Source organism: Enterobacter sp. JS8-1 (genome assembly GCF_049187015.1).
GTDB classification, from domain to species: Bacteria; Pseudomonadota; Gammaproteobacteria; order Enterobacterales; family Enterobacteriaceae; genus Enterobacter; species Enterobacter mori.
Genome location: NZ_CP185805.1, coordinates 57,672 through 170,165 on the forward strand (window position 1 = coordinate 57,672; position 112,494 = coordinate 170,165).

Genomic DNA, 112,494 nt, shown 5'->3' on the forward strand with positions numbered 1-112,494 from the left:
ACGCTGGGGAGCAGATATTTGCGCATTATCGCACCCTGTCAGGAGGAGTAATGCCGCGATGGAGGTTGTTATGGTTTTCATAATTTTTTTTCCAGGGTGAACGATGCCTACCCTGTTAATCGCTTAACAGGGAGGAGGGCTATTTAAAGGCACAGCGATACCGCATCTCTGGCTTAGTCAGAAATGTAAAAAAGGGGAATTACTTATTCCCGCTAATTATTCATATGCGATTACTTCGCAGAGAAAAGCATATTTAAAATATCCTGATAAAGAGGTTCTAATTGTTCTGACGGTACTTTTAACGGCGCGAGTCGACGGTAAATCGTTCCTTCGATCATCACGGCGGTAATCTCCACGCAGCAGCGAATATGCTCATCGCTCAGGTGGGGGAACTGCTTTTTCAGGTGCGCGCAGGCGTTGGTGAACATGCGCGATTCGGCTTCGATTAGCATGGCGGCAACCTGAGGATTACGCGTGGCCTCGGCGGACATTTCCAGCATCAGCGCATCGTCATCCTCGTTGAGCGTTTGCCGCCAGGCGAGGGCCTGCGGCATCCCTTCAACCAGCGTTTTGCCCTGCATCTCCTCGATGCGCGAGTCGATGATGCGGCGGATCATCTCTTCGATAATCGCGTCTTTGTTGCTGAAATAACGGTAAATTTGTCCGACGCTGAGCTTCGCCTCGCTGGCAATCTGCGACATGCTGGCGGCGTGAAACCCGCTGGCGCGAAAGCAGCGGCGCGCGGCGGTGATGATCTCGTCCTGGCGCAATTTTTGTCGTTCTTCCAGCTTTGTGCTCATCGTCGGCTACCATGTAAAAGTGAGAATGATCGTTCTCATTATACGTTTTAGGTGCGTATTGGAAAGGCTTTTTTTATTTTCATATTGAATGAATATTTCCTGGATTAAACAATGGAGGAAATAAGGAGTTTTTATGAAGGTTAAGCTGTGAGATATTCAGATTGCGCTGAAAATAAGGAGAACAATATGCAGTTGAGCATCACTAAAAAAGTCACACCCGAAGAGAAAGAAGAGTTATTTGTGGGATTAAGAGCTTACAACGCCCAGTTTTTAGATATGACGAACTTTAGTGGTGATGTTGGCGTTTACATGCGAGACGATAATGGCGCAATGCTGGGCGGATTAATCGGCGTGCGCAAAGGTGACTGGCTGAATATTGACTATCTCTGGGTGAGCGACACCGTGCGGGGAACCGGCGTGGGCAGCCAGCTCATCAAAACGGCAGAAGATGAAGCCCGACGCCAGGGCTGCAAGCACGCGCTGGTCGATACCGCCAGTTTCCAGGCACGCCCGTTCTATGAAAAGCAGGGCTACCGGCTACAGATGTCGCTGCAGGACTACCCCTGTGCGGGCATGCAGCGCCACTATCTGGCAAAGGCGCTTTAACCGCCGATCCCGGTGCCGATTACGGCAAGCGCATGACGGACAATGATTTCCGGCGAGAGGGATTTTAGCCTCTCGTCATTGCGCATGCGTGAGAACGGCACCAGCACCAGGCTCAGCAAGGTGGTAAACAGCAGCTCCGGTGCCAGCGCCTGATTCAGCTTCCCTTCCTGCTGCCAGCCTTTGAGGGTGGCAAGCGTCGCCTGATACTTCTCGTCACCAAACCGCGCCTGAAGATGGGTGCGCAGTACCGGCATTTCGCCAATCACCTCCTGCATCCACAGCGGTGCAAACCAGGGATACTGTTCCGCCAGTTCGGCCAGCACTTTAACCATTTCCGTCAGGGCGTTCACCGGCGAATCCCGGTTATCGGCGAAAATCGTCCCGATCCGCTCGCGTAACGGCAGGAAACGCTCCTCAATCATCGCATCCAGCAGTTGCTCTCGGGAATTGAAGTAATAGTGCAGCATCGCGGGCGTGACGCCCGCCTCTTTGGCAATCGCGTTGAGTGAGGTATTGGCGATCCCCTGACGGGAAAAGAGGTTCAGGGCGATATCCAGCAACTGTTCGCGGCTGGCGGTGACGCGTTTACCCCCGCGAGGGCGGCCGGGGCGGCGCAGTTCAGAATTGTCTTTTAATGCTGGCATGACCACGGTGCCTCTTGATCTTATTCATCACTTCCACAAATATTAATTATGCGATTAATTAATTTCAAGCGATCTCTTATGGAATCCGACGTCATGAACCCACCCGCGCAAAAAGCGCCGTCGATTAAGCTGCTGTTCAGCGCGCTGCTGCTGGTGATGCTGCTTTCTGCGCTTGATCAAACCATCATCTCTACGGCGCTGCCTACCATTGTCGGTGAGCTGGGCGGCCTGGATAAGCTCTCCTGGGTAGTGACGGCCTATATCCTCAGCTCCACCATCGTGGTGCCGCTGTACGGTAAATTCGGCGATCTGTTTGGTCGCAAAATTGTCCTGCAAATCGCCATTGTGCTGTTCCTCGTGGGCTCCGCGCTGTGCGGGCTGGCGCAAAACATGACCCAGCTGGTGCTGATGCGCGCCCTGCAGGGGCTGGGTGGCGGCGGCCTGATGGTGATCAGCATGGCCGCCGTGGCGGACGTGATCCCGCCAGCCGATCGCGGGCGCTATCAGGGGCTGTTTGGCGGCGTGTTTGGCCTGGCGACGGTCATCGGGCCGCTGATCGGCGGGTTTATCGTCCAGCACGCATCCTGGCGCTGGATTTTCTACATCAACCTGCCGCTGGGGCTGTTTGCGCTGCTGGTAATAGGCGCGGTATTTCACGGCAGCGCGCGGCGCAGCAAGCACGAGATTGACTATCTGGGGGCGATTTACCTCAGCATGGCGCTGCTGTGCATCATCCTGTTTACCACCGAAGGCGGCACCGTTCGCCCGTGGAGCGACCCGCAGCTGTGGTGCATTCTGGCCTTTGGCCTGACGGGCATTGCCGGGTTTATCTATGAGGAGCGGCTGGCGTGGGAGCCGATTATTCCGCTGTCGCTGTTCCGCGACCGCAGCTTCCTGCTCTGCAGCCTGATTGGCTTTATCATCGGCATGTCGCTGTTTGGCTTAGTGACCTTCCTGCCGCTGTACCTGCAGGTGGTGAAAGACGCCACGCCAACACAGGCCGGTTTGCAGCTCATTCCGCTAATGGGCGGGCTGCTGCTGACCTCGATTATCAGCGGGCGGATCATCAGCCGTACCGGGAAATATCGCCTGTTCCCGATCCTCGGCACGCTGCTCGGCGTGGTGGGGATGTTTTTACTGACGCGCATTTCAATCACGTCGCCAACCTGGCAGCTTTATCTGTTCACCAGCGTGCTGGGCATGGGGCTGGGACTGGTGATGCAGGTGCTGGTGCTGGCGGTGCAAAACAGCGTGTCGGCGGATCAATACGGCGTAGCCACCTCTGGCGTCACGCTCTTCCGTTCCATTGGCGGGGCCATTGGCGTTGCGCTGTTTGGCGCGGTATTCACGAATATTCTGCAATCGGGGCTGATGGACAGCCTTCCGGAAGGCGCGGAACTGCCGCGCGAGCTGAACCCGACCGCCATCCACCATCTGCCTGACGCTCTGAGGCTGGACTACCTTGATGCCTTCGGCTCGGCCATTCATGCGGTATTCCTGCTGGCGGCAGGGATTATGGTGCTGGCGTTTGCGCTGTCGTGGTTTTTACGGGAAGCGCCGCTGCGTCGGCAGGCGTGATGCCCATCGCCCGGTGGCGCTTTGCTTACCGGGCCTACAACACCTCCGCGCGTAGGCCGGGTAAGCGCAGCGCCACCCGGCAATAGGCCGCATATAACTTATCCTTCTTATTGATTCCTTTTCGTTTTTTAGCGCGCCGTCGCGTTGTCGATATAGTCTTCAAAACGTCTAACAAAAGGAACTGTCTCGTGAAACTTCGACTGGTTGCGCTTCTCCTGACTGGCCTGCTGCTCGCGGGCTGTGACCAAAGCAGCAATGATGCCAAACACATTAAGGTCGGCGTGATTAACGGTGCCGAGCAGGACGTGGCGGAGGTCGCTAAAAAGGTGGCAAAAGAGAAATACGGTCTGGACGTGGATCTGGTGGGCTTTAGCGGATCGCTGCTGCCCAACGATGCCACTAACCAGGGGGAGCTGGATGCCAACGTCTTCCAGCACCGCCCGTTCCTCGCAGAAGATAACAAGGCGCACGGCTACAAGCTGGTTGCCGTTGCAAACACCTTCGTTTTCCCGATGGCTGGCTATTCCCGCAAGATTAAATCGGTGAATGAACTGAAAGACGGCGCAACGATTGCCATTCCTAACGACCCAACCAACCTCGGTCGCGCGCTGCTGCTGCTGCAAAAAGAGAAGCTGATTGCCCTGAAGCCGGACGTTGGCCTGCTGCCGACGGCGCTGGATATCACCGCAAACCCTAAAAATCTGAAGATTATGGAGCTGGAAGGCGCGCAGTTGCCGCGCGTGCTGGACGATCCGAAGGTGGATGTCGCCATTATTAGTACCACCTACCTCCAGCAAACCGGCCTGTCGCCGGTTCATGACAGCGTCTTCATTGAAGATAAAAACTCGCCGTATGTGAACATTGTCGTGACGCGTGAAGACAAGAAAGATGCGGAAAACGTGAAGGAATTCATACAGTCGTATCAGTCGCCTGAGGTGGCAAAAGCGGCCGAAACGATCTTCAACGGCGGGGCGGTGCCAGGCTGGTAAGTTTGGCCCAATTCCATCGATCATCGCCATTTAGCCCACATCGTAACGCGTGGTCACGGGCTATTCTCCTTATCACACCCACCGGAGGATAGCCCATGAACATTACTCAGATTCGCAATGCCACTCAGCTGATTACCTACGCGGGAAAACGTTTTTTAGTTGACCCTATGCTCGCGCCGAAAGGGGCTTACCCGGGTTTCCCGGGTACGGCGCATGCAGATATTCGTAACCCGACCGTCGAACTACCTGTTGAGGTTACTACGCTGCTTGATGCCGACGCGGTGATTGTCACCCACACGCACGACGATCATTGGGATCAAACCGCCATTGCACTGATCGCCAAAGACAAACCGATTTATGTACAAAACGACAGCGACGCCGCGCTGCTGCGCAGCCAGGGATTTACCCACCTGACGGTGATGACCGAAGAGACCGCATTTGATGACGTAAGCATCGTGAAAACCCACGGCGGCCAGCACGGAACCGATCGCGCTTATGCCGTGCCGGACCTGGCGGAGCGCCTGGGCGAGGCCTGCGGCGTCGTCTTCCGTCATCCTGACGAAAAGACGCTTTATATCGCGGGGGATACCATCTGGCGCGAAGAGGTGGCGGCCGACATGCAAAAGCACCAGCCGGATGTCGTGGTATTGAACGCCGGTTACGCGCATGTGATTGGTTTTGGCCCCATTATCATGGGCGAGCAGGATGTGCTGAACGTGCATTTTCTGTTGCCTGAGGCGCAGATTGTGGCGACCCATATGGAGGCCATCAACCACTGTCTACTGACCCGCCGCGCGCTGCGTGAATACGCCGAAGCCAACCAGTTTAGTGATGCGTTGAGCATTCCCCAGGATGGTGAAAGCGTTATATTCTGAGCACCACAGAGGGAAGGAGAGAGTGATGTCACTATTACATGTTGCCATTGTCGCGGTGGACGGGTTTAGCCCGTTCCACTACTCCGTTCCCTGCATTTTGTTTGGCGATACTGTATCGGGCGAAAAGCGCTTTAATGTCACGATTTGCGCTGAAAAACCAGGGTTTCTGACATCAAGAGACGGTTTTTCGCTCAATGCTACGCAGGATTACTCCGCCATTGAGCAGGCTGATATTGTTGTCGTGCCCTACTGGCAGCACGTCCTGGAACGCCCACCCCAGACGTTGATCGACAGCCTGGTGCAGGCGAGAGACAATGGCGCTGAAATCGTCGGGCTGTGTCTGGGGTCGTTTGTGCTGGGTTATGCGGGCATCCTTGACGGCAAGCGCGCAGCTACACACTGGGAGTTTGAACAGCAGTTCCAGTCGCTCTTCCCGCACGTCCAGTTGGATATCAATGCCCTCTACGTGGATGACGGCAATATCATCACCTCTGCCGGAACTGCTGCCGCGCTGGACTGCTGCCTGTATATCATTCGCCAGCGGTTTGGCAGCGTGGTCGCCAACCAGATTGCCCGGCGGATGATTGTGCCGCCGCACCGCGAGGGCGGTCAGGCGCAGTTTATTGCTCAGCCTGTTCCGAATGACACCCGCGATGCACGTATCAATTGCCTGATCGACTATCTTCAGCAGCACATCACCGAACCGCATAGCCTGGACTCGCTGGCGGAGGTGGTCTCAATGAGCCGCCGCACGCTGACCCGTCACTTTGTTAAAGCCACGGGGATGAGCGTTGCCGACTGGCTTACCGCCGAACGCCTGCGGCGCAGCCAGCTCTTGCTTGAAGCCGGAAATATGCCGATTGAGCGCGTGGCTGAACTGGTGGGATTTAATTCCGCCGTCACCTGGCGACAGCAGTTTAAGGCGCGTTTTGGGGTCAGTCCGGCGGAGTGGCGAAAGACCTTTCGGACTCACTCGTAGGCCGGGTCAGCGCAGCGCCACCCGGCGTTTACCCCAGCCTCTCCACCCTCGTCTCCCCCTCCACCATCGACAGCTGGTACAGCGAGAACGACCTCTGCTTCTCAATCAACTTCGCCAGTTCCGGCGAGTGGCTGGTGAGCCAGATCTGCGAGTAGCGGCTGGCCTCAGCGATTAAGCTCGCCAGCGCGGGCAGCATCTGCGGATGCAGGCTGTTTTCCGGTTCGTTGAGGGCGATAAAGGCCGGTGGCCGCGGGCTGAGCAAGGCCACCGCCAGGCACAGAAAACGCAGAGTGCCGTCGGAGAACTCCGCCGGCTCCAGCGGTCTGCTTAGCCCTTCGCGCTGCATCATCATGCGAAAACGTCCGCCGGTGTTGTCGCTGTAGAACACGCAGCCGGGGAAGGCCTGGTCGAGAATGCGCATCAGCAGAAGTTCGTCGCCAATTTCCACGATGGTCTGAAACGCCGCCGCCAGGTTGGCGCCGTCGCTGGCCAGCACCGGGGAGCGGAAGCCAACCTGAGGCGCGCGCATGGCTGAGCCTGACGAGACGGAAAACTCGTGATAAAATCGCCAGTTACGCAGCGACTCGCGCATCTGCGACACTTCCGGGTAAAGATGCGGCTCGCCAAGCTGGCCGAACACCGATTCGTTCTCATACAGCGTGCCGCTGTGGGTGACTTTCTCGTGATGCACGTTATTCAGAAACACGGCCTGATTTTTACGCTTCATCAGCTGTGACGACGGGCGTCGGTATTGACCACTCAGCCAGATGGACTCTTCTTTGATCACCGGATCGAGTTGAAACTGTGAGGGGTAAGGCAGTTTTTCGACAAAGCCTACCTGCAGCTCGTATTCGTAGGTTTCGGTTTCAACGGCTAAATTCATCCGCCGCAGCTGGTCGCTGCGGGTTTTGCCTGCCCAGAACACTTTTAAAATCCCACCCTCGTTCGCCAGTGCCTGCGAAAACTGCCCCTGCGCGGCGCTGTGCATCAGGTGGATCGCTTTGTAGATATTTGATTTTCCGGTGCCGTTTGGGCCAAAGACGATGTTGAGCTGTTCCAGCTCCAGCGACATTTCGCGAATCGAGCGGTAGTTTTGAATGTGCAGGGTGGTGATCACAGGCAGTCCCTTTTTTGCGTAACAATCCTGTATATAATTACAGTATTTTGCGTGGAATGCAAAAAAGAGACGACAGTGAGGGTGTCGTCTAAACGGGGTACTGCTTTGGGCCTCTATGGGTCAATTGGGCCTTCGCATTTTTATCGTCAGGTTACTGCCAGACGCAGACCCAAATCATCAGGATAGGGATCAAAGTAGTTTTGCGTCATCAGATACCGGTCAGGATATTCGGCCATATAGTGTTTCAGCAGCGTCAGCGGCGCGAGGATGGGCAGCAGCCCGTCGCGATAGTGCAGGATCACATCGCGCAGTTCGACGCGCTGGCGGCTGTTCAGCTGGTTACGGAAATAGCCCTGAATATGCATTAGCACGTTGGTATGGTTTTTCCGCGAAGCGGGCTTTTTCAGGATCGTCATCAGCTTTTCGCGGTACGCCACGAAGAAGGCGTCCAGATCTTCCCATTCATGCAGCGACGCAACGAACGGGCCGATCTCGCGGTAGCCCGCCTGATGGTGCGCCAACAGTTGCAATTTGTAGCGGCTGTGGAAATCCAGCAGCCCACGGCGCGTCAGGCCTTTAGCGCGCAGCGTGTTCAGCTCGTGCAGGGCAAATACCCGCTCGATAAAGTTTTCCCGCAGCACCGGGTCGTGCAGCCGACCGTCTTCCTCCACGGGCAGCCACGGGTAGGTTTCAAGCAGGGCGGCGGTGAACAGCCCGACACCCTCCTTGCGGCCCCGGTTGCCGTTTTCATCATACAGCCGCACGCGTTCCATGCCGCAGCTTGGCGATTTCGCGCAGACGATAAATCCCGACAGATCGCCGATTTTTGGCAGATAGTCCGCCGTAAAGTCGGCCATTTTCTGCGTAATATCATCATGGGGTGGTTTGCTGAAGCGGAGCTGCGTTTCGCCGCTGTCCGTCAGCGTCAGGCGTATGGCCGGGCGTGGCGTTGGCAGGCCAATCGCCATTTCCGGGCAGACGGGCCTGAAACTCACCCACTGGGCCAGTTCATCCATGACAAAGCCCATACGCTTGTGTCCGCCGTCGAAGCGAACGGCAGACCCGGTCAAACATCCGCTAATACCGAGCACAGGTTTTGTTGTCATGGTGTGGTCCTCCCGTTCTTCTCTTTAAAACTTACACAACATGACTAATTTGTCCAAGTATTAGCGAAATTATTTTTTATTTACCTTTAAAATCAACGTTGATTAACTGCCCTTATAAGTTGAATAACCGTACTGGCTCAGCAGGAGAGGGATGTGCAGCTTTTCGTTGGTGCGGGTTACGGTGAACAGCACCGGGATCTCCGGGAAGAAGGAATCCAGCTTCTTCCCGTGGAAGTAATCTGCGGTTTTAAAAGTCACTTTATAGACGCCGGGCTGCATATCCTGATCCTGCGGATAAAGCGATTTGATGCGGCCGTCATTGTCAGTTTTGCCGCTGGCAATTGGGGTCCATTTGTCCTGCTGCTGTTTTTCCAGCGTGACGGTAACGTCCGATGGCGGCATCCCGGTTTGCTGGTCAAGAATGTGTACGCTCAGCGTGCCGGCAGGGGCGCTAAAGGCGGCAGGGGCAAAGGCCAGGGTGGTCAGCATCAGCAGAGAGGCAGTTTTTTTCATTGTGTTTTCCTGTGGGGTTGTCGGTCACAGGAAAACGTTAGCATTTGTGGCGCGGGAAAATATTCAACTTTTCGTGAAGATTCCCACAGGAGAAAATGATTAGAGGATAATCACTTCAAGCGATACCTGCTGTTGCCACTGCTCGATCTGCTTTTTGCGCGCGGCGGTGAGTTTACCGCGCGTGACCAGAAGCCAGTGGCGGTCCGGGAAAATCTCCGGGGCCAGCGTGGCAGGAGGCGTGGGCAAAATATCGATACGGTGACCTTGCCCGGTGCGGGTTAAGGCTTCGAGCCAGACTTCACACGGATCGTTCAGGTTCCAGCCGCTGAGCAGGATGTTGTCGCCCGGCGCTTTTTTATCGCCTTCCAGGCAAAACGAGGTGTAGGCGATGATGATGCCGTCGAGGATCTCCCGCAGGGTCATGGCGGCGGCGACGTTTGCCGATACCTGACTGCGTAGCGGACGCAGCACGTTCGCGACCAGTTCTGGTCTTGGGTACTCGCGCCCTGCGTCGTAAATCATCTGGCGCAGGGACTCGATTTTGCCGTCCTGCAGGCGCTGTAACATGGTCTGCTGCAGCGTGAGCCAGTTGTTGGTCAGGCGCGACGTAGGGCGCTCCAGCAGCGGTTTGACCTGGCCAATCGGGACACCTTTTTTTACCCAGTCGAGGATTTTTAGCGCCTGCTGGACGTCCTCATCGCTGTACTGGCGGTGACCGCCCTCCGTGCGCTGAGGCTTGAGTAAGCCGTAGCGCCGCTGCCAGGCCCGCAGCGTGGTGGCGGTGATCCCGCTGAGTCTGGCGAATTCGCCGATGGAGTAAGCCATGTCCGTGTCCAGAGTTGAGGAATACTCTCAATATACTACGAATTTTCGCGGACGGGATGAAGCGCCGCCGCGGTGCACTACACTTAATTTCCAACCGTGCAAATGAAAGGAATTCTCATGAAGCTATGGCCTGTTGTGACCGGTGTTGCCATTGCCCTGACGCTGGTAGCCTGTAAATCCCCCACCCCGCCGAAGGGCGTGCAACCCATTTCTGGTTTTGACGCCAGCCGCTATCTTGGCAAATGGTACGAAGTCGCTCGCCTGGAAAACCGCTTTGAACGCGGCCTGGAGCAGGTTACCGCCACCTACGATAAGCGCAGCGACGGCGGCATCAGCGTGCTTAACCGCGGCTACGACCCGGTGAAGAACAAGTGGAATGAGAGCGAGGGTAAAGCCTACTTTACCGGCGAACCGACCACGGCCGCGCTGAAGGTGTCCTTCTTCGGCCCGTTCTACGGCGGGTATAACGTGATCAAACTGGACGATAAGTACCAGTACGCGCTGGTCAGCGGCCCGAACCGCGACTACCTGTGGATCCTGTCGCGCACGCCAACCATCCCGGATGCGGTGAAACAGGATTACCTGAACACCGCGCGCGGTCTGGGCTTCCAGGTTGACCAGCTGGTGTGGGTGAAGCACTAACCCCTACTGGTAGGAAAACGTGATGCTCGCCAGGGCGTTGGCCGAACCGGGGACCAGTTCGCCGGTTCGGATGTACTGCGCCTGGAACGGCAGCGACAGGGTTTGTGCCGCGGTGGTGCTCTGGATAAAGAACTGGTTCGTTGTGCCCGCCGCCGAACTGTCTGGCCCCAGCATCAGTGGGCCGGTGCCGTTGTAGAAAAACTGCACCCCCACGCCGGACGCCGTGGAGTCGCCGGTCAGCGTCACCACCGACGAGGTATTCGACGGCGTGGTCTGGTCGGTCATCACCGCGTTAACCGCCACGTTCGCGTCGCAGGTCAGGCTGACGTTAAACGACCCGGAAGGTGACGTGCTGCCCACGGTGGTCAACGTGCGGATATCAATCGTGCCCAGATCGACATTCGCGCTTTTTGTTCCCACCGTACAGCCGCTCGCCGTCACGGTAATGGCGGTAGGGTTAATGATGACTTTTGCCGTTTTGACCTCGTTGTTATATGCGGTCAGGACCGCAGCGTTGATGGTGGGGATCTGGTAAACCCCTGATTTCAGCGCCGTGCCGGTCTTAATAAAGGTCACCTTGGCGGACCAGCCCAGATCGGTGGCGTAGCCATTGGTCCCGTCCGCAGGGTAGCTTTGCGTAATACCGCTCTGCAGCGGTATCCAGGCGGAGCCGTTAAAATCCTTCAGCCCGATGATATAACCCACGCCTGGGACTCCAGTTTCAAAAATGGTGTAGTTAACCCCGTCGATGGTGACCGTCATCCCGCTCGAGATGGCGCTGCTGCTCGGCTCCAGCGTGCCTTTGGAGCAGGTAAAAACAAGCCCGCACCAGAACACCTGCTGCACGCTGGCGGTGGCGCTCCAGGTCGATCCGATTATGTTGCCCGGCACCACCGAATCCGCGGGCCCGCTGTAGGTCATCGGCTGAGGGGAAAGGGTAATATCCGATTTCCACTCCATCGCCTGTACGCTGGCGCAGAGCAGTAATCCGGTGATAAAAAACACTAAACGCATCATTGATACTCCGTAGTCCAGGTCGCGAAAGCAGAGACGTCTCCGGCATTGACGGGCGCGCCCGTGGCGGCCAGTCGGGCATAAAAGGTTATCTCTACACTGTCATCGCCCGGCGTGCCCCAGGCGGTGGTTTGCGTGTTCAGTGGAATCAGCGCGCTGTCTTTATCGAGGATCTGCACCGCCACGCCGGTTGCGCCGCCGTCGGCAATTTTAACCAGCTGCGGGTCGTCATTGTCCGGCGTGCCGCTGAAGCGGATTTTTACCCCGGCAAAGGTCGGCCCGCAGGCTTCAAGCCTGATCGTGAAGGGCGTTTTGATATTGCTTACCGCCCCTGCGCGGGCGAACTGTTTCATCCCAATGGTCCCCAGCGGTACCTCTTGCTCTTTGGAGTCCGCGGCGACAACACAGGTGTTGCCGATCAAATTCCCGGTGACGGAAACCAGCACGTCATAGCCGCGAACGGGGAGAGTAAAAAACAGCAGCAGGACGATGCTGGCCATTCGAAGCGTTACTGACATACCACCTCCTGTGAATAAAGGCCGGTGCGGGCATTATAATTTTGCTTATTTAACGCATAGTTAATGGTGCAGCGCTGGTCGCTGTTGCGGCCCCACACTGCGCTCAACATGCCCTTAACGGGCAAGCCGGACAGATACAGACTGCCGCCGTCGCCAACGATGCCGCTGGTTTTGTCATCACTGAGTGAGACCAGCGTGCCGAAGGGGAGCACGTCGTTGCCGTGACGCACGATAAACATCGCTTTTGCCCCCTGACGCGTGACGATGGTGGCACGAACCAGGGCGCCGTCGGTGGGCGTTTTGTTGACGATGGCATTCTCGAGCTCCACGTCGTTGCCCGCCGTGGTGACGTCCAGCGCAACCTGATTGACGCGATACGGCGTGGCGTAGGGGATCACCGCGTATCCCCGACTGTCGGTTTTAATGCCCTTGTGATTAAGCACGGAAACGTTGCTGGCCCCGGGAGCTTTAACCAGAATATTGGTATTGCCGAGCGGCTGGCTTAGCGTCAGGCCATCTTCATGCAGCACCGCGCCGCCGCTCATCCCGTAGCTGAGGTTTTGGGAATCGCGGGTGTAGCTGTAGCCGAGGTTATAGTCTCCGCGCGCACCTTCGTACTGCAGGGCGACATCACCGCCGTACTGTTGCTGCTTGCTGTAGCGCTGGTTAACGCTATAAAACAGATTCTCCTGGCCCGGCAGATAACCGCTCACGCCGGTGCTGGCGGTGGTGCCGGTAGAGTCCGCATGGGTGGTTGTAAACCGCGCGCGCGTGGCGAGCTGCGGGTTGCCAAACGGCACCGACAGGGAGAGCGCCAGAAGGTTCTCTTTCTTGTTGTCATACAGGCTGGCGCTGCGCTGAACGCTGACGCCAAGCGACACGTTACGAAACGTGGCGTTCCACGCGAACTGCAGGCTTTGCGTGGTGTTTGACGTGTTCCAGTAGGTTTGCTGATCCCACGACAGTGACAGCGAGCCGTATTGCCCCATCGGCTGCGACAGCAGCAGCTGGTTCTTGGCTTTACGCGACATCCGCAGGTTGTACACGGTGTCGTAATGGGTGGTGACGGTGCCATCGTCTTCCACAATCTGCTTTGGCGACCCGCCCGCCATCCCTTTGTACGTGGTATCGCTGAGGGTATAAAACCCCTCCGTGGAGTAGCGCAGCGAGAAGAAGTTTACCCGCGTGCCGGTGTCGTTCAGCAGCTTGCTGTAGCGCAGGCGCACGGAATCGCCTGTGTATTGCCGATCGTCCGCCAGCCGGCTGCGGGCGTGGGTCAGGTCAATGGAGTAGGCACCAAAGCGGCCAAGGTTTTGCCCAACCCCGAACGCCAGACCGTTATAGCGATCGGCAAACTGCGCCCCGCCGTAAAACGTCAGGCCATAGCGCCAGCCGTAGAACAGCTCGCCCTGTGCGAAAGAGGGTGACGCCTGATCCCCCATCGGGCGATAGGTGCCGGCACCGAAGGCATATTTCACCTGCCCGTTACGCACCAGGTTCGGCACGCTGGCAAAGGGAAGGGTGTATTGCGTCTGGCTGCCGTCGTTCTCCTGAATGGTGACCGCGAGATCGCCACCTGACGATGTCGGGTAGAGATCTTTCAGCACAAACGCCCCCGGCGGAACGGAGGTTTGATAGATAATGTTGCCGTTCTGGCGAACCGTCACGGTGGCGTTGCTGCGCGCGATGCCGCGGACTTCCGGCGCGTAGCCGCTCAGGCTGGCAGGCAGCATGTTGTCATCGGTCTTCAGGGCAATACCGCGTAGGCCCACGGAGTCAAAGACCTGTGCCGAGGTATAGGTTTCACCGGCGTACGCCTGGGCATTCAGACCGGGGATATCCCTCTGCAGCCAGGTTTGCACGTGAGTGAGCTCGTTGTTGTCTTTGGTCCACGTGGTGAAATCACGCAGCCGCCACGCGCCGAGGTTGATGGCGCTGTTCAGGCTTGCAAACAGCTGCCGATCGCGCGTGCGCGTCTCGCCCTGATATTCATTGTTCGAACCATTCACCACATAATTCAGCCACGCGGCAGGGATCCCTGCCTCCCAGCTTTCCGGGCTGACGTACCCGCGCGGCAAATTGCGCATCGCACTTTGCGGTACGGTGAAGTTCAGGGTGAGCGTCTGCTGGTCAAAATCAAACCGGCTATCGGCAAAAGCCTGTGTCAGGAAGATGCAGCGCTGCGCCAGCGGCAGCGCGCCGCTTTTTGCCTGCTGGCTGTCGATGCCCAGCGCGGCGATTTGTTCAGGCGTAAGGCACGGCAGGGCTTCCCCTGCCGTATTTTCAGCAATGCGGAACGTGACGTTGCCTGTGAACGCGTAGTTGTTATTGATATACACGTTGAGGTTGTAGTCTCCCGGCGGCAGCGCGCTCCCGGCGTTAACCCAGGCGAGATCGGCGCTGTTTGCGCTCTCGCCGTTGAGAAACGCGGGGTTAAATTGCAGTTCGCTTTCGGCAGCCACGGCTTGCCGAATCACCAGGGAGATCACCGTGGCGCACAGGATTTTTCTTTTCACGTGGTCACGCCTTACTGTTTTTATTATTGGGATAACGACGCGCGCGTGGCGGGGGTCCATGCCCCGTAATCGTTAATGGTCTGATAGCTCATGCTGCTTGCATGGCTGAAGGTTTCGGCCAGCGTCAGGCTGGATTTCGGCGGTACCATCACCGGCTGTACCGGCATACCATCAATTTTCACGTTGATAGTGGTGAGGTAGTACGGCGTTGGGTTCGTGAGCGTGACTTTCCCGGCGCGATAGGCGCCAGAAAGGCTTTTCCATGCCTCGCCTGCGCCTTGTCCGAGGCTCTGCGGGCGGTAAAAGACCTTGATGCGGTTTGCCGACGCAAACTGCAGCGAATTGCCGGAACTGCTTTTGGTCTGCTGCGGGATGGCTTTGACCGTCATCCAGTAGAGCGTTTCGCGATCTTCCGGCAGGGCCTTACCGTTAAACATGATTTTCACCGCGCTTTCGCTGGCGGGTTTCATGACGAACAGCGGTGGTGTAATCACGAAATCGTTGGTTTTCTGTCCATGCTCGTTTTCCACCCATGACTGGATCAGGAACGTGGCATCGGGATGTGTGTTCCTGACCTGCAGCATGGACTGGGTGGTGGTGCTGGAGTAGACCATTCGCGTTGCGCCTAACCCCACGCCGCCGGCGTACGCGGCGGTTGAACATACTGTGGCAGCCAGGCAAATCCATGTGTTTACGCGCATAGTGAAGCTCCTTAAAGCTGAGTCAGGCCCGGCCAGCAGACCGGGCCTGAAAATTACGAATAGGTAACGGTGTAGGTCGCGACAGCGCTGGCATCACCCGCGGTGGCACCGCCCTGCGGCGAGTAATATTTCGCGCTGAAGTTCAGGGTGTTGGCACCCTTACGCAGCGGGATGGCCGCTGCGGGTTCACCCAGATTCACCACGTTGCCCTGTTCGTCATAAAGACGAATCGCCACATGCTGCGCGGAGGTGGTGCTGCCGTTTGCTCCGGCGGCCAGGCTATTGGCATCGGTGGAGTCCGGCGTACCGGTGAAGGTGACGGATACGGTTGTTGCGGCAATCGGGTTGTCTTCCGTTGAGGCCGAGGTATCGGCGATTTCGCAATCTTCCAGGGTGATGGCAAACGCTTTTGCCGTGCTGGCTTCACTGCCTGCGGCCGCCAGCGTCGCGGTACGCACTTCGCCCATATCAACGTCAATGTTGGCGCTGCCTGCGCTGATGGCGCAGGCGGAGGTCACGACTTTGCCGCTGAAGTTCACCGTGCCGCCGCTCGCGGTTGCCGCCATGGCGGAACCGGCAGGCAGCAGAGCGGCAATGCTTAATGCCAGAAATGTGCTGTGTTTTACGCGTGCTTTCATTTTCTTAATTCCTTTGTTTTTATTGATGAGATTTGCTCTGAAAGCGGCAGGTCTAACTGGTTAAAAAGACCAGCAAATCTGTCTTATTCCTGAGCCCGAGTTTTCGTATCGCGGAGTTTTTTAAAGCGCTTACCCGGCGATATGAAAGCTTCTCTATTTCTGCGATGTAACTCATATCCAGTCCGTTCCTGAGTTCCTTCAAGACCCTCCACTCTCCTGGCGTTAGCGATAACGCCGTTGGTTTCTTTTGTGGGCGATAGCGGCTATCGACCATTTTTAATAATTTCGTCCGCCAGCAATAAACCGACTCATGCAGCGAGATATAGGCATCGATATCGCCTCTGATCCATTGCGATGAATGCGCAGGGGCGGAATACATACAAACAATCACGCCGGGATATTTCGCTTTGATTCTTTTCAACCCATTAAGATAATCATATCCGGTGTGATACTTGTCAGAACCTGATAACAGGAGAATATCAATTGGCGTAGTCGATAATACGTTATCAAGCTGCTGGAAATTCCCGGCTGTCATTTCAATCTGAGATTCCGGCGTAATGCTCCGTAATAATGTGATGATGCCCTTTCGTGCATAATGGTCGCCACCCATTAACGCGATACGTAAATGTTGTTGTGTTTCGTTCTTATTCGCCATGTTAGTCCCTCGATTTATAATAATAAGACAAACCGATACGATTAAGGTTGGTCTAAATTCTCGAAGTCATCACGCTATGCATGGAGTAGGCCTACTATACGCTGGCCATAAAAGAGGTAATCTGAATTAATCTTAATTTGTATTAATTGTCGATTTTGATACCGCTGTCGATCGGTTCCTCTGTTGATGTTTCTCCTCTTTATTGTCTGTAAATAAGCATAACCGCTTTTTTTTATTAATCTTTGTCTTTGTTAAATGTTGTGTAAGGGAAGTGTCTGTTAGCGTCAGTGCGGGGGCTGAAGTGCTGACGGAGGATAACAATTTCCGAGTGTTATCATCGATTTATACTGATGATACCGCAGGGTGAATATCGGCAAAAATAGCATTATTTATTGATATTAAAGGAAGTTAAGAAAAATTAAGCGTTAACCGTTCTGTATATTTCAGACGTCCATGTCCACGCTGTTCAATTATGGTTTTTGTCTGTTTTTGTCTGTTTTTGTCAATGTCAAGCGTGGCGGGTTACTTCTTGTCTGCAACCGTGTTCCTTCACTACTTCCGAAAAGTTAAGAGAGAGGATATTCAGCCAGCCAGAGCGCACCGGAGCGGCGTTTAATGCGTCTCACGCTTCAGTGAAGCGACAGAGAGAAGAGAGGAAAATAAGATTTTTCGCCAATGGCTGATATATACAGCATAATCTTTATCAGCCACATTAATCCTTATGTTACGTGGCGAACGTATTCTACATTCGCCGGTGTACTGACAGGCCGTCGTGAAAAACGGCGCAATTGAACGGAGAACACTCACCAACGCTATGCATAAGCATTACATCATCAATAATATGGTTGAGTTTCATCCCGCGACCAGCACGCTGAGGGATATCGCCAGCCCCGATCGGGTTGTGGTTTTAAATTCTCCGGCAGGCCGATGTCTGTTGTTATTAATAGAAAGAGCCGGAACTATTGTCACGCAACAGGAGTTTCTGGATATTGTCTGGCAGCGCCGCGGTATGCTGGTCTCGCCCAATACTTATTATCAAAACATCTCTATTCTGCGAAAGGGGCTGAAAAAGATTGGTTTTGAGGTTGACCCCATCGTCACCATTCCGCGCATCGGGTTAACGCTGGCGAGCGATACGCAAATCGTGATTAAAGACCCCCATCCTCGTCCCGCAGAGCTACCCGAGGAAGATGCGCCTGAGCTATGCGACACGATCTCGCCTGCCGTGCTGCCACCGCTGTCGGCGGAGCCGGTAGCCGTCGTAACCGGCGCGTCCGGGCATCGCTCCCGGTGGCTTCCGGGCATGCTGATCGCACTGCTGGTGCTGGTTGGGGCAGGCATCGCAACTCACAGCAGCGCGCGTGAAAACCGTTTTATCGATGACTATCGGTTTACTGCTTTGGTCGGGGCGTGTCACGTCTACCTGGCTCAGGATATTCAGACCCAGGACGAGCGGTCGAAAGCCCTGGCATACGTGACGCCGTTTAAGGACGCCTGCACGAGCTATCCGTGGGTGTACATCAGCTGGTACTCCCTGCTGCCGCGCGCGTCCGTGATTCGGTGTGACAGATCGATGAAGGAGCCGAATCACTGCATCTCTGACTATTTTATTGAGGAGCGCTAGCATGGCTCGTTTTCGTCAGCTGCTGTATCTGTTCACCGCATGTCTGCTGGTGGGGGTAATGCTGTCGGGTTATTACCTGTGGCACCGGTATTACGTGCAGCCTTTTTCGTGTCAGGCGAACCTGGTACAGCATCATCCCGAAGAGAAACTCACCCTGTGGCTGAATTACATCTTTGACGGCAACAGCGGGACGCTCAGTATGAATGGCAGCGTTGATAGCGATCCGACAAAAAATATTGACCGGAAAATATTTTTTCAGGTTGAGCGCAAGGATAATGTCTTTTTACTGACTTCCTTACGGCATATGAAATTCCCGGACGATAATGTTACCGATAACTGGCTTGAAAAATATGAGCCGCAGTTCTTCGTATACCCCGGAAAAAGTATTTATATTCGGATCAATGAACAACAAAATGATAACTATATTTTCACGTTAGGAACATTACCGACATATGTATGCCGCAGTTCAAAAAATGGATAAGCGTATTTAGTAAAAAGTTATCAAAGCCACCGTTTTCATTTATGCTTGATTTAGAGCTTAAGGATTATCTTAGGAATATAAATAGCAGCCACGTGTTGCAATAATGTTGTTCTTATTCAAATTTGGCAAGAAAATGAAAACTCTCTTTGACTCTTCCGGTGGAGGTATATCTGCGTCGGAAACGCAGCTGCATATTGGGTTACTGCTGTGGCCCCGGTATTCACTGCTAGCCTTGTCCGGCCTGCTGGAAGCGTTGCGATACGCAACCAAAGCCCAGAAGAAAAAAGCATTCAAAATCAGTTTACTCAGCGAGCAGCCTGATAACCCTGTTACCAGCAGCTCTGGGGTGAGCATCAGGCCCGATGCCCCGCACGCGCCGCCGGAGACGTTTAACTATATTGCGATCATCGGCGGCGAGCTGGAGTACCTCTCGCAGGGTTATCCGGGGGACAGAGACTACCTCGCCCATGCCCACCATATGAAGGTCCCGCTGATTGGCATCGGCACCGGCAGCTTTGTGCTGGCGCAGGAGGGGTTGTTGAACGAACGACGCGCATCGGTTCACCCTTTCCACCTTGAGCGATTCCGCCACGCGTTCCCGCAGGTTTACGCCGAACAAGGCTATGATTTTATTGACGAGGGGGATGTTCTGACCTGCCCCGGTGGGATCTCAACCATTACCCTTGCGACAGAGCTTATTCGCGCCCACGCCGGCAGTGAGATCGCCCATAGCGCCTGCCAGCGCCTTTCCCTGACGCCGCATGAGACGGCCACGCCCCGGCCTGCCAATATTGCCCTGATCCCGGACTCACGCCTGCGCCGTGCGGTCATGATGATTGAGCAGTATCTGACACGCCCGCTCAGCACCGCCGGGCTGGCCAGCGAAGTGGCGCTCAGCGAGCGTCAGCTTAACCGCCTGTTTCACGCCGAGTTTGGCAAAACGGCGCGGGAATTCATCCGCAGCGCCAGGCTGCGCTACGCCTGCTGGCTGCTGAAGAACTCGCAGCAAAGCGTCACGGACATTGCGCGGCGGATGGGCTTTAGCGACTGCGCGCACTTTATCCGCCACTTCCAGAGCGAGTACGGCTGCACGCCCGGGGTATGGCGCACGTCGCAGAGCTAATGCCCCGATTTCGTGCTTTCTTCGTAGGGTATTACTGGCTCGCCTGGATAGACTTCCGTTAAAAGCCCAACGGAGGGAAGACGACATGAACTGGCAGCCTTTTCGCGGCGATGCACCGGAAAATATGACGATTTTCAGTGCGTCCTTTCCCGACGTCAGCGATCGGTGGCCGATGAAAGGCGATACCGTCCGGGAGATAAATGCCATCGATCGGGGACTGAAAGCCGATCCGGCGCTCCGCCCTCCTTTTGTTGAATGGGAAGAGGGCGGCCAGGCGGTGCTTGTCCCGCAGAACCGCTATTCCGAACAAGCCTTTCGCAACCGTCCGGCGCTCACCGCGTGGCGAACCCGGCTGGTTCCCACTGCGCTGGCGCTGTTTGTGGTGCAAAACCCGCTGGAAGACCGCCTTCCCGACGGAACCAAAATGGACAGCGACAGCCGCCAGTGGTTTATCCACGCTAACGATGCGGTAGGCGTACGCTCCCGCGCCCGGGTGCTGGCCGCGCTGGTGGATAAGTACATTCATAATGAAAGCGAGAACAACTGGGTCAGCCTGGCGAGCGGGGCCGCCATCCCGGTGCTGGAGGCGCTGCGCGAAGCAAAGCTCGACGGCCAGCAGGTATATCTCACGCTGGTGGACAAAGACCCCGTGGCGCTCAGCTGGGCCGAAACTATGGCGGCGCAGGAGGGTATTGTAGTGGGCGAGCAGCTGACCCTGCTCCGGCGCAACCTGGTCCATACGCTGGTGCGTAACGAGGACTTACTGCTGGAGCTGGGCGAGCATCAGGCCGAACTGGTCGACGCGCTGGGAATTTTCGAATACTTCAACGATACCGATGCGGTGATTTTCCTCCAGCGCGTGCTGCGGCTGGTAAAGCCCGGCGGGGCGGTGATTGTGTCGAACATGCTCACCAGCAGCCCGCAAATTGACTTTGTGCTGCGGGGGATCGGCTGGGAGGATATTTACCCGAGGTCGTTACAGCAGCTGCAGGATATCCACCTTGCGGCGGGCGTGCCGGTGGAAAACGTCACCGTGGTGGTGCCGAAGGACGGGGTGTATGCGGTGATGGAGGTGAGGGTTTAGCACAATCGGTTCCCTCTCCCTGAGGGAGAGGGTTAGGGTGAGGGGGGAATAGACCGCAAAGCGTGGCTTGAAATAGTTCGGTTTTCCAATCATGATCCCCCCATGAAAATTGAAACCGCACTCCCCACACACTTCGAACGTCTGGTCGCGATCTGGGAATCCTCCGTCCGCGCCACCCATCACTTTTTACAGGAAAGCGATATTGCGGCGCTGCGCCCGCTATTGCTCAACGCATATCTGCCAAACCTCACCGTCGTGATGGCCCGCGATGACGCAGGTGTTATTCACGGCTTTTTAGGCGTGGATGAAAACCGCATTGAAATGCTGTTTGTTGACGATGTGAGCCGCGGGAAGGGCGTCGGGAAATTACTGCTGAAATATGCCATCGCAGAGTTTGGCGTAAACGAAGTGGATGTGAATGAGCAAAACCCGCAGGGCGTCGCGTTTTATCGCCATATGGGGTTTGAGCAGGTCGGGCGCTCGGAACTGGACGGGCAGGGGAATCCGTTTCCGCTGTTGCATATGCGGTTGAATCGGGATTAGCGCTTAGCCTGCTTATCCCATTTTAATAAGCAGACGATATCTTTCTCACCCTCGGCTTCTTTCAGCAGGCGCTGCTTCTTTTCATACTCAATGTATTCTGAGCACGCCTTTTCATCGGCCGCTTTCTTGCTGATTTTGCCTGACCCTTCTAAAACGTCCCGGTCGTTAAATTGCAGGAACTGATCGAGTTTGGTTTGCCAGTCTCGTAAAAATACCTGCTTGCGGCGTTTGGCCTGATCTTCGGCAAAATCGAGCCACATATTAACGACGCGATTAAGCTCGCTCACCTCATCCTGAGAAAGATAATTTTTTGCTGTGGTGACATCGTTTTTACGGACTTCTTCGCCTTTATAGCTGGTCAGCCCCATATGGGGTTGAGTGGCGTCCGCGCGCTGGTGAATCAACTCCGCAGCGGTGTGTCCCGTGCAGGCATAATGCAGTTTATTCTGGATGGTCTGGAAGAATTGCGTGGTTTCTTTGAGTGATGGCTGATAATCAGCGGCTAACGCAAAAATCTCCTTCACGCGGAGATAGACCCGGCGTTTGCTGGCCCGTATATCGCGAATGCGTTCCAGCATTTCATCGAAATAGTCAGGTACGGCGGATGATCCGACAGGCGGATTCTTCAGCCGCTCGTCGTCCATAACGAAGCCTTTAACCAGGTATTCTTGTAGCGTTTGGGTGGCCCACTGGCGGAACTGGGTACCTCGCGTGGATCGGACGCGATAGCCGATGGAGAGAATGACGGGCAGGCTAAAATATTGGACGTTATATGCTTTACCATCGCTGGCAGTTGTTCGGTAAAACCGAACAACTGAATTTTCGACCAGCTCACCTTCATCAAAAATGTTCTTGATATGCCTGCTGATCGTGGCTTTGGCTTTGCCGTATAACTCACAGATCGTGGCCTGTGAGAGCCACAACATATCGCTTTCGAAGCGGCATTCAATGCGAACTTTTCCATCTTTGCTGGCAAACATGACGAATTCACCGGCTGGTGAATTAATTAATTCTTCATATGTCATGCTGCCTCCGCGTCATAAGGTTGATACCTGTAAGCTCGTAGTATGCCAGAAACAGCCGTTAAGCCAGGTGGTTTGTATTTGATTTTGCGAGGCGCTTTCCACGATGCTGAGTTTGGATCGCCGCAAGTGCGTCCTCTATCTCAACGAGCTTTGCCTTCGTCCGTTTATAATCATCCTGCAAACGCTGCTCCTGCTCGTTATACGCCACCAAAACGATGCATCCTTTCATGACTTTTATCGTGACCTGCTGTCCGGTATCAAAACCCGCCGCGCGCAGCCATTTGCCGGAAAGGATGATTTTCGGCGTGGATTTGTCGAAAACATTCGGGCGGTATCCCACAATTAACGAACGCTCGGTTCCGGATTGGTCTGTGTCTGGGGTAGAATGCGAATCAGCCATAATCAACTCCTTGATAGTTGGTGAGGTTAGACGCCCTTTAGTGCTCCAACACTGCGGGGCGTTGTTAAAATACTGAATCCGTGTGGTAGGTACCACATGCAGATAAACTAACCGAAGTGGTACCTACCATGCAAGAGAAAAAGAAACCAAATTTTGACCGTACCAAAAGCACTATGAAGAACATCCGGTTCGAGGATGAGCTTTTGGAACAGATTGAAAAGGCTGCGGGAAAAGGGAATTTTAGTAAGTGGGTGAAGGAGGCCTGTAAAATGAGATTAAAGAATGAGCATTGATTTATCTACTCACGTAGCATAGAATAATGCTCGAAATAAAATGCATCTAAAAACATTCCCTAAAAAAATGTTATTAATCTCATTTTTTTGTCATGAGGCATGTATTCCATTGCTGCAAGCAGTTTAACTATCTTATTATTATTGTGAAACTCTAACATAATATTAAATTTTGCGACATTATAGGTTGCATTATATGACATAGAATATATATAGCTTGAATTAATTCTTGTTTTTATCTCATTTGCTAGTTCTTGTGCGGTTAAGTTAATTAATCCTGCGACTTCTAAAGATCCTGCTTTATTGCTTTGAATATATCCGAGTTTTGCATCTTCCACTTGAATTTCCATAGAATCTAATTCATGAATGTCTAAATGAATTGTATTCAAAGCGAAATGAGTATCATCCTTGAAGCCATCAATAACTGGCCTCTCTATTTTATACGATAAAAATAAGTTAAAAAGATCTGAGCTTATACTCAAGCAGTTAAATCCATAACTCTCAAATGGATATCCATAAGTATTAATGTTTTCTAAATTGTCGCGATCTGGTTCATGACCTTGTATTATCTTATTCTTATACTTTATGCAGCAATTTACTAGCATTGTAGATAAAATTGTTTTTAAAGTAGAATTATACGACATATCAGCGAACCCAATGTATGGGGTATAATTTATCAGTTCAGCATCTAATTGGTTGAACATTTCATCAGATAAATTATTTATATATATAATGTAATATTGAGAGCTGTGCTTATATTCTGTATTATGTCTGATTGTTAATTTTTTAAGGAGGGATTTTTGTAAAATTGTCTGTGTGAAATTTGATCCTATATAATCACCCGCTAATATGCTGTGGCTGCTTTCTTTTTTTAAAAGAGGTATAAGTTTATTAAAGGATTCGTAACCATACCAATCACTTTCAATTTGTAAAGTGTCAAAGAATAAAGCTATTTCTTTTTTCTTTTTAACTGGTGTTAAGGCATTTTTAAGATGGTTATAATCTATTCCTTTTTTTAAAAGATAGTGCTCAAGTACTTTTTTTTGATTGATAATTTCAGCATGCATTTGTTTTGGTGATAACTTGAAGTAATCACGCATAACTTCTAGCATTATATTTCCCCTAGCGTCTAGGGTGTGAATGATAGTATCCATCTTATTCCTAAGCTGTGTTTAATACAGAAAGAATTTAAGTAAAGCTAATGATGTTATTTCAAGAGAGATAATAGGGGTTTATTACAAAAATTAAAAAAAGATTTGATGAATTTTGGCGGAAGATCACAGGAGTCGAACCTGCCCGGGAACGCTGGCGTCCCCAACTGGATTTGAAGTCCAGCCACCTCACCGGAGATGACGATCTTCCGCGCCTCGATTGCTACATGGAGGCGGGGCGCATTATAGCTACTTTCAGACATTTACCACATACCCCACACCACTTTTTTCACCTCTCTTTTGACCTGTACACCCCTGTTTCAGTTAATTCCTAAGAAAATCCTTATGTTAGCCCTTCGTGCTCTCAACATTTACCGCGATCACAAAAAACAAGAAACGTAATCTGCTAACCAGAAAACGCAATACCCGCTCCTGAAACAATGGTTTAAAACTCTGTAACCGGTCTCAGCGCACCCTACAGCGTGAAGGATAAAAAAGATGAGCGAAGTATTGTCAGTAAAAGAGAAGATTGGCTACGGCATGGGAGATGCCGCCAGCCACATCATTTTTGATAACGTCATGTTGTACATGATGTTTTTTTACACCGATATTTTCGGCATTCCCGCCGGGTTTGTCGGCACCATGTTCCTGCTGGCGCGCGCGCTGGATGCGATCTCCGACCCGTGCATGGGGCTGATTGCCGACCGCACCCGCAGCCGCTGGGGCAAGTTCCGTCCGTGGATTTTATTTGGTGCCATCCCGTTCGGCATCGTCTGCGTGCTGGCCTATACCACGCCGGACCTCAGCCTCAACGGTAAAATGGTTTACGCTGCCGTTACCTACACCCTACTGACCCTGCTCTATACCGTGGTCAATATCCCGTACTGCGCGCTGGGCGGCGTGATCACCAACGACCCGACGCAGCGTATCTCCCTTCAGTCCTGGCGCTTTGTGCTGGCGACCGCAGGCGGCATGCTCTCCACGGTGCTGATGATGCCGCTGGTGAACCTCATTGGCGGCGACGATAAGGCGTTCGGCTTCCAGGGCGGCATCGCCGTGCTGTCGGTGGTCGCGTTCCTGATGCTGGCGTTCTGCTTCTTTACCACCAAAGAGCGCATCCAGGTGCCGCCGAGCACCACGTCCATGCGGGAAGACCTGCGCGACATCTGGCACAACGACCAGTGGCGCATCGTCGGCGTGCTCACCATCCTCAACATCCTCGCCGTCTGCGTGCGCGGCGGCGCGATGATGTACTACTGCACCTGGATCATGGGCTCGCCGGAGGTGTTCGTCGCCTTCCTCACCACCTACTGCGTCGGCAACCTGATCGGCTCCGCGCTGGCGAAACCCCTCACCGACTGGAAATGCAAGGTCAGCATCTTCTGGTGGACCAACGCCGCGCTGGCGGTGGTCAGCGTGGCGATGTTCTTCGTCCCGATGCATGCCACCGTGCTGATGTTCGCCTTTATCTTCGTCATCGGCGTGCTGCACCAGCTGGTGACGCCGATTCAGTGGGTGATGATGTCCGATACCGTCGACTACGGCGAATGGACCAACGGCAAGCGCCTGACCGGCATCAGCTTTGCGGGCACGCTGTTCGTGCTGAAGCTCGGCCTGGCCCTGGGCGGGGCGATGATCGGCTGGATGCTGGCCGGCGGCGGCTACGACGCGGCAGCCAAGACCCAGAACAGCGCGACCATCAGCATCATTATCGGCCTGTTTACCCTGGCCCCGGCGGTCTGCTACGTGCTGAGCGCCATCATCGCCAAACGCTACTACACGCTGAAAACCCCTTTCCTGACCAAAATCATGGGCGAGCTCGCGCAGAGCGCGCGCCGCAATCAGCAGGAGTTTGAAAACCTGCCGGTCAGTAAAGAATTACAGAACTAAGAGGACGAGAGTATGAAAATCAGTGATGGAAACTGGCTTATTCAACCGGGCCTGAACGTGACGTATCCGGTGCAGGTGTTCGACGTGGAGCAGCAGGGCAACGACCTGGTGGTCTACGTGGCGCCGCGCGACGTGCGGGAACGCGCCTGGCAGCTCGACACGTTGATGTTCACGGTTCGCCTGTTTGCCCCGCAGGAGGGGATTGTCGGGGTGCGCATCGAACACTTCCAGGGCGCGTTGAATAACGGCCCGCACTACCCGCTCAACGTATTGAAAGATGCGAAGGTTGAGATTGAAAACAACGCGGAGTTTGCTGAGCTGAAAAGCGGCAACGTCAGCGTACGCGTCACCAGAGGCGAGTACTGGGCGCTGGATTTCCTGCGCGACGGGCAGCGCATCACCGGCAGCCAGCTGAAAAACAACGGCTACGTGCAGGATGCCACTACCGACCGCAATTACCTGTTCGAACGGCTGGATCTGGGCGTGGGGGAGACGGTCTACGGTCTGGGCGAGCGCTTTACCGCGCTGGTGCGCAACGGTCAGCGGGTCGATACCTGGAACTGCGACGGCGGTACCAGCACCGAACAGTCCTACAAAAATATCCCGTTTTATCTGACTAACCGCGGCTACGGCGTGCTGGTCAATCATCCGGAAAACGTCTCCTTCGAAATTGGCTCGGAGAAAGTCTCCAAAGTGCAGTTCAGCGTCGAAGGCGAGTACCTGGAGTACTTCGTGATCGACGGCCCGACGCCGAAAGAGGTGCTGAACCGCTATACGCAGTTTACCGGGCGTCCGGCGCTGCCGCCTGCGTGGTCGTTCGGCCTGTGGCTGACCACCTCGTTCACCACCAACTACGACGAAGCCACGGTAAACAGCTTTATCGACGGCATGGCCGAGCGCGACCTGCCGCTGCACGTCTTCCACTTCGACTGCTTCTGGATGAAGGCCTTCCAGTGGTGCGACTTCGAGTGGGACCCGGCGACCTTCCCGGACCCGGAAGGGATGATCCGCCGTCTGAAAGAGAAAGGGCTGAAGGTCTGCGTGTGGATCAACCCGTACATCGGCCAGAAGTCACCGGTATTCCGGGAACTGAAAGAGAAGGGCTACCTGCTCAAGCGCCCGGACGGCAGCGTGTGGCAGTGGGACAAATGGCAGCCGGGGCTGGCGATTTACGACTTCACCAACCCGGAAGCGTGCCAGTGGTATGCCGACAAGCTGAAAGGCCTGGTGGACATCGGCGTCGACTGCTTCAAGACCGACTTCGGCGAGCGTATCCCGACGGACGTGCAGTGGTGCGACGGGTCCGATCCGCAGAAGATGCACAACCACTACGCCTACCTCTATAACGAGCTGGTGTGGAACGTGCTGAAAGAGACGGTGGGAGAAGAAGAGGCGGTGCTGTTTGCCCGTTCTGCCTCCGTCGGGGCGCAGCAGTTCCCGGTACACTGGGGCGGCGACTGCTACGCCAACTACGAATCGATGGCCGAAAGCCTGCGCGGGGGGCTGTCGATTGGCCTGTCCGGCTTCGGGTTCTGGAGCCACGATATCGGTGGGTTCGAAAACACCGCACCGGCGCACGTCTACAAGCGCTGGTGCGCGTTCGGGCTGTTCTCCAGCCACAGCCGCCTTCACGGTAGTAAATCCTACCGGGTGCCGTGGGCGTACGATGACGAGTCCTGCGACGTGGTTCGCCACTTTACGCAGCTGAAATGTCAGTTGATGCCGTATCTGTATCGTCAGGCGGCGCTGGCCCGCGAGTTCGGCACGCCGATGCTGCGGGCGATGATGCTAGAGTTCCCGGACGATCCGGCGTGTGATTACCTTGACCGCCAGTATATGCTGGGGGATGCGGTGATGGTTGCGCCGGTGTTCTCCGAGGTGGGCGACGTGCAGTTCTACCTGCCGGAAGGCCGATGGACGCACCTGTGGCACAACGACGAAATTCAGGGCAGCCGCTGGCATAAGCAGCAGCACGATTTCATGAGCCTGCCGGTCTACGTGCGCGATAACACGCTGCTGGCGCTGGGTAACAATAACCAGAAGCCGGACTACGCGTGGAACGAGGGGACGGCCTTCCAGCTGTTTAACCTGGACGACGGCGCAACGGCGGTGAGTGAAGTGCCTGTGGCGGACGGCTCCGTGGCGTTTACGCTGAAGGCGTCACGTCAGGGCGACATCGTGACCTTTACCGGCGTGGGACACGCGAAAAACTGGTCGGTGTGCTTGCGCAACGTGCAGAAGGTGAGCGGCGTGAAAGGTGGTACACGCGCGGGCAGTGAGTGGGGTGTGGTGGTGAAAGCGGAGGGGGATGAGGTGGTGGTTCACTTCTGAACCGCAAAAATGCCCGGTGGCGCTTCGCTTACCGGGCCTACGATAATTATGCGGTCTGATGCCCTCACCCTGACCCTCTCCCACAGGGAGAGGGAACAAACATCAAAAACGGCAACAGGGTTGCCGTTTTGCATTTACCTTGCGCCACCCGGCTTGTTTATTGCACCGGTGTTGAAACCACACCGCCCGTCATCGCCTGCTGCACCTGCTGTTTATCCATATTCACTGCGTTCAGCTTGCCGTTCACCGTTGGCTTCAAGGGGGCATTCGCCTGCACGCTGCCGCTGGCGGTGAGCTGAATATTGCCGTCGCCCGTGATCGGCAAAGCAGGCCAGCCCCACTGCTGCAGCACGTTGAGCGGCACGCCGCGCCCGTTCAGGCTCACCGTGGTCTGCCGCTGCGGAAGCTGTGAAACCGTTGCTGTGGCTTCCAGAATACCTTTCTCGGTAAACGCGCTCAGGTCGGTAATGTTCACCGTGGCAGCGTTCGCATTCAGCGCGAGCGACGGACGGCGTACGTCCACGCGATTAAAGGTCGCGGCCGCACCGTTCAATGTTGCGCTGCCGCCCCAGACGCCCCACTGGCGGTCTTTCGCCAGCTGCAGATTTGCACCATAGCCGTCCAGAGAGGTGATTTGCCATGGGAAAGCAGGATCGATGTCGATCACCAGATTGCGGCTCAGGCCGAATTTTTTTAGCGTCACGCTGTTCAGCCATTCCGGCAGTGGATCCATCCACAGCGTTTTCCAGTTTTCAGGCAGGGTGTATTCCAGCCCGGCGATGGCGGCATCATCCAGCACCAGCGCTTTGCCGTCGCGCAGCCAGTTGCCGGAGGTGCGTACCATCCCGCCTTCCCAGCGAGAGGTGAACTGGCGCAGCGCGATACCTTGCGGGGAGAATTCAGCGTTCAGGATCGGGTCGAACAGATGTAGCGAGCCGTAGATAAACTCGCTCGCGTTCATAGACAAACGCCCTTCCTGGCTCTGCCAGTCGCCTTTGCTGAGAGTCAGGTTACGCAAGCTCAAATCAAGGTCCGTCACCGCCCAGTCCGGCCCCTGCAGGCGCGCGTCGGTCACTTCCAGCCGACCAATCTGCAGGGAAGGGAGCGTGGTGATGGGAGCAAAGAAATCCATCAGCGATTTATCGCTTTGCAGGCGGATCTCATTCAGACGCATGCTGTCGATAATCCAGCTGCCGTCAGCGTTACGCAGGGCGGAGCCGGTGAGCGAGCCGCGCGCCATATCCGCGCCAATGGTGCTCAGCACCACCTCCTTACCGTTGAGCTGTCCCTGAATCAGGACGTTGCTGGCCGGGACGCCGTTCAGGGTGAGCGAGCCTGCGCTCATCTGGATCTGCGCATTTTTGCCCAGCACGTTTCCCGCCTCTGGCTGCCACGGACTGACGCCGCCTGTGACTTTCTGCGCGCTCAGGTCCCATTCGGTATTCGGGCTGTTAAAGGCCATGTTGTTTAGCTGCAAACGGTCCGCCTGGAAAGGCAGCGGCGCAGTTTGCGGAGAGAGGTTCAGGGTGCCATCGAACAGGGTAATGGTGTCCATATGCAGCGGATCGGTTACCTGACGGCTGCTTAAACCGATATCGACTTTTTTGGCCACCAGGGTGGCGGGTTTGCCGTCACGACCAAAGGTGACATTTTCCAGAATGAGGTGAGAAGGGGATGAAAAGCGGTGATCCATCAGGTCAAAGTTGAGTTCGTAATCGGTATTTACCGTAACCCAATTGCTGACCTGTGACGCGCCCCAGCGGGTCTGGAGCAAAATATAGAATGCCAGCACCACCAAAAGCAGAGCTAACAGAAGATAGATGATCAGCTTTCCAATAAATTTCATGGTCTTCCATCCCGCAAAACGCACATAAAGGAGTTATGCACGATTTATGCGCAATGCTCAAGGCGGGAATGGTGTAAAGAGATGTCACGGCAGGCCTTGACAGCCTGCCGTGAGAGAAATCAATTTTTCTCAGGCGGGAAAACGAGGTTCAGAACGATAGCGGTGATACCGCCTGCGGCAATGCCGGAAGAGAGCAGGTTTTTCACCCAGTCAGGCGCAAACTGCAGGATCAGAGGCTGCTGAGAAACGCCCAGACCGACCGCCAGCGACAGGGCGATAATCATGATCGCGCGGCGGTTCAGCGGCTCGCGGGAGACGATACGCACGCCGGAGGCCGCGATAGTGCCGAACATCACCAGCGTCGCGCCGCCCAGCACCGGCTCTGGGATGTGCTGCACAAAGCCGCTTACCGCCGGGAACAGGCCGAGGACGATCAGCATCAGCGCCACCACAAACCCGACGTAGCGGCTGGCCACGCCGGTCAGCTGGATCACGCCGTTGTTCTGACCAAAGCAGGAGTTCGGGAAGGTGTTGAATACGGCAGAGACAAACGAGTTCAGGCCGTTCGCCAGCACGCCGCCTTTCAGACGCTTCATGTACAGCGGACCGGACACCGGCTGCTCAGAGACGTCCGAGGTAGCGGTGATGTCGCCGATGGTCTCCAGAGAGGTGATCATAAAGACCAGCATCAGCGGCAGCAGCAGGCCCCAGTCAATGCCCAGTCCGTAGTAGAGTGGCGTTGGGATAGTGATCAGCGCGGCATTCGTCGGTGCGGTATTTTGCGGCAGCATATCCAGCGCCCAGGCCATCAGGTAACCGGCCGCCATCGCGATAACCAGCGAGGCCACGCGCAGGTAAGGGTTACGCTGACGGTTAAGCAGAATGATGATTGCTAACACCACGCCTGCCAGCAGCAGGTTTTTCGGCGCGCCGAAGGTGTGGTCGCTCATTGCCGCATAGCCGCCACCGATGGACGTCAGGCCCACCTGAATCAGCGACAGGCCGATAATCATGACGACCACGCCGGAAACCAGCGGGGTGATGACGCGGCGCGCCAGGTGCAGAACGCGGGAGATCACCATCTCCGTGCAGCTGGCCAGCATCAGCGTGCCGAACAGCGCCGCCATCATGGTTGGAACATCCGCCCCACCGGTTTTCAGCGCCGTACCGCCCATGATTAGCGGTGCCACGAAGTTAAAGCTGGTGCCCTGAATCGACAATAATCCCGACCCTACCGGACCCCAGGCTTTAATTTGAATAATAGAGGCGACGCCGGAGGCAAAAAGAGACATGCTGATAATGTGCTGCGTGTCCTGAGCTGGCAAACCGAGCGCCTGGCAGATCAGCAGCGCCGGGGTGATCACCGCAACAAACATCGCCAGAAGATGCTGGCAGGCGGCGAAAAGCGTCTGCGGCAGCGGCGGGCGGTCTTCAAGGCGGTAAATCAGTTCGCTATTTTGCTTCTGCGCAATCGGTTGCGCATCAGGCGACTCTATGGTGTTAACGGACATCGGCGGCAATCCCACGGTGGAAAAGCGGGCATTTTATCTGACCACCTGGTAAAAGCAAACGATTGCCAGCAAAAAAAGGGAAGAAATTCTGCCGCTGCGCGCAGGTTTTCTACTCCCCATCGGGAAAAAAAATTACACTTTTTGCGCCGGGAGCTCATGAAGAGCGCAAACCGGCCCAGGATAACGCCGCGTGTGTATGGAACACGCGCAAAACAGGAGCCTTCTATGATTCATCTCGATACGTTGTCGACACTTGTTGCCGCAACGCTGGTCCTACTGCTTGGCCGTAAGCTGGTACATAGCGTTTCCCTTCTGAAGAAATACACCATTCCTGAACCTGTCGCCGGTGGCCTGCTGGTGGCGCTGGCCCTGCTGATACTGAAAAAAAGCATGGGCTGGGAAATCGATTTTGATATGTCCCTGAAAGACCCGCTGATGCTGGCCTTCTTTGCCACCATCGGCCTGAACGCCAACCTGGCGAGCCTGCGTGCGGGCGGTAAAGTGCTCGGCGTATTTCTGATTGTGGTGGTGGGGCTGCTGCTGATGCAAAACGCCATTGGCATCGGGATGGCGACGCTGCTGGGGCTGGATCCGCTGATGGGGCTGCTGGCGGGGTCGATTACCCTTTCTGGCGGTCACGGTACCGGAGCCGCGTGGAGCAAGCTGTTCATCGAGCGCTACGGGTTTGAAAACGCGACGGAGGTGGCGATGGCCTGTGCGACCTTTGGTCTGGTGCTGGGTGGCCTGATTGGCGGCCCGGTGGCGCGTTATCTGGTTAAACACTCCACCACGCCGAACGGCAGACCTGACGATGAGCTGGTGCCGACCGCGTTCGAAAAACCGGACGTCGGGCGCAGCATTACCTCGCTGGTGCTGATTGAAACCATCGCGATGATCGCCATCTGCCTGACCGTGGGCAAAGTGGTTGCGCAATGGCTGGCGGGCTCTGCGTTTGAACTGCCGACGTTTGTTTGCGTGCTGTTTATCGGGGTGATCCTGAGCAACGGTCTGGCGCTGATGGGCTTCTACCGCGTGTTTGAACGGGCGGTATCGGTGCTCGGCAACGTCTGCCTGTCGCTGTTCCTGGCGATGGCGCTGATGAGCCTCAAACTGTGGGAGCTGGCCTCGCTGGCGCTGCCGATGGTGGCGATACTGGCGGTGCAGGCGCTGTTTATGGCGCTGTACGCCATGTTCGTGACCTGGCGCATGATGGGCAAAAACTACGATGCGGCGGTGCTGGCGGCGGGTCACTGCGGGTTTGGTCTGGGGGCTACCCCAACGGCTATCGCCAACATGCAGGCGATCACCGAACGGTTCGGGCCATCGCACTTGGCGTTTCTGGTGGTCCCGATGGTTGGTGCATTCTTCATTGATATCGTCAACGCGCTGGTGATTAAGCTGTACCTGATGCTGCCGATGTTTGCCTGAAATCAGGCGTTGGAGTAGCGTTCAGTTTCCGGCATCCAGCGCTCAATTAACGCTGCCGCCTGTTCGGGGTAGCGTTCATGAATATGGCGGGCGAGGCGCTGAACTTCGGGGATCATCGCCTGATCGCGCAGCAAATCTGCGACTTTGAATTCCGCGTTCCCCGTCTGACGCGCGCCCAGCAGTTCGCCCGGGCCGCGGATCTCCAGGTCTTTTTGCGCAATCACAAAACCGTCGTTGCTGTCGCGCAGCACCTGCAACCGCATCTGGGCGGTTTTTGAGAGCGGGGCTTTGTAGAGCAGTACGCAGTGGGAAGCCACCGCGCCACGACCAACGCGCCCGCGCAGCTGGTGGAGCTGGGCAAGGCCCAGACGCTCCGGGTTTTCGATGATCATCAGGCTGGAATTCGGGACGTCCACGCCGACTTCGATCACCGTGGTGGCGATCAGCAGATGCAAATCACCTTGTTTGAACGACTGCATCACCGCCTGTTTTTCGGCGGGCTTCATGCGTCCGTGCACCAGACCGACGTTCAGCTCCGGCAGCGCCAGCTTAAGCTCTTCCCACGTTGCTTCGGCAGCTTGCGCCTCCAGCAGTTCAGACTCTTCAATCAGCGTACAGACCCAGTAGGCCTGACGGCCTTCGTGGGTGCAGGCGTTGCGCACGCGGTCGATGATATCGCTGCGGCGCGTGTCAGGAATGGCGACCGTTGTGACCGGGGTACGGCCCGGCGGCAGTTCGTCGATGGTGGAGGTATCCAGATCGGCGTAGGCGGTCATCGCCAGGGTGCGCGGAATCGGCGTAGCGGTCATGATCAGCTGATGCGGGTGGAAGCCCTGCTGCAGGCCTTTCTCCCACAGTGCCAGACGCTGATGCACGCCGAAGCGGTGCTGCTCGTCGATAATCACCAGCGCAAGACCGTTAAACTTCACCTGCTCCTGGAAGATGGCGTGCGTGCCGACAATCATCTGCACCTGCCCGCTGGCAATGGCATCCTGTTGCGCAAGGCGCGCTTTGCCTTTTTGCTTCCCGGCAAGCCAGCCCACTTCAATTCCCAGCGGCGCGAACCAGGCGCGGAAATTGTTGGCGTGCTGTTCAGCCAGCAGCTCGGTCGGCGCCATCAGCGCCACCTGTTTGCCGTGGGCAATCGCGCGCAGGGCCGCCAGGGCGGCAACCAGCGTTTTGCCGGAACCCACGTCGCCCTGCACCAGGCGCATCATCGGCACGTCGAGCGCCATATCGCGTTCAATCTCGGCGGTGACGCGCGCCTGCGCGCCGGTGGGTTTAAACGGCAGCGAGGCCAGCAGCTTATCTTTGAGTTCATCATTCTGGCTTAAGGCCTGGGCATGGAAACGCTGTGCGCCAGCGCGAAGTGCCAGCATGCTCAGGTTATGTGCCAGTAATTCCTCAAGGATAAGACGCCGTTGGGCGGGGTGTTTGCCGCTTTCTAAATCGCTGAGCTGTAGCGTTGGCGGCGGGCGGTGCAGGGTGCGCAGCGCCTCGGGCAGGCTCATCATGCCCTGCGCCAGCTCGGGCGGCAGCAGCTCGGTGATAGCGCAGGTATCCAGCAGCTCCAGCGCCTGATCGGTGAGTTTACGCAGCGTCGCCTGCTTGATGCCTTCCGTCGTCGGGTAAACCGGGGTGAGCGTCTCCTGCAGCTCCGGCGTGCTGAGATCGCCCTGTACGCGGTACTCCGGGTGGATCATCTCTGCGCCGTACTTCCCGCGTTTGGCCTCGCCATAGGCCAGCACCCTGCGGCCTGTCGCCAGGCTGTTTTTCATCGCCGCGTTGAAGTTGAAAAAACGCATGGTGAGAATGCCGGTGCCGTCGCTTATCTGGCAGGTCATCATCCGGCGTCCGCCGAAGGTGATGTTGCAGTTCAGGACTTCGCCTTCAACGGTGGCGTAAATGGCGGGAAGAAGATCGCCAATCTTATAAAGCTGAGTGCGGTCTTCGTAACGCAGGGGGAGGTGAAGCAGGAGATCCTGCACGGTATGCAGGCCAATTTTTGCCAGCTTATTGCTTTGCGCCGCGCCCGCGCCCGTCAGGCTGTTTAGCGGGATGGCATCCAGCAGGCGGCCTTTCATCGCTTACCCGGCGTACTGCATGGTGGCCCACCACTCGGCATCGGCTTCAATTTCGCCCTGCGCGTTGACGTGGGGGTAAGGCAATTTTTTCTGCTTCGCAACGCGAGCCAGCACCGGATAACCACCTTCAAACAGCAGGCGCTGCTGTTCCTCTTCCGGCAGCATGCTGTTGCTGCGCTCGTACATCCCGGCGTTCTGACGCTGGCGCTGCGCTTCATACAAAATGAGCGCAGACGCCACGGAGACGTTCAAAGACTGCACCATGCCGATCATCGGAATGATGATGTCCCGATCCGCCAGATCCAGCGCTTCCTGGGAGATCCCCGTTTTCTCCTGACCCATCAAAATGCAGGTCGGGCGGGTGTAGTCGATCTCGCGGAAATCTACGGCTTTAGCGGACAGGTTAGTGGCAAGGATCTGCATCCCGCGCCCTTTCAGGTGCGATACGGCTTCGCCAATGGTTTGATGATTTTTGACAGACACCCAGCTATTGCTACCTGCCGCCGCCGAGACCGTATTGCGCATACGGCCGTCCGGCCAGACGGCGTGCACTTCATGCACACCGACGGCATCTGCGGTACGAACGATAGCAGAGACGTTATGAGGTTTATGCACCTGCTCCATGCAGACCGTCAGGTCAGGCTGACGCCTGGCGAGCATTTCGCAGATACGTGCATAACGTTGTGAATTCATAAACCTAGTTTCGGTTTCGGGTGACTTTAATCACGTCCGGCATGACGCGGATCTTGCGCATAATATTCGCCAGATGCACGCGGTCGCGGGCGGTCAGACGAATAAAGGCGCTGTACACGCGACCATCTTTTTCTTCCGTATTCAGGCTCTGAATATTGGAAGAGGCCGTGTTGATCGCTGCCGTCAGGTTCGCCAGGGCACCCTGGTGGTTGAACATATCCACCTTAATTTCGGTGATAAATTCCTGCGCGGTCTCTTTATCCCACTCGACCGCCATAAACTTCTCGGCTTCTTTCTGGTAGCCGCGAATGTTTCGACAGGACTCGTGGTGGATAACCAGCCCTTTACCCGGGCTGACGTGCGCAATAATCGGGTCGCCAGGAATTGGGCGGCAACATTTTGCGAAGGTGATCAGCACCCCGTCCGCGCCTTTAATCGGCAGGTGTCCGTGGCTTTGCGTCGTTGCAGGCACCGCTGTTGTGTCGCCTTGCTGCAGGTTCTTCGCCACCACCACGCTCATGGCGTTGCCGAGGCCAATCTCTGCCAGCAGATCGTCAAGCGAAGCGAGCTTCATGCGCTCCAGCTCACGCTGGACGTTCTCCTGTGGAATTTCAGCCAGCTTACGGCTGCCGCCCAACGCGTGGTTGAGCAGACGACGCCCCAGGCTGACGGAATCATCACGCTTGAGGTTTTTCAGCAACTGGCGAATTTTAGCGCGCGCTTTGGAGCTCACGACAAAGTTCAGCCAGGCCGCGTTCGGACGTGCGCCCGGCGCGGTAATAATTTCTACCGTCTGACCGCTGGAGAGCGGCTGAGACAGCGGATAAGGTTGTCTGTCGACACGCGCGCCGACGCAGGCATGCCCGATGTCGGTATGCACGGCGTAAGCGAAGTCGACCGGCGTTGCGCCCGCAGGCAGTTCGACAATGCGACCTTCTGGGGTGAAAACGTAAATCTCATCCGGGAAGAGATCGGATTTAACGCTCTCAATAAATTCAAACGAGCTACCCGCACTCTGCTGAAGCTCCAGCAGGCTCTGCATCCAGCGCTGGGCGCGGATTTGTGCGGTCGTGCTGCTTTCGCCACCGTGCTCTTTATACGCCCAGTGAGCGGCAACACCCATCTCTGCCATCTGGTCCATGTCTTCGGTGCGAATTTGCACCTCAACAGGCACGCCGTGTGGCCCGATCATCGAGGTGTGCAAAGATTGATAGCCGTTCGCTTTTGGAATGGCGATGTAATCTTTCATGCGACCCGGACGCGGTTTGTAGAGGCTGTGCATCTGCCCCAGCACGCGATAGCAGGTGTCCGAGTCATGGACAATGACGCGGAAGGCGTAGATATCCATGATCGAGTGAAAACGCTGCTCTTTGAGCACCATTTTGCAGTAAATGGAGTACAAATGTTTCTCGCGACCGCTGACGCGGCACGGAATTCCCGCTTCCTGCAAGCGCCCTTCGATTTCAGAGAGGATTTTTTGAATCATCTCTTTACGGTTACCGCGTGCGGCTTTCACCACCTCTTTAATCACGCGATAGCGGTTCGGGTACAACGCTTCAAAACCCAGCTCTTCCAGCTCGGTTTTAATGTGATGAATACCTAAACGGTGCGCCAGCGGGCTGTAGATTTCAAGGGTTTCACGGGCAATGCGGCGACGTTTATCCGGGCGAAGTGAGCCCAGCGTGCGCATGTTGTGGGTACGGTCAGCGAGTTTGATGAGAATGACGCGGATATCCTGCACCATCGCCATAATCATCTTGCGGAAGTTTTCGGCTTGCGCCTCTTTCTTGTCGCGGAAATTCAGCTTATCAAGCTTAGAGACCCCTTCCACCAGTTCGGCAACGCTTTTGCCAAACAGCTGTTCCATGTCCTGATAAGTGGCAGGGGTATCTTCGATCACGTCGTGCAGCAGAGCGGCCATGAGCGTTTCGTAGTCGAGTTTCATCTCGGCCAGAATACAGGCCACCGCTACCGGGTGCGTGATATAGGGTTCACCGCTTGAACGTGTCTGGCCCTCGTGAGCGTCACGTGCAACGAGATACGCCTGCTGAAGACGCTTAATTTGGTCTTCAGGCAGGTAGGTTTGAATCAGTTGATTCAGGCTTTCAAACAGATACAAGGGCGACCCGCAGGTTTAATTAACGACGACCTTCAGCAATAGCGGTTACGGCCTGCAGTTCTGCGGCTTCCTGCTCTTGCTGCTCCTGGCGCTCACGCACGTCGAGGATCTGGTTGTTGATCAGACCTTCTTCGATTTCGCGAAGTGCAATAACGGTGGTTTTATCGTTTTCTTCCGGTACCAGCGGATCTTTACCGCCTACCTGCATCTGACGAGCGCGACGCGCGGCGACCAGCACCAGGTCAAAACGGTTACCAATTTTCTCTACAGCGTCCTGAACAGTTACGCGTGCCATACTTAAAATGCTCCACAGGTGAAGAAATGACTGGGCATGATACTGAAAGTGGGTTCAGTCTGCCAACAGTTTGGTGATTAATGCGTCATGTCGCTGCTTCTGGCGGCTCATACGCAGACGTTCTGCACGAAGAATGGTTTTGAGATCGCTCAGCGCGGCATCAAAATCATCATTCACAATAAGGTAATCATATTCCGCGTAATGGCTCATTTCTGCAACAGCCTGTTCCATACGCTTAGCGATGACTTCTTCGCTGTCCTGACCGCGGCCACGCAGGCGGCGATCCAGCTCATCTTTCGATGGCGGTAAAATAAAGATACTGCGCGAGTCAGGCATTTTCTTGCGAATTTGCTGCGCGCCCTGCCAGTCGATATCCAGGAACACGTTTACGCCGGTTGCCAGAACCTGCTCAATGGTTTCACGCGAGGTGCCGTAGTAGTTACCGAACACTTCAGCATGTTCAAGAAACGCGTCTCTGCCGATCATCGCTCTGAATTCGTCGTGATCTACAAAGAAATAGTGTTCACCGTGCACTTCACCCGGACGCGGCGCTCGCGTGGTGTGAGAAACAGAAACCTGTGTGTCGTACAACGGTTGGGTTTTTAACAGTGCCTGAATAAGGCTGGATTTACCCGCGCCACTAGGGGCAGAAACAATATAAAGCGTGCCTTGAGCCATGAGAGTCTTTTGTATGTGTTAACGAAGAAGTCCTACATACGGGCTTATTATACACGTCGGCGCACCGTGACGTAGCCTTTGTCACACTTTTTCCCCTGGATTATTGATTTTTGCGTGTCGTTTTCCGGTTTTACCTGCGGTTTGCAGAAATAAAAAGAAACCCTGGATAGCGCCTCGCAAAGCGAAAGGTTGCCGTTAGCGTTGTTTCGATCGTCAGGTTATACCTCCTGCAACGCAAAGGAGGAGTAGCAATGTGGCGATGGATAAGCGGATTACTGGTGTTGTGGTGTGGCTATGGCGCGGCGGTGTGTCCGGTGTGGTCGCAGGCAAAAGCAGAGAAAGAGATTGTGTCGTTAAGCGCGCAGATCAAACGCTGGGATGATGCCTACTGGAAGCAGGGGGTGAGCGATGTTAATGACGACGTGTACGACCAGCTTAACGCACGATTAGCCCAGTGGCAGCGGTGTTTTGGCAGCGAGCCTTCAGAAGAGAAACTCCCCGCGCTGACGGGGAGCGTAAAACATCCTGTTGCCCATACGGGCGTGCATAAAGTGACCAGCAAAGAGGAACTAAGACAGTGGATGCGTTCCCGACGTAACCTCTGGATGCAGCCTAAAGTAGACGGTGTGGCGGTAACGCTGGTCTATCGTGACGGAAAGTTAATCCAGGCTATCAGTCGCGGAAATGGGTTGAAAGGGGAAGACTGGACCGAGAAGGTGTGTTTCATCCCGTCTGTGCCGCAAAAGCTCACTGGAACGCTGGCGAATAGCGTATTGCAGGGCGAACTTTTCTGGTTACGCGACAACCACATTCAGAGCCAGATGGGCGGAATGAACGCTCGCGCAAAAGTGGCGGGTGCAATGATGCGGCAAAAGGATAACGCGCTCCTGAGCAAGATCGGCGTATTCATCTGGGCCTGGCCGGATGGGCCGAAAGATATGAAGACTTCGTTGGTTGAGCTGTCTAAAGCCGGTTTTTCGCTGTCAGCGCGGTATACGCTTCCCGCCGAATCTGTTGATGCCGTCGAAAAACAGCGCGCGGCCTGGCACGAGACCGGATTACCCTTTGCCACGGATGGCATTGTGTTGCGTTCGGAGGATGAACCTGCGGGCGAAAGCTGGTTGCCTGGTGAAGGAAACTGGGTCGTCGCGTGGAAATATTCTCCTGTTTCGCAGCTTGCTGAGGTAAAGAATATCCAGTTTTCGGTAGGACGAACGGGCAAGGTGTCCGTCGTTGCAGGGCTTGAGCCTGTGCGACTGGATGATAAACAGGTGCGACGAGTCAGTCTGGGGTCGGTTGGGCGTTGGCAGAGACTGGATCTCGCCAAAGGCGATCAGGTGCTGATCAGTCTCGCCGGACAGGGTATTCCGCGCCTGGATAAGGTGGTATGGCGAGGGACGGACAGACAAAAACCGCAGCCTCCTGACTCGCAGTACCATTCATTAAGTTGTTTTTATGCCTCGCCGGACTGCATGGAGCAGTTTTTTGCCCGGCTAACATGGCTCAGCTCTAAACAGGGGCTGGATATTGAAGGTTTAGGGGAGTCCGGCTGGCGCACGCTCTGGCAGGCTCATCATTTCGAACATATCTTTTCATGGCTGTTGTTAACACAGGCGCAGCTTCAGGCCACGTCGGGGTTTTCTGCGGCGCGCGGGCTAGCGCTCTGGCATCGTTTTAATCAGATGCGGGAACAACCTTTTATCCGTTGGATTAGCGCGATGGGAGCTCCGCTATCCAAATCGACACTGAACGCTATCGATGGGCGATCGTGGCAGGCAATGAGCCAGCGAAGCTCTGCCGACTGGCAAACCTTGCCGGGAACTGGAGAGGAGAAAGCGCGGCAAATCATGAACTGGATGCACGCGCCTCAGGTTGACGTGCTGGCGAAGTGGCTCGCTGAACAGCACATCAACGGATTTTGACATCAGTGCGCGCTGTGCTTGTAGTGAAAAACGGGCAGCCCGAGCTTCAGACGCAGCGCCAGCATGCGGGCCGTAAAGCCAAACAGCAGCGTCGAGATGACCACTACATCATGGTTCGAAACGTAATGCTGCAAGGCGATATAGAGCACCGCTGCGGCAAAGGAGATCCCGGCATAGAGCTCCTTTTGAAAGACCAGGGGAATACGTTTGCAGAACATGTCACGCAATACTCCGCCAAATACGCCCGTGACCACGGCGGCAATAGTGGCGATAACCGGCCCTTCACCCATATCGAGCGCGATTTGCGCACCGATGATTGAAAAGACGATCAGCCCCAGCGCATCAAGCACCAGGAACAGACGGCGCAGGTGGGGCATAACGGGTGCCACAATGGTGGTGAGCACGGCAGCCGTCGCCACGATAATCACGTACTCAGGGTGTTTAACCCAGCCGAGCGGGTAATGGCCAAGCAGGATATCGCGCACGGAACCGCCGCCCAGCGCGGTCGCTGTGGCAATAATAATCACGCCGAAGGTGTCCATACGGCGACGTCCGGCTGCAAGCGCGCCGGTCATAGCTTCTGCGGTGATACCAATCAGATAAAGAACGTGAAGCAGCATATACCCTCCGGTGTGAACGCGGGGAGGTTAGCGATTTGTGCGCAAGATCACGATTGAGATTTTCTAAGGCGAGTTAGTTTGCCCTATAAATTTTTATCACATTTGTCTGGATAGGCTTGATGACGGGCGGAAGGTGGGATAATTGAGCATCAGCACGGATTAGAAATAGTAATGGGTGGTGCAGTCGACACCACCCGAAAGGCATTACTCGATATTCTGGATCTGCTCGCGCATCTGCTCAATCAGCACCTTCAGCTCAATCGCTGAATTCGTCACGTCTGCATTGATAGATTTAGACGCCAGGGTGTTCGACTCGCGGTTGAACTCCTGCATCATAAAGTCCAGACGGCGACCTACAGCTTCTTCCTTCTTCAGAATGTTGTAGGTTTCTTTAACGTGCGCTTCCAGACGGTCCAGCTCTTCAGCGACGTCAACACGCTGCGCCATCAGCACCAGTTCTTGTTCCAGACGGGTGTTTTCCAGCTGAACTTCCGCTTCTTCCAGTTTGGAGACCAGGCGCTCGCGCTGCCACTGCAGCACTTCCGGCATATGGGTGCGGACTTTGGCTACTTCGGTGCTCACGCCTTCAAGGCGCTGCTCAATCATCGCTTTCAGCGCCTGACCTTCGGTTTCACGGGCAACGATAAAGTCGTCCAGCGTGCCGTCGAGGGCTGCCAGGATTTCAGCGGCGATGGCATCCAGATCCTGCTCACCGGCAGCCATGACGCCAGGCCAGCGCAAAATATCAACCGGGTTGATTTCGCCTTCATCGCTCTGCATTTTGACCCAGTTCGCCGCATTCACGAGCTGTTTCGCCAGTTTTTCGTTAAGAATCAACTCGCCTTGCGCGCTGGCATCAGGCTCAAAGCGCAGGTTGCATTCCACTTTGCCGCGTGTCAGACGCGTACGGATACGCTCGCGTACGACAGGCTCAAGGCTGCGGAACTGCTCCGGCATACGGAAATACGTTTCCAGGTAACGCTGGTTTACCGAGCGCATTTCCCATGTGGCGCTGCCCCAGCTACCCTTGATTTCACGCCGGGCGTAGGCGGTCATACTGCGGATCATAGACATTCCCGTTTTTAAAGGAGAGATGGGGGGATTATAGCTTTCAGGGCTTTGTCAGGATAGGAATAAGCGCGTTTAATCCGTATAATGCGCAGCCACATTCGTTTCAAGCCGGAGAATCCATCATGCGTCCATCAGGTCGTAGCGCCAACCAGGTGCGTCCCGTCACCCTGACCCGTAACTATACAAAACACGCTGAAGGCTCCGTGCTGGTTGAGTTTGGTGACACTAAAGTTTTGTGCACCGCCTCTATCGAAGAAGGCGTTCCGCGCTTCCTGAAAGGTCAGGGCCAGGGCTGGATCACGGCTGAGTACGGCATGCTGCCGCGTGCGACGCATACCCGTAACGCCCGCGAAGCGGCGAAGGGCAAGCAGGGCGGTCGTACCATGGAGATTCAACGTCTTATCGCGCGTGCGCTGCGCGCCGCCGTTGACCTGAAAATCCTCGGTGAATTTACCATCACGCTGGACTGCGATGTCATTCAGGCAGACGGTGGTACGCGTACGGCGTCCATTACCGGTGCTTGCGTGGCGCTGGCGGATGCCCTGAACAAGCTGGTTGCGGCCGGTAAGCTGAAAACCAATCCAATGAAAGGCATGGTCGCGGCGGTTTCCGTGGGTATCGTTAACGGTGAAGCGCTTTGCGATCTGGAATACGTTGAAGATTCCGCTGCCGAAACCGACATGAACGTGGTGATGACTGAAGACGGTCGCATCATTGAAGTACAGGGCACGGCAGAAGGCGAGCCGTTCACCCACGAAGAGCTTCTCTCTCTGCTGGCGTTGGCCCGAGGGGGAATCGAATCCATTGTAACGACGCAGAAAGCGGCGTTAGAAAATTGATTTTAAAGGCGACCAATGAGTCGCCTTTTTTTTGCCTGTAAGACAGAAAAACCAAAGGAGCGAATCCATGAAATCGTATCAGCGCCAGTTTATTGAGTTTGCGCTTAACAAGCAGGTACTTAAGTTTGGCGAGTTTACGCTGAAATCCGGGCGCAAAAGCCCCTATTTCTTCAACGCCGGGCTGTTTAATACCGGGCGCGATCTGGCGCTGTTAGGCCGTTTCTATGCCGAAGCGCTGGTGGATTCCGGGATTGATTTCGACCTGCTGTTTGGTCCGGCCTACAAAGGTATTCCAATTGCGACCACCACCGCGGTGGCGCTGGCTGAACACCATGACCGCGATGTGCCGTACTGCTTTAACCGTAAAGAGGCCAAAACCCACGGTGAAGGCGGGAATCTGGTCGGCAGCGCGCTGCAGGGCCGCGTCATGCTGGTGGACGATGTGATCACCGCGGGCACGGCAATCCGCGAATCGATGGAGATTATCCAGGCCAACGGTGCGACGCTTGCTGGCGTCCTGATTTCTCTGGATCGTCAGGAGCGTGGTCGCGGTGAAATTTCCGCTATTCAGGAAGTTGAGCGCGATTACAGCTGCAAAGTGACGTCGATTATCACCCTGAAAGACCTGATTGCCTATCTGGAAGAGAAGCCGGAGATGGCGGATCATCTGGCGGCGGTACGTGCGTACCGGGAAGAGTTCGGCGTGTAATTGAATTGCCCGGTGGCGCGACGCTTACCGGGCCTGAGTATTTCGTAGGCCCGGTAAGCGTCGCGCCACCGGCAACGGTGTTACTGCAACTGAGCAGCCACTAACGGCCAGCGGGCGTCAAAATCGTCCGTTGGTCGGTATTTGAATTCGCTACGCACAAAACGGGAGAGCATCCCTTCGCAAAACGCCAGGATCTGGCTCGCCAGCAGCGTCTCATCGATGGTGTACCCTTCGCCTTCACGCATTTTCTTTTCGCGCAGTACCTGTCGCAGCTGCGCTTCAATACGTTCGAAAAGCTGGTTAATGCGCCCCTGCAGCCTGTCCTGCTCGAACATCAGCGCGTGGCCGGTGAGGATACGGGTTAAGCCTGGATTGCGTTCACCAAAGCCCAGGATTAACAGCACAATCAGACGCAGACGCGCGGTGGTGTCTTTTTCGTCTTTCAGAATCAGGTTGATGCGCGTGATCAGGCTGTCTTCAATAAACTCGATCAGGCTGTCGAACATCCGGGTCTTGCTCGGAAAATGACGGTACAGCGCCGCCTCAGACACACCTACAGAGGCGGCCAGTTTAGCGGTAGTGATGCGTTGACTGCCATCGCTGGATTCAAGCATCAGAGCCAGAGACTGAAGTATTTCTTCGCGACGATTCCTTTTCGCGGTTTGTTTTTCTGCCATGTTACAAAATACCCCTGAAAATAAGCACTTGCCAGGCTGGCATCCACACAGCGACCGCAAACTGACGTTTGCGGTTTGTTATTGCATTATGGCGCTGTGAGATGCGTATCTATCGGACGGTTATTTACGCCCGGAATGGCCGAAGCCGCCTTCGCCACGGTCGGTGGCATCGAAGTCTGCCACCAGGTTAAATTCTGCCTGCACAACCGGTACAAAGACCATCTGCGCAATACGCTCGCCCGGTTCAATGGTGAAGCTGTCCTGACCACGGTTCCAGACGGATACCATCAGCTGACCCTGATAGTCAGAGTCGATCAGGCCGACCAGGTTACCCAGTACGACGCCATGCTTATGGCCCAGACCAGAACGCGGCAGGATCACCGCCGCCAGAGACGGGTCAGCAATGTGAATTGCCAGGCCTGTCGGGATCAGGGTGGTTGCACCTGGAGCCAGTTCTACGGCGTCATCGAGACAGGCGCGCAGGTCAAGACCGGCAGAGCCGGAGGTGGCATAGGTCGGCAGCGGAAATTGCTCGCCAACACGCGGGTCCAGAATCTTAACGTCGATTTTTTTCATCATAACGGGTAACGATCTCGTCCAGTAATTGTTGGCCCAGGAGTTCCTTGCGCTCAAGCGGTAAGACTTTATCTCCATCCTGCCAGAAAAGGTGCAGTGCATTGCTGTCGCTGTTAAATCCTTGCGTGGTCAGCGATACGTCGTTCGCGCAAATCAAATCGAGGTTTTTGCGAGTACGTTTTTGCCGGGCATATTCTTCCACATTATTTGTTTCTGCGGCAAACCCAACAACGTAAGGACGATGGCTTTTCAGTGCGGCGACACCAGCAACGATATCCGGGTTTTTCACCATTTTTATCGTTAATTCATCACCTTGCTTTTTGATTTTAGCGTCTGCAATGGTCTCTGCACGGTAATCCGCGACGGCCGCACAGCCGATAAAAATCTGCTGGTTTTGCGCATGGGCCTGCACGGCGGCTTCCATTTCCAACGCGGTGGTGACGTCAATGCGCTGAACGAACGGAGGTGTCGGCAATGAGACCGGGCCGCTCACCAGCGTGACATTCGCGCCGCGTTTTGCAGCAGCAGCAGCAATGGCAAAGCCCATCTTGCCGGAGCTGTGGTTAGTGATATAACGCACCGGGTCCAGCGGTTCGCGCGTGGGGCCCGCGGTAATCATGATGTTGAGATGTTGCAGATCGTTGACAGGCGAAAAATGGGCTGCAGCCATATCAACAATCGTCAGCGGGTCCAGCATACGACCCGGGCCAACATCGCCACACGCCTGGCTTCCGCTGTCCGGGCCCCAGATAAGCAGGCCGCGTGATGCCAGCGTCTCCAGATTGTGCTGGGTGGCTGCGTTACGGTACATCTGCTGGTTCATAGCGGGCACGACGGCGACTGGCGCAGGTGTCGCGAGGCAAATGGTCGAGACCAGATCGTTCGCCATGCCCGCCGCCACGCGGGCAATCAAATCGGCTGTGGCGGGTGCAAGAATCACCAGATCTGCCCATTTCCCAAGCTCAATGTGGCCCATCGCCGCTTCTGCTGCAGGGTCAAGCAGGCTGTCGGATACCGGGTACCCCGAGACAGCCTGCAGGCTCAGAGGCGTGATAAAGGCTTTGCCACCTTCGGTTATCGCGACCCGCACATCCGCCCCGCGCTCGCGCAGACGACGCACCAGGTCCGGCGCTTTATAGGCTGCAATACCGCCGCTCACGCCAAGAACGATTTTTTTACCGGCCAGGCTCATCATGATTCTTTCCTGTTGGGTTTCACCAGAGAGCGGGCATTTTATCACAATCACAAAAACGGGGTGATTTTGTCCTTCGTTCACTTTGCGAGGCGTTACGCAAGAACGAAAAGTCAGCGTCGAGCCCCGGATTGGCCTGTGGCAGCATGGTGGCAAACAGAAGGAGGCTGGGCATGGAAGAGACGGAACTGCTGTTACCGCGCGAAAAACTGCTGCGATATGGCGTCACCTTGTTAAAAGACGATGAGCTGCTGGCGCTCTTTTTGCGTACGGGTACGCAGGGGAAAACGGTATTTACGCTGGCAAAAGAGCTGATAGCCCATTTCGGTTCACTGCATGGTTTGCTGACCGCCGATCTGGCAGCGTTTTCGCAGGTTGAGGGGATTGGCGTGGCGAAATATGCCCAGCTGAGGGGGATTGCTGAACTTGCCCGCCGTTTTTACAGTGTCCGTATGGAGGAGGAAGATCCGATCCTTACCCCGGCGATGACCCGCGAATTCCTGCAAAGCCAGCTGTCAGATATGGAGCGGGAGATCTTCATGGTGATCTTTCTCGACAATAAGAACCGGGTGTTGAAACACACTCACCTTTTCTCTGGAACCTTGACCCACGTAGAGGTTTATCCGCGAGAAATTGTGCGGGAAGCGATAAAAGTGAATGCAGCCGGCGTGATCCTCGCGCATAATCACCCCTCTGGCTGTGCAGAACCGAGCAGAGCGGACAAAGAAATCACCGAACGCATTATCAAATGCTGTCAATTCATGGACATTCGTGTGCTGGACCATCTGATAATTGGCCGCGGAGAGTACATTTCTTTTGCGGAACGTGGTTGGATTTAGACCCTTTCTCGCGATCCATCGGGATCTTTGTCTGTTCGGGACTTGAGCACACCGCCGAGTCAGCGTATACTACGCCACCTTTGAGAATCTCGGGTTTGGCATTTGGGCCTGGCAATCGAGAGTTCACTTAGAACTATGCGATGACCGGGCTGTAAAGCCTGACGAGGCGCCGATACCCCATACGAAGCTCGAGCTAATTTGATTTTTGGAGAATAGACATGTCCCGAGTCTGCCAAGTTACTGGCAAGCGTCCGGTGACCGGTAACAACCGTTCCCACGCACTGAACGCGACTAAACGCCGTTTCCTGCCGAACCTGCACTCTCACCGTTTCTGGGTTGAGAGCGAGAAGCGTTTTGTCACCCTGCGTGTATCTGCTAAAGGTATGCGTGTTATTGATAAGAAAGGCATCGATACAGTTCTGTCCGAACTGCGTGCCCGTGGCGAAAAGTACTAAGTACTTAAAGAGGAAATAAATCATGGCTAAAGGTATTCGCGAGAAAATCAAGCTGGTTTCTTCTGCTGGTACAGGTCACTTCTACACCACCACGAAGAACAAACGTACTAAGCCGGAAAAACTGGAACTGAAAAAATTCGATCCAGTTGTACGCCAGCACGTACTGTACAAAGAAGCTAAAATCAAATAATTTTAGTCTCCTTGTATTGAAAAACCCCGCATCTGCGGGGTTTTTTGCATTCTGCATCTCAACGGAGGAACCATGCCTGAATTACCTGAGGTAGAGACCAGCCGTCGCGGCATTGAGCCCCATCTGGTCGGCGCAACCATTCTTCACGCAGTTGTCCGTAATGGGCGTCTGCGCTGGCCGGTGTCCGATGAGATCCACGCGTTAAGTGACAAACCCGTCCTTAGCGTGCAGCGTCGCGCCAAGTACCTGCTGCTGGAGCTGCCTGACGGCTGGATTATTATCCATCTGGGGATGTCCGGGAGCCTGCGCATCCTTACAGAAGAGCTGCCTGCGGAAAAGCATGATCACGTTGACCTGGTGATGAGCAACGGCAAAGTGCTGCGTTACACCGACCCACGGCGTTTTGGCGCATGGCTGTGGACGAAGGAGCTGGAAGGGCACAACGTGCTGGCGCATCTCGGGCCTGAACCGCTGTCAGATGCGTTTAATGCGGAATACCTGAAAGAGAAGTGCGCAAAGAAAAGGACCCCGATTAAGCCCTGGCTGATGGATAACAAGCTGGTGGTCGGCGTGGGGAATATTTACGCTAGCGAATCGCTGTTTGCGGCCGGGATCCATCCCGATCGGCTGGCCTCTTCGCTGTCGGCGCAAGAGTGCGAACTGCTGGTCAGAGTGATTAAAGCGGTGCTGCTGCGCTCTATTGAGCAGGGCGGGACGACGCTGAAGGACTTCCTGCAAAGCGACGGGAAGCCGGGCTATTTTGCCCAGGAGCTACAGGTATATGGCCGTAAGGGTGAACCGTGCAGAGCCTGCGGGACGCCAGTTATTGCCACGAAGCACGCCCAGCGCGCCACGTTCTATTGCCGTCAGTGCCAGAAATAGCGTTACTTTAACTTTTCCATCAAGGCCTGGTGGACGTTAACCGGCAGGAAGTGGGTGACGTCGCCGTGATGACGCGCCACCTCTTTTACCAGCGTGGAAGAGATAAACGACCACTCTTTGGAGGGCATCAGGAACACGCTCTCCAGCTCTGGCATCAGATGGCGGTTCATGTGCGCCAGCTGCATTTCATACTCAAAGTCTGCTACGGCGCGTAAACCCCGGATCAGAATGTTTGCCTGCTGAGCGCGGGCGAAGTTAGCCATCAGGTCGCTAAACCCAACCACCTCAACGTTCGGCAGATGCGAAATGGCATCGGTGGCGAGCGTAACGCGCTCGTTCAGGTCAAACATCGGCTTCTTGCTGGGGCTGGCGGCAATCGCCAGGATCACCTTGTCGAACATGCACGCTGCACGGGTGATGATATCAACATGACCGTTGGTGATCGGATCGAAGGTACCCGGATAAATCGCTTTTGTGCTCATGGCTCACGTTTTCTCAGAGTAGCCGCGGCAGAGCGCCCACAGCTCGGTGTATTTGTTGAAAGTATACTGGGCATTCACGACCGCGAGTAACCAGCCCTGTTTACCGTCCAGTACGCCGCCTCGCAGCAGCAGCGTTTTCAGAAACGCGCCCAGCGTGTGGGTGAAGATACCCGTCAGCGAGGCCTTCTTGCCGCGCTGGTGACGCTCCTGCGCCCATGCGGTGGCATAGTTGAGCTGTTTACACTGGAAGCTCGCGAAATCACGGCAGGTCAGGTGCAGCAAATCGCCCGTCAGGGGGATGACCTGCGCGCTATCGCAGCTCAGGGATTCATGGACCAGATTGTCGTTGTACTGATATCGCTCGCGCTCGTAGAGGCGCATCACGCGGTCAGGATACCAGCCGCTGTGGCGCATAAAGCGGCCAAGGAAGTAGTTGCGGCGGGCAATGCTGTATACCGCACCTGGCTGAGGTGAGGAAAGCACCGTTTGAATAGCCTGCTGCAGTTCTGGCGTGATGCGTTCGTCAGTGTCGAGCATTAACACATAATCGCCGGTGGCATATTCCTGCGCGCGCTGGCGCTGAATGCCATAACCTTGCCAGTCAGTATTGGTATAGATTTTCGCGCCCGCCGCGCGGGCGACATCTACCGTGTTGTCCGTGCTGCCGGAGTCCAGTATGACGATTTCGTCCGCCCAGGCGACGGAGGCCAGGCAGTCCGGAAGCAGGTCGGCGGCGTTTTTGGCGATCATCACGACCGACAGACGCGTTGACATTAGTGGCTCCGCTGAGGCAGATAAGGTTGCAGAAGCTGCAGCAGACGGGTCAGTGCGCCCTGGTTCTGGTGCAGCACTTCGACGGCATGACGCCCGTACCACAGGCGATAATCTTCGTCAGTCAGAAGGGTAGATACCTCTTTGACCACCGAATCCGCGTCGGTCACGGTAATTAAACCATCGGCCTGCTGCAATTTCGCGCAGATATCTTTGAAGTTAAACGTGTGCGGTCCCATCAGTACCGGAATGGCGTGTGCTGCCGGTTCCAGTGGGTTATGACCGCCGCGCTCGACCAGGCTGCCGCCGACAAAGGCGAGGTCAGCAATGCCGTATAACAGCATCAGCTCGCCCATCGTATCGCCAATCACTACCTGAGTGCTGCCGGAAGGGATCTCACCGCTGCTGCGCAGGGTGTAGCTGAAACCCCCTTTTTGCACCATATCGCGGGCATCTTTAAAGCGCTCAGGATGGCGAGGCACGAGGATAAGCAGTAAATCAGGGAATGTTTCCAGCAACTTACGGTGCGCCTGGAGAATGATCTCTTCTTCGCCATCGTGGGTGCTGGTCGCAATCCAGACCTGACGTCGCGGGGCCCACTGGCGACGCAGTGTGATCGCACGGGCGGCGAGTTCAGGCGTGACGGAAATATCGAATTTAAGGCTGCCCGTTACCGCAAGCTGGTTGCGTTTCAGGCCTAGCGCGATGAAGCGCGCCGCATCTTCTTCATTCTGCGCCGCAATCAAGGTGATTTTACTCAGCAGGCGACGCATAAATTTGCCCAGCTTGCCGTACCCTTTCGCCGAGCGCTCAGACAGGCGGGCATTAGCGATAACCAACGGGATCTTACGGGCATGGAGGGCGGAAATCATATTCGGCCACAGCTCGGTTTCCATCACGATCACCAGTTTCGGGCGAACGGTATTCAGGAAACGGTTCATGGCGCAGGGCAGATCGTAAGGCAGATAGACGTGATGCACGTCTTTTCCGAAAGCGGATAACGCACGCTCAGAGCCGGTGGGCGTCATGGTCGTGACGGTGATCGGCAGTGACGGGTATCGGTGACGCAGGGCGCGAACCAGCGGGATAGCCGCCAGCGTTTCACCAACTGAAACGGAATGGAGCAAAATACCGTCCGGGGCAACTTTATTACGGCAGTAGCCATAGCGTTCAGCCCAGCGTTTTCGATACGCGGGTGCTTTACGGCTACGAAGCAACAGTCGCAGCCACACCAGTGGCTGAATGAGATAGAGCAGGGCGGTATACAACAATTCCAATCGATTATCCGTTTTTTTAGTTTCGGCGGGCAAATTCTAAGCATTTAAGCCAGGTAAAGCTATCTCTTATGCCAGATACCGCTTTAAGCGGAAGTAACGGCGCCCCAGTCGCCAGCGCAAACGCGGACTTTTTGCACTTTTCCAGATGAGTTTCCAGATGCCCGTTTCGAAGAACTCTTTAATAATCATGGATTTCTTCTTCTCATCCTTCATGTTGTCGAAGGTGTGAATAATCCCCAGTCCCTCTTTGGCGATTTGCCAGTGGCAGGCCGGGATACCTTTCACTTTATCCGGGTAGCGCTGATTGATGGCATCAAGCATCTGCAGGATTTTCATGTAATGGCGCGCCGAGCGAATGAGCGTGTCGTCATTGTCCGGCATATGGGACACCGATGCGGAGTGAATGTAGTAGTCATAATAACGTTCACTGGTGTACTGAACCCGCTCAGCCGCGAGCAGCACTTCAGTCGTCCACGGGATATCCTGATGGCGCAGGCCGGGTTCGAAATGGAAACTGTGTTTACGGATAAAGTCGTGGCGATAGATATTCAACCAGGTGACGTGGAGGAACTTACGAGAATCCAGCGCCATCTTTAACCATGTCGCGCCAGTCATCACGCCTGTCGAGGCCAGTTTGTCCTCAGGGAAAATCGGGCGCGAGGGTTTTTTATTATTTTCCCAGACGTAGTTCCCGTTACAGGTGGCGACGTCCAGATCCTGCGTAACGGCCATATCCAGCAGATGCTGATACATGCCAGGTTTAAAGACATCATCAATATCCGGGAAGGAAAGATATTGACCCGTCGCGATGGCCAGACCGCTATTCCGCGCGATGGAGACACCCTGGTTTTGCTGCTCAATGACCTGCAGCTGCGGCAGCTTTTCTCGCCAGTTTTCGACGATCTCCATCGAGCGGTCAGTGGAGCCGTCATTAACGATGATGACTTCCATACTGTCGATGCGTTGATTGACAAGGCAGGTAAAGAACTGATCCAGGAACGCTTCACCGTTATAAACGGCAACCACCACGCTTAATAATGGCGCTGAATTTTGCATAAGAAACCTGATTATTATGGATTGTCGACCAAAGCAATATATTGCTGGCAGATAGCATTGATGCCGAACGATGCGATCGTTGCGCGATCAACGACTGGCGGAGAGGCATAGATATCTGCCAGCGTTTTTGCCAGTGACTCATCATTTAATGCTGTCAGCCCGCGCGCTAAGTCGCCTGTGAGAATTTCAGCGGGTCCACCCGGACAGTTTGTACTGACGGGCGGTGTCTGACAGATAATGGATTCGACCAATACATTACCAAAACCTTCACAGTCAGAGCTTAACACTAAGAGGCGTGCGCCTTTGATCCATGGATAGGGATTGGGCTGGAATGGACGGAAAACAATTTTGTTTTCAATGCCCAGCTCGGTAGCCAGCTGTTTTAGTTTTTGAATTTTAGCATCGGCGCCATTTCCCATCATGACCAGTGTTGTCTCTATCTGGCTCAGCGCAAAGGCGCGTAAGAGACGATCGTGACGTTTGTGCTCGTGGAAGCGGCCGACGTGAATGAGGTAATCCTGTCCCTGCATCTCATAGGGTTCGTCCGCCAGACGCTGGATTTCTGGAATATCGAAAGGATTATGGATAACTGCCTGGCGACGAAGATCGATTGCCAGCGTTTCCGAGAGGTCTTTCAACACGGCGGCTGAGACGGCCACAACATTGCGGTTTTCGTAGGTATGACGAATCTTATAATGTTTAAACCAGCGCGAAAGACCGCTGCGATGGCGCAGATAGGAGAACGAGAACATGCCATGTACGCAGAACCAGACTTTATCGCGTTCCAGTGCGCGGCAGTGCGCCACGATGCGGTCAGTTTTATGCAGGTGGGAGAACACCACATCAAATTTTCCACTGCGTTCAGCCTGCTTAATCGCATTATCCAGCAGCCGGGCGCGGCGCGGGATCTCCGTCAGCTTCCGCCACGGCTTTTTACACGTATCCTGAATAACCTGAAAATCGATGCCTTCCGGGATGGCGTAGTCGCACACTTTCCGCAGGGAGAACAGGGAGACCTGATGTCCCATTTCGATCAATCCGCTGGAAAGTGTAAGAACTGTTTTTTCAGCTCCTCCACCGGGTAAACCATCAATAATCATTAGGATGCGCATTTTTAATCCAGTAATTTTTGATAAAGCGAAATAAGCTGACTTGATAGTTTTTCGGGGGTGGCCTCTTTTACACGTTCACGTGCCGCTAGCCCCATATTGTTATTCTTTTCCAGAGAAGGAATGGCTGCTACTGCCTCCTTCAATGTGTTGATATCAAGTGCGTCACAGTAAAATCCGTTGTTGCCTTGCTCAATAAATTCGGCTCCGCCGCAACTCTCTGAAGTAATGACAGGTAAACCGCAGGCCATCGCTTCAAGAATAACGTTAGGAAAGGGATCATACAGCGTTGGCAGCAGTAAACCATCGGATAGCTGGTAAAATGGCAACGTCTCTTTTTGCATCCCCAGGAAACGGATTTGCCCTTCACAGCCGAGTGAACGGGCGAGTTCACGATAACGATTTTCCGCTTTATCCTGCCCAACCACAATCAGCCACGCCGCTGTTCCCGCGATAGCGCGTATGGCGCTGGCTAACCCCTTTCGTTCAAATCCTGAGCCTACAAAGCAAAACACAACGGCGTGGGTTGGTAAACCAAACTGCTGACGCAGCGCGGCACGCTGTGCTTCCTCGGCCGGAACGAAGCGGCTGGAATCAATTGAATTATAAATCACATGTATCTTTTTTGCGTCAATATCAAAGTCTTCGACGATTTCGCGTTTGATCATCTCCGCATTACAGATAACAGCTTTTAACTCAGGAGCCTGGTACATTTCACGTTCGGCATTCATCACGTAACGGTGGTAGCGATCGTGCATGAGCATTTGTGCGCGCCAGGCGGGCAGAATCCGCGCACGCTGCAGCAACCAGCGGCGATGAACGCCATCGCCGGCGCGGTAAATGTCGCAGCCCGGGATGCGCTCGTGGCTTTGTACAATATCAAATTGCTGCTGCTGCCACAGTGCACGGGCGGCATGCGCAAAACCGCGTTCGCGGCTGATGCGTCCCCACTTGCGCGGGTCACAAATGTGGATATGCCAGTCGTCCTGCTTTTCTCCCTGCCATTCGCGGGTGATAACGTTGAGCTCAAGATTTTGATTGCTTAACGCCGTCAGCGCACGGGAGACGAAACGTTCCGCTCCGCCATCAGGGCGATATTTTTGGCGAACAATCGCCAGGCGATGGTGTTTCATTACAGGTATCTCTTTGCAGCGGAGACGACAGCATCCACGGGAATGGCGTCGAGATAGCGTTCTTTGGTGCTGGTATCAATGGCGTCCGGATTGGGGAGCGGGCCGTAATCACCGGCCCAGATAACCTCCCCGTTGACCTGCCACGGAGACCAGAACGTCAGCTTTGAGGGGCCAAACAGCGCCACGCAGGGTGTCTGAAGCGCCGCGGCCATATGCATCGGCACGGAATCCACGCCGATAAACAGACGCGCATGATCGATAAGGGATGCCAGTTGACGCAGCGTCAATTGACCTGCCAGCGAGACGACACCCGTTTTCGGTGAGGCAGCGAGAATGCGATCGATCATTGCCATCTCTTTTTTATCCGGGCCAGCCGTGAGAACGATGGTGTGGCCTTCCTGCTGCAGGGCGGTGATGGTTTGCGCCATCTTTCCTTCATCCCAGCATTTGAAGAACCAGCGCGACGTGGGTTGAATCACGATGTATCGCTCGCCTACACCTTTTTGCGTCAAGAGGTGGTGTGCGTGTTGCCAGTCATCCGGGCGGTAAGCCATGGTGACGGCGGGTTTTGGGTCAACCGGCAGCGCTGACAGGATGGAAAGGTTTTGCTCAACGGTGTGCAGGGACGGGTGATTCGTGACAGAGACCAAATTGCTATGACAAAAACGCCAGAATGCACTCTTGCGCTTATTAAAGGCAAACCCGAGGCGAACCGGGGCACCGGTGAAGCGCGTGACGATGGCGCTGCGCCACTGATCGGCAAGGTTAATCACCAGGTGATAATGCTGTCTTCTTAATGTGCTAAGCAGCTGCCACTCTTTCTGGAGATGCTTCAGCGTGCCCAACTGCTTCCATTTGCGATCGATACCATAAATGGTGCCGATCGCCGGGTGCGCGGCGAGCATATCGCGTGTCTCTTCATAAAGAAGCACGTCGATTTGCGCCTCAGGCCATTTTTGGCGTAACGAATCGATGACGGGAGTGGTGAGTAACATGTCACCATGATGGCGAAGTTTGATCAGTAAAATGCGCAAATCAGGCGTGTCAGGTAAGTTATTCATCATCATCTTATCGGCGTTGTACTGTTGGCAATTCTAATAGACCTGGTAGCGACTTGCACTCTTTCTCCACAATGTCAGGAATTTCCCTGGAAGGGTTTACTCCTGCTTTGAGGCGTGCGTAACATAGCGCTAACTACTTTGTCTCATGGACTCATTATGAAAAAACCAGCGTTTATCATCACGATCGATACCGAAGGCGATAATCTCTGGCAAAACCATCGGGTGATTAAAACGGAAAACGCACGCTACCTGGCGCGCTTTCAGGCGCTTTGCGAACGTTTTGGTTTTAAGCCCGTCTGGCTGACAAACTATGAGATGGCAATCGAGCCCGTTTTCATTGAATTCGCAAGGGACGTTATTGCTCGCGGTCAGGGGGAAGTGGGTATGCACCTGCATGCCTGGAATAGCCCGCCGGAGCACGATCTCACGGGTGATGACTGGCGCTGGCAGCCGTATCTGATTGAGTTTTCAGACGAGATGATGCGCGAAAAAGTGCTCTTCATGACCCGCCTGCTGGAAGAGACCTTCCAGACCAAAATGCTGAGCCATCGTGCCGGGCGCTGGGCCTTTGATAGCCGCTATGCCAAATTGCTTATTGAACTGGGCTATCAGGTTGATTGTTCCGTTACGCCGCGCGTGAACTGGCGCAACGCGAAAGGTGCCCCGCAGGGGAGTGGCGGAACGAATTATCAGCATTTCCCTGACCATGCCTATTTCATGGACACGGATGATATTTCCCGGGCGGGTAATAGCCCGCTACTCGAAGTCCCGATGAGTATTCAGTATAAACACCCGGCCTGGTTGAATACCGTCAAGCAGGGCTACGATCGTCTTCGCGGTAAATATCGCTCACCGTCCGTGAACTGGCTACGACCGTCTGGTGGGAACCCCGCGCAGATGATTCAGGTCGCGCAACAGTGCTTATCGCAGGGGAATGATTACGTGGAGTTTATGCTTCATTCATCTGAGTTTATGCCTGGCGGGAGCCCCACGTTTAAGGATGAAGCGGCGATTGAGGACTTGTATCGCGATCTGGAAGCGCTGTTTACGTGGTTGTCAGATAAAACCGTAGGGATGACGCTGGCGGAGTTTTATCAGTACAAAAAAAATTAATGCCCGCGTAGCGGGCATTATCATCAGCGTTGTCTGGTTTGCGAAAAGGGTGTACTCAACGCAAACAGAGTAACAAAGAAGATCAAGGCTTCTGAGCTCAACAATATAACGTCGGTCAGGCCATACAGTAAAAGCAGGAGCATGGTTGTCAGCAGTAGGCCATTTTTATTTCTCATCGCATAAGCGATGACGGAAAAAAAGAAGAAACACAATATTACAACCCCTGGGATTCCCTGCAGTGAAAATCTCTCTATGAATTCATTATGCAAATGAATTTTAATGTAACCAAGCGCTGCTGCTACATGAGAATGACCATTTTTGACGTAATCCCGAGCCCACAACTCCCTACTTTTAATGGACTGTCCCAGTGGATGCGCAATGCCAGTCATAAGGCCTACATTCCACATTGAAAAACGAGCACCCAAGGAAGTTGCATCATGACCTTTCTGATAATTCTCTATTTCACTTACTGTTTGTTTTATTTTAGGGGAGATGAGCGGCTTGTAACTAACAATAATGATGCCTGCAACTATGCATAAAAAAATCATCAAGGAATTAAAATGTATTTTTCTGAACTGATAGAGGGTGAGAAAAATAGCCAGTATGAGATAAAGTCCCATGGCGGCGCGCGTGGCAGTCAATAGAATCAGGAAGAACGATATTAAGACGACGAAGCCCGCCAAAACATAAAATGTCACCTTTTTCTTAAGGTACAAGCAATATACAAGTGCTAATGATAGAACAGAGTAAATATAAGCTGCGATAGTTGGGCGATTTATAGCCATCTCTACACGAATAATCCCTTGTGTAGCCTGATAAATACCATAGCCTGTAGCCAGGATAAAACCGAATGCCGTTGTGACTAAAAAATATTTCTCAAAATCTTCTTTTTTTACGTAACTTTTAAAACGGTCAAGATAAAAGATTAAGAGACTGGATAGAATTAATTTTTTACTGGCTCCAAGATAATCACTGTAAGCATTAAGGCCCTCATTGTGTATTTCATAAGTAAAATACCAAATTAGATTAAGTAACCCTACTAACATTACAGGATAAGCTATGCTAAAAGGACGCCAGAATATTTTTTTATATTCAAATGCTAAACCGACTATACTGATATAGATAGCAATATAGAAAAACTCTCTTTGCTTCCCAGAGTTAACAAGTACCAGAGCTAAAGAGATAAGGCTCAATACTAGTGTTAACTGATAAAGTCTTAACTTTACTTTTTCCATAATGCCTCAATAACCCTTTTTTTATAGCTGAAACGAACATCGCTGGATAAGAAAAATGACAGCGAATAAAGCGCATTTACCCGTGATTTAACGAATGTGAGCTGTTGATCGGTAAGGTGTTGCCGATGGTTACTGTAAATATCAAACCAGTGACAATTAATCAGATTTTTAAACGCTTGCGGAAACGTTTTTTCCATCATTAATGTACATTCAACAAGTGTCGTGATTTTACTGGCGTCGAGACGACTCGACAAACTTTCGCTACGTTTGATGTAATAGTAATGGCCCTGGCGTTGATAGCAGATTTTTTCTGCCTGCATGAGCATGGCAGGAAATACCGCAAAGTCTTCGTAACAGACCATCGAGGGAATAGGGTTGCTCTCGTACAACTTCCGATGAATAAATTGACCGATGAGATGTGCCTGAAACGCTTTATGCTGCAAGAAACGCTTTATCGCCTCATTCTGTGAAAAAGAGACGGGCGTAAAGCCCTGCCAGAATGCGGTGATTTTCCTGATATCACGAGTTTCCAGCAAGCGCGTCAGTAGCATATCTGGACGCTGTGCTTTTAAAAAAGCCACTGCGTCCCTGAGGCTGCAAGGCTTCAGTCGATCATCACTATCCAGCATCGTGATGTAATCGCCTGATGCCAGAGACACTGCACTGTTCCGAACATGGCCGACGTTACGGTACTCAACGTACCGGGATTGCGCGTGTGGGAACGCAGGCAACCATTTCTCGATAATATCCTGTGTGGCATCATCGGAACTGTCATTAAAGATAATGACTTCAACAGCATCGCCCGCATTATCCATCGCGGCGTGCAGGCTTTCTAACGTAGCATGAAGCGTATCTTCGGCGTTATGCGCGGCAATAATGACGCTAAGAAAAGCCATAGAAATTAGTTTCCTTGAGCATCAATAGCATAGGTGGTTGCGTTAACGTTAGGTAACTCGCAGATAAAATGTTTAAGCTCGCGTAGTGCGTCTTCTGTTACCGCGAATAACGCTTCGCGTTCTTGTGAAAAATAATAACGTGTTTCAAACACATAAGAACAAATATTGTCGTCATTACCAATCAACAACACACTGCCAAGCGGACGCTGTTCATGGTGACAGCATGGTCCAAACAGCAACACCACCGGCACACCTACCGCGTCGGCAATATAAACGTTCCCCGAATCCGATGCGATATAGCAATCCATCTTTGAAATCGCCCAGGGAAGCTCTTCAAGGGAAATTTGCCCGATGAGGTTGGTGAAATTGGGCATTTCACCATAAGCACGGGTGATATCATCCATCCACGGCTGCTCATTGGGCGCACCAAATACATAAAACTCGCAGGGCAGGTCAGCGAGATGCTCAACAATTCGCTTCCAGATAATGGGCGGGACGGTTTTCGCTTTATTCCCGGCGGCGATACTGATGCCGATGCGGATAACGCCGGGTTTATCAAGGATTTCCGGCCAGGTCTGGGGCTTAAAAAGTGGCTTTGTAGCGTGCTTTGGGCAGTCTTGCCACGTAAGCGAGCGGTCCGCCAGCTTTAGATAGTTTGTGACCGATAACGTTTGTTTACCATGCTCAACGGTACCGTCAGCCGTGGTATAGAAAATGCCGTGATACCATCTGCGCGTATAAGTGCTTAAAAATTGTTTGTTTTTTGCATTACAGACGGAGGCGAAAAAGAGGTTTACGCTGTTGGGTTGCAGGAGATACACGTTGTCATAGCGATTCATAATCCTGCAGGCAAAGCAGAGCTTACGCCACAGATTGCGCTTATGCTGCTCGATAAAATAAATCTGCTCGATAGTGTCATCATGCTTCGCCAGCGCACCCACGCTGCGACTGATAAGCACATCGCTTTTTTGCAGGTACGCCAGGAGGGGCGTAGCATTAACAAAGTCACCGATTTTGGCTGTTTGAATGACAAGGTTTTTACCTGTGTCCTTGCGAAACAGCTTCCGGATGAGCTTCACCGGAAAGAGTAAAATCAGCAGAAATACATAACTCATGGGTTAAATATCCCTGTTGGAAAGCCAGTGGCTGCCCTGTAAAAATGAAAAAATAGCATCTGCGCTAATATCCTTTGTTTGCTGAGTCGGGCTGACCATCTGATGCTGGTTTTTACCGTAACCCCCAATCAAACCCGGATCGGTCGGGCCAAAAATCGTCAGATTTGGACGATCCAGCGCAGCGGTTAAATGGCTTAATCCCGTATCAACGGAAACGACAGCATTCGCTCCCGCTAACTGCGCAGCAACCTGTGCCAGCGTGAGTTTAGGCAAAACCTCAACATGCGAAAATCCTGCGGCCAGACGCTCCGCACGCTGTCGTTCATGTTCAGCGCCCCACGGGAGTTTAATATGGATACCGCAAGGTTGCATTAGTTCAATCAGCCTTCGCCAGTGCGTTTCCGGCCAGTGCTTATCGTCGCGCGTTGTGGCATGCAGGAAGACAAGATAAGGCTGAGTGGAGAGGGCTGTATTGCGTAAAAAATGCTGCGCAATGGTGTAATCGCCCTGAGCGTCGGGTTTCGCAAAGCCGAGGCTTTTCGCGAACAGCTCCCGGGTGCGTTCGACGGCGTGCTGCTGTTTTGCAATGTGGTGGCGACGGTTATAGAACAGGCTTGCCAGCGGTTCGCGGGCGGTGTGCCAGTCCATACCGTGCTTTACGCCGTGCGCCAGACGTGTCACCAGCGCGGCGCTTTTGACCAGTCCCTGCGCGTCGATGATGGCATCGTAACGCTGAGCCTGTACCGCATCGCGAAAGGCTTTGCGCTCGGCTTTAATGGGGGCGGAGAACCACGCTTTGCGCCAGCGGCGAATCGCCACCGGGATCACGCGATCTACCGCTTCATGCCAGGTGGGGATCTGCGCGAAGCCTTCTTCCACCACCCAGTCGAAACGAATGCCGGGAATGGCCCGCATGGCGTCCGTCAGCGACGGCAGCGTATGCAGAACATCACCCATTGAAGACGTTTTAACGATCAATACCCGCATTCGTTATCCTTCTTCGCTCAACAGCAGGGCGTTGAGTTCCTCAAGGACGCGCTCTGGCGTAATGTCGATCAGGCTCTGATGATAACCCTCAGCAGCATCACCTTTACGCACCTTGTGGTAGCCGGTGATGAGACGAATGACGCGCGCTTTATGCGACAGCGGCGGCGTGAAGTCTGGGCTGCTTGGGCCATATAGCGCCACCAGCGGGCGGTCCAGCGCGGCGGCCACGTGCATCAGGCCAGAGTCGTTGCTGACCACGGCCTTACAGGCGGCGATCAAAATAACCGCCTGCTCAAGCTGCGTTTCGCCAGCCAGATTGCGGCACCAGGCCTGCTGCTCGTTGCTCAGCGTGGCGAGAATTTCGTTACCCGCCTCGTGATCTTTCGCCGAGCCAAACAACACAATCTGGTAGCCTTCGTCGATCAGCTGTTTCGCCAGTTCGGCGTAGTGATAGTGCGGCCAGCGTTTCGCCGGACCGAACTCTGCACCGGGGCAGAAGCCAATCATCGGGCGTTCGGATGAAAGTCCAAACGCATTGCAGGTGTGGGATTTTTCCCCGTCGTTAACCTGAAGCTGTGGCCAGAGCAGCGGCTGCGGCAGGTCTTTCGCGCTGCGCATCACCCCTTTGTCGTAGGCCAGCGCCACGTAGCGCTCCACCATCAGCGGCCAGGCCTCTTTATCCAGCACCCGCGCGTCGTTCAGCAGGCCATAGCGCATTTCACCGCGCCAGCCGGTACGGTGCGGAATGCCCGCAAAGAAAGGCACGAGGGCGGACTTAAAGGAGTTTGGCAGCACGAACGCGCGGTCATAGCGCTTCTCTCGAAGGCTGTGGCCAAGCTTGCGGCGTTCACCGATTTCCAGCGCCCCGTGGCCGAGTGGCATCGGGATCGCCTCGTTCACTTCCGGCATACGCGACAACAGCGGACGGCACCATGCGGGTGCCATCACGTCGATTATCGCCTGGGGATAACGCGCCTTGAGCGTGCGATAGAGACTTTGCGACATCATCATGTCGCCCACCCATGACGGGCCGATCACCAGAATCTTCATACTTATGCGTCGCGGTTCAGCCAGGCCATATATTCCGTTACGCCTTCGGCAACGGTCTTGAACGGCTTGTCGTAGCCTGCGGCGCGCAGGTTGGTCAGGTCCGCCTGCGTGAACGCCTGATAACGGCCTTTCAGCTTATCCGGGAACGGAATGTACTCAATGCTGCCTTTCTTGTGGTACGCCAGCGTCGCGTCTGCCACCGCCTGGAAGGATTCCGCGCGGCCGGTGCCCAGGTTGAAGATACCGGACACGCCGTTTTCCCAGAACCACAGGTTTACGGCTGCAACGTCGCCTACGTAGACGAAGTCACGCTTGAAACCGTCGCTGCCTTCAAACAGTTTTGGACTTTCGCCGTTATTCAACTGGGTGTTCAGGTGGAACGCCACGCTTGCCATGCTGCCTTTGTGGCCTTCGCGCGGCCCGTAAACGTTGAAGTAGCGGAAGCCGACGATCTGCGAGTTCGCTTCTGGCAGAACCTGACGCACGTATTCGTCGAACAGGAACTTAGAGTAACCGTAGACGTTCAGCGGCTGCTCGTACTCGCGCGATTCGATGAAGTCAGAGGTGCGGCCGCCGTAGGTTGCCGCGGAAGAGGCATACAGGAACGGAATTTCACGCTCCAGGCAGTAGTGCAGGATCTCTTTGGAGTACTGATAGTTGTTGTCCATCATGTACTTGCCGTCCCACTCGGTGGTGGAGGAGCACGCACCTTCATGGAAGATGGCTTCGATCTCGCCGAACTCTTCACCCGCCATAATCTGGATAAGGAAGTCTTCTTTATCCATGTAGTCAGCGATGTTCAGATCCACCAGGTTAACGAACTTGGTGCCGTCTTTCAGGTTGTCCACCACCAGGATGTCGGTGATGCCTTTGTCATTGAGGGCCTTAACAATATTGCTGCCGATAAAGCCCGCGCCGCCGGTAACGATGATCATAACTGTAACCTTTGAAGTGTGGAGCCCGGGGACAATCCCGGACGCTAATATTCATATCATATCATTAGTATGCCGACCCTTCAGCCATTCACCGATATGCAGCAGGGTTACACGTGATTTATGCTGCAAAAACGAGAAGAGATACTGCGTCATCTCGTCATGAACTATAGGTTTGGGTAATATGTGCCGAAATTTGCCGAGTCTGGAGAATTGCAATGCGTGGTGATTTTTACAAACAGTTAAACAGCGACCTCGACACCGCACGTGCGGAAGGGTTGTTCAAGGAAGAGCGTATTATCACGTCTGCTCAGCAGGCGGACATCACCGTTGCCGACGGCAGCCATGTGATCAACTTTTGTGCGAACAACTACCTGGGTCTTGCGAATCACCCTGAGCTGATTGCCGCTGCAAAAAACGGCATGGACACCCACGGTTTCGGCATGGCCTCCGTACGCTTTATCTGCGGTACGCAGGACAGCCATAAGCAGCTTGAGCAAAAGCTGGCGAGCTTCCTCGGAATGGAAGACGCGATTCTGTACTCCTCCTGCTTCGACGCTAACGGCGGTCTGTTTGAGACCCTGCTTGGCGCAGAAGATGCGATTATCTCCGACGCCCTGAACCACGCCTCCATCATCGACGGCGTACGCCTGTGTAAAGCGAAGCGTTTCCGCTACGCCAACAACGACATGGTTGAGCTGGAAGCGCGCCTGAAAGAGGCTCGTGAAGCGGGAGCTCGCCACGTACTGATCGCCACCGACGGCGTGTTCTCCATGGACGGCGTGATCGCTAACCTGAAGGGCGTGTGCGACCTGGCGGATAAATACGACGCGCTGGTGATGGTCGATGACTCTCACGCGGTCGGCTTTGTCGGCGAAAACGGCCGCGGCTCGCACGAATACTGCGACGTGATGGGCCGCGTGGACATCATCACCGGTACGTTGGGCAAAGCGCTCGGCGGCGCATCTGGCGGCTACACCGCCGCGCGCAAAGAGGTGGTGGAGTGGCTGCGCCAGCGCTCTCGCCCGTATCTGTTCTCCAACTCCCTGGCACCGGCGATTGTTTCTGCCTCCATCAAAGTGCTGGAGATGGTGGAGTCCGGCGCTGAGCTGCGCGACCGCCTGTGGTCCAACGCCCGTCTGTTCCGTGAAAAAATGAGCGCCGCAGGCTTCACCCTGGCCGGTGCTGACCACGCGATCATTCCGGTCATGCTGGGCGATGCGGTCGTTGCGCAGAAGTTTGCCCGCGAGCTGCAGAAAGAAGGGATTTACGTCACCGGGTTCTTCTTCCCGGTGGTGCCAAAAGGTCAGGCGCGTATCCGCACCCAGATGTCTGCGGCGCATTCGCCTGAACAAATTGAGCGTGCGGTGGAAGCCTTTACCCGCATCGGCAAACAGCTGGGCGTAATTGCCTGAGGACGTGTGATGAAAGCGTTATCCAAACTGAAAGCGGAAGAAGGGATTTGGATGACTGACGTGCCGGAGCCGGAAGTCGGTCATAACGATCTGCTGATCAAAATTCGTAAAACAGCCATCTGCGGCACTGACGTTCACATCTATAACTGGGACCAATGGTCGCAGAAAACCATTCCGGTACCGATGGTTGTCGGTCACGAATACGTCGGCGAAGTGGTCGGTATCGGCCAGGAAGTGAAAGGCTTCAAAATTGGCGATCGCGTTTCTGGCGAAGGCCATATTACCTGCGGCCACTGCCGTAACTGCCGCGGCGGACGTACGCACCTGTGCCGCAACACCGTCGGCGTGGGCGTCAACCGTCCGGGCTGCTTCGCGGAATATCTGGTGATCCCGGCGTTTAACGCGTTCAAAATCCCGGACAACATCTCTGACGATCTGGCCTCCATCTTCGACCCGTTCGGCAACGCGGTACACACGGCGCTCTCCTTCGACCTGGTGGGTGAAGACGTGCTGGTCTCCGGCGCGGGTCCCATCGGCATTATGGCGGCAGCCGTAGCGAAGCACGTAGGGGCGCGCAACGTGGTGATCACCGACGTGAACGAATACCGTCTGTCGCTGGCGCGTAAGATGGGCGTTACCCGCGCGGTGGATGTCTCGAAAGAGAGCCTGACCGACGTGATGGAAGAGTTGGGCATGACCGAAGGCTTTGATGTGGGTCTGGAGATGTCTGGCGCGCCACCGGCGTTCCGCACCATGCTCGACACCATGAACCACGGTGGCCGTATCGCGATGCTGGGTATTCCGCCGTCAGATATGTCCATCGACTGGAACAAAGTCATCTTCAAGGGGCTGTTCATCAAGGGTATCTATGGCCGCGAGATGTTCGAGACCTGGTACAAGATGGCGGCGCTGATCCAGTCCGGTCTGGATCTGTCCCCGATTATTACTCACCGTTTCTCCATCGATGAGTTCCAGCAGGGCTTCGACGCGATGCGTTCCGGCCAGTCAGGGAAAGTGATCCTGAGCTGGGATAAGTAATCAAAAAGGGGCCTGCGGCCCCTTTTTTCACTGATTTTTTTTCTCTTCGTCCGTCAGGTAACGCACCTTGCGGGTGTAGTCCTGACCTTTGAACAGCAGCGCGTTATCCGGCGATTCAAGATATTTCTGCCATTCGGAGAGAGGGAAACCGCCGTGCGCGCCAATCACCTCTTTCGGTACAACGGCTTCCTGACCACCGATCTTCTTGGAGACCGGCCAGTTCATCCAGTCACCCAGGTTAACCGTTTTTACATCCAGCATGTCCAGCAGCGCGGCGAGCGGCAGCTGATCGGTCGGCGGCTGCGTGTCGTCCATCAGCTCCCAGGTATCCTGGAACAGCGTCAGCCACAGCGGGCAGATGCGGCGCCAGGTTTTTTTGGTTGCCGCAAGAAACGCGCCGTTAACGTGATCGACCAGATACGGACGCACCGTCTCCTTGTAATACGCTGGCACTTTCTCCGCTGGCGCGCCGTCCAGCTTGGCAATCATTTTGCCCTGACGGAAGCTGGAGTAGATGTGCATGTCGGCCATGTTGATCTCGGGCATCTTGAGCAGGTTGAGATCGGAGTCGATCATCAATACGCCTTCACCGCGCGCCTGCAGCGGGGCGTTAAGCTTCACCAGACGGCTGAGGTAGATCTGCTTATAGCGGTAACCTTCCTCACGAACCGGAAGATTCAGCGTCACTACGCGGGTTTTCGGCGGCAGTACCCCGAAGGCGGATTCAGGCTGATCGCTGACGATGACGATCTCGCTGACGGCAGTGGCGTAACGTTCTGCAAACGTCGCTGACAATAACGCTTCTTCGACGAAATCTGCGCCCGTACACGGGATCACGATGGAATCCACCGCAACGAGATCGCGCGTGACCGGAAGGGAAGCGTACGGAATGTTATGTCGCCCGGTGATGTGGCGGTAGCGAGCATTCAGGAATTTAAACATGTTCTTCTCGTTTGGTTAGTGCGCGCCAAGAACGGCTTCGACACCGCTGACATAGTTTTCGATAGCGTAGGTATGGCAGACGTTCTGGTATGCAGCCGCAGCCAGTCGAGCCCGCAGGTCTGCATTCGTCCAGATATTATTCAGATGCTGAGCAAGCTGTGAAACATCGCTCCAGGGGAAGAGCAGCCCCGTTGACTCATGATCAATCAATTCAGCCGTACCCGTCACCTGAGAGCCAATAACAGGGATTTTAAGCAGCATCGCTTCCAGCACTACGCGAGGCAGCCCTTCGCTTTTTGAGGCGAGTATAAACGCGTCAAACGTGGCAAGGTAGTCAAATGGCGTATTCTGGAAGCCCGTGAAAATCACGTTGTTCTCAATGCCCAATTCTTTGGCTTGCGCGGTTAATGCGGCACGCTCCGCACCTTCACCCACCAGCACCATCTTCCATTTTGCGTCGGGTTCCCTGCGGCTAAACTGTGCCAGCGCCGCCAGCGTGTGGTGGTTGGCTTTGCGAGGAATTAACGATCCAATGCTGCCAAAGACAAACGTATCGTCATCAATGTTCAGGCGACGACGCATGGCGCGTCGATCCGGTAAAGGCTGGTGGATGTCGATGGCATTGTTGACCGTTGTGCACAGCTCAGGCCGGACGCCATGCTGAAGTAACACGCGCTCAACGCCGTGCGAGACGGCGATGATTTTTGTGGCATGGGCATTCACCAGCTTTACCAGCGGCGGCGTCAGCACCGGTTCAATGCGGCAGTGCTGGATGATCCGCGCACGCAGTTTAGCTCCCGCCAGGTAACCCTCTTCGTTAGAGCCTGGCTGGTTGTTCATGTACAGCGTATCGAAACCGCCTTCCCTGAAAATCGTCTCGATTTTGCTGACGTTGGGGCGAATACGCCAGAGCGTATCGATATGGCGCGTGACGGCCTTGCGGCCGCTGCGCGAGAAGAAAAGCAGGCTGCGACCCAGTTCTTTTGCAATCTTCGCCCACGCGGGCTGCTTATGCTGAGGGATGACAATTAACGGGATGCCAATGCCATTCAACACCTGACCGATGGTTTGCCCTTCGGCCCGGCTGTAGTCGGAGTAAAAACAACAGGTGATATCAAACTTCTCGCGATTAATGCGCTTCAGAAGTTCGAGCATGCTGTTGGTGCCTCCTCCCCATTCTTTACCGGTATCGAGGAGCAGGATTTTGTGTCGTTGCGGCATCTTTCTACCTTAGTCACCTGTCGCGGGGAAGGGCTTTTTACCCCAACCTTGCCACTGATGCTGGAAATATTGCACCAGCGTACTCTGGCTCACGCTTTCGCTAATTACTGTGAAGAAGCGGGTTGCATGCACCGGTTCAAGCGGCCGTTTTGGCTTGCAGTTTTTTACGCCGCTGAACGGATTACGCGGCTGCGTTGCTGGCGGCTGTGCGCTGCCAGGACGAGACGTATCCACCTGCGGTTCATTGAGTAGATCGCTCGGCCGCACCAGCGTGATATCAGCAGGTAAGGTCGGCAGCATTTGTTGCAGCACGCGCACCGTTGAAGGATGCGGATGGCCGATGGCAATGGCTGAGCCGTTGCGGCGGGCTAGCTGTACAGCACGATTAAACTGCACCCGAATATCCGCTTCATTTTGCGTGTCATCCAGGAACACCTTGCGCTTGATCACCTTCACGCCGGTTCCCTGAGAGGCTCGCAGGGCCTGGCTGTTGCCGATGGTCATGCTGTCGAGGAAATAGAGGTTGTAGCGCTCCAGCGACTGCATCACTTTCAGCATTCCGTACAGGCTGGACGTCATCGCGCTGCCCATGTGGTTATTCAGGCCGACGGCATACGGCACTTTATTGTAGGCGTCGCGGATGATGCGGTCGATCTCATCGCTGCTCATGTCCGGACGAAGCGTGTCTTTTTCCAGCGGCTGTTTGCTAAGCGGTGCCATTGGCAGGTGGATCAGGACCTGATGACCGCTGTTATGGGCCTTGGTCGCCATTTCCCGCGCGTGAGGCGCATTGGGGAGGACCGCAACGGAGATCGCTGACGGCATCGCCAGCACCTGATTTTCATAGTGCGGACGATAACCGAAGTCATCAATGACAATAGCGAGTTTGCCTGCGTATACCGGTGCAGCCAGCGCCAGTGCGCTGGCGACGGAGAGAATCATTCGACGAAATTGAAGCAAAACTTATCTTCCCAACCACGGCTGTGGATTGACCGCCTGACCCTGGCGACGAATTTCGAAATAGAGTGACGGGCGGCCCTGACCGCCACTGCTGCCCACAAGGGCGATGGGTTGACCTGCGCGCACCTGAGTGCCGACGCTGACCAGCGCGCTCTGGTTGTAGCCGTAAAGGCTCATGTCGCCTTTACCGTGTTCGACCACCACGACCAGCCCGTAACCCTGCAGCCAGTCGGCCAGGATCACGCGGCCATCGGCGATGGCTTTCACTTCGCTGCCTTCAGACGCACCGATAACGATCCCTTTCCAACGTAGTTCACCCTGCAGCTGTTCGCCATAGCGATGCAGAATGGAACCGCGAACCGGCCAGTAAGCCTGGCCGCGAGGCGAGCCTAAACCGCCGGTGCGCGACATCAGAGAACGTTCGCTTTCGCTTGGTTTGTAGGTCGTACCTTTTCGGGACGCTTCCTGCTGCTTGTTGCGAACGGCCTGCGCCTCGCGCGCCTCTTTTTCCGCGCGCGCTTTCGCCGCGGCTTCTGCTCGCGCAATGCTGTTACGCAGTTTCGATTCGTTAGCGCGCATTTCGCTCAGCTGGCTCTGACCTTCCTGAATGGAAGACTCAAGGCCGGACAGGGTTTTCTTACGCTCGTTGCGCGCCTGCTCCAGCTTCGCCTGCTGGGCCTGCTGATCGTAGAGCAACGTCTGCTGCTGGGTCTGCTTCTCTTCCAGCTCGGCTTTCTGAGTGGTGACCTCTTCGCGCGTCTGCTTCAACTGCGCGATCGTCTCCTGACGCGCCTGGTTCAGGTAGCCAAAATAGGCCTGCAGACGCTGGCCGCGCTGGCTCTCTTCCCCGCTGAGGATCAGCTGGAGGCCAGTGTGTTCACCCTGACGAAACGCGGCATCAAGCTGTGCGGCAAGATTACGTTCCTGGGCATCACGCTGGCGTTCCAGTTTGGCTATCGATGCGTTCATCTCACCGATCTGTTTGTTCAACTGGGCGAGGGTGTTTTGCGTTTCGCGGAGTTTGCGTGCGGCGGCGGAGATCGCCTCTTCCTGCTGCTTAAGCTGGGCTAGAAGCGAGGAACGCTGTTGCTGTTGCTGGCGTACCGCACGCTCTTTGGCGGCGATATCGGCCTGAATGGATTTCAGCTGGTCGCGGTCATCCGCGTGGGCGGATGCGGCGCACAGCAATACGCCAGCGCTGAGTGCGCTGGCGTAAAACAGAGGTCTGACTGATAACCTAAGCGGCTTCACGACCCATGTGATTGAAAAAATCGCCTTTCCCCTCATGGGGAGCGATTATTCCACGATGAACAGCGGCTTACCAGTCATCTCTTCAGGGATCGGCATGCCCATCAGCGTCAACATGGTTGGCGCGATGTCGGAAAGCTTGCCGCCTTCCACTGCTTTCAGTGATTTATCACCCACATAAATCAGCGGAACAGGCAGGTTAGTGTGCGCGGTGTGTGCCTGGCCGGTCGCCGGGTCGCGCATTTGCTCTGCGTTACCGTGGTCAGCGGTGATCAGCAGCTGGCCACCCACAGATTCAACGGCTTTTGCTACCTGCTCAACACAGTTGTCCAGCGCTTCAACTGCTTTAACCGCTGCTTCCATCACGCCGGTGTGGCCCACCATGTCACCATTCGGGTAGTTACAGATGATGGTGTCGTACTTACCGCTCTTGATGGCCGCAACCAGTTTTTCAGTCAATTCTGCCGAGCTCATCTCTGGCTGCAGATCGTAGGTAGCGACTTTCGGCGAGTTGATCAGAATGCGATCTTCACCTTTGAATGGCTCTTCAACGCCGCCGTTGAAGAAGAAGGTCACGTGCGCGTATTTTTCGGTTTCAGAGATACGCAGCTGCGTTTTGTCGTTCTTCGCCATCCACTCGCCGAAGGTGTTTGCCAGAGATGCTGGCGGATACGCGCAAGGTGCTTTGATGTCTGCGGCGTATTCAGTCAGCTGGATGAAGTCCAGTTTCACCACTTTCTTGCGGGCGAAACCGTCGAAGTCGCTGTTCACGAATGCACGGGTGATTTCACGCGCGCGGTCAGCACGGAAGTTCATGAAGATCAGCGCGTCGCCATCTTCCATGGCGGCATCAGCCTGGCCTTCGGCGCGAATGACGGATGCTTTCACGAATTCATCGTTTTCATCGCGTGCGTAAGCGGCTTCCAGTGCTTCAACGGCGGTCGCGAACTGGAATTCACCTTTTGCCAGGGTCATCAGGTCATAGGCCTGTTCAACGCGATCCCAGCGGTTGTCGCGGTCCATCGCGTAGTAACGACCAATGATGGACGCCACGCGGCCTTTGCCCAGTGCGGCGAATTTCTCTTCGAAGGCTTGCAGAGAGCCTTTTGCGCTGCGTGGCGGCGTATCGCGGCCGTCCAGGAAAGCGTGCAGATAGATTTTTTCCGCACCGCGCTCGGCGGCCAGTTCAACCATAGCCATGATGTGATCTTCGTGGCTGTGCACGCCGCCTGCAGAGAGCAGGCCCATAATGTGCACGGCTTTACCTGCGGCAACGGCTTTATCTACCGCACCTGCGAGCGTTGGGTTGGAGAAGAAGGTGCGTTCTTTGATTTCAACGTCCAGGCGCGTCAGGTCCTGATACACGATACGACCCGCGCCCAGGTTAACGTGACCGACTTCGGAGTTGCCCATCTGGCGGTCCGGCAGGCCCACTTCCAGGCCAGACGCGTCAATCAGGGTATGAGGGCGTTTCGCCCACAGTGCATCCATCACTGGCGTTTTGGCGTTGAAAATAGCGTTATCCTGGCTGTCTTCACGGTAGCCATAGCCATCCAGAATCACCAGTACCATAGGTTTTTTAGAAACCGACATTGCGACAACCTCATGCTCAAGAGACGAAAAATTTGCGTAATTTTACTACAGCTGAATCGATCAAATAGCCGCAGAAGATCAAAGAATGCGTAGAGGCAAGGCACTTCCCAGGACATTTTGAGGCTTTTTTTTCGTGGCATGCCGCAGAAAATCGATTAGCTTATTGTCGCTGGCTGTATTTGCCACAACGCACAGGTATACTCCTGTCCTGGTTTTTTTTAATCACTTAGTCGGGAGTTGTTACCCCCCATGCAAGAAATTATGCAATTCGTTAGCCGCCACCCGGTTCTGAGCATCGCGTGGATTGGCCTGCTGGTCGCTGTGCTGTTCACCACCTTTAAGGGACTGACGTCTAAAATTAAGGTGATCACCCGCGGTGAAGCGACACGTCTGATCAACAAAGAAGACGCCGTCGTCGTCGATTTGCGTCAGCGCGACGATTTCCGCAAAGGTCACATTGCAGGCTCTATTAACCTGCTGCCTGCTGAAATCAAAGCGAACAACATTGGTGAGCTGGAAAAACATAAAGCCCAGCCGATCATCGTTGTTGACGGCACCGGCATGCAGGCGCAGGAATCTGCCAACGCACTGCATAAAGCAGGCTTCGAAAACGTAACGGTACTGAAAGAAGGTATTTCCGGCTGGAGCGGGGAAAATCTTCCTTTAGTTCGCGGTAAATAAGGAGTTCAGTGATGGCCAATATTGAGATCTACACCAAAGCAACTTGCCCGTTCTGCCACCGTGCGAAAGCACTGCTGAACAGCAAAGGCGTAACGTTCCAGGAACTGCCGATCGATGGTGACGCGATTAAACGCGAAGAGATGATCCAACGCAGTGGTCGCACGACGGTTCCGCAGATTTTCATTGATGCGCAGCACATTGGTGGCTGTGATGACTTGTATGCGCTCGACGCCCGTGGTGGACTCGATCCGCTGCTGAGCTAAGAGACTTTAGGACAATTAAAAAGGGTTTTTCCATGTCAGAACAAAACAACACTGAAATGACTTTCCAGATCCAGCGCATCTACACCAAAGATGTCTCTTTCGAAGCGCCAAATGCGCCACACGTTTTCCAGAAAGATTGGCAGCCAGAGGTTAAACTTGATCTTGATACCGCATCCACCCAACTGGCGGATGATGTGTATGAAGTTGTACTGCGTGTGACCGTAACCGCATCTCTGGGCGAAGAAACGGCGTTCCTGTGTGAAGTACAGCAGGGCGGCATCTTCTCCATTGGCGGTATCGAAGGCAACCAGATGGCACATTGCCTGGGTGCATACTGCCCGAACATCCTGTTCCCGTATGCTCGCGAATGCATCACCAGCCTGGTCTCTCGCGGTACATTCCCGCAACTGAACCTTGCGCCAGTTAACTTTGATGCGCTGTTCATGAACTATCTGCAGCAGCAGGCTGGCGAAGGTGCCGAACAACATCAGGATGCCTGATGAGCACTGTTAATGCGTCAATGATTGTGATCGGTGCCGGCTCTTACGGCACCGCTCTTGCCATCACGCTGGCAAGAAATGGTCACGACGTGGTCCTGTGGGGCCACGATCCCAAACATATCGCGACGTTGCAACGCGACCGCTGCAACGTGGCGTTTCTCCCGGACGTTCCGTTCCCTGACTCCCTGCACCTGGAAAGCGACCTCGCGACCGCGCTGGCGGCCAGCCGCAACATTCTGATTGTGGTGCCGAGCCATGTGTTTGGCGAAGTACTGCGTCAGATCAAGCCGCTGATGCGCCCGGATGCACGCATTGTCTGGGCGACAAAAGGGCTGGAAGCGGAAACCGGACGCCTGTTGCAGGACGTAGCCCGCGAAGCGCTGGGCGATGATATCCCGCTTGCGGTGATTTCCGGACCGACGTTTGCCAAAGAGCTTGCTGCTGGCCTGCCGACAGCGATTTCACTGGCATCCACTGACCAGGCCTTCTCTGACGATCTCCAGCAGCTGCTGCACTGCGGCAAGAGCTTCCGCGTCTACAGTAACCCCGATTTCATCGGTGTACAGCTGGGCGGCGCGGTGAAGAACGTGATTGCCATCGGTGCCGGGATGTCCGACGGTATCGGTTTTGGTGCGAACGCACGTACAGCGCTGATCACCCGAGGTCTGACCGAGATGTCGCGCCTGGGCGCAGCGCTGGGTGCCGATCCCGCCACCTTTATGGGCATGGCGGGCCTGGGTGACCTGGTGTTGACCTGTACCGATAACCAGTCTCGTAACCGTCGCTTCGGCATGATGCTCGGTCAGGGCAGCGATGTAAAAAGCGCGCAGGAGAAGATTGGTCAGGTGGTTGAAGGCTACCGCAATACAAAAGAAGTCCGCGAGTTGGCGCACCGTTTCGGTGTCGAAATGCCAATAACCGAGGAAATTTATCAGGTATTGTATTGCGGAAAAAATGCGCGCGAGGCAGCATTGACCTTATTAGGTCGTGCGCGCAAGGACGAGCGCAGCAGTAACTAGTCGGAACCGTTGTCACCTGAATGACCCAGCCAGCGCAGAACTGGCTGGTCATTAACTATCGTCTGGAGTAAGCAATGCCGTGTGAAGAACTGGATATCGTCTGGAACAATATTAAAGCCGAAGCCCGGGCTTTGGCCGACTGCGAGCCTATGCTGGCCAGTTTCTACCACGCGACGCTACTCAAGCACGAAGACCTCGGCAGCGCCCTGAGCTATATGCTCGCCAATAAACTGGCTTCCTCCATCATGCCTGCTATCGCTATTCGTGAAGTGGTGGAAGAGGCATATGCTGCTGACCCGGAGATGATCGCCTCTGCTGCCTGTGATATCCAGGCCGTGCGCACGCGTGACCCGGCGGTCGATAAATACTCCACGCCGCTGCTGTATCTGAAGGGCTTCCACGCGCTTCAGGCTTATCGCATCGGCCACTGGTTATGGAATGAAGGCCGCCGCGCGCTGGCTATCTTCCTGCAAAATCAAGTTTCTGTGACCTTCCAGGTGGACATTCACCCTGCGGCGAAAATTGGTCGTGGCATCATGCTCGACCACGCTACTGGCATTGTTGTCGGCGAAACGGCGGTGATTGAAGATGATGTCTCTATCCTGCAGTCGGTTACCCTGGGAGGTACCGGTAAAACCAGCGGCGATCGCCATCCGAAGATCCGTGAAGGGGTGATGATTGGCGCGGGAGCGAAGATCCTCGGTAATATCGAAGTGGGACGTGGGGCCAAAATAGGGGCGGGCTCAGTTGTGCTGCAGCCTGTACCGCCGCACACCACCGCTGCTGGCGTACCGGCGCGCATTGTCGGTAAACCGGATAGCGATAAACCGTCGATGGATATGGATCAGCACTTCAACGGTATTCATCATACGTTCGAGTATGGCGACGGCATTTAGCCTGTCGGCAACCATTGACAAAAAAGCCCGGTGCATTGACTCACCGGGCTTTTTGTTAGTTGCGGTATAACACTTTGATAATGTGGTATCCGAACTGCGTGTGCAGGGGACCGGTTGGCTCCAGTACCGGGCAAGAGAAGACCACTTTATCGAATGCCGGAACCATCTGGCCCTGGCGGAATTCACCCAGGTCACCGCCACGTTTACCTGACGGACAGATAGAGTGCTTCTTCGCCAGCTTGCCGAAGTCGGCGCCGTTTTTAATCTGTTCCAGAAGATCCTGTGCCAGTTTCTCTTCTTTAACAAGGATATGCAGTGCTGCTGCTGTTTTTGCCATGATCGTGCCTTGAGTCGACTAGTTTACGCTCGGTATACTACCACGCGTTTTTCCTCCTCTCCCGACTTTCATTGAGTGATCTTTTATGCGTTTAAACCCCGGACAACAACAAGCCGTCGAATTCGTCACCGGACCCTGCCTGGTGCTGGCGGGTGCGGGATCGGGCAAAACGCGAGTCATCACCAATAAAATCGCCCACCTGATCCGCGAGTGCGGCTATCAGGCACGCCATATTGCGGCGGTAACGTTTACCAACAAAGCCGCGCGCGAGATGAAAGAGCGTGTGGGGCAGACGCTGGGCCGTAAAGAGGCGCGCGGTCTGATGATCTCCACCTTCCACACGCTGGGGCTGGATATTATTAAACGCGAATACGCGGCGCTGGGGATGAAGTCCAACTTCTCGCTTTTCGATGATACTGACCAGGTGGCGCTGCTTAAAGAGCTGACGGAAGGGCTGATTGAAGATGACAAAGTCCTGCTGCAACAGCTGATCTCGACGATCTCCAACTGGAAAAACGATCTGATGACGCCAGCCCAGGCGGCAGCCAGCGCGAAAGGGGAACGGGATCGTATCTTCGCTCACTGCTATGGTCTGTACGACGCGCACATGAAAGCGTGTAACGTGCTGGATTTCGACGACCTGATCCTGCTGCCGACGTTGCTATTGCAGCGTAATGAAGAGGTGCGCGAGCGCTGGCAGAACAAGATCCGCTACCTGCTGGTGGATGAATATCAGGACACCAACACCAGCCAGTACGAGCTGGTGAAATTGCTGGTAGGGCAACGTGCGCGTTTCACCGTGGTAGGTGACGACGACCAGTCGATCTACTCCTGGCGCGGCGCGCGTCCGCAAAACCTGGTGCTGCTGAGCAAAGATTTCCCGGCGTTGCAGGTGATTAAGCTGGAGCAGAACTACCGTTCGTCCGGTCGCATCCTGAAAGCGGCGAATATCCTGATCGCCAATAACCCACACGTGTTTGAGAAGCGTCTTTTCTCCGAGCTGGGCTACGGTACAGAGCTGAAAGTGCTCAGCGCCAACAATGAAGAACACGAAGCCGAACGCGTCACCGGTGAGCTGATTGCCCATCACTTTGTGAATAAAACGGAGTACAAGGATTACGCAATCCTTTATCGCGGTAATCACCAGTCGCGCGTGTTTGAAAAGATGCTGATGCAGAACCGTATTCCTTACAAAATTTCGGGTGGAACCTCATTCTTCTCGCGCCCGGAAATCAAAGATCTGCTGGCCTATCTGCGCGTGCTGACCAACCCGGATGATGACAGTGCCTTCCTGCGCATTGTGAATACGCCGAAACGCGAGATCGGCCCGGCAACGTTGCAAAAGCTGGGCGAGTGGGCGATGACCCGCAATAAAAGCCTGTTTACCGCCAGCTTTGATATGGGGCTAAGCCAGACGCTGACGGGACGCGGATATGACAACTTAACCCGCTTTACCCACTGGCTTGGTGAAGTACAGCGGCTGGCAGAGCGTGAGCCCGTGGCTGCTGTGCGCGACCTGATCCACGGTATCGACTACGAATCCTGGCTGTACGAAACCTCTGCCAGCCCGAAAGCGGCCGAGATGCGGATGAAAAACGTCAACCAGCTCTTTAGCTGGATGACTGAAATGCTGGAAGGCTCGGACATTGACGAGCCGATGACGCTGACCCAGGTAGTCACCCGCTTTACGCTGCGCGATATGATGGAGCGCGGTGAGAGTGAGGAAGAGGCCGACCAGGTGCAGTTGATGACCCTGCATGCGTCCAAAGGACTGGAATTCCCCTATGTCTATCTGGTCGGTATGGAAGAGGGCTTACTGCCGCATCAGAGCAGCATTGATGAAGATAACGTCGATGAAGAGCGTCGACTGGCCTACGTGGGGATCACCCGCGCGCAGAAAGAGCTGATTTTTACCCTGTGTAAAGAGCGCAGACAGTACGGTGAACTGGTGCGCCCTGAGCCGAGCCGTTTCCTGCTGGAGCTACCTCAGGACGACCTCATCTGGGAGCAGGAACGCAAAGTCATTACCGCGGAAGAGCGCATGCACAAGGGACAGGCTAACGTGGCGAATATTCGCGCCATGCTGGCAAAAGCCAAAGAGAAGGGATAATGGTGAGTAGGCCGGGTAAGGCGAAGCCGCCACCCGGCATGGTTCAGCGACTTACTTTATCTCAAGCGCCCAGTGCACGTAGCTCTGCCACTGGCACTCTTGCTCGATCAGCTCTGCCCCAAGTGGGTGATTATCCAACCAATTTTCCGGTAGCGTCAGCGTGAGCTTTTCATCGTCTGCCACCAGCGTAATTGCCGGGAGGAGATCGTCACGGCGACGGCTGGCAAACAAAATCGCCAGACGAAGTAAACGGCACAGATGCTCGGCCACGCGCGGCGGCACCGCGTTTTGCTGGTGGAGTGAAGAGAGGTCCACGGCATTGGTCTGGTTTAGCAGCAGGGTAGCGAGCAATTTTTTCTGCGCAGGGGTATAGCCCGGCAAATCAAGATTACGCACCAGCCAGGCGGCATGCAGCGGCGCTTGCTTGTACTCAACGCTCAGGCCAATTTCATGCAGTGCACAGGCACTTAGCAGCAAATCGCGACTTAATGGTTCAATATCCCAACGCTGTTTGACCTGGTCCGCAAAGAGCGACGCCAGCTGTCCCACCCGTTGCGCCTGCTCGGTATCCACAATGAAGCGGCGCTGAACGTTACGCAGCGTACGGCTGCGGATGTCCAGATCAACCGACAGATGCAGCATTCCGTAGACCAGACCTTCACGCAGCGCGCCGCCTGCCAGGGTCATGCACTGGATGTTCAGTTCGGTGAAAATGGCGATCAGAATGGCCAGACCGCTTGGAAAAACCAATGCACGCTCAAGCGTCAGGCCTTCAATTTCCAGCTCTTCCAGCCGACCACACTGAATAGCGCGTTGCTTCAGTTGCTGGAGTTTGGCAAGCGTGATCCGCTCGTCCATCCCCTGCGCCATCATGATTTCCTGCAACGCCTGTACGGTTCCGGACGCGCCAACACACACTTTCCAGCCGTGGTAGCGCAATTCGTCCATGACCGGACGCAGCACCTCGCGCGCGGCATTTTCAGCCTCGTCGAAGTTCTCTTGCGCGAGATTGCGGTCGGTAAAGTAGCGCTCAAGCCAGGTCACGCAGCCCATCGACAGGCTGAACAGCGACGTCGCCTGGGCGCCCGTGCCGGTGACCAGTTCAGTGCTCGCTCCGCCAATATCCACCACCAGACGGCGATCGTCACCCCCGGTGGTGTGCGCCACGCCTTGATAGATCAGACGCGCTTCTTCTTCACCGCTAATGACCTGCACCGGGCAACCGAGAATTTCCTGCGCTTTGGCAATAAAATCCACGGCATTAACCGCCAGGCGAAGCGTCGCGGTAGCGACAACGCGGATTTGGGTATGGGGTATGTCCTGCAGGCGCTCAGCAAAGAGGCGCAGACACTGCCAGCCACGTTCCATGGCTTCGGGGGAGAGGTGATTGTCGCTGCTCAGGCCCGCCGCCAGGCGGACCTTGCGCTTAATGCGCGTCAGCGTCTGTATGCTTCCCGCCACCTCGCGCACAACCAGCATATGAAAACTATTCGAACCGAGATCAATTGCCGCATATAGCGAGGTGGAACTGAGCATAATTTCTTAACCTGAACGACGACGATTACGCGGTGCGCCACCAGAACGACGCGGACCATTGCCGGAGCGTGGGCGAGTAAGACGCTTCGGCGGCGGCAGTTCGCTTAACAGCGCTTCCGGGTTGTATTTGCTCTGCGGAATAGAGTGACCGATGTAGGTCTCAATGGCTGGAAGATTCAGCGCATACTCTTCACACGCAAGGCTAATAGAGTGACCGCTTGCGCCCGCACGACCGGTACGACCGATACGGTGTACATAGTCTTCACAGTCATCTGGCAGATCATAGTTAAAAACGTGCGTTACGGCTGGGATGTGCAGACCACGAGCGGCAACGTCGGTTGCGACCAGAATATCGAGATCGCCACGGGTAAATTCTTCAAGAATACGCAGGCGTTTTTTCTGTGCAACGTCGCCGGTCAGCAGACCAACACGGTGACCGTCTGCAGCCAGATGGCCCCAGATATCTTCACAGCGGTGTTTGGTGTTCGCAAAGATGATGGCGCGATCGGGCCATTCTTCTTCGATCAGCGTTTGCAGCAGACGCATTTTCTCTTCATTCGAAGGATAGAAGAGCTCTTCTTTAATGCGGTGACCTGTTTTCTGCTCTGGCTCCACTTCCACATACTCGGCGTTGTTCATTTGTTCGAACGCCAGTTCGCGAACGCGGTAAGAAAGGGTTGCAGAGAACAGCATGTTCAGACGCTGATTCGCAGCAGGCATGCGGCGGAACAGCCAGCGGATGTCTTTAATGAAGCCCAGATCGTACATACGGTCGGCTTCATCCAGCACGACAACCTGGATGGCACCGAGGTTGATATGGTTCTGTTTGGCGTAGTCGATAAGACGGCCAGTGGTACCGATCAGGATATCCACACCGCTTTCCAGCACTTTCAGCTGCTTATCGTAGCCGTCGCCGCCATAGGCCAGGCCAAGCTTCAGGCCAGTAGCCTGCGCCAGGGGTTCAGCGTCTGCGTGGATCTGTACCGCCAGTTCTCGCGTCGGGGCCATAATAAGCGCGCGCGGCTGGTTAACTTTGCGGTCTGCAATCGCTGGATGAGACAGTAAATAATGAAACGCTGACGTTAAGAACGCCATCGTTTTGCCAGTACCGGTTTGCGCCTGCCCTGCAACATCGCGACCGGCCAGCGTAAGCGGCAGGGCGAGAGCCTGAATGGGCGTGCAGTTATGAAACCCTTTATTTTCAAGGGCTTCAATCACTTTTGGGTGCAGGGCGAAGTCGGAAAACTTCTGTTCTGTTAAATGTGTTTTGCTCATAGTGTGGTAGAATATCAGCTTACTATTGCTTTACGAAAGCGTATCCGGTGAAATAAAGTCAACCTTTAGTTGGTTAATGCGACATCAACACGTCGTTGGTGGAGACAAAACCAACGTACCAGGCTTATTCCTGTGGAGTTATATATGAGCGATAAAATTATTCACCTGACTGACGACAGTTTTGACACGGACGTGCTTAAGGCTGACGGGCTAACCCTCGTCGATTTCTGGGCTGAATGGTGTGGTCCTTGCAAAATGATCGCCCCGATTCTGGATGAAATCGCTGACGAATATCAGGGCAAACTGACCGTTGCCAAGCTGAACATCGACCAGAACCCGGGCACCGCGCCAAAATACGGTATCCGTGGCATCCCGACCCTGCTGCTGTTCAAAAACGGTGAAGTGGCAGCGACCAAAGTGGGCGCACTGTCCAAAGGTCAACTGAAAGAGTTCCTCGACGCTAATCTGGCGTAAGGTTTCTCGGCTGAGCGTCCTGAGCGCCTAAATTGTGTGGATCTCTGGACGCCCGGCTTTAGTCGTGCTAAGTTAGCTATGACTTCGTTTTAAACATATCTTGTTGTTTGAATCTTGTTTTACCCGATACTTCCCGTTGTTAACATGAACAGTGCGTGAAGTTGCTAGATTCCGGGCTTGTCACTCAATCCGTCTTGTCGTTTCAGTTCTGCGTTCTTTCCCTGTGACCAGACAGCGAACAGACATGAGTTGATGGCCGCTAAACAGGCATGGATGACCCTGCCATACCATTCACAACATTAAGTTCGAGAATCACCCCGAGTTTAAGAACCCACACCATTATGAATCTTACCGAATTAAAGAATACGCCGGTTTCTGAGCTGATCACTCTCGGCGAAAATATGGGGCTGGAAAACCAGGCTCGTATGCGCAAGCAGGACATCATTTTCGCCATCCTGAAGCAGCACGCTAAGAGTGGCGAAGATATCTTTGGCGACGGTGTGCTGGAGATATTGCAAGACGGATTTGGTTTCCTCCGCTCTGCAGACAGCTCCTACCTCGCCGGCCCTGACGACATCTACGTATCCCCTAGCCAAATCCGCCGTTTCAACCTCCGCACTGGTGACACCATTTCAGGTAAGATTCGTCCTCCAAAAGAGGGTGAACGCTACTTTGCGTTGTTGAAAGTTAACGAAGTTAACTACGACAAACCGGAAAACTCGCGCAATAAGATCCTCTTTGAGAACTTAACGCCGCTGCACGCGAACTCTCGCCTGCGCATGGAGCGTGGTAACGGTTCGACCGAAGACTTAACCGCTCGCGTTCTGGATCTGGCATCACCTATTGGTCGTGGTCAGCGTGGCCTGATTGTGGCACCGCCAAAAGCGGGTAAAACCATGCTGCTGCAGAACATCGCGCAGAGCATTGCCTACAACCACCCAGACTGCGTGCTGATGGTACTGCTGATTGACGAACGTCCGGAAGAAGTGACCGAGATGCAGCGTCTGGTTAAAGGTGAAGTGGTTGCTTCTACCTTCGACGAGCCAGCATCTCGCCACGTTCAGGTTGCAGAAATGGTTATCGAGAAGGCGAAACGCCTGGTTGAGCACAAGAAAGACGTGATCATCCTGCTCGACTCCATCACCCGTCTGGCGCGTGCGTACAACACCGTGGTGCCAGCTTCCGGTAAAGTATTGACCGGTGGTGTGGATGCCAACGCCCTGCATCGTCCGAAGCGCTTCTTCGGTGCGGCACGTAACGTGGAAGAGGGCGGCAGCCTGACCATCATTGCGACCGCGCTGATTGATACCGGCTCCAAAATGGACGAAGTTATCTACGAAGAGTTTAAAGGTACAGGCAACATGGAACTGCACCTCTCTCGTAAGATCGCTGAAAAACGCGTCTTCCCGGCTATCGACTACAACCGTTCCGGTACCCGTAAGGAAGAGCTGCTCACCACTCAGGAAGAGCTGCAGAAAATGTGGATCCTGCGCAAAATCATCCATCCAATGGGTGAAATCGACGCAATGGAGTTCCTCATCAACAAACTGGCGATGACCAAAACCAACGACGATTTCTTCGACATGATGAAACGCTCGTAACGTAAATTATCCCAGTGAACGCCACGTTTTTACGTGGCGTTTTTCATTTATGGACTATACGCTATTACCACAGACTCCCAATTTTGACCGGTCAGTGCGACAATAAGATAATTCGTACAGTAAAAATATTAATAGCTTGAATAATAAACAAATGGGTCGCAAGAGGTTTGCTTTATGCCTTCTGGCTTGATGCCATCATGGTTATACTTCTTTGACTGACATTTGTTGAGAACATCCATTGTGAACCTATTCGATACGTTTGCTGAACTAACCAGTATTTTTTTATTTACTACTTGCTTTCTGTTTTTTGCGCGCAAGGTAGCAAAATATCTGGGATTAGTGGATAAACCCAACTTCCGTAAACGCCATCAGGGTATGATCCCATTGGTGGGTGGCATCTCCGTATTTGCAGGTATCTGCTTCACTTTCGCTATCGCTGATTACTATATTCCTCATGCCCGGTTGTACCTGACATGTGCGGCGGTTCTGGTTGTTGTTGGTGCACTGGACGATCGCTACGATATCAGTGTAAAAATTCGCGCCTTTGTACAGGCTGCTGTTGGTATTGCCATGATGGTTGTGGCAAAACTTCACTTGAGCAGTCTTGGCTATATTTTTGGGGCCTGGGAGATGGTGCTCGGCCCATTTGGTTACTTCCTCACACTCTTTGCCGTATGGGTCGCAATCAATGCCTTCAATATGGTCGATGGGATCGATGGTTTACTGGGGGGGCTGTCTTGTGTTTCATTTGCTGCTATTGGCATCATCCTGTGGTTTGATGGTCAGTACAGCCTGGCAATGTGGTGCTTCGCCATGATTGCGGCCATTCTACCTTACATCCTCTTGAATCTTGGCGCGCTGGGTCGTCGCTATAAAGTTTTTATGGGCGATGCGGGTAGCACATTGATCGGTTTTACAATTATTTGGATTTTGCTGGAAACCACGCAGGGTAAAACCCACCCTATAAGCCCGGTTACTGCACTATGGATTATCGCCATCCCGTTGATGGACATGGTGGCGATTATGTATCGTCGTCTGCGTAAAGGAATGAGTCCTTTTACAGCCGACCGTCAACATATTCATCATCTTATCATGCGGGCGGGATTCACTTCCCGTCAGGCTTTTGTGCTGATTACATTGGCTGCCGCTATCCTTGCGGGGATAGGGGTTGTAGCGGAATATGCCCACTTTATTCCTGAATGGGTAATGTTGGTACTGTTTTTGCTTGCGTTTTTATTGTATGGCTACTGCATTAAACGGGCCTGGAAGGTAGCTCGTTTCATTAAGCGTATCAAACGCAAGATGCGTCGAAATAGTGATAATAATCCAACCTTAACGAAATAAAATGGGATGATGATGACTCAACCGTTGGCGGGAGAAAAATCAGAAATGAATGAGAATGCGTTGGATATTCGTGGTCTGTTTCGTGTTTTATGGGCAGGGAAACTATGGATTGCTGGCGTTGCGATAGGTTTTGCGCTCATTGCGCTGGCCTATACATTCTTTGCAAAACAAGAGTGGAGCACCACGGCGATTACCGACAAACCAACGGTTAACATGCTTGGCGGCTTCTATTCCCAGCAGCAGTTCCTGCGTAACCTGGATATCAAGGCGAATCTCGCGACGCCGGATCAGGTTTCCGTTATGGATGAGGCCTACAAAGAGTTCGTGATGCAGCTCGCCTCATGGGATACGCGTCGCGATTTCTGGTCGCAGACCGATTACTTCAAGCAGCGTCGGGTGGATAACACCAAAGCGGATGCCGCGCTGCTGGATGATCTGATTAACAATATACAGTTTATGCCGGGCGATGCCCTGCGCAATGTCAGCGACAGCGTGAAGCTGATTGCCGAAACGGCGCCGGATGCGAACAACCTGCTACGTCAGTATGTGGCCTTTGCCAGCCAGCGTGCCGCCAGCCATCTCAATGATGAGCTGAAAGGCGCCTGGGCTGCGCGAACGATTCAGATGAAGGCGCAGGTGAAACGTCAGGAAGAGGTGGCGAAAGCCATTTTTGCCCGCCGTGTCCACAATATTGAGCAGGCGCTTAAAATTGCGGAGCAGCACAATATCTCTCGCAGCGAAACGGATGTCCCTGCTGATGAACTACCTGACTCTGAAATGTTCCTGCTAGGTCGTCCAATGCTCCAGGCGCGACTGGAAAATCTCCAGGCCGTTGGCCCTGATTTTGACCTCGATTACGACCAAAACCGCGCCATGCTTAACACCCTGAACGTTGGCCCAACGCTGGAACCGCGTTTTCAGACGTATCGTTATTTGAGAACGCCTGAAGAACCTGTAAAACGCGATAGCCCACGGCGTGCATTCCTGATGATCATGTGGGGGATTGTGGGCGCACTGACTGGCGCGGGCGTAGCGCTAATGCGTCGTCGCACAAATTAAGAACGCCATCTACGATGAAGGCTACGGCCTTCATCGCCTAATCGAAGAGAATCGATGTGAAAGTACTAACCGTATTTGGCACCAGGCCGGAGGCCATCAAGATGGCGCCTCTGGTTCATGCGCTGGCCAGAGATCCTGATATTGACGCGAAAGTCTGCGTGACTGCCCAGCACCGTGAGATGCTCGATCAGGTCTTAACTCTCTTTTCTATCGTCCCGGATTACGATCTCAACATTATGAAGCCGGGACAGGGGTTAACGGAGATTACCTGCCGTATTTTGCAAGAGTTAAAGCCTATTCTGGAATCCTTCAAACCTGATGTGGTGTTGGTGCATGGTGACACCACAACCACCGTGGCGACCAGCCTTGCCGCGTTCTATCAGCGTATTCCCGTTGGGCATATTGAAGCAGGCCTACGTACAGGCAACCTTTACTCGCCCTGGCCGGAAGAGGCCAACCGCACGCTGACCGGACATCTGGCGATGTACCATTTTGCGCCAACCGAAAACGCGCGTCAGAACCTGCTGCGGGAAAATATTGCCGACAACAAAATCTTTGTCACGGGCAATACGGTGATTGATGCGCTGATTTGGGTACGTGACCGCGTGCTGGCCAACACCGAGCTTCAGGCTGAACTTGCTGCGCGCTATCCCTTCCTGAACAACGGCAAAAAAACGATCCTGGTGACGGGCCACCGTCGCGAAAGTTTTGGTCGCGGCTTTGAGCAAATCTGCCACGCGCTGGCTGAGATTGCCGCACAGAATGAAGATGTGCAGATTGTCTATCCGGTACACCTCAATCCTAACGTCAGCGAGCCGGTGAACCGTATTCTGGGTCATGTGGATAATGTCCTTCTGATCGAACCGCAGGACTACATGCCATTCGTCTGGCTGATGAATCACGCCTGGCTGATCCTCACCGATTCCGGCGGGATTCAGGAAGAAGCGCCGTCTCTCGGCAAACCGGTGCTGGTCATGCGTGAAACCACCGAGCGCCCGGAAGCGGTAAAAGCGGGCACGGTACGTCTGGTGGGCACGGATATGCGCCGCATCGTCGACGAGGTGACGCGCCTGCTGCACGATGAAGAAGAGTATCAGGCGATGAGCCGCGCCCATAACCCGTATGGTGATGGGCAGTCTTGTGGTCGTATTTTGCATGCACTTAAACACAATCGGGTAACGCTATGAGTTTTACTACCATCTCTGTCGTGGGTCTTGGCTACATTGGACTGCCTACTGCGGCGGCCTTTGCCTCTCGTCAAAAGCAGGTTGTAGGCGTCGACATCAATGCGCGCGCGGTGGACACCATTAACCGTGGCGAAATTCATATTGTGGAGCCCGATCTCGACCTCGTGGTGAAAAAGGCCGTCGACGGGGGATTCCTGCGCGCCAGCACCACGCCGGTCGACGCCGATGCCTTTCTGATTGCGGTTCCGACGCCATTTAAAGGCGATCATGAGCCCGACATGGTTTACGTTGAGGCGGCAGCAAAATCTATCGCGCCTGTGTTGAAAAAAGGGGCGCTGGTGATCCTCGAGTCCACGTCTCCGGTGGGCGCTACCGAGCAGATGGCCCAGTGGCTGGCAGAAGCCCGTCCAGATTTAACCTTCCCACAGCAGGTGGGTGAGCAGGCCGATATCAATATTGCCTACTGTCCGGAGCGTGTGCTGCCGGGTCAGGTCATGGTCGAGCTGATTAAAAACGACCGCGTGATTGGCGGCATGACGCCGGTATGTTCCGCGCGCGCCAGCGAGTTGTATAAGATTTTCCTTGAAGGCGAATGCGTGGTGACCAACTCCCGCACCGCCGAGATGTGCAAACTGACCGAAAACAGCTTCCGCGACGTTAATATCGCCTTCGCGAACGAACTGTCACTGATTTGTGCCGATCAGGGGATTAACGTCTGGGAGCTGATTAGCCTTGCGAATCGCCATCCACGCGTCAACATTCTCCAGCCGGGTCCGGGCGTGGGTGGTCACTGCATCGCCGTCGATCCCTGGTTTATCGTGGCGCAAAACCCCGATCAGGCACGCCTGATCCGCACCGCGCGTGAAGTCAACGACAGCAAACCTCACTGGGTACTCAATCAGGTAAAAGCGACGGTGGCGGATTGTCTGGCCGAAAGCGGCAAGCGCGCCAGCGAGCTGAAAATTGCCTGCTTTGGCTTGGCCTTTAAACCGAACATTGACGATCTGCGCGAAAGCCCGGCGATGGAAATTGCTGAGATGATCGCAGGATGGCACAGCGGTGAGACGCTTGTGGTTGAGCCGAATATCCATGAGCTGCCAGCGAAGCTGGCGGGCCATTGTACGCTGACCGCGCTAAACGATGCGTTGGCGACGGCGGATGTGCTGGTGCTGCTGGTGGATCACAAAGCGTTCAAAGCGATCCCCGGTAAGACCGTATCTCAGAAGTACGTGGTTGATACCAAAGGCGTGTGGCGTTGAGTCAACTCAACGGCGTGCTGGAATCCCTTGAGTGGGAAAGCACTTTTTTTGCCCGGCCTTCGGCGATTGTTCGTCTGCGTGACGATGCGCCTGCTTTGCAGGCGTCCGACTTCGCGGCCTGGCCGCGCGTGCAGGCGAAGATCCCGGCGGGCCGTGCCGATCTGCTGGATGCGCTGCAGCAACATGGTTTTCAGCTGGTCGAAGGCGAGGTTGATCTCTCCATAACGGTTTCCAGCCACCCGTCGGCAGGCGCAGAAATTGCAGCAGAGCAGGACATTCCCGCGCTGCGCCAGATGGCGGCGCAGGCCTTTGCCCAAAGCCGCTTTCGTGCTCCCTGGTATAAGCCTGAAGACAGCGGCCGTTTTTATGCTCAGTGGATTGAAAATGCGGTAAAAGGCACGTTCGACCACGTGTGTCTGGTTTTCCGCGCGGTGGATAGACAGATTCAGGGCTTTGTTTCCCTGCGTAAGGTAAATGCGCAGGACGCGCGTATCGGCTTACTCGCCGGACGCGGCATGGGTAAGAAACTCATGCAGGCCGCGCTGCACTGGGCTGAGCAGGAACAGTTATCGACGCTGCGGGTGGCGACCCAGATGGGCAACACCGCCGCGCTTAAACGTTATATTGCGAGTGGGGCCAACGTCGACGCCACCGCTTACTGGTTATACAGGTGACATGATGATTCCATTTAACGCACCACCCGTCGTGGGAACGGAACTCGACTATATGCAGTCTGCCATGGGCAGCGGCAAACTTTGCGGCGACGGCGGTTTTACCCGTCGCTGCCAGCAGTGGATGGAGCAGCGTTTTCACAGCGCCAAAGTGCTGCTGACGCCATCCTGTACGGCCTCCCTGGAGATGGCCGCACTGCTGCTGGACATCCAGCCCGGCGATGAAGTGATCATGCCGAGTTATACCTTTGTCTCTACGGCGAACGCGTTTGTCCTGCGCGGGGCGAAAATTGTCTTTGTGGATATCCGTCCGGATACCATGAACATCGACGAAACGCTGATTGAAGCGGCGATTACCGACAAAACGCGCGCGATTGTCCCGGTTCATTATGCGGGCGTGGCGTGCGAAATGGACACGATTATGGCGATCGCCAAAAAGCACAACCTGTTCGTGGTGGAAGACGCCGCGCAGGGCGTGATGTCCACTTACAAAGGGCGCGCGCTGGGCACGATCGGCCACATCGGCTGCTTTAGCTTCCACGAAACCAAAAACTACACCGCAGGCGGTGAGGGTGGGGCGACGCTGATTAACGACCGCGCGCTGGTGGAGCGTGCCGAGGTGATCCGCGAAAAAGGCACCAACCGCAGCCAGTTCTTCCGTGGTCAGGTCGACAAGTACACCTGGCGCGATATCGGCTCAAGCTACCTGATGGCCGATCTGCAGGCCGCATATCTTTGGGCGCAGCTGGAGGCGGCGGAGCGTATTAATCTGCAGCGCCTGTCCCTGTGGCAAACCTACTACGACGCGCTGGAGCCGCTGGCGAAAGCCGGGCGTATTGAACTGCCGACGATCCCGGCAGACTGCGTCCACAACGCCCATATGTTTTACATCAAGCTGCGCGATAACGACGATCGCAGCAGCCTGATTGCCTGGCTGAAAGAGGCTGAAATTCTGGCGGTATTCCACTACATCCCGCTGCACTCCAGCCCGGCTGGAGAAGCGTTTGGCGTATTTGCGGGCGAAGACCGTTACACCACCAAAGAGAGCGAGCGTTTGCTCCGCCTGCCTCTGTTCTACAACCTCGCACCCGTTAATCAACGCACGGTGATCAATACCCTTCTGAGTTATTTCGGCTGATATGTCTCTGGCAAAAGCATCGGTGTGGACGGCTGCGTCCACGCTTGTAAAAATTGGTGCCGGATTGCTGGTCGTCAAGTTGCTGGCTGTCTCATTCGGCCCGTCGGGCGTCGGGCTGGCGGGAAATTTCCGCCAGCTGGTCACGGTACTCGGCGTGTTGGCCGGGGCGGGAATATTTAACGGCGTCACCAAATACGTGGCTCAGCATCATGATGATGCCGAAAAACTGCGCACGGTTGTGGGAACGTCCTCGGCCATGGTCCTGGCATTTTCCACGCTGCTGGCCGTTGTGTTTTTACTGGCGGCGGCACCGATTAGCCAGGGGTTGTTTGGACACACGCAGTATCAGGGGCTGGTTCGCCTGGTCGCGCTGGTTCAGATGGGGATTGCCTGGGCCAACCTGCTGCTGGCACTGATGAAGGGCTTCCGTGATGCGGCGGGCAATGCGCTGGCGCTGATCCTGGGAAGCGTCATCGGTGTGATTGCCTATTATTTCTGCTATCGTCTGGGTGGCTATGAGGGCGCACTGCTGGGGCTGGCGCTCGTGCCTGCTCTGGTTGTCGTTCCGGCGGCGTTTATGCTGATGCGCAGAGGGGTCATCCCGCTACGTTACCTGAAACCGCAGTGGGACAAGATGCTGGCGGGGCAGTTAGGCAAATTTACCCTGATGGCGCTCATCACTTCGGTGACGCTTCCGGTGGCCTACGTCATGATGCGAAACCTGCTGGCTGCGCATTACAGTTGGGATGAAGTCGGGATTTGGCAGGGCGTGAGCAGCATTTCCGATGCCTACCTCCAATTTATAACGGCTTCCTTTAGCGTCTATTTGCTGCCAACCTTATCCCGGCTGACCGTAAAAAAGGATATTACCCGCGAGATTTTCCGCTCATTGCGTTTTGTGCTCCCTGCCGTGGCGGCCGCCAGCTTTACCGTCTGGTTATTACGTGATGTCGCCATCTGGCTGCTCTTCTCGGCAAAGTTTATCGCCATGCGCGATCTGTTCGCCTGGCAGTTGGTAGGCGATGTGTTGAAAGTCGGCGCTTACGTTTTCGGTTATCTGGTGATTGCGAAAGCCTCGCTGCGGTTGTATCTCCTGGCGGAGATTAGTCAGTTTGCGCTGCTGACGGCGTTCTCTCACTGGCTGATCCCTTCGCACGGCGCGCTGGGGGCTGCTCAGGCCTATATGGCAACTTATATCGTTTATTTCGCTGCCTGTTGCGGCGTATTTTTACTTTGGCGTAAACGCGCATGACTGCACTGATTCACATCCTGGGGTCGGACATCCCACACCATAACCAGACCGTACTGCGGTTCTTCAACGATGAGCTGGCGCCGGGCAATCCTGATGCGCGCGAGTTTATGGTTGCAGGTCAGGATAATGGCCTGGGCGCGGCGTGTCCGGCGCTTAACATCACCTTCTGGCCAGATAAAGCCGGGCTGGCGAAAGCGGTCATCGCGAAGGCAAAAGCCGATCGCGAACAACGCTTCTTTTTCCATGGGCAGTTCAATACGGGCCTGTGGATGGCTCTGCTGAGCGGCGGGATAAAGCCTTCCCAGTGTAGCTGGCATATCTGGGGCGCCGATCTCTATGAAGTGTCGCGCGGCTGGAAGTTCCGCCTTTTCTATCCGCTGCGCCGTATGGCCCAGGGGCGCGTGGGCTGCGTGTTCGCGACCCGTGGCGATCTTAACTACTTTGCTGAACGGCATCCGAACGTGCGTGGGGAGCTGCTCTATTTCCCGACCCGTATGAACCCGGCGCTGAACAACATGGCGAACGACACGGTGCGCGAGGGTAAACTGACGATTCTGGTGGGTAACTCCGGGGATCGCAGTAACGAACATGTTGCGGCGCTCCGGGCGGTGCATCAGCAGTTTGGCGATACGGTGAACGTGGTAGTGCCAATGGGCTACCCGGCGAATAACGACGCCTACATTGCTGAGGTCCGTCAGCAGGCGCTGGCGTTATTCAGCGCTGAGCATGTGAATATTCTGCAGGATAAGCTGGAATTTGATGACTATCTCGCGCTCCTGAGACAGTGCGACCTGGGTTATTTTATCTTTGCCCGTCAGCAGGGGATTGGTACCTTATGTCTGCTTATCCAGGCAGGCGTTCCTTGCGTACTGAACCGCGAAAACCCGTTCTGGCAGGATATGACCGAGCAGCATATTCCGGTATTGTTTACCTCGGACACGCTGAACATCGATATCGTGCGGGAAGCGCAGCGTCAACTGGCGCTCGTGGATAAAAATAGCATCGACTTCTTTAGCCCGAACTACCTCACGCCGTGGCACCGCGCGCTGCGTATCGCTGCAGGAGACAACGCATGAGCCAGTTGCAATTTAGCGGCTTGTTGGTGGTTTGGCTGCTGAGCACGCTGTTTATCGCCACGCTCACCTGGTTTGAGTTTCGTCGCGTGCGCTTTAACTTCAACGTCTTCTTCTCGCTGCTGTTTTTGCTGACCTTTTACTTCGGCTTCCCGCTGACCAGTATTCTGGTTTTCCGTTTTGATGTGGCCGTTGCCCCGCCGGAAATTTTGCTGCAGGCGCTGCTCTCCGCAACCTGCTTCTACGCCGTCTACTACGTCACCTATAAAACGCGCCTGCGCTCAGCGACAGCGTCCGCGCCACGGCGACCGATTTTCACCATGAACCGGGTGGAGACGCACCTTACGTGGGTGATGCTGATGACTATCGCGCTGGTCAGCGTCGGCATCTTCTTCATGCATAACGGCTTCCTGCTGTTTAAGCTCCAGTCCTACAGCCAGATTTTCTCTGCTGAAGTGTCTGGCGTGGCGCTCAAGCGTTTCTTCTACTTTTTCATTCCGGCGATGCTGGTGGTCTTTTTCCTGCGCCAGGACAGCAAGGCGTGGCTGTTTTTCCTCGTCAGTACCGTCGCCTTCGGCATCCTGACCTACATGATTGTGGGTGGGACGCGCGCTAACATTATTATCGCCTTCGCCATCTTCCTGTTTATCGGCATCATTCGCGGGTGGATCTCCCTGTGGATGCTGGCAGCGGCAGGCGTATTTGGCATTGTGGGAATGTTCTGGCTGGCGCTGAAGCGCTATGGGTTAAATGTTGCCGGTGACGAAGCGTTTTACACCTTCCTCTACCTCACGCGCGATACCTTCTCGCCGTGGGAAAACCTGGCGTTGCTGCTGCAAAACTACGACAAGATCGACTTCCAGGGGCTGGCACCCATTGCCCGCGACTTCTACGTCTTTATTCCGACCTGGCTTTGGCCGGACCGTCCGGGCGTGGTGCTCAATACGGCGAACTACTTTACCTGGGAAGTGCTGAACAACCATTCCGGCCTGGCGATCTCGCCAACGCTGATTGGCTCGCTGGTCGTGATGGGCGGCGCGTGGTTTATCCTGCCTGGCGCGATTGCGGTTGGGCTGATCATTAAATGGTTCGACTGGCTTTACACGCTCGGTAACGAAGAGACCAACCGCTACAAGGCGGCTATTTTGCACAGTTTCTGCTTTGGTGCCATTTTCAATATGATTGTTCTGGCACGCGAAGGGCTGGATTCGTTCGTCTCGCGCGTGGTGTTCTTCATGGTCGTTTTCGGTGTGTGTCTGGTGCTGGCAAAACTGTTGTACTGGCTGTTTGACAGCGCAGGGCTTGTCCACCGACGCGAGCATCAGGGCAGCACAACGCTGTCGCAAGTCTGAGTAGGGAGTGTAATGACTGACACAACTTCTGCGCCGCGCTATGCGCTGCGCGGTCTACAGCTTATAGGCTGGCGTGATATGCAACACGCGCTGGATTTTCTGTTCTCGGACGGGCAGATGAAATCGGGCACGCTGGTGGCCATCAATGCGGAAAAAATGCTCGCCGTTGAAGATAACGCGGAAGTGAAAGACCTGATTACCGCCGCCGAATTCAAGTACGCAGACGGCATCAGCGTCGTGCGCTCTATCCGCAAAAAGTATCCTGGCGCTAATGTTTCACGCGTGGCGGGGGCTGACCTCTGGGAGCAACTCATGGCGCGCGCGGGAGCGGAAGGCACGCCGGTCTTCCTCATCGGCGGTAAGCCGGAGGTGCTGGCCCAGACGGAGCAGAAGCTGCGTAGCCAGTGGAATGTTAACATTGTGGGTAGCCAGGACGGCTATTTTAAACCTGAGGATCGGCAGGCGCTGTTTGAACGCGTGCGCGACAGCGGGGCGAAAATTGTTACCGTGGCGATGGGCTCGCCTCGTCAGGAGATCCTGATGCGCGATTGCCGTCTGGTCTGCCCGGATGCCCTGTACATGGGCGTTGGTGGCACCTACGACGTCTTTACCGGCCACGTTAAGCGCGCACCGAAAGTCTGGCAAAACCTCGGCCTGGAGTGGCTGTATCGTCTGTTATCACAACCGACGCGTATCAAACGGCAGATCCGTCTGCTGCGCTATCTCGCCTGGCACTACACCGGTAAAATGTAATCAAAATGTAGCGCGATATGCTGTTCGCGCTGCAACTCCCCTGCAAAACTGCTGCTAATCTGTGCAATGCATTCATTTTTTTAATGCATCGTTTGCCATTTAGCAGAATTTAAGAAACCATTCGCACCGTATTTTAGTTCCCCTAAAAAACAATAACCGGCTTAAGCCGGTAAACAGCAGACACAACCGAGGATTTATGGCAGAGAAAAAACCGGAGCTACAGCGTGGGCTGGAAGCTCGACACATTGAATTGATAGCGCTGGGCGGCACTATCGGCGTTGGCCTGTTCATGGGCTCCGCAAGTACGCTCAAATGGGCGGGTCCTTCCGTATTACTGGCGTACATCATCGCCGGGCTGTTCGTTTTCTTCATCATGCGTTCAATGGGCGAAATGCTCTTCCTGGAGCCGGTCACCGGCTCTTTCGCCGTTTACGCGCACCGCTATATGAGCCCGTTCTTTGGCTACCTTACCGCCTGGTCGTACTGGTTTATGTGGATGGCCGTGGGCATCTCGGAAATCACGGCGATAGGGGTCTACGTACAGTTCTGGTTCCCGGACATGGTCCAGTGGATACCTGCGCTCATTGCTGTGGGGCTGGTGGCGCTGGCTAACCTGGCTGCCGTGCGCCTCTACGGCGAGATCGAGTTCTGGTTTGCGATGATCAAAGTCACCACCATTATCGTGATGATTGTCGTGGGTCTCGGGGTTATTTTCTTTGGCTTCGGCAACGGCGGGCACGCGATTGGCTTCGGCAACCTGACCGAGAACGGTGGCTTCTTCGCGGGTGGCTGGAAGGGCTTCCTGACGGCGCTCTGTATCGTTGTCGCCTCTTATCAGGGCGTGGAGCTGATCGGTATTACTGCCGGTGAAGCGAAAAACCCGCAGGTCACGCTGCGTAGCGCGGTGGGCAAAGTGCTGTGGCGTATCCTGATTTTCTATGTGGGCGCAATTTTCGTTATCGTGACTATCTTCCCGTGGAACGAAATCGGCACCACCGGCAGCCCGTTTGTCTTAACCTTCGCGAAAATTGGTATTACAGCGGCAGCAGGGATTATTAACTTCGTGGTGCTGACAGCTGCGCTCTCTGGCTGCAACAGCGGGATGTACAGCTGTGGCCGCATGCTCTACGCGCTTTCTAAAAACAACCAACTGCCTGCGGCGATGGGGAAAGTGTCCCGTGCGGGCGTGCCGGTTATGGGCGTGGCAGTATCGATCGTGATCCTGCTGATTGGTTCATGTCTGAATTACATCATCCCGAATCCGCAACGCGTGTTCGTTTACGTTTATAGCGCCAGCGTGCTGCCGGGCATGGTGCCGTGGTTTGTGATCCTGATTAGCCAGCTGCGTTTCCGTCATGCGCATAAAAAAGCGATCGCCAGCCATCCGTTCCGCTCCATTTTGTTCCCGTACGCGAACTATTTGACGATGGCGTTCCTGATTTGCGTATTAATTGGGATGTACTTTAATGAAGATACCCGCATGTCGCTGTTTGTCGGGATGATCTTCCTGGCTGCCGTCACAGCGGCATATAAGTTTTTTGGCCTGGGTCGCCGCGCCACCACGCATAAAGTGGAGGAATAAGCGGCAAAATGTGCAAACCATAACCAAACGCGCATTTTTTTCAAAAAAGCACTAGACAGCGGGGACGGAGGTACGTAATATCCAGCCCCGCAACGGCGCTAAGCGCCCGTAGCTCAGCTGGATAGAGCGCTGCCCTCCGGAGGCAGAGGTCTCAGGTTCGAATCCTGTCGGGCGCACCATTAACCCGGTGCTAGAGCTGCGGTGGTCTGAGAAGTAGTCAGTACCGCGTGAAAGAATACAGTGGTGGCTATAGCTCAGTTGGTAGAGCCCTGGATTGTGATTCCAGTTGTCGTGGGTTCGAATCCCATTAGCCACCCCATTATTTGAAAGAGTTGTGAATTGCGAAGGTGGCGGAATTGGTAGACGCGCTAGCTTCAGGTGTTAGTGTCCTTTGGATGTGGGGGTTCGAGTCCCCCCCCTCGCACCACGACTTTTTAAATGAATTGAACTAAAAATTCAAAAAAGCAGTATATCGGCGAGTAGCGCAGCTTGGTAGCGCAACTGGTTTGGGACCAGTGGGTCGGAGGTTCGAATCCTCTCTCGCCGACCAATTTTGAACCCCGCTTCGGCGGGGTTTTTTGTTTTCTGCGGTTTTTAATCCCTGTCGTTATTCCCCAACAACACACTTCTCCATTGTCGCGATTTGGCGACACGCAATGCCTTGAAAATAAACAATTTAATATTTCGGCGGCTTTATTGTCTCTTGCCGACGACAGGTTGAATCTCTTATCGGTACATTATCGGGCTTCAGGCGGTTCTTAACAGCAGAATTTCCTTTTATCTTAGAATGTTGCGCAATGTAAAAGTTCTGCGTGTAAACCTGGCATGTAACGTGCAATAATATGCGTGTAGATGCTCATTCCATCTCTTATGCTCGCCTTAGTGCCTCATAAACTCAGGAATGACGCAGAGCCGTTTACGGTGCTTATCGTCCACTGACAGATGTCGCTTCGGCCTCATCAAACACCATGGACACAACGTTGAGTGAAGCACCAAATATGTTGTCTTACAGACCTGTTTTAACGCCTGCTTTTATAGCAGGCGTTTTTTTATGGGTGAAAAAAAAGGAGGCCATTTGGCCTCCTTCGTGTTTATTGCGGTGGGTTGTTATTCTGCAACGTCAGAAGTAACCCGTCACGCCGCATGGCAGCGGCCTCTTCCGGCTTGTGCTGTTTATCCAGTGAATCAGCAAGCCAGGCGTAGTCAAACGCGTCCGGACGCTGTTTCAGCGCCGCGCGGAAGGCGAGGCTCGCCTCCTGCCATTCGCCGTGCTTCATCAGCGACTGGCCCAGCGTGCTCCACAGCAGCGGGCGGTCGCCCACGGTTTTGATCTGCTGGCGCAGCACTTTTTCGATCTGCTCAGGATTATTGGTTTTCAGGCGCGGGATCACCATTACCAGGCGGTCGTCGTACTGGCGCTTCAGACCGTCGAGGAGGATCTCCTGCGCAGTGTCATGATCGTCACATTCAATCAGATGTTCCGCCATCGCTACCTGCAGTGGAACCTGCTGACGCGTTTTACGGCTCTGATTCTTCCACCAGGTTTTCAGACCGTCGCTGCCCAGGTCGGCACGCGCCTGATCCATCAGCCCAATCCACGCCATGCGCTGCAGTTCGTCACGATGTTCATCGTCACCGACGTCTGCTTTTGCCATCGAAGGAATGATGTCCAGCAGTGAACCCCAGGCACCGGTACGAATGTAGGCCTGTTCAGCAAGGCGCAGCACTTCGGGATGGCGTGGGGTGATTTCCAGCAGTCGGTCAACGCCGTGGCGCGCCGCATGGTTTTCGTTCCTCGCCAGCTGCAGGCGAACGCGAGTGATCTCCACTGGAATCGGATCTTTAGGCGAAAGCTCGGACGCGCGCTCAAGATGTTGATTAGCACGGGCTTCATCGCCGCGCTGCTGTGCCGCTTCAGCGGCCAGCAGATAGTTCACTACCGGCTGTTCTGCGTGATCGGCATTCTTCGACATCAGCTTTTCTACCTGCTGATAATCGCCTTCGGCCAGTTTCAGCAGCGCTTGTTCTGTTTGCTTACGGGCACGACGGCGCTTACGGCCAACGAACCAGCCGCGGGTATGCGCCCCGGTGCGGAAAATACGGCGCAGGATCCATTCCACAGCAAGCAGCGCCACCACACCGAGGACCAGGATAATCACTAAGCCGGTAACGCTGGTTTCAATGTTGTAGTTATCAGTCTGAATCAGCACATAGCCTTGATGACCCGCGAGCATCGGCCCCAGGACGATCCCGGCGATCAGCAGGATAAAGAGTAAGAGGACTTTAAGCATCATTACTCTCCTTGTGGCGCGCTTTCAGGCGCTGGCGCGGCGGCCGGTGCTTCAGCCGTGCCTTCCGCCGGAACGCCGGGCTGGGCCAGCAGGTTACGCACGCGCGTCTGCATCAGCTTCTCCAGAATCGGCTGGCTTTCCAGTTTATCCGGCACGTTCATGGTGATGTTTTGCTGGCTCAGCTTATCAATGTCTTCCAGGAAGGCAGTGGTCGTCGCGTCATCAGTGTTGTAATACGCACGCACCCACGTCGAGACGTTATCCAGCGCCTGCTTGTAGGTCTCTTCCTGATGACGCGGTACGGCCTGTGCCGCAACCAGCAGGCGGGAGCGGATGTTTTCGCGCAGATAGATATCCTGGTTCGGTGCTAACAGCGGCACGGCGGTTTCATCGCGGCGGCGGATGGTGATGAAGCTGTCCATAAAGTTCTGCCAGCTTTTTTGCAGGTTTATGCGCCATTCGCTCAGGGAGCTGGAAAGCTCGGTACCGTCGGAATCCATCGGGGAGTCGTCGTCGTTGTTATCCGCCAGCTGCAGGTTATCAATCTGGTTCGAAAGCTGGTTCACCTTGAGGATAATGCCGTCGTAATCCACCTGCGAGACGGCGGAGAGGCTGGCGATATCTTCGGTAATGGCGCGGCGAGCGGCGATCAGGCTTGGGTCGTTCATGTCTGCCAGGCTCGCGTCGGCGCTTTTCAGCAGCGCGGCGGCAGTGGTAACGTCTTGATCGCTCCAGAGCTTACGTCCGGCCAGTTTCACCAGAAAATCCGCCTGTGAGAGCAGCCAGGTTTTGGCATCGGTACCGGAAATCGTGGCGACTTTCTCCTGCACTTCACTCAGCTGTTTGGTCAGCTCTTCCCGTTTGCTGTTCGCATCGGCAAGCGCGGCGGCCTGCTGTTTGATCACGCCTTCCAGCTCGGTTTTCTGCGTCTCCTGCGCTTTTTGCAGGGCGGTAATTTGATTGACCAGCGCATCGCTGGTGGCCGTCTGGTTAGAGCCTTGCTGCTTAACAAGACCGTACAGGCTAACGCCTGCCGCCAGGGCAATGGCGATGGCAATTGCGCTCAGCGCGAGGCTGGTTTTGTTGCTGCCGTTTTTCTTCTCAGCGGTTTTCTCTGTCGTCTCTGGCTGTGGGGTTGTGTCCACAGTCTCCCTGGTCTCTTCAACCACGGCGGAGGATTTTTCGTGTTCCGTCATTATGGCTTCCCATTTGAGAGTTATTGTAATGCGCGCAGCAGCGCATCGTTGTCGGCGTTATCAGCGATCCGAATATCTTGCCAGCCCAGTTCCCGGGCGTGGTTCGCCAGACGCTCACTGACGACCAGAAGCCGACAGTGGAGTAACCAGTTCTCACGATACCATTGTGGAATAAGCGACCATAGCTGCTGCAGCATTTCACCGCTGGTTACGACCAGGGTATCGATGCCGCGCATATGCCAGCGCATTGCCTCTTCCGCGCCATCGTAGTGTTTCGCACAACGCTGATAGCATTCGCAGAACGTGACGTTGGCCCCGCGTTCCCGCAGCGTTTCACCCAACAGTTCACGTCCACCGTTACCGCGTAAAATGAGCGCACGTTTTCCGGCAATAGTTTGTAATTCAGGTAATTGTAGCAAGACTTCGCTGATTTCCCGATCTAACGGGTAGCGAACGTCTGTTCCGCTCACGGTATGTAAGGCCAGTGCGGTTGTTCGTCCGATAGCGAAATAGCGGGGAGCAGTTGGCCACTCTCTCCTTGCTTGTTGCAACTGCGCATGGGCAAATTCCACGGCATGTTGCGACAGCGCGAAGATCAGGTCGCCTTCCTGCAGGGCATTCATCTGGTCGACGAGCATGGACAGCTCCCGACCGGGGGAGAATTCAATCAGCGGAAAACTCCAGGCCACCTGCCCCAGTGCGCGCAGACGGCTCACTAATTGCTCTCCTGCGGGAGAAGGGCGGGTGACGAGAATACTCATGCAGGGGGTTCTCCATTATAAACGTCAGCCAGAATTTCGCGGGCACCGTTATCCAGTAACTCTTCGGCCAGCGACACGCCAAGCTGCTCGGCATCTTGCGCCTTACCGCGACGTTCGCCGCGTACCATCTGTGAACCGTCCGGCGCGCCAACCAGCGCACGCAGCCACAGCTCACCGTCGGTTAATTCAGCATAGCTGCCAATTGGCACCTGACAGCCGCCTTCGAGGCGAGTGTTCATGGCGCGCTCGGCTTTTACGCGGATGGCGGTCTCGTCATGGTTCAGCGGTGCAAGCAGCTCGCGCGTGCGCACATCGTCAAGACGGCACTCAATGCCCACCGCACCCTGGCCCACGGCCGGTAGCGACAGCTCTGGCGGCAATGCGACGCGAATGCGTGATTCCAGTCCCAGGCGCTTCAAGCCGGCAACGGCGAGGATAATGGCATCGTAGTCGCCGTTATCCAGTTTGCCCAGACGCGTACCCACATTTCCGCGCAGCGAGCGAATCACCAGGTCCGGGCGGCGTTCGGCCAGCTGGCACTGACGGCGTAAACTGGACGTGCCTACCACGCTGCCTTCCGGCAACGCGTCAAGAGAATCATACTGGTTGGAGACAAACGCATCGCGCGGATCTTCACGTTCGCAGATGGTCACGAGCCCCAGCCCTTCCGGGAATTCAACGGGCACATCCTTCATGGAGTGCACGGCGATGTCAGCACGGTTCTCAAGCAAGGCCATTTCCAGCTCTTTGACAAACAAGCCTTTTCCGCCGACTTTCGCCAGCGGTGTATCAAGGATCACGTCACCGCGCGTCACCATCGGCACCAGCTCGACGCGCAATCCGGAATGGCAGGCTTCAAGGCGCTGCTTCACATAATGTGCCTGCCAGAGCGCAAGAGGGCTTTGGCGTGTGGCAATTCTCAAAACATTGTCTAACATGCTTGTTACCGTCATTATCAATCGCTAACCATCCTAACATTGTTGACTCTGTGATGGCAGTTTTACGGTTGATGAAGGGTGAGAGGGACAAGGCGGCGTATTTGTCTGCCGTAGCCGTATTCAGGAATTTACACGTACAGAACGGTGCTACACTTGTATGTAGCGCATCTTTCTTTACGGTCAACCGGCAAGGTGTTAAATTGATCACGTTTTAGACCATTTTTTCGTCGGTACCACCATAATGATAAGGGCGAAAGAAGGGTAACGGTTATCTTTTTGAAATACTGCGGGCTCGCTGTTATTCGTGTTTTGAATAGCTTACGACACCCGGAAACATCAGGCGATACGTCTTGTACCTCTATATTGAGACTCTGAAACAGAGACTGGATGCCATAAATCAACTGCGCGTGGATCGCGCGCTTGCTGCCATGGGCCCTGCTTTCCAGCAGGTATACAGTCTGCTGCCGACATTATTGCACTATCACCATCCGCTGATGCCGGGTTACCTCGATGGTAACGTTCCCCAGGGCATTTGCCTTTTCACGCCTGATGAAACCCAACAGCACTATCTGAACGAGCTGGAACTCTACCGCGGCATGCCGCCTCAGGTTTCTCCGAAAGGTGAACTGCCAATCACTGGCGTTTACTCAATGGGGAGCACCTCATCGGTAGGGCAAAGCTGTTCTTCTGACCTGGATATCTGGGTCTGCCATCAATCCTGGCTCGATAACGAAGAGCGCCAGCTGCTGCAGCGTAAATGCAGCCTGCTGGAGAGCTGGGCGGCGTCGCTCGGCGTGGAAGTGAGCTTCTTCCTGATTGATGAAAACCGTTTCCGCCATAACGAAAGCGGCAGTCTCGGTGGTGAAGACTGCGGCTCGACTCAGCACATCTTATTGCTGGATGAGTTCTACCGTACCGCCGTTCGCCTCGCCGGGAAGCGTATTCTGTGGAATATGGTGCCGTGCGATGAAGAAGAGCATTACGACGATTACGTCATGTCGCTCTATTCTCAGGGCGTACTGACGCCAAACGAATGGCTGGATCTGGGGGGCCTCAGCTCTCTGTCCGCCGAAGAGTACTTTGGCGCGAGCCTCTGGCAGCTTTATAAGAGCATCGACTCACCGTACAAAGCGGTGCTGAAAACGCTGCTGCTGGAAGCCTATTCCTGGGAATACCCTACGCCGCGCCTGCTGGCGAAAGACATCAAACAGCGTCTGCACGACGGGGAGATTGTCTCCTACGGGCTTGATGCCTACTGCATGATGCTGGAACGCGTTACCGAATACCTGAAAGCCATTGATGACACCACGCGTCTCGATCTGGTGCGTCGATGTTTCTATCTCAAAGTCTGTGAAAAACTGAGCCGCGAACGCGCCTGCGTGGGCTGGCGTCGTGAAGTGGTCAGTCAGTTAGTCAAAGAATGGGGATGGGACGAAGCGCGTCTGTCCATGCTCGACAACCGCGCCAACTGGAAGATCGATCAGGTGCGTGAAGCGCACAACGAACTGCTCGATGCAATGATGCAAAGCTACCGTAATCTGATCCGCTTCGCGCGCCGTAACAACCTCAGCGTTTCCGCCAGCCCGCAGGACATCGGGGTATTGACCCGCAAGCTGTACGCCGCGTTTGAAGCGCTGCCGGGTAAAGTCACCCTGGTGAACCCGCAGATTTCACCTGACCTGTCAGAGCCGAACCTGACCTTTATCTTTGTGCCACCGGGCCGCGCAAACCGCACTGGGTGGTATCTGTACAACCGTGCCCCAAGCATGGATTCGATCATCAGCCATCAGCCGCTGGAGTATAACCGCTATCTGAACAAGCTGGTGGCCTGGGCCTGGTTTAACGGCCTGCTGACCTCGCGCACGCGCCTTTTTATCAAAGGCAACGAGGTGGTTGATTTAGCCAAGCTGCAGGAGATGGTCGCTGACGTTTCGCACCACTTCCCGCTGCGTCTGCCTGCGCCAACGCCAAAAGCGCTCTACAGCCCGTGCGAGATTCGCCATCTGGCGATTATCGTCAACCTGGAGTACGACCCGACGGCGGCCTTCCGCAATCAGGTGGTCCATTTTGACTTCCGCAAGCTGGACGTCTTCAGCTTTGGCGAGCAGCAAAACTGCCTGGTGGGCAGCGTAGACCTGCTGTACCGCAACTCGTGGAATGAAGTACGTACCCTGCACTTCAACGGCGAGCAGGCGATGATCGAAGCGCTGAAAACCATTCTTGGAAAGATGCACCAGGACGCCGCGCCGCCGGACAGCGTCGAAGTGTTCTGCTACAGCCAGCACCTGCGCGGTTTGATTCGTACCCGCGTGCAGCAGCTGGTCTCTGAGTGCATCGAACTGCGTCTTTCCAGCACCCGTCACGAAACCGGGCGCTTTAAAGCGCTGCGCGTCTCCGGCCAGACCTGGGGGCTGTTCTTCGAGCGTCTGAACGTGTCAGTACAGAAGCTGGAAAATGCCATCGAGTTCTACGGCGCGATTTCACACAACAAGCTGCATGGCCTGTCGGTGCAGGTTGAAACCAACCACGTTAAGCTGCCGCAGGTGGTGGATGGTTTTGCGAGCGAAGGGATTATTCAGTTCTTCTTCGAAGAGTCAGGTGAGGATGCCGGTTTCAATATCTACATCCTTGATGAGACTAACCGCGCCGAGGTGTATCACCACTGTGAAGGCAGTAAAGAGGAGCTGGTGCGCGATGTCAGCCGCTTCTATTCCTCTTCGCACGACCGTTTTACCTACGGCTCAAGCTTCATTAACTTCAACCTGCCGCAGTTCTATCAGATTGTGAACGTCGATGGTCGTACGCAGGTGATCCCGTTCCGGACCCAGGCCGTAACGCCTGCCGCGCCTGCCAGTCAGGATACCGCGCCGCTGTTGCAGCAGTATTTCTCCTGAGCCTTTTCGCCGGGTGGCGCTAACGCTTACCCGGCCTACGGTCCGAGTCGCTGTAGCCGCCACCCGGCAACAAAACTACCTGAAACTCACTTTCTCACCCGCTTGCGCGGTCGCCGCCTGTTCCAGCAGATCCCAGAACGTTTCGCCGCTACGGTCGCACACCCACTCATCACCCTTCAGATCGAAGTGATAGCCGCCCTGTTTGGCCGCCAGCCACACCTGGTGAAGCGGCTCCTGGCGGTTAATAATAATTTTGCTGCCGTTTTCAAAGCTTAAGGTCAGGATACCGCCGTTGATTTCACAATCGATATCGCTGTCGCCGTCCCAGTCGTCCAGGCGCTCTTCGATGGTCATCCACAGGGTGTCGGCAAGGCGATGGAATTCACTGTCATTCATGGTTTTGTTCCTGTTTTTCGTGATGGCGGCAGTATAACGCTAAATAATTCCCGTTGCAGGAAAGCGGCAAACTCTTGCTTTTGTGTCTTCTCCTGCGATGATAGAAACAGATTTGAACTTACGAGCAACTTGATAATGAAAAACGTCTTCCGAACACTTGCCGTTCTCATCACGCTGTTTAGCCTGACGGGTTGTGGACTGAAAGGACCGCTGTACTTCCCGCCAGAGGATAAAAACGCACCGCCGCCAACGAAACCGGTGCAAAGCGGCATTGAGTCAACTACGCCAGATACTAACGATCGCGGCGATAACGGTGGCCCGACTCAGGTTAATCTCTGACAGATTACGTTCTGTACCCGCGCAATGGAGCAAATGATGCAGTTCTCTAAAATGCATGGCCTTGGCAACGATTTTATGGTCGTCGACGCGGTAACGCAGAATGTGTTTTTCTCCCCGGAGCTGATTCGCCGCCTGGCGGATCGGCATGTGGGCGTGGGGTTCGATCAGCTGCTGGTGGTCGAGCCGCCTTACGATCCCGATCTCGATTTCCACTACCGCATTTTTAACGCTGACGGCAGCGAAGTTAACCAGTGCGGCAACGGCGCGCGCTGTTTTGCCCGCTTTGTCCGCCTGAAAGGGCTGACCAACAAGCGCGATATTCGCGTCAGTACTGCGAACGGCCGTATGGTGCTCAGCGTGACCGATGACGAGCTGGTACGCGTGAATATGGGCGAGCCAAACTTCGAGCCTTCCGCCGTACCGTTCCGCGCAAACAAAGCGGAAAAGACCTATATTATGCGTGCGGCCGAGCAGACAGTATTGTGCGGCGTCGTCTCGATGGGTAACCCTCACTGTGTGATTCAGGTTGATGATGTGCAAACCGCCGCGGTTGAAACGCTCGGTCCGGTGCTGGAAAGCCACGAACGTTTCCCGGAGCGCGCGAACATCGGTTTTATGCAGGTGGTGAAGCGTGAGCACATCCGTCTGCGGGTTTACGAGCGCGGCGCGGGCGAAACCCAGGCCTGCGGAAGCGGTGCCTGTGCTGCAGTTGCTGTGGGCATCTCTCAGGGGTTACTGGCAGAAGAGGTTCGCGTGGAGTTACCGGGCGGTCGGCTTGATATCGCCTGGAAAGGACCGGGTCATCCACTGTATATGACGGGCCCGGCGACACATGTTTATGACGGGTTTATCCATCTATGAAACAACCAGGGGAAGAACTGCAGGAAATAATGACGGAACTGGATGACAGCGCTGTTGTTGATTACCTGCTGAACAATCCTGAGTTTTTTATCCGCAATGCACGCGTTGTTGAACAGATGCGCGTTCCGCATCCGGTTCGTGAAAGCGTGTCGCTGGTCGAATGGCACATGGCGCGCTCGCGCAAGCACATCAATCAGCTTGAAGAGAACATGACGCTGTTGATGGAGCAGGCCAGCAATAACGAGAGCCTGTTTTATCGTCTGCTGCACCTGCAGGCGCGTCTGGCCTCGGCGCACAGCCTTGAAGAGTTCCTCAGCCGCTTCCACCGCTGGGCGCGTGAGCTTGGGCTGGCTGGCGCGACGATTCGCCTCTTCCCGGACCGCTGGCGCATTGGTGCGCCGTCCGGGTTTACCCATCTGTCGCTGAGCCGCCAGGCGTTTGAGCCTCTGCGCATTCAGCGTCTGGGCCGTGAGCAGCACTATCTCGGGCCGCTAAACGGGCCTGAGCTGCTGGTCGTGTTGCCGGAAGCCAAAGCGATTGGCTCGGTGGCGATGTCGCTGATGGGGCGCGATGGCGATCTGGGTGTGATGTTATTTACCAGCCGTGATGCACATCATTATGAGCAGGGGCAGGGTACGCACCTGCTGCAGGAAATCGCCCTGATGCTGCCTGAGCTGCTGGAGCGCTGGATTGAGCGCGTATGACAGATGCACTTGCCGCTGACGTCACGCGCTTTCTGCGCTATCTGGGCGTGGAACGTCAGCTCAGTCCCATAACGCTGCTTAACTATCAGCGTCAGCTTGATGCCATCATCCAGATTGCCGACGAGATCGGCCTGAAAAGCTGGCAACAATGTGATGCTGCCACGGTGCGCGGGTTCGTTGTGCGTAGCCGTAAAAAAAACCTCAGCCCGGCGAGCCTGGCGCTCAGGCTTTCTGCTCTGCGCAGTTTCTTCGACTGGCTGGTGAGCCAGGGCGGTTTAAAAGCCAACCCGGCGAAAGGCATTGCCACGCCAAAAGCCCCTCGCCATCTGCCGAAAAATATCGACGTCGACGACGTAAATCGCCTGCTGGATATCGACCTTAACGATCCGCTGGCCGTGCGCGACCGCGCGATGCTGGAGGTGATGTACGGTGCGGGCCTGCGTCTCTCTGAGCTGGTGAACCTTGATTTAAAGCATCTCGATCTGGAATCCGGCGAAGTGTGGGTCATGGGCAAGGGCAGCAAAGAACGCCGTCTGCCGATTGGCCGCAACGCGGTTTCCTGGATTGAGCACTGGCTGGATCTGCGCGGGCTGTTTGGCGCAGAGGAGAATGCGCTGTTTTTATCAAAGCTCGGCAAGCGGATCTCGGCGCGTAACGTGCAGAAGCGCTTTGCGGAGTGGGGCATCAAGCAGGGGCTAAACAGCCACGTTCACCCGCACAAGCTGCGCCACTCGTTCGCCACCCACATGCTGGAATCCAGCGGCGATCTGCGCGGCGTGCAGGAACTGCTTGGCCACGCAAATCTGTCGACCACTCAAATCTATACCCACTTAGACTTCCAACACCTTGCCTCGGTGTATGACGCGGCGCATCCACGCGCCAAACGGGGGAAATAATGCGTTTTTACCGCCCACTCGGTCAGATCTCGGCCCTGACGTTTGACCTTGATGACACCCTTTATGACAACCGTGAGGTGATCCTGCGTACTGAGCAGGAGTCGCTGGCGTTTGTGCAGAACTACCATCCCGCGCTGAAAGCGATGCAGAACAAGGATTTTCAGACCCTGCGTCAGTCCCTGCGGGAGACCGAGCCGGACATTTACCACGACGTGACCGAATGGCGTCGTCGTGCGGTTGAGCAGGCGATGCTCAACGTGGGCCTGAGCGTACAGGACGCGGCCATCGGTGCCGAAGCGGCAATGGAAAACTTCGCCAAATGGCGTAGCCGTATCGACGTGCCGCAGGAGACCCACGATACGCTGGCGAAGCTTGCCGAAAAGTGGCCGCTGGTGGCCATCACTAACGGTAACGCCCAGCCTGAACTGTTTGGCCTCGGCGATTACTTTGAGTTCGTGCTGCGCGCGGGCCCGCACGGGCGCTCGAAGCCGTTCAGCGATATGTACCATCTGGCAGCGGAAAAAATGAACCTGCCGCTTGGTGAAATTTTGCACGTGGGCGACGATCTGACCACGGATGTTGCGGGTGCCATTCGCTGCGGCATGCAGGCCTGCTGGATCAAGCCAGAAAACGCCGACCTGATGACCACGAAGGATAGCCGTCTTCTGCCGCACGTGGAAATTTCGCGGTTGGCATCCCTCACGACGCTGATATAATCACCAGTAATATTGTATAAATTACCAGGGTTTTACAGTTGTAGGCCCGGTAAGCGAAGCGCCACCGGGCGTTTTGCTGTGTTCCTGAATACTATGTGACGGTGCCAATGGACGTTTCTTACCTGCTCGACAGCCTTAATGACAAACAGCGTGAAGCCGTAGCGGCCTCGCGCACCAATATGCTGGTGCTGGCTGGAGCGGGCAGTGGAAAGACGCGCGTGCTGGTTCACCGTATTGCCTGGCTGCAGAGCGTGGAGAACTGCTCGCCGTACTCCATCATGGCGGTCACGTTTACCAACAAGGCGGCGGCGGAAATGCGCCACCGTATCGCACAGCTGATGGGCACCAGCCAGGGCGGCATGTGGGTTGGCACCTTCCACGGCCTGGCGCACCGCCTGCTGCGCGCGCACCATATGGACGCCAACCTGCCACAGGATTTCCAGATCCTCGACAGCGAAGACCAGTTGCGCCTGCTGAAGCGCCTGATCAAGGCGATGAACCTCGACGAGAAGCAGTGGCCGCCGCGTCAGGCGATGTGGTACATCAACGGCCAGAAAGACGAAGGGCTGCGCCCGCACCACATTCAGAGCTTCGGCAACCCGGTCGAGCAGACCTGGCAGAACGTCTACAAGGCCTATCAGGAAGCGTGCGATCGCGCCGGTCTGGTGGATTTCGCCGAGCTGCTGCTGCGCGCCCACGAGCTGTGGCTCAACAAGCCGCACATCCTGCAGCACTACCGTGAACGCTTCACCAATATCCTGGTGGACGAATTCCAGGATACCAACAACATCCAGTATGCATGGATCCGCCTGCTGGCCGGCGATACCGGCAAGGTAATGATCGTAGGCGATGACGACCAGTCGATCTACGGCTGGCGCGGGGCGCAGGTGGAGAACATCCAGCGCTTCCTCAAGGATTTCCCCGGCGCGGAAACCATCCGTCTGGAGCAGAACTACCGCTCGACGAACAACATCCTCAGCGCGGCTAACGCCCTGATCGAAAACAACAACGGGCGTCTGGGTAAAAAGCTGTGGACCGACGGCGTCGACGGCGAACCGATTTCGATTTACTGCGCTTTCAACGAGCTCGACGAAGCTCGCTTCGTGGTGAACCGCATCAAAACCTGGCAGGACAACGGCGGCGCCCTGGAGCAGTGCGCCATTCTCTACCGCAGCAACGCCCAGTCGCGCGTGCTGGAAGAGGCGCTGCTGCAGGTGAGCATGCCGTACCGCATTTACGGCGGGATGCGCTTCTTCGAACGTCAGGAGATCAAGGATGCGCTCTCGTATCTGCGGCTGATCGCCAACCGCAACGACGATGCGGCGTTTGAGCGCGTGGTCAATACACCGACGCGCGGCATCGGTGACCGCACGCTGGACGTGGTGCGCCAGGCCTCGCGTGACCGCCAGCTTACGCTCTGGCAGGCATGCCGCGAGCTGCTGCAGGAAAAAGCCCTCGCCGGACGTGCCGCCAGCGCATTACAGCGCTTCCTCGAACTGATTGACGCGCTGGCGCAGGAAACGGCCGATATGCCGCTGCACGTGCAGACCGACCGGGTGATTAAAGACTCCGGCCTGCGCATCATGTACGAGCAGGAAAAAGGCGAGAAGGGCCAGACCCGTATTGAGAACTTAGAGGAACTGGTGACGGCAACGCGCCAGTTCAGCTACAACGAAGAAGACGAAGACCTGATGCCGCTGCAGGCGTTTTTGTCCCACGCCGCGCTGGAAGCGGGAGAAGGGCAGGCGGACACCTGGCAGGATGCAGTTCAGCTGATGACCCTGCACTCCGCCAAAGGTCTGGAGTTCCCGCAGGTGTTTATCGTTGGGATGGAAGAGGGGATGTTCCCGAGCCAGATGTCGCTGGATGAAGGCGGGCGTCTGGAAGAAGAGCGTCGTCTGGCCTACGTGGGCGTGACCCGTGCGATGCAAAAGCTAACGCTGACCTACGCCGAAACCCGCCGTCTGTACGGCAAAGAGGTTTATCACCGTCCGTCGCGCTTCATCGGCGAGCTGCCGGAAGAGTGCGTGGAAGAGGTGCGTCTGCGGGCAAGCATCAGCCGTCCGGTCAACCATCAACGTATGGGTTCACCCATCGCTGAAACCGATACCGGCTACAAGCTTGGCCAGCGCGTGCGTCATTCGAAATTTGGTGAAGGCACCATCGTGAACCTCGAAGGTAGCGGTGAACACAGCCGCTTACAGGTGGCGTTCCAGGGCCAGGGGATCAAATGGCTAGTGGCTGCTTACGCCAGGCTGGAAACCGTGTAACTTTCAGAAAAATATCATTATTTTGTAATAATCTGCTAACCTTATAGGCTGAAGGTCAATTAATGCCCTTCAGCGTTCCGTTGCGTGTTGACGCCACAGTTACTGCTGGCGTAACATGCGCGCACGATTACGCTAAGAGGACATTCGCCTTGGACACACCCAGTAGATACTGGCTCAATTCCCTGTCATCCAGGAACAACTCCTAAGGCTATCTCCCCTTGCTGATGGCCTTAGTGGTTGTCAGCGACTGCATTATCCCCGTCGCGCTGAGTCAGGCTGTTTAATGGTCTGAAACCCAAATTGTTTCTGTGTGCCCACCGAACTGTCCGATATTTTTTGCATTGGGAGTCCCGGTCATGTTGAGCGCATTTCAACTCGAAAATAACCGACTGACTCGGCTTGAAGCCGAAGAGTCACAGCCCCTCGTTGATGCCGTATGGGTGGATCTGGTCGAGCCGGACGACGATGAGCGCCTTCGCGTACAATCTGAGCTGGGGCAAAGCCTGGCAACGCGTCCTGAACTGGAAGACATCGAAGCATCCGCACGTTTTTTTGAAGATGAAGACGGTTTGCACATTCACTCCTTCTTCTTCTTTGAAGACGCTGATGACCATGCGGGTAACTCCACCGTGGCGTTTACCATTCGCGATGGTCGTCTGTTTACCCTGCGCGAGCGCGAACTTCCTGCGTTTCGTCTCTACCGCATGCGCGCCCGTAGCCAGGCGATGGTGGACGGTAATGCTTACGAGCTGCTGCTCGATCTGTTCGAAACCAAAATTGAACAGCTGGCGGACGAAATTGAGAACATCTACAGCGACCTGGAAAAGCTGAGCCGCGTGATCATGGAAGGCCATCAGGGCGATGAATATGACGAAGCGCTTTCGACGCTGGCGGAGCAGGAAGATATCGGCTGGAAAGTGCGTTTGTGTCTGATGGATACCCAGCGTGCGCTGAACTTCCTGGTGCGTAAAGCACGTCTGCCGGGCGGTCAGCTGGAGCAGGCGCGTGAGATCTTACGAGATATCGAATCCCTGCTGCCGCACAACGAATCCCTGTTCCAGAAGGTGAACTTCCTGATGCAGGCGGCGATGGGCTTTATCAACATCGAGCAGAACCGCATCATCAAGATCTTCTCGGTGGTATCCGTGGTGTTCCTGCCGCCGACGCTGGTGGCATCCAGCTATGGGATGAACTTTGAGTTTATGCCGGAGCTGAAGTGGAGCTTTGGCTACCCGGGGGCGATTATCTTCATGATCCTCGCCGGGCTGGCGCCGTATCTCTATTTCAAGCGTCGGAACTGGCTGTAAAAATCTGGCGGGTGGCGCTGCGCTTACCCGCCCTACGATCGAACTCCCTCTCCTGTGGGAGAGGGTTGGGGTGAGGGCAACATTACAACCCTTTGCGCACCCTGCGCTGGGTATAAATTGCATCGGCAACGAAAATTGCCAGCGCCACCCAGATAAAGGCGAAGGTCACCATCTTATCCGCACCCGGCACTTCCCCGTAAAACACCACTGCCAGCAGGAACATCAGCGTCGGGCCAATGTACTGGAAGAAGCCCAGCGTGGAGAGACGCAGGCGCGTCGCCGCGCCGGTGAAGCACAGCAGCGGAATGGTGGTCACCACACCCGCGGCCATCAGCATCAGGTTCAGCGACCACGGGTTGTTGCCCATGTGGCTGGTGGCGCTGTCGGCGATGCCAAAGAGATAAATTGCCGCTACCGGCAGCAGCCACAGGGTTTCAAACAGCATCCCGGTCTGCGCTTCCACCGCAATCTTCTTACGTACCAGCCCATAGAACGCAAAGCTGAACGCCAGACCGAGGGCAATAATCGGCAGAGAGCCGAAGGTCCACAGCTGCACCAGCACGCCGCAGAAAGCCAGAATGACCGCTACCCACTGCATCCGGCGAAAGCGTTCGCCGAGGAAAATCATCCCCAGCACAATGTTCACCAGCGGGTTAATAAAGTATCCCAGGCTCGCTTCAAGCATGTGATGGTTATTCACCGCCCAAATGAACAGCAGCCAGTTGCCGCCGATCAGTACCGCAGAAAGCGCCAGCAGGAAGACCTTTTTAGGGGTTTGCAGCAGCGTTTTGACGCCGGACCACTGACGGCTGACGCTCATCAGCGCAATCATAAAGAAGAACGACCAGATGACGCGGTGGGTGAGGATCTCGTCGGCCGGTACATAGGCGATAAATTTGAAGTACGCCGGTGCGATACCCCAAATAAAATAAGCGGCAAGGGCGAGTAAAACGCCCTGCCGCGTCTGTTTAGCATCCATCGGGAAAATCCGTTACAAAAGAGTGAATTAATTTTACCCGTTTTTATCGCCTTAACCCACCATATAAGTGGCGGTTGCGCTGGCGATATAAACCTGTTCTTCGTTATGCAACTCAACGCGCGCTACCGCGACTTTGTTGCCCGCGCGCAGCAGGCTGCTGGTACAGGTAAAGCGATTACCCCGTCCAGGGCGCAGATAGTCGACGCGTAAATCGATAGTGCCCATCCGCGAAAGACGCTGGCGGAGCTCCTCTTCACTGATGGTGTCATGGCGCGTCAGCGTGCTGCCGACGCAGACCAGCCCCGCCGCCACGTCCAGCGCGGAGGCAATTACCCCACCGTGCAAAATACTTTGCGCCCAGTTGCCTACCATCATTGGCTGATTATTAAAGCTGAGCTGGGCAAAGTCTTTCTCGTATCGCTCCAGTTCCAGCCCCAGCGCGCGGTTAAACGGCATGTGGTACACAAAAATCTCGCCCACGAGTTTTAACGTTTCTTCGGCGGTAAGCGTGGCTGACATGAGGGGTTGCATCCTTGTTGTTAACAAAATGTTGATTTTATGCCTCAACAATAAGGATTTCCACTTTCAGAAACGAGGAGGCGGAAGTTGCTGCAGAAGTCTGTAGAATGCCCGGACAAAACTATTCATTAAATATCACCCTTTCAG

At 55.1% G+C, this 112,494-nt stretch carries 109 protein-coding genes and 5 tRNA genes (1 of these 114 cut by a window edge); 57 read left to right on the forward strand and 57 right to left on the reverse strand.

All coding sequences use genetic code 11. From position 1 onward, the window contains the following. Both ACOQH0_RS00280 and ACOQH0_RS00285 read right to left on the reverse strand, forming a co-directional pair. Nucleotides 1–81: the 5' portion of an efflux RND transporter periplasmic adaptor subunit gene (locus ACOQH0_RS00280; RefSeq protein WP_421511301.1), read on the reverse strand. Its footprint begins 1,041 nt before the window's first position; 81 of the gene's 1,122 nt are visible here — the first part of the coding sequence; it begins with the start codon at nt 79–81; its stop codon lies off the left edge, out of view. Nucleotides 82–230: 149 nt separating this feature from the next. Next, entirely contained in the window at nt 231–800 is a 570-nt protein-coding gene (locus ACOQH0_RS00285) for a TetR/AcrR family transcriptional regulator (RefSeq protein WP_010426497.1), read from the reverse strand. 186 nt (nt 801–986) lie between these two features. On the opposite strand from ACOQH0_RS00285, the gene ACOQH0_RS00290 reads away from it, so the two are divergent. Next, on the forward strand, nt 987–1,406 hold the full coding sequence (locus ACOQH0_RS00290; RefSeq protein ID WP_421511302.1) for a GNAT family N-acetyltransferase: 420 nt from the start codon (nt 987–989) through the stop codon (nt 1,404–1,406). Here the strand turns inward: ACOQH0_RS00290 and ACOQH0_RS00295 are convergent. Continuing rightward, nucleotides 1,403–2,050, reverse strand: coding sequence for a TetR/AcrR family transcriptional regulator (locus tag ACOQH0_RS00295; protein ID WP_420986143.1), 648 nt, complete (start codon nt 2,048–2,050; stop codon nt 1,403–1,405). The genes ACOQH0_RS00290 and ACOQH0_RS00295 overlap by 4 nt on opposite strands. Nucleotides 2,051–2,143: 93 nt before the next feature. Between ACOQH0_RS00295 and ACOQH0_RS00300 the strand changes: the two genes are divergently transcribed. The 4 genes from ACOQH0_RS00300 (at nt 2,144) to ACOQH0_RS00315 (ending at nt 6,471) form a co-directional block, all read left to right on the forward strand. After that, a complete protein-coding gene (locus ACOQH0_RS00300) occupies nt 2,144–3,628 on the forward strand; it encodes an MDR family MFS transporter (protein WP_421511303.1) in 1,485 nt (494 codons plus the stop codon). 188 nt (nt 3,629–3,816) lie between these two features. Beyond that, the gene (gene nlpA, locus ACOQH0_RS00305) at nt 3,817–4,617 is read left to right on the forward strand and encodes a lipoprotein NlpA (protein ID WP_421511304.1); all 801 of its coding nucleotides are present in this window, start codon (nt 3,817–3,819) and stop codon (nt 4,615–4,617) included. 95 nt (nt 4,618–4,712) lie between these two features. Further along, nucleotides 4,713–5,492 (forward strand): MBL fold metallo-hydrolase, encoded by a 780-nt coding sequence (locus ACOQH0_RS00310; RefSeq protein ID WP_421511305.1) that lies wholly within the window; start codon nt 4,713–4,715, stop codon nt 5,490–5,492. A gap of 25 nt (nt 5,493–5,517) precedes the next feature. Further along, the gene (locus tag ACOQH0_RS00315) at nt 5,518–6,471 is read left to right on the forward strand and encodes a GlxA family transcriptional regulator (RefSeq protein WP_421511306.1); all 954 of its coding nucleotides are present in this window, start codon (nt 5,518–5,520) and stop codon (nt 6,469–6,471) included. Between the two features lie 28 nt (nt 6,472–6,499). Here ACOQH0_RS00315 and ACOQH0_RS00320 read toward each other — a convergent pair whose 3' ends face one another. From ACOQH0_RS00320 to ACOQH0_RS00335, 4 genes are all read right to left on the reverse strand, one after another. Next, the gene (locus tag ACOQH0_RS00320; protein WP_421511307.1) at nt 6,500–7,588 is read right to left on the reverse strand and encodes an AAA family ATPase; all 1,089 of its coding nucleotides are present in this window, start codon (nt 7,586–7,588) and stop codon (nt 6,500–6,502) included. Nucleotides 7,589–7,734: 146 nt separating this feature from the next. Next, nucleotides 7,735–8,694 carry a YbgA family protein gene (locus ACOQH0_RS00325; protein ID WP_421511308.1) on the reverse strand — a complete coding sequence of 320 codons (960 nt, stop codon included), beginning with the start codon at nt 8,692–8,694 and terminating at the stop codon, nt 7,735–7,737. A gap of 102 nt (nt 8,695–8,796) precedes the next feature. After that, nucleotides 8,797–9,207, reverse strand: a complete 411-nt coding sequence (gene uraH, locus ACOQH0_RS00330; RefSeq protein ID WP_421511309.1) for a hydroxyisourate hydrolase — start codon at nt 9,205–9,207, stop codon at nt 8,797–8,799. 99 nt (nt 9,208–9,306) lie between these two features. After that, nucleotides 9,307–10,032, reverse strand: coding sequence for a MerR family transcriptional regulator (locus ACOQH0_RS00335; protein WP_172701444.1), 726 nt, complete (start codon nt 10,030–10,032; stop codon nt 9,307–9,309). Nucleotides 10,033–10,149: 117 nt separating this feature from the next. Between ACOQH0_RS00335 and ACOQH0_RS00340 the strand changes: the two genes are divergently transcribed. Next, complete coding sequence (locus ACOQH0_RS00340; RefSeq protein WP_421511310.1) at nt 10,150–10,674, forward strand: lipocalin family protein; 525 nt, start codon at nt 10,150–10,152, stop codon at nt 10,672–10,674. A 3-nt stretch (nt 10,675–10,677) separates the two neighbouring features. Here ACOQH0_RS00340 and ACOQH0_RS00345 read toward each other — a convergent pair whose 3' ends face one another. The 6 genes from ACOQH0_RS00345 to ACOQH0_RS00370 are packed head-to-tail and all read right to left on the reverse strand — an operon-like array spanning nt 10,678 to nt 16,716. Further along, the gene (locus ACOQH0_RS00345; RefSeq protein ID WP_421511311.1) at nt 10,678–11,691 is read right to left on the reverse strand and encodes a fimbrial protein; all 1,014 of its coding nucleotides are present in this window, start codon (nt 11,689–11,691) and stop codon (nt 10,678–10,680) included. Further along, entirely contained in the window at nt 11,688–12,206 is a 519-nt protein-coding gene (locus ACOQH0_RS00350) for a fimbrial protein (RefSeq protein WP_421511312.1), read from the reverse strand. Before ACOQH0_RS00350 ends, ACOQH0_RS00345 begins: the two co-directional genes overlap by 4 nt. After that, nucleotides 12,197–14,722, reverse strand: coding sequence for a fimbria/pilus outer membrane usher protein (locus ACOQH0_RS00355; RefSeq protein WP_421511313.1), 2,526 nt, complete (start codon nt 14,720–14,722; stop codon nt 12,197–12,199). Before ACOQH0_RS00355 ends, ACOQH0_RS00350 begins: the two co-directional genes overlap by 10 nt. A 23-nt stretch (nt 14,723–14,745) precedes the next feature. Next, nucleotides 14,746–15,423: a molecular chaperone gene (locus tag ACOQH0_RS00360; RefSeq protein ID WP_421511314.1), complete on the reverse strand. Its 678-nt coding sequence runs from the start codon at nt 15,421–15,423 to the stop codon at nt 14,746–14,748. 53 nt (nt 15,424–15,476) lie between these two features. After that, nucleotides 15,477–16,061: a fimbrial protein gene (locus ACOQH0_RS00365; RefSeq protein ID WP_421511315.1), complete on the reverse strand. Its 585-nt coding sequence runs from the start codon at nt 16,059–16,061 to the stop codon at nt 15,477–15,479. Between the two features lie 52 nt (nt 16,062–16,113). Continuing rightward, nucleotides 16,114–16,716, reverse strand: coding sequence for a DNA-binding response regulator (locus ACOQH0_RS00370; protein ID WP_421511316.1), 603 nt, complete (start codon nt 16,714–16,716; stop codon nt 16,114–16,116). A gap of 814 nt (nt 16,717–17,530) precedes the next feature. Here ACOQH0_RS00370 and ACOQH0_RS00375 point away from each other — a divergent pair. The 5 genes from ACOQH0_RS00375 to ACOQH0_RS00395 all read left to right on the forward strand — a co-directional run bounded on the left by ACOQH0_RS00375 (nt 17,531) and on the right by ACOQH0_RS00395 (nt 21,571). After that, nucleotides 17,531–18,340 carry a winged helix-turn-helix domain-containing protein gene (locus ACOQH0_RS00375; protein WP_421511317.1) on the forward strand — a complete coding sequence of 270 codons (810 nt, stop codon included), beginning with the start codon at nt 17,531–17,533 and terminating at the stop codon, nt 18,338–18,340. Between the two features lies 1 nt (nt 18,341). Then, nucleotides 18,342–18,821 carry a hypothetical protein gene (locus ACOQH0_RS00380; protein ID WP_421511318.1) on the forward strand — a complete coding sequence of 160 codons (480 nt, stop codon included), beginning with the start codon at nt 18,342–18,344 and terminating at the stop codon, nt 18,819–18,821. A 241-nt stretch (nt 18,822–19,062) separates the two neighbouring features. Further along, nucleotides 19,063–19,944 carry a GlxA family transcriptional regulator gene (locus tag ACOQH0_RS00385; protein WP_421512391.1) on the forward strand — a complete coding sequence of 294 codons (882 nt, stop codon included), beginning with the start codon at nt 19,063–19,065 and terminating at the stop codon, nt 19,942–19,944. 85 nt (nt 19,945–20,029) lie between these two features. Further along, complete coding sequence (locus tag ACOQH0_RS00390) at nt 20,030–21,028, forward strand: class I SAM-dependent methyltransferase (protein ID WP_421511319.1); 999 nt, start codon at nt 20,030–20,032, stop codon at nt 21,026–21,028. 102 nt (nt 21,029–21,130) lie between these two features. Then, nucleotides 21,131–21,571: a GNAT family N-acetyltransferase gene (locus tag ACOQH0_RS00395; protein ID WP_421511320.1), complete on the forward strand. Its 441-nt coding sequence runs from the start codon at nt 21,131–21,133 to the stop codon at nt 21,569–21,571. On the opposite strand, the gene ACOQH0_RS00400 is transcribed toward ACOQH0_RS00395, so the two are convergent. Both ACOQH0_RS00400 and ACOQH0_RS00405 read right to left on the reverse strand, forming a co-directional pair. After that, nucleotides 21,568–22,596, reverse strand: coding sequence for a virulence RhuM family protein (locus ACOQH0_RS00400; RefSeq protein WP_421511321.1), 1,029 nt, complete (start codon nt 22,594–22,596; stop codon nt 21,568–21,570). The genes ACOQH0_RS00395 and ACOQH0_RS00400 overlap by 4 nt on opposite strands. 58 nt (nt 22,597–22,654) lie before the next feature. Beyond that, nucleotides 22,655–22,996, reverse strand: coding sequence for a SymE family type I addiction module toxin (locus ACOQH0_RS00405; protein WP_222665091.1), 342 nt, complete (start codon nt 22,994–22,996; stop codon nt 22,655–22,657). A 128-nt stretch (nt 22,997–23,124) separates the two neighbouring features. Here ACOQH0_RS00405 and ACOQH0_RS00410 point away from each other — a divergent pair, with 128 nt between their 5' ends. Next, nucleotides 23,125–23,289, forward strand: coding sequence for a YlcI/YnfO family protein (locus ACOQH0_RS00410; RefSeq protein WP_421511322.1), 165 nt, complete (start codon nt 23,125–23,127; stop codon nt 23,287–23,289). 59 nt (nt 23,290–23,348) lie between these two features. Here ACOQH0_RS00410 and ACOQH0_RS00415 read toward each other — a convergent pair whose 3' ends face one another. Together ACOQH0_RS00415 and ACOQH0_RS00420 are read right to left on the reverse strand one after the other, a co-directional pair. Then, nucleotides 23,349–24,440, reverse strand: a complete 1,092-nt coding sequence (locus ACOQH0_RS00415; RefSeq protein ID WP_421511323.1) for a hypothetical protein — start codon at nt 24,438–24,440, stop codon at nt 23,349–23,351. A 113-nt stretch (nt 24,441–24,553) separates the two neighbouring features. Next, a tRNA-Sec gene (locus ACOQH0_RS00420) sits at nt 24,554–24,648 on the reverse strand. Nucleotides 24,649–24,935: 287 nt separating this feature from the next. On the opposite strand from ACOQH0_RS00420, the gene ACOQH0_RS00425 reads away from it, so the two are divergent. Together ACOQH0_RS00425 and yicI are read left to right on the forward strand one after the other, a co-directional pair. Further along, nucleotides 24,936–26,327, forward strand: coding sequence for a glycoside-pentoside-hexuronide family transporter (locus tag ACOQH0_RS00425; RefSeq protein ID WP_421511324.1), 1,392 nt, complete (start codon nt 24,936–24,938; stop codon nt 26,325–26,327). Between the two features lie 12 nt (nt 26,328–26,339). Continuing rightward, nucleotides 26,340–28,658, forward strand: coding sequence for an alpha-xylosidase (gene yicI / locus ACOQH0_RS00430; RefSeq protein ID WP_421511325.1), 2,319 nt, complete (start codon nt 26,340–26,342; stop codon nt 28,656–28,658). Nucleotides 28,659–28,815: 157 nt separating this feature from the next. Here yicI and ACOQH0_RS00435 read toward each other — a convergent pair whose 3' ends face one another. Next, nucleotides 28,816–30,504 (reverse strand): AsmA family protein, encoded by a 1,689-nt coding sequence (locus ACOQH0_RS00435; RefSeq protein WP_421511326.1) that lies wholly within the window; start codon nt 30,502–30,504, stop codon nt 28,816–28,818. Between the two features lie 119 nt (nt 30,505–30,623). After that, nucleotides 30,624–32,015, reverse strand: coding sequence for a nucleobase:cation symporter-2 family protein (locus ACOQH0_RS00440; RefSeq protein ID WP_042714436.1), 1,392 nt, complete (start codon nt 32,013–32,015; stop codon nt 30,624–30,626). A gap of 225 nt (nt 32,016–32,240) precedes the next feature. Between ACOQH0_RS00440 and gltS the strand changes: the two genes are divergently transcribed. Continuing rightward, nucleotides 32,241–33,443, forward strand: a complete 1,203-nt coding sequence (gene gltS / locus ACOQH0_RS00445) for a sodium/glutamate symporter (RefSeq protein WP_421511327.1) — start codon at nt 32,241–32,243, stop codon at nt 33,441–33,443. Nucleotides 33,444–33,445: 2 nt separating this feature from the next. Here the strand turns inward: gltS and recG are convergent, their stop codons facing one another. From recG to gmk, 5 genes are read right to left on the reverse strand one after another with little or no spacing between them, the layout of a single operon-like run. Then, nucleotides 33,446–35,527 carry an ATP-dependent DNA helicase RecG gene (gene recG, locus ACOQH0_RS00450; RefSeq protein WP_421511328.1) on the reverse strand — a complete coding sequence of 694 codons (2,082 nt, stop codon included), beginning with the start codon at nt 35,525–35,527 and terminating at the stop codon, nt 33,446–33,448. A gap of 3 nt (nt 35,528–35,530) precedes the next feature. Further along, the gene (gene trmH / locus ACOQH0_RS00455; protein WP_421511329.1) at nt 35,531–36,220 is read right to left on the reverse strand and encodes a tRNA (guanosine(18)-2'-O)-methyltransferase TrmH; all 690 of its coding nucleotides are present in this window, start codon (nt 36,218–36,220) and stop codon (nt 35,531–35,533) included. A gap of 4 nt (nt 36,221–36,224) precedes the next feature. Further along, nucleotides 36,225–38,339 (reverse strand): bifunctional GTP diphosphokinase/guanosine-3',5'-bis pyrophosphate 3'-pyrophosphohydrolase, encoded by a 2,115-nt coding sequence (spoT, locus tag ACOQH0_RS00460; protein ID WP_023309883.1) that lies wholly within the window; start codon nt 38,337–38,339, stop codon nt 36,225–36,227. 19 nt (nt 38,340–38,358) lie between these two features. Then, nucleotides 38,359–38,634 carry a DNA-directed RNA polymerase subunit omega gene (gene rpoZ, locus ACOQH0_RS00465; RefSeq protein ID WP_000135058.1) on the reverse strand — a complete coding sequence of 92 codons (276 nt, stop codon included), beginning with the start codon at nt 38,632–38,634 and terminating at the stop codon, nt 38,359–38,361. 54 nt (nt 38,635–38,688) lie between these two features. Further along, on the reverse strand, nt 38,689–39,312 hold the full coding sequence (gene gmk / locus ACOQH0_RS00470) for a guanylate kinase (RefSeq protein ID WP_010426438.1): 624 nt from the start codon (nt 39,310–39,312) through the stop codon (nt 38,689–38,691). Between the two features lie 251 nt (nt 39,313–39,563). On the opposite strand from gmk, the gene ligB reads away from it, so the two are divergent. Next, the gene (gene ligB / locus ACOQH0_RS00475) at nt 39,564–41,234 is read left to right on the forward strand and encodes an NAD-dependent DNA ligase LigB (protein ID WP_421511330.1); all 1,671 of its coding nucleotides are present in this window, start codon (nt 39,564–39,566) and stop codon (nt 41,232–41,234) included. Between the two features lie 2 nt (nt 41,235–41,236). Here the strand turns inward: ligB and ACOQH0_RS00480 are convergent, their stop codons facing one another. Further along, nucleotides 41,237–41,854 carry a trimeric intracellular cation channel family protein gene (locus ACOQH0_RS00480; RefSeq protein WP_010426435.1) on the reverse strand — a complete coding sequence of 206 codons (618 nt, stop codon included), beginning with the start codon at nt 41,852–41,854 and terminating at the stop codon, nt 41,237–41,239. A 204-nt stretch (nt 41,855–42,058) separates the two neighbouring features. Further along, entirely contained in the window at nt 42,059–42,922 is an 864-nt protein-coding gene (locus ACOQH0_RS00485; RefSeq protein ID WP_421511331.1) for a YicC/YloC family endoribonuclease, read from the reverse strand. A gap of 125 nt (nt 42,923–43,047) precedes the next feature. On the opposite strand from ACOQH0_RS00485, the gene rph reads away from it, so the two are divergent. Next, entirely contained in the window at nt 43,048–43,764 is a 717-nt protein-coding gene (gene rph / locus ACOQH0_RS00490; RefSeq protein WP_010426431.1) for a ribonuclease PH, read from the forward strand. 67 nt (nt 43,765–43,831) lie between these two features. Further along, nucleotides 43,832–44,473, forward strand: a complete 642-nt coding sequence (pyrE, locus tag ACOQH0_RS00495; protein ID WP_010426430.1) for an orotate phosphoribosyltransferase — start codon at nt 43,832–43,834, stop codon at nt 44,471–44,473. Nucleotides 44,474–44,553: 80 nt separating this feature from the next. Here the strand turns inward: pyrE and slmA are convergent, their stop codons facing one another. From slmA to coaBC, 3 genes are all read right to left on the reverse strand, one after another. Beyond that, complete coding sequence (gene slmA / locus ACOQH0_RS00500; protein WP_010426428.1) at nt 44,554–45,150, reverse strand: nucleoid occlusion factor SlmA; 597 nt, start codon at nt 45,148–45,150, stop codon at nt 44,554–44,556. Between the two features lie 120 nt (nt 45,151–45,270). Next, entirely contained in the window at nt 45,271–45,729 is a 459-nt protein-coding gene (dut, locus tag ACOQH0_RS00505; RefSeq protein WP_015570042.1) for a dUTP diphosphatase, read from the reverse strand. Further along, nucleotides 45,707–46,918, reverse strand: coding sequence for a bifunctional phosphopantothenoylcysteine decarboxylase/phosphopantothenate--cysteine ligase CoaBC (gene coaBC, locus ACOQH0_RS00510; protein WP_421512392.1), 1,212 nt, complete (start codon nt 46,916–46,918; stop codon nt 45,707–45,709). Before coaBC ends, dut begins: the two co-directional genes overlap by 23 nt. 173 nt (nt 46,919–47,091) lie before the next feature. Here coaBC and radC point away from each other — a divergent pair, with 173 nt between their 5' ends. From radC to mutM, 4 genes are all read left to right on the forward strand, one after another. Then, the gene (gene radC, locus ACOQH0_RS00515) at nt 47,092–47,757 is read left to right on the forward strand and encodes a RadC family protein (RefSeq protein ID WP_421511332.1); all 666 of its coding nucleotides are present in this window, start codon (nt 47,092–47,094) and stop codon (nt 47,755–47,757) included. A gap of 218 nt (nt 47,758–47,975) precedes the next feature. Next, complete coding sequence (gene rpmB, locus ACOQH0_RS00520) at nt 47,976–48,212, forward strand: 50S ribosomal protein L28 (protein WP_002436699.1); 237 nt, start codon at nt 47,976–47,978, stop codon at nt 48,210–48,212. Between the two features lie 22 nt (nt 48,213–48,234). Continuing rightward, nucleotides 48,235–48,402 carry a 50S ribosomal protein L33 gene (gene rpmG, locus ACOQH0_RS00525; protein ID WP_003024094.1) on the forward strand — a complete coding sequence of 56 codons (168 nt, stop codon included), beginning with the start codon at nt 48,235–48,237 and terminating at the stop codon, nt 48,400–48,402. A 72-nt stretch (nt 48,403–48,474) separates the two neighbouring features. Then, complete coding sequence (gene mutM, locus ACOQH0_RS00530) at nt 48,475–49,284, forward strand: bifunctional DNA-formamidopyrimidine glycosylase/DNA-(apurinic or apyrimidinic site) lyase (protein WP_421511333.1); 810 nt, start codon at nt 48,475–48,477, stop codon at nt 49,282–49,284. A gap of 2 nt (nt 49,285–49,286) precedes the next feature. Here the strand turns inward: mutM and coaD are convergent, their stop codons facing one another. The 7 genes from coaD to rfaQ form a co-directional block, all read right to left on the reverse strand. Then, a complete protein-coding gene (gene coaD, locus ACOQH0_RS00535; protein WP_042717767.1) occupies nt 49,287–49,766 on the reverse strand; it encodes a pantetheine-phosphate adenylyltransferase in 480 nt (159 codons plus the stop codon). A gap of 3 nt (nt 49,767–49,769) precedes the next feature. Beyond that, nucleotides 49,770–50,540: a glycosyltransferase family 2 protein gene (locus ACOQH0_RS00540; RefSeq protein ID WP_421511334.1), complete on the reverse strand. Its 771-nt coding sequence runs from the start codon at nt 50,538–50,540 to the stop codon at nt 49,770–49,772. After that, nucleotides 50,540–51,814, reverse strand: coding sequence for a lipid IV(A) 3-deoxy-D-manno-octulosonic acid transferase (waaA, locus tag ACOQH0_RS00545; protein ID WP_010426410.1), 1,275 nt, complete (start codon nt 51,812–51,814; stop codon nt 50,540–50,542). Before waaA ends, ACOQH0_RS00540 begins: the two co-directional genes overlap by 1 nt. A gap of 66 nt (nt 51,815–51,880) precedes the next feature. Further along, complete coding sequence (locus ACOQH0_RS00550; RefSeq protein WP_421511335.1) at nt 51,881–52,870, reverse strand: glycosyltransferase; 990 nt, start codon at nt 52,868–52,870, stop codon at nt 51,881–51,883. 14 nt (nt 52,871–52,884) lie between these two features. Then, a complete protein-coding gene (locus ACOQH0_RS00555; protein WP_029484913.1) occupies nt 52,885–53,982 on the reverse strand; it encodes a glycosyltransferase in 1,098 nt (365 codons plus the stop codon). A gap of 2 nt (nt 53,983–53,984) precedes the next feature. Next, nucleotides 53,985–55,112 (reverse strand): glycosyltransferase family 4 protein, encoded by a 1,128-nt coding sequence (locus tag ACOQH0_RS00560; RefSeq protein WP_089598276.1) that lies wholly within the window; start codon nt 55,110–55,112, stop codon nt 53,985–53,987. Then, complete coding sequence (gene rfaQ, locus ACOQH0_RS00565) at nt 55,112–56,179, reverse strand: putative lipopolysaccharide heptosyltransferase III (RefSeq protein ID WP_325828512.1); 1,068 nt, start codon at nt 56,177–56,179, stop codon at nt 55,112–55,114. Before rfaQ ends, ACOQH0_RS00560 begins: the two co-directional genes overlap by 1 nt. Nucleotides 56,180–56,329: 150 nt before the next feature. Between rfaQ and ACOQH0_RS00570 the strand changes: the two genes are divergently transcribed. Next, complete coding sequence (locus ACOQH0_RS00570; RefSeq protein WP_421511336.1) at nt 56,330–57,286, forward strand: polysaccharide deacetylase family protein; 957 nt, start codon at nt 56,330–56,332, stop codon at nt 57,284–57,286. 23 nt (nt 57,287–57,309) lie between these two features. On the opposite strand, the gene ACOQH0_RS00575 is transcribed toward ACOQH0_RS00570, so the two are convergent. Genes ACOQH0_RS00575 through rfaD form a run of 6 tightly spaced genes read right to left on the reverse strand, consistent with a single transcriptional unit; the run spans nt 57,310 to nt 63,504 of the window. Beyond that, nucleotides 57,310–58,521 carry an O-antigen ligase family protein gene (locus ACOQH0_RS00575; protein WP_421511337.1) on the reverse strand — a complete coding sequence of 404 codons (1,212 nt, stop codon included), beginning with the start codon at nt 58,519–58,521 and terminating at the stop codon, nt 57,310–57,312. Continuing rightward, complete coding sequence (locus ACOQH0_RS00580; RefSeq protein ID WP_421511338.1) at nt 58,509–59,417, reverse strand: glycosyltransferase family 2 protein; 909 nt, start codon at nt 59,415–59,417, stop codon at nt 58,509–58,511. Before ACOQH0_RS00580 ends, ACOQH0_RS00575 begins: the two co-directional genes overlap by 13 nt. Before the next feature lie 5 nt (nt 59,418–59,422). Then, nucleotides 59,423–60,532 carry a glycosyltransferase family 9 protein gene (locus ACOQH0_RS00585; protein ID WP_421511339.1) on the reverse strand — a complete coding sequence of 370 codons (1,110 nt, stop codon included), beginning with the start codon at nt 60,530–60,532 and terminating at the stop codon, nt 59,423–59,425. 3 nt (nt 60,533–60,535) lie between these two features. Then, nucleotides 60,536–61,519, reverse strand: coding sequence for a lipopolysaccharide heptosyltransferase RfaC (gene rfaC, locus ACOQH0_RS00590; protein WP_218308869.1), 984 nt, complete (start codon nt 61,517–61,519; stop codon nt 60,536–60,538). A 3-nt stretch (nt 61,520–61,522) separates the two neighbouring features. Next, the gene (rfaF, locus tag ACOQH0_RS00595; RefSeq protein ID WP_010426390.1) at nt 61,523–62,569 is read right to left on the reverse strand and encodes an ADP-heptose--LPS heptosyltransferase RfaF; all 1,047 of its coding nucleotides are present in this window, start codon (nt 62,567–62,569) and stop codon (nt 61,523–61,525) included. A gap of 2 nt (nt 62,570–62,571) precedes the next feature. Continuing rightward, nucleotides 62,572–63,504, reverse strand: coding sequence for an ADP-glyceromanno-heptose 6-epimerase (rfaD, locus tag ACOQH0_RS00600; protein WP_008502707.1), 933 nt, complete (start codon nt 63,502–63,504; stop codon nt 62,572–62,574). A gap of 215 nt (nt 63,505–63,719) precedes the next feature. On the opposite strand from rfaD, the gene kbl reads away from it, so the two are divergent. Then, a complete protein-coding gene (gene kbl / locus ACOQH0_RS00605; protein ID WP_010426385.1) occupies nt 63,720–64,916 on the forward strand; it encodes a glycine C-acetyltransferase in 1,197 nt (398 codons plus the stop codon). Between the two features lie 9 nt (nt 64,917–64,925). Then, nucleotides 64,926–65,954, forward strand: coding sequence for an L-threonine 3-dehydrogenase (gene tdh / locus ACOQH0_RS00610; protein ID WP_042717745.1), 1,029 nt, complete (start codon nt 64,926–64,928; stop codon nt 65,952–65,954). Between the two features lie 27 nt (nt 65,955–65,981). On the opposite strand, the gene ACOQH0_RS00615 is transcribed toward tdh, so the two are convergent. The 5 genes from ACOQH0_RS00615 to gpmM are packed head-to-tail and all read right to left on the reverse strand — an operon-like array spanning nt 65,982 to nt 71,918. Continuing rightward, a complete protein-coding gene (locus ACOQH0_RS00615; protein ID WP_237845266.1) occupies nt 65,982–66,896 on the reverse strand; it encodes a hypothetical protein in 915 nt (304 codons plus the stop codon). A 15-nt stretch (nt 66,897–66,911) separates the two neighbouring features. Further along, the gene (locus ACOQH0_RS00620; RefSeq protein ID WP_421511340.1) at nt 66,912–68,117 is read right to left on the reverse strand and encodes a glycosyltransferase; all 1,206 of its coding nucleotides are present in this window, start codon (nt 68,115–68,117) and stop codon (nt 66,912–66,914) included. 9 nt (nt 68,118–68,126) lie between these two features. Continuing rightward, on the reverse strand, nt 68,127–69,077 hold the full coding sequence (locus ACOQH0_RS00625) for a divergent polysaccharide deacetylase family protein (protein ID WP_089598268.1): 951 nt from the start codon (nt 69,075–69,077) through the stop codon (nt 68,127–68,129). Nucleotides 69,078–69,080: 3 nt separating this feature from the next. Further along, the gene (gene envC / locus ACOQH0_RS00630) at nt 69,081–70,340 is read right to left on the reverse strand and encodes a murein hydrolase activator EnvC (protein WP_421512393.1); all 1,260 of its coding nucleotides are present in this window, start codon (nt 70,338–70,340) and stop codon (nt 69,081–69,083) included. Between the two features lie 33 nt (nt 70,341–70,373). Beyond that, complete coding sequence (gene gpmM, locus ACOQH0_RS00635; RefSeq protein ID WP_421511341.1) at nt 70,374–71,918, reverse strand: 2,3-bisphosphoglycerate-independent phosphoglycerate mutase; 1,545 nt, start codon at nt 71,916–71,918, stop codon at nt 70,374–70,376. 249 nt (nt 71,919–72,167) lie between these two features. On the opposite strand from gpmM, the gene ACOQH0_RS00640 reads away from it, so the two are divergent. The 5 genes from ACOQH0_RS00640 (at nt 72,168) to cysE (ending at nt 75,277) form a co-directional block, all read left to right on the forward strand. After that, nucleotides 72,168–72,599, forward strand: coding sequence for a rhodanese-like domain-containing protein (locus ACOQH0_RS00640; RefSeq protein WP_010426372.1), 432 nt, complete (start codon nt 72,168–72,170; stop codon nt 72,597–72,599). 11 nt (nt 72,600–72,610) lie between these two features. Further along, nucleotides 72,611–72,862, forward strand: a complete 252-nt coding sequence (grxC, locus tag ACOQH0_RS00645) for a glutaredoxin 3 (protein WP_010426371.1) — start codon at nt 72,611–72,613, stop codon at nt 72,860–72,862. Between the two features lie 32 nt (nt 72,863–72,894). Continuing rightward, nucleotides 72,895–73,362: a protein-export chaperone SecB gene (secB, locus tag ACOQH0_RS00650; protein WP_003860835.1), complete on the forward strand. Its 468-nt coding sequence runs from the start codon at nt 72,895–72,897 to the stop codon at nt 73,360–73,362. Next, nucleotides 73,362–74,381: an NAD(P)H-dependent glycerol-3-phosphate dehydrogenase gene (gene gpsA / locus ACOQH0_RS00655; RefSeq protein ID WP_010426366.1), complete on the forward strand. Its 1,020-nt coding sequence runs from the start codon at nt 73,362–73,364 to the stop codon at nt 74,379–74,381. Before secB ends, gpsA begins: the two co-directional genes overlap by 1 nt. Before the next feature lie 74 nt (nt 74,382–74,455). Next, the gene (gene cysE / locus ACOQH0_RS00660) at nt 74,456–75,277 is read left to right on the forward strand and encodes a serine O-acetyltransferase (RefSeq protein WP_010426365.1); all 822 of its coding nucleotides are present in this window, start codon (nt 74,456–74,458) and stop codon (nt 75,275–75,277) included. 55 nt (nt 75,278–75,332) lie between these two features. On the opposite strand, the gene ppiC is transcribed toward cysE, so the two are convergent. Next, nucleotides 75,333–75,614, reverse strand: coding sequence for a peptidylprolyl isomerase PpiC (gene ppiC / locus ACOQH0_RS00665; protein WP_006812396.1), 282 nt, complete (start codon nt 75,612–75,614; stop codon nt 75,333–75,335). A gap of 85 nt (nt 75,615–75,699) precedes the next feature. Here ppiC and rep point away from each other — a divergent pair, with 85 nt between their 5' ends. Then, entirely contained in the window at nt 75,700–77,724 is a 2,025-nt protein-coding gene (gene rep / locus ACOQH0_RS00670; RefSeq protein ID WP_010426362.1) for a DNA helicase Rep, read from the forward strand. 51 nt (nt 77,725–77,775) lie between these two features. Here the strand turns inward: rep and gppA are convergent, their stop codons facing one another. Continuing rightward, entirely contained in the window at nt 77,776–79,260 is a 1,485-nt protein-coding gene (gppA, locus tag ACOQH0_RS00675; protein ID WP_182946174.1) for a guanosine-5'-triphosphate,3'-diphosphate diphosphatase, read from the reverse strand. Nucleotides 79,261–79,266: 6 nt separating this feature from the next. Continuing rightward, complete coding sequence (gene rhlB / locus ACOQH0_RS00680; RefSeq protein ID WP_421511342.1) at nt 79,267–80,535, reverse strand: ATP-dependent RNA helicase RhlB; 1,269 nt, start codon at nt 80,533–80,535, stop codon at nt 79,267–79,269. 144 nt (nt 80,536–80,679) lie between these two features. On the opposite strand from rhlB, the gene trxA reads away from it, so the two are divergent. The 17 genes from trxA (at nt 80,680) to ACOQH0_RS00765 (ending at nt 95,830) form a co-directional block, all read left to right on the forward strand. Next, on the forward strand, nt 80,680–81,009 hold the full coding sequence (gene trxA / locus ACOQH0_RS00685) for a thioredoxin TrxA (RefSeq protein WP_004386384.1): 330 nt from the start codon (nt 80,680–80,682) through the stop codon (nt 81,007–81,009). Nucleotides 81,010–81,350: 341 nt separating this feature from the next. After that, on the forward strand, nt 81,351–82,610 hold the full coding sequence (gene rho / locus ACOQH0_RS00690) for a transcription termination factor Rho (RefSeq protein WP_001054528.1): 1,260 nt from the start codon (nt 81,351–81,353) through the stop codon (nt 82,608–82,610). Between the two features lie 240 nt (nt 82,611–82,850). Continuing rightward, nucleotides 82,851–83,954, forward strand: a complete 1,104-nt coding sequence (gene wecA / locus ACOQH0_RS00695) for a UDP-N-acetylglucosamine--undecaprenyl-phosphate N-acetylglucosaminephosphotransferase (protein ID WP_348556647.1) — start codon at nt 82,851–82,853, stop codon at nt 83,952–83,954. A gap of 12 nt (nt 83,955–83,966) precedes the next feature. After that, the gene (gene wzzE / locus ACOQH0_RS00700; protein WP_421512394.1) at nt 83,967–85,013 is read left to right on the forward strand and encodes an ECA polysaccharide chain length modulation protein; all 1,047 of its coding nucleotides are present in this window, start codon (nt 83,967–83,969) and stop codon (nt 85,011–85,013) included. A gap of 56 nt (nt 85,014–85,069) precedes the next feature. Further along, nucleotides 85,070–86,200, forward strand: a complete 1,131-nt coding sequence (gene wecB / locus ACOQH0_RS00705; protein WP_421511343.1) for a non-hydrolyzing UDP-N-acetylglucosamine 2-epimerase — start codon at nt 85,070–85,072, stop codon at nt 86,198–86,200. Next, nucleotides 86,197–87,459: a UDP-N-acetyl-D-mannosamine dehydrogenase gene (gene wecC / locus ACOQH0_RS00710; protein WP_421511344.1), complete on the forward strand. Its 1,263-nt coding sequence runs from the start codon at nt 86,197–86,199 to the stop codon at nt 87,457–87,459. The genes wecB and wecC overlap by 4 nt, the downstream gene beginning before the upstream one ends. Next, nucleotides 87,456–88,133 carry a dTDP-4-amino-4,6-dideoxy-D-galactose acyltransferase gene (gene rffC / locus ACOQH0_RS00715; protein ID WP_421511345.1) on the forward strand — a complete coding sequence of 226 codons (678 nt, stop codon included), beginning with the start codon at nt 87,456–87,458 and terminating at the stop codon, nt 88,131–88,133. Before wecC ends, rffC begins: the two co-directional genes overlap by 4 nt. 4 nt (nt 88,134–88,137) lie before the next feature. Further along, nucleotides 88,138–89,268 carry a dTDP-4-amino-4,6-dideoxygalactose transaminase gene (gene rffA / locus ACOQH0_RS00720; protein ID WP_042717731.1) on the forward strand — a complete coding sequence of 377 codons (1,131 nt, stop codon included), beginning with the start codon at nt 88,138–88,140 and terminating at the stop codon, nt 89,266–89,268. A gap of 1 nt (nt 89,269) precedes the next feature. Then, nucleotides 89,270–90,520, forward strand: a complete 1,251-nt coding sequence (wzxE, locus tag ACOQH0_RS00725) for a lipid III flippase WzxE (protein WP_421511346.1) — start codon at nt 89,270–89,272, stop codon at nt 90,518–90,520. Next, nucleotides 90,517–91,596, forward strand: coding sequence for a TDP-N-acetylfucosamine:lipid II N-acetylfucosaminyltransferase (locus tag ACOQH0_RS00730; RefSeq protein ID WP_421511347.1), 1,080 nt, complete (start codon nt 90,517–90,519; stop codon nt 91,594–91,596). The genes wzxE and ACOQH0_RS00730 overlap by 4 nt, the downstream gene beginning before the upstream one ends. Next, complete coding sequence (gene wzyE, locus ACOQH0_RS00735) at nt 91,593–92,945, forward strand: ECA oligosaccharide polymerase (RefSeq protein WP_089598259.1); 1,353 nt, start codon at nt 91,593–91,595, stop codon at nt 92,943–92,945. Before ACOQH0_RS00730 ends, wzyE begins: the two co-directional genes overlap by 4 nt. A gap of 12 nt (nt 92,946–92,957) precedes the next feature. Then, a complete protein-coding gene (gene wecG / locus ACOQH0_RS00740) occupies nt 92,958–93,698 on the forward strand; it encodes a lipopolysaccharide N-acetylmannosaminouronosyltransferase (RefSeq protein ID WP_100167451.1) in 741 nt (246 codons plus the stop codon). A gap of 196 nt (nt 93,699–93,894) precedes the next feature. Continuing rightward, nucleotides 93,895–95,280 (forward strand): bifunctional threonine/serine APC transporter ThrP, encoded by a 1,386-nt coding sequence (thrP, locus tag ACOQH0_RS00745; RefSeq protein ID WP_421511348.1) that lies wholly within the window; start codon nt 93,895–93,897, stop codon nt 95,278–95,280. A 102-nt stretch (nt 95,281–95,382) separates the two neighbouring features. Next, nucleotides 95,383–95,459, forward strand: a tRNA-Arg gene (locus ACOQH0_RS00750). Between the two features lie 64 nt (nt 95,460–95,523). After that, nucleotides 95,524–95,599 (forward strand) — tRNA-His (locus ACOQH0_RS00755). A gap of 22 nt (nt 95,600–95,621) precedes the next feature. Then, a tRNA-Leu gene (locus ACOQH0_RS00760) sits at nt 95,622–95,707 on the forward strand. 46 nt (nt 95,708–95,753) lie between these two features. Then, nucleotides 95,754–95,830: transfer RNA gene (locus tag ACOQH0_RS00765), tRNA-Pro, on the forward strand. 541 nt (nt 95,831–96,371) lie between these two features. On the opposite strand, the gene hemY is transcribed toward ACOQH0_RS00765, so the two are convergent. The 4 genes from hemY to hemC are packed head-to-tail and all read right to left on the reverse strand — an operon-like array spanning nt 96,372 to nt 100,466. Next, the gene (hemY, locus tag ACOQH0_RS00770) at nt 96,372–97,571 is read right to left on the reverse strand and encodes a protoheme IX biogenesis protein HemY (RefSeq protein WP_421512395.1); all 1,200 of its coding nucleotides are present in this window, start codon (nt 97,569–97,571) and stop codon (nt 96,372–96,374) included. 2 nt (nt 97,572–97,573) lie between these two features. Further along, the gene (hemX, locus tag ACOQH0_RS00775) at nt 97,574–98,767 is read right to left on the reverse strand and encodes a uroporphyrinogen-III C-methyltransferase (RefSeq protein WP_421511349.1); all 1,194 of its coding nucleotides are present in this window, start codon (nt 98,765–98,767) and stop codon (nt 97,574–97,576) included. Between the two features lie 20 nt (nt 98,768–98,787). Then, the gene (gene hemD, locus ACOQH0_RS00780; protein WP_421511350.1) at nt 98,788–99,528 is read right to left on the reverse strand and encodes a uroporphyrinogen-III synthase; all 741 of its coding nucleotides are present in this window, start codon (nt 99,526–99,528) and stop codon (nt 98,788–98,790) included. After that, on the reverse strand, nt 99,525–100,466 hold the full coding sequence (hemC, locus tag ACOQH0_RS00785) for a hydroxymethylbilane synthase (RefSeq protein WP_143350044.1): 942 nt from the start codon (nt 100,464–100,466) through the stop codon (nt 99,525–99,527). Before hemC ends, hemD begins: the two co-directional genes overlap by 4 nt. Nucleotides 100,467–100,816: 350 nt before the next feature. Here hemC and cyaA point away from each other — a divergent pair, with 350 nt between their 5' ends. Beyond that, on the forward strand, nt 100,817–103,360 hold the full coding sequence (gene cyaA / locus ACOQH0_RS00790; RefSeq protein WP_421511351.1) for a class I adenylate cyclase: 2,544 nt from the start codon (nt 100,817–100,819) through the stop codon (nt 103,358–103,360). Between the two features lie 75 nt (nt 103,361–103,435). Here cyaA and cyaY read toward each other — a convergent pair whose 3' ends face one another. Continuing rightward, a complete protein-coding gene (gene cyaY / locus ACOQH0_RS00795) occupies nt 103,436–103,756 on the reverse strand; it encodes an iron donor protein CyaY (RefSeq protein WP_042716804.1) in 321 nt (106 codons plus the stop codon). A gap of 135 nt (nt 103,757–103,891) precedes the next feature. Between cyaY and lptM the strand changes: the two genes are divergently transcribed. The 8 genes from lptM (at nt 103,892) to corA (ending at nt 110,849) form a co-directional block, all read left to right on the forward strand. Beyond that, nucleotides 103,892–104,095: an LPS translocon maturation chaperone LptM gene (lptM, locus tag ACOQH0_RS00800; protein WP_042716806.1), complete on the forward strand. Its 204-nt coding sequence runs from the start codon at nt 103,892–103,894 to the stop codon at nt 104,093–104,095. Nucleotides 104,096–104,131: 36 nt separating this feature from the next. Continuing rightward, the gene (gene dapF / locus ACOQH0_RS00805; RefSeq protein ID WP_010426314.1) at nt 104,132–104,956 is read left to right on the forward strand and encodes a diaminopimelate epimerase; all 825 of its coding nucleotides are present in this window, start codon (nt 104,132–104,134) and stop codon (nt 104,954–104,956) included. After that, nucleotides 104,953–105,660, forward strand: a complete 708-nt coding sequence (locus ACOQH0_RS00810) for a DUF484 domain-containing protein (RefSeq protein WP_421511352.1) — start codon at nt 104,953–104,955, stop codon at nt 105,658–105,660. The genes dapF and ACOQH0_RS00810 overlap by 4 nt, the downstream gene beginning before the upstream one ends. Further along, nucleotides 105,657–106,556, forward strand: coding sequence for a tyrosine recombinase XerC (gene xerC, locus ACOQH0_RS00815; RefSeq protein ID WP_010426310.1), 900 nt, complete (start codon nt 105,657–105,659; stop codon nt 106,554–106,556). Before ACOQH0_RS00810 ends, xerC begins: the two co-directional genes overlap by 4 nt. Continuing rightward, on the forward strand, nt 106,556–107,272 hold the full coding sequence (yigB, locus tag ACOQH0_RS00820) for a 5-amino-6-(5-phospho-D-ribitylamino)uracil phosphatase YigB (RefSeq protein WP_010426308.1): 717 nt from the start codon (nt 106,556–106,558) through the stop codon (nt 107,270–107,272). Before xerC ends, yigB begins: the two co-directional genes overlap by 1 nt. Before the next feature lie 107 nt (nt 107,273–107,379). Beyond that, nucleotides 107,380–109,542, forward strand: a complete 2,163-nt coding sequence (gene uvrD, locus ACOQH0_RS00825; RefSeq protein ID WP_010426306.1) for a DNA helicase II — start codon at nt 107,380–107,382, stop codon at nt 109,540–109,542. A 149-nt stretch (nt 109,543–109,691) separates the two neighbouring features. Continuing rightward, on the forward strand, nt 109,692–109,748 hold the full coding sequence (ysgD, locus tag ACOQH0_RS00830; RefSeq protein WP_212743980.1) for a YsgD/CorL family protein: 57 nt from the start codon (nt 109,692–109,694) through the stop codon (nt 109,746–109,748). Nucleotides 109,749–109,898: 150 nt separating this feature from the next. Next, entirely contained in the window at nt 109,899–110,849 is a 951-nt protein-coding gene (gene corA / locus ACOQH0_RS00835) for a magnesium/cobalt transporter CorA (RefSeq protein WP_010426304.1), read from the forward strand. Nucleotides 110,850–110,931: 82 nt separating this feature from the next. Here corA and rarD read toward each other — a convergent pair whose 3' ends face one another. Beyond that, nucleotides 110,932–111,828, reverse strand: a complete 897-nt coding sequence (rarD, locus tag ACOQH0_RS00840) for an EamA family transporter RarD (protein WP_089598248.1) — start codon at nt 111,826–111,828, stop codon at nt 110,932–110,934. Between the two features lie 51 nt (nt 111,829–111,879). After that, on the reverse strand, nt 111,880–112,347 hold the full coding sequence (gene yigI, locus ACOQH0_RS00845; RefSeq protein ID WP_421511353.1) for an acyl-CoA thioesterase YigI: 468 nt from the start codon (nt 112,345–112,347) through the stop codon (nt 111,880–111,882). Nucleotides 112,348–112,494: the final 147 nt, after the last annotated feature.

Excerpts from the sequence above, each read along its gene's own strand:
- ACOQH0_RS00285 (WP_010426497.1), bottom strand. The coding sequence starts at position 800 with ATGAGCACAAAGCTGGAAGAACGACAAAAATTGCGCCAGGACGAGATC.
- ACOQH0_RS00290 (WP_421511302.1), top strand. The coding sequence starts at position 987 with ATGCAGTTGAGCATCACTAAAAAAGTCACACCCGAAGAGAAAGAAGAG.
- ACOQH0_RS00295 (WP_420986143.1), bottom strand. The coding sequence starts at position 2,050 with ATGCCAGCATTAAAAGACAATTCTGAACTGCGCCGCCCCGGCCGCCCT.
- ACOQH0_RS00300 (WP_421511303.1), top strand. The coding sequence starts at position 2,144 with ATGAACCCACCCGCGCAAAAAGCGCCGTCGATTAAGCTGCTGTTCAGC.
- ACOQH0_RS00310 (WP_421511305.1), top strand. The coding sequence starts at position 4,713 with ATGAACATTACTCAGATTCGCAATGCCACTCAGCTGATTACCTACGCG.
- ACOQH0_RS00315 (WP_421511306.1), top strand. The coding sequence starts at position 5,518 with ATGTCACTATTACATGTTGCCATTGTCGCGGTGGACGGGTTTAGCCCG.
- ACOQH0_RS00325 (WP_421511308.1), bottom strand. The coding sequence starts at position 8,694 with ATGACAACAAAACCTGTGCTCGGTATTAGCGGATGTTTGACCGGGTCT.
- uraH (WP_421511309.1), bottom strand. The coding sequence starts at position 9,207 with ATGAAAAAAACTGCCTCTCTGCTGATGCTGACCACCCTGGCCTTTGCC.
- ACOQH0_RS00335 (WP_172701444.1), bottom strand. The coding sequence starts at position 10,032 with ATGGCTTACTCCATCGGCGAATTCGCCAGACTCAGCGGGATCACCGCC.
- ACOQH0_RS00340 (WP_421511310.1), top strand. The coding sequence starts at position 10,150 with ATGAAGCTATGGCCTGTTGTGACCGGTGTTGCCATTGCCCTGACGCTG.
- ACOQH0_RS00345 (WP_421511311.1), bottom strand. The coding sequence starts at position 11,691 with ATGATGCGTTTAGTGTTTTTTATCACCGGATTACTGCTCTGCGCCAGC.
- ACOQH0_RS00350 (WP_421511312.1), bottom strand. The coding sequence starts at position 12,206 with ATGTCAGTAACGCTTCGAATGGCCAGCATCGTCCTGCTGCTGTTTTTT.
- ACOQH0_RS00360 (WP_421511314.1), bottom strand. The coding sequence starts at position 15,423 with ATGCGCGTAAACACATGGATTTGCCTGGCTGCCACAGTATGTTCAACC.
- ACOQH0_RS00365 (WP_421511315.1), bottom strand. The coding sequence starts at position 16,061 with ATGAAAGCACGCGTAAAACACAGCACATTTCTGGCATTAAGCATTGCC.
- ACOQH0_RS00370 (WP_421511316.1), bottom strand. The coding sequence starts at position 16,716 with ATGGCGAATAAGAACGAAACACAACAACATTTACGTATCGCGTTAATG.
- ACOQH0_RS00375 (WP_421511317.1), top strand. The coding sequence starts at position 17,531 with ATGCATAAGCATTACATCATCAATAATATGGTTGAGTTTCATCCCGCG.
- ACOQH0_RS00380 (WP_421511318.1), top strand. The coding sequence starts at position 18,342 with ATGGCTCGTTTTCGTCAGCTGCTGTATCTGTTCACCGCATGTCTGCTG.
- ACOQH0_RS00390 (WP_421511319.1), top strand. The coding sequence starts at position 20,030 with ATGAACTGGCAGCCTTTTCGCGGCGATGCACCGGAAAATATGACGATT.
- ACOQH0_RS00395 (WP_421511320.1), top strand. The coding sequence starts at position 21,131 with ATGAAAATTGAAACCGCACTCCCCACACACTTCGAACGTCTGGTCGCG.
- ACOQH0_RS00400 (WP_421511321.1), bottom strand. The coding sequence starts at position 22,596 with ATGACATATGAAGAATTAATTAATTCACCAGCCGGTGAATTCGTCATG.
- ACOQH0_RS00405 (WP_222665091.1), bottom strand. The coding sequence starts at position 22,996 with ATGGCTGATTCGCATTCTACCCCAGACACAGACCAATCCGGAACCGAG.
- ACOQH0_RS00410 (WP_421511322.1), top strand. The coding sequence starts at position 23,125 with ATGCAAGAGAAAAAGAAACCAAATTTTGACCGTACCAAAAGCACTATG.
- ACOQH0_RS00415 (WP_421511323.1), bottom strand. The coding sequence starts at position 24,440 with ATGGATACTATCATTCACACCCTAGACGCTAGGGGAAATATAATGCTA.
- ACOQH0_RS00425 (WP_421511324.1), top strand. The coding sequence starts at position 24,936 with ATGAGCGAAGTATTGTCAGTAAAAGAGAAGATTGGCTACGGCATGGGA.
- yicI (WP_421511325.1), top strand. The coding sequence starts at position 26,340 with ATGAAAATCAGTGATGGAAACTGGCTTATTCAACCGGGCCTGAACGTG.
- ACOQH0_RS00435 (WP_421511326.1), bottom strand. The coding sequence starts at position 30,504 with ATGAAATTTATTGGAAAGCTGATCATCTATCTTCTGTTAGCTCTGCTT.
- ACOQH0_RS00440 (WP_042714436.1), bottom strand. The coding sequence starts at position 32,015 with ATGTCCGTTAACACCATAGAGTCGCCTGATGCGCAACCGATTGCGCAG.
- gltS (WP_421511327.1), top strand. The coding sequence starts at position 32,241 with ATGATTCATCTCGATACGTTGTCGACACTTGTTGCCGCAACGCTGGTC.
- recG (WP_421511328.1), bottom strand. The coding sequence starts at position 35,527 with ATGAAAGGCCGCCTGCTGGATGCCATCCCGCTAAACAGCCTGACGGGC.
- trmH (WP_421511329.1), bottom strand. The coding sequence starts at position 36,220 with ATGAATTCACAACGTTATGCACGTATCTGCGAAATGCTCGCCAGGCGT.
- rpoZ (WP_000135058.1), bottom strand. The coding sequence starts at position 38,634 with ATGGCACGCGTAACTGTTCAGGACGCTGTAGAGAAAATTGGTAACCGT.
- gmk (WP_010426438.1), bottom strand. The coding sequence starts at position 39,312 with ATGGCTCAAGGCACGCTTTATATTGTTTCTGCCCCTAGTGGCGCGGGT.
- ligB (WP_421511330.1), top strand. The coding sequence starts at position 39,564 with ATGTGGCGATGGATAAGCGGATTACTGGTGTTGTGGTGTGGCTATGGC.
- ACOQH0_RS00480 (WP_010426435.1), bottom strand. The coding sequence starts at position 41,854 with ATGCTGCTTCACGTTCTTTATCTGATTGGTATCACCGCAGAAGCTATG.
- ACOQH0_RS00485 (WP_421511331.1), bottom strand. The coding sequence starts at position 42,922 with ATGATCCGCAGTATGACCGCCTACGCCCGGCGTGAAATCAAGGGTAGC.
- rph (WP_010426431.1), top strand. The coding sequence starts at position 43,048 with ATGCGTCCATCAGGTCGTAGCGCCAACCAGGTGCGTCCCGTCACCCTG.
- pyrE (WP_010426430.1), top strand. The coding sequence starts at position 43,832 with ATGAAATCGTATCAGCGCCAGTTTATTGAGTTTGCGCTTAACAAGCAG.
- slmA (WP_010426428.1), bottom strand. The coding sequence starts at position 45,150 with ATGGCAGAAAAACAAACCGCGAAAAGGAATCGTCGCGAAGAAATACTT.
- dut (WP_015570042.1), bottom strand. The coding sequence starts at position 45,729 with ATGATGAAAAAAATCGACGTTAAGATTCTGGACCCGCGTGTTGGCGAG.
- coaBC (WP_421512392.1), bottom strand. The coding sequence starts at position 46,918 with ATGAGCCTGGCCGGTAAAAAAATCGTTCTTGGCGTGAGCGGCGGTATT.
- radC (WP_421511332.1), top strand. The coding sequence starts at position 47,092 with ATGGAAGAGACGGAACTGCTGTTACCGCGCGAAAAACTGCTGCGATAT.
- rpmB (WP_002436699.1), top strand. The coding sequence starts at position 47,976 with ATGTCCCGAGTCTGCCAAGTTACTGGCAAGCGTCCGGTGACCGGTAAC.
- rpmG (WP_003024094.1), top strand. The coding sequence starts at position 48,235 with ATGGCTAAAGGTATTCGCGAGAAAATCAAGCTGGTTTCTTCTGCTGGT.
- mutM (WP_421511333.1), top strand. The coding sequence starts at position 48,475 with ATGCCTGAATTACCTGAGGTAGAGACCAGCCGTCGCGGCATTGAGCCC.
- coaD (WP_042717767.1), bottom strand. The coding sequence starts at position 49,766 with ATGAGCACAAAAGCGATTTATCCGGGTACCTTCGATCCGATCACCAAC.
- ACOQH0_RS00540 (WP_421511334.1), bottom strand. The coding sequence starts at position 50,540 with ATGTCAACGCGTCTGTCGGTCGTGATGATCGCCAAAAACGCCGCCGAC.
- ACOQH0_RS00550 (WP_421511335.1), bottom strand. The coding sequence starts at position 52,870 with ATGCAAAATTCAGCGCCATTATTAAGCGTGGTGGTTGCCGTTTATAAC.
- ACOQH0_RS00555 (WP_029484913.1), bottom strand. The coding sequence starts at position 53,982 with ATGCGCATCCTAATGATTATTGATGGTTTACCCGGTGGAGGAGCTGAA.
- ACOQH0_RS00560 (WP_089598276.1), bottom strand. The coding sequence starts at position 55,112 with ATGAAACACCATCGCCTGGCGATTGTTCGCCAAAAATATCGCCCTGAT.
- rfaQ (WP_325828512.1), bottom strand. The coding sequence starts at position 56,179 with ATGATGATGAATAACTTACCTGACACGCCTGATTTGCGCATTTTACTG.
- ACOQH0_RS00570 (WP_421511336.1), top strand. The coding sequence starts at position 56,330 with ATGAAAAAACCAGCGTTTATCATCACGATCGATACCGAAGGCGATAAT.
- ACOQH0_RS00575 (WP_421511337.1), bottom strand. The coding sequence starts at position 58,521 with ATGGAAAAAGTAAAGTTAAGACTTTATCAGTTAACACTAGTATTGAGC.
- ACOQH0_RS00580 (WP_421511338.1), bottom strand. The coding sequence starts at position 59,417 with ATGGCTTTTCTTAGCGTCATTATTGCCGCGCATAACGCCGAAGATACG.
- ACOQH0_RS00585 (WP_421511339.1), bottom strand. The coding sequence starts at position 60,532 with ATGAGTTATGTATTTCTGCTGATTTTACTCTTTCCGGTGAAGCTCATC.
- rfaC (WP_218308869.1), bottom strand. The coding sequence starts at position 61,519 with ATGCGGGTATTGATCGTTAAAACGTCTTCAATGGGTGATGTTCTGCAT.
- rfaF (WP_010426390.1), bottom strand. The coding sequence starts at position 62,569 with ATGAAGATTCTGGTGATCGGCCCGTCATGGGTGGGCGACATGATGATG.
- rfaD (WP_008502707.1), bottom strand. The coding sequence starts at position 63,504 with ATGATCATCGTTACCGGCGGCGCGGGCTTTATCGGCAGCAATATTGTT.
- kbl (WP_010426385.1), top strand. The coding sequence starts at position 63,720 with ATGCGTGGTGATTTTTACAAACAGTTAAACAGCGACCTCGACACCGCA.
- tdh (WP_042717745.1), top strand. The coding sequence starts at position 64,926 with ATGAAAGCGTTATCCAAACTGAAAGCGGAAGAAGGGATTTGGATGACT.
- ACOQH0_RS00615 (WP_237845266.1), bottom strand. The coding sequence starts at position 66,896 with ATGTTTAAATTCCTGAATGCTCGCTACCGCCACATCACCGGGCGACAT.
- ACOQH0_RS00620 (WP_421511340.1), bottom strand. The coding sequence starts at position 68,117 with ATGCCGCAACGACACAAAATCCTGCTCCTCGATACCGGTAAAGAATGG.
- gpmM (WP_421511341.1), bottom strand. The coding sequence starts at position 71,918 with ATGTCGGTTTCTAAAAAACCTATGGTACTGGTGATTCTGGATGGCTAT.
- ACOQH0_RS00640 (WP_010426372.1), top strand. The coding sequence starts at position 72,168 with ATGCAAGAAATTATGCAATTCGTTAGCCGCCACCCGGTTCTGAGCATC.
- grxC (WP_010426371.1), top strand. The coding sequence starts at position 72,611 with ATGGCCAATATTGAGATCTACACCAAAGCAACTTGCCCGTTCTGCCAC.
- secB (WP_003860835.1), top strand. The coding sequence starts at position 72,895 with ATGTCAGAACAAAACAACACTGAAATGACTTTCCAGATCCAGCGCATC.
- gpsA (WP_010426366.1), top strand. The coding sequence starts at position 73,362 with ATGAGCACTGTTAATGCGTCAATGATTGTGATCGGTGCCGGCTCTTAC.
- cysE (WP_010426365.1), top strand. The coding sequence starts at position 74,456 with ATGCCGTGTGAAGAACTGGATATCGTCTGGAACAATATTAAAGCCGAA.
- ppiC (WP_006812396.1), bottom strand. The coding sequence starts at position 75,614 with ATGGCAAAAACAGCAGCAGCACTGCATATCCTTGTTAAAGAAGAGAAA.
- rep (WP_010426362.1), top strand. The coding sequence starts at position 75,700 with ATGCGTTTAAACCCCGGACAACAACAAGCCGTCGAATTCGTCACCGGA.
- gppA (WP_182946174.1), bottom strand. The coding sequence starts at position 79,260 with ATGCTCAGTTCCACCTCGCTATATGCGGCAATTGATCTCGGTTCGAAT.
- rhlB (WP_421511342.1), bottom strand. The coding sequence starts at position 80,535 with ATGAGCAAAACACATTTAACAGAACAGAAGTTTTCCGACTTCGCCCTG.
- trxA (WP_004386384.1), top strand. The coding sequence starts at position 80,680 with ATGAGCGATAAAATTATTCACCTGACTGACGACAGTTTTGACACGGAC.
- rho (WP_001054528.1), top strand. The coding sequence starts at position 81,351 with ATGAATCTTACCGAATTAAAGAATACGCCGGTTTCTGAGCTGATCACT.
- wzzE (WP_421512394.1), top strand. The coding sequence starts at position 83,967 with ATGACTCAACCGTTGGCGGGAGAAAAATCAGAAATGAATGAGAATGCG.
- wecC (WP_421511344.1), top strand. The coding sequence starts at position 86,197 with ATGAGTTTTACTACCATCTCTGTCGTGGGTCTTGGCTACATTGGACTG.
- rffA (WP_042717731.1), top strand. The coding sequence starts at position 88,138 with ATGATTCCATTTAACGCACCACCCGTCGTGGGAACGGAACTCGACTAT.
- wzxE (WP_421511346.1), top strand. The coding sequence starts at position 89,270 with ATGTCTCTGGCAAAAGCATCGGTGTGGACGGCTGCGTCCACGCTTGTA.
- ACOQH0_RS00730 (WP_421511347.1), top strand. The coding sequence starts at position 90,517 with ATGACTGCACTGATTCACATCCTGGGGTCGGACATCCCACACCATAAC.
- wzyE (WP_089598259.1), top strand. The coding sequence starts at position 91,593 with ATGAGCCAGTTGCAATTTAGCGGCTTGTTGGTGGTTTGGCTGCTGAGC.
- wecG (WP_100167451.1), top strand. The coding sequence starts at position 92,958 with ATGACTGACACAACTTCTGCGCCGCGCTATGCGCTGCGCGGTCTACAG.
- thrP (WP_421511348.1), top strand. The coding sequence starts at position 93,895 with ATGGCAGAGAAAAAACCGGAGCTACAGCGTGGGCTGGAAGCTCGACAC.
- hemY (WP_421512395.1), bottom strand. The coding sequence starts at position 97,571 with ATGCTTAAAGTCCTCTTACTCTTTATCCTGCTGATCGCCGGGATCGTC.
- hemX (WP_421511349.1), bottom strand. The coding sequence starts at position 98,767 with ATGACGGAACACGAAAAATCCTCCGCCGTGGTTGAAGAGACCAGGGAG.
- hemD (WP_421511350.1), bottom strand. The coding sequence starts at position 99,528 with ATGAGTATTCTCGTCACCCGCCCTTCTCCCGCAGGAGAGCAATTAGTG.
- hemC (WP_143350044.1), bottom strand. The coding sequence starts at position 100,466 with ATGTTAGACAATGTTTTGAGAATTGCCACACGCCAAAGCCCTCTTGCG.
- cyaY (WP_042716804.1), bottom strand. The coding sequence starts at position 103,756 with ATGAATGACAGTGAATTCCATCGCCTTGCCGACACCCTGTGGATGACC.
- lptM (WP_042716806.1), top strand. The coding sequence starts at position 103,892 with ATGAAAAACGTCTTCCGAACACTTGCCGTTCTCATCACGCTGTTTAGC.
- dapF (WP_010426314.1), top strand. The coding sequence starts at position 104,132 with ATGCAGTTCTCTAAAATGCATGGCCTTGGCAACGATTTTATGGTCGTC.
- ACOQH0_RS00810 (WP_421511352.1), top strand. The coding sequence starts at position 104,953 with ATGAAACAACCAGGGGAAGAACTGCAGGAAATAATGACGGAACTGGAT.
- xerC (WP_010426310.1), top strand. The coding sequence starts at position 105,657 with ATGACAGATGCACTTGCCGCTGACGTCACGCGCTTTCTGCGCTATCTG.
- yigB (WP_010426308.1), top strand. The coding sequence starts at position 106,556 with ATGCGTTTTTACCGCCCACTCGGTCAGATCTCGGCCCTGACGTTTGAC.
- uvrD (WP_010426306.1), top strand. The coding sequence starts at position 107,380 with ATGGACGTTTCTTACCTGCTCGACAGCCTTAATGACAAACAGCGTGAA.
- corA (WP_010426304.1), top strand. The coding sequence starts at position 109,899 with ATGTTGAGCGCATTTCAACTCGAAAATAACCGACTGACTCGGCTTGAA.
- rarD (WP_089598248.1), bottom strand. The coding sequence starts at position 111,828 with ATGGATGCTAAACAGACGCGGCAGGGCGTTTTACTCGCCCTTGCCGCT.
- yigI (WP_421511353.1), bottom strand. The coding sequence starts at position 112,347 with ATGTCAGCCACGCTTACCGCCGAAGAAACGTTAAAACTCGTGGGCGAG.